The organism is Streptomyces sp. NPDC005955, assembly GCF_042871255.1.
Classification (GTDB): Bacteria; Actinomycetota; Actinomycetes; order Streptomycetales; family Streptomycetaceae; genus Streptomyces.
On the sequence record NZ_JBIAIF010000015.1, the window covers coordinates 115,344 to 225,005 of the forward strand.

Genomic DNA, 109,662 nt, shown 5'->3' on the forward strand with positions numbered 1-109,662 from the left:
CCCGGCGACGGGCGCGGTCGTCTATCCCGGGGTTGCCGGGCAGACGCTCCCCGGGGTGAACATCACCGGGTACCGGACCTTCAAGGACACCAAGTTCGGTGCGAGCTTCGAGGGGCAGACCCAGGTCGGCCTGGGTCTGCGGGCCAAGCTCCCGTTCCGGGTCCAGCAGTCCGGTGACCAGGTGATCGTGGACGTCGCCCACACCTGGTAGGCGAGCCCCGCGGAGCCGGGCCGTCCGACCCCGCTCGGGAGTGGTCGGGCGGCCCGGCCGCGTGCCGCACGCACCCGTGCGCGCGGATCAGGGGGTCGCGACGGCCCGATCCTTCTCGGGTGCCGGTGCGGACGGAGCGGCCGACGGGTCCGGGTGGCGGCGCAGGGCCAGGGCGATGAACAGCCCGCCGGCCATCCCGGCCGCGGTGAGCAGGACCACCACGAACTCCCCGTGGGCGGTGGCGGCGCGCAGCGCCTCGCCGGTCCTGCCCTCGGTGCCGTGGTCGGCCAGGGCGGTGAACACGGCCAGGCCGATGGCGTTGCCGATGTTGAGGCCGGTGGAGGCGGCGCCGTTGGCGACGCCCTGTTCCTCGGGTGCGGTTCCGGTCGCGGCCGCGATCCACATGGCCGTCCAGACGATGCCCTGGCCGACGCCGGAGACGATCAGGCCGGGCACCAGCAGGGCGTATCCGGCGCTCTCGTCGAAGCCCAGGGCGAGAACGGCGGTGCCCACGGCCCCGACGGCGAACCCGGCCACCAGGGTGGTGCGGGTGCCGAGGCGACCGACGGAGCGCTCGCCGAGTTGGGTGCCGACGGCGATGGCCAGCGAGGGGATGAGGAAGGCGAGACCCGTCTGGAGGGCGCTGTAGCCGTGCACGCCCTGCATGAGGACGGTGAGGAAGTACGGGAGGACGCCGAAGGTCGCCATGTAGAGGAAGGTGATGGACACGCTGATGCTGAGGCTGCGGTTGCGGAACAACCGGAACGGCAGCAGCGGGTCCGCGCTGCGCTTCTCGATGACGACGAACGACGCCAGTGCCACCACGGCCGCGCCCAGGGCGGCGAGCACCTCGGTGCTGCCCCAACCCGACTCGGGTCCCTGGACCAGGGCGAAGACCAGCAGGGTCGATCCGGCGGTGACGCTGAGCGCACCGGGCAGGTCGAACGAGCGCCGTTCACCGCGCGCCGGGTCCTTCGGGATGACCACCAGGGCGGCCACCACGAGCAGCCCCGCCAGCGGCACGTTGACGTAGAAGACCGAGGGCCAGCCGAAGTTCTCGGTGAGCACCCCGCCGAGCAGGGCGCCGATGGTCAGTCCGCTCGCGCCGGCGCCGCCCCAGACCGCGAGCGCACGGTTGCGCGGGGGGCCCTCCGCGAAGACGGTGTTGATCAGTGCGAGGGTGGCGGGCAGCAACAGGGCGCCGCCGATCCCCTGCACCGCCCGGGCGGCGACGATCAGTTCGGGAGTGTCCGCGAGGCCGCCCGCCAGCGAGGAGACGGCGTAGAGCGCCAGGGCGATGACGAAGATCCGGCGACGCCCGAGCAGGTCCGCCGCCCGGCCGCCGAACAGGAGGAACCCACCGGCGAAGACGACGTACGCACTGACGACCAACTGCTGGGTCTGTCCGGGGAAACCGAGTTCGGAGCCGATCTCGGGCAGGGCGACGAAGACGATGTTGAGGTCGAGCGCGTACATCAACTGGGCTAAGGCCAGGATCGCCAGCGTCCAACGGAGCTGTTGCCGGGAAGTCGAACTGGACATGCGGAAGTGCCCCCTCCTGAGGTGCCACGGGCCAACTGTACGTATATTCACGTACAGTCGAACCGTAAGCAAGGGGCTGCGAGGGCGTCGCGGGGGAGCCACTTCGGCGACTACGGAAGGGAGTTCGACTGTTCCAGTACAGTGGGACGATGGCTTACCGTCACCCGACTGCCGACCAGCTCCGGATCGAGGACGTCCTGACGGCCCTGGGGAATCCGGTGCGACTCTCCGTCGTCCGGGTGCTCGACGCCGGCGGGGAGCACAACTGCGGCAGCGTGCTGGGCCGGCTCGGCATCACCTCGAAATCGACGATGACGCACCACTGGCGCGTGTTGCGGGAGAGCGGTGTCATCCGCCAGCAGCCGTCCGGGCGGGAGAACCTGCTCACGCTGCGCCGCACCGATCTGGATTCCCGCTACCCCGGGCTGCTCGACGCCGTCCTCACGGGCGCCGCGCGCGACGAGTCCGTCCAGAGCGCCACCACCCGTCCCGGCTGAGCCCCGGGTTCAACTACCCGTCAGCGACAGCAACTGCCGGTGGGTCGCCGCGTCGGCAGCCGCGACGAGTCCGCGTCCCGCCGGTCCGAGCGGGGCGCCGTCGATCCCGGTGACCACGCATCCGGCCGCCCGGCACAGGGCGATGCCCGCGGCGAAGTGCACGCTCGTCGACAGATCGCCGCCGTCGGTGACGTACGCGGCCCGTCTGCCCGCCGCGACCCAGGCCAGGGCCAGGGTGCTGGACACCACCCTCGGGCGGAATGACGCGACGAACTCGGGACGGGGCCAGCAGGTCCACCGCCCGGAAGGCCGGCGCACCGGGGAACGGCGGATCGAGGTTGACGTCCACCAATCGGCTGGCGGAGGTGGGCACCAGGTCCGCTTCGACGCCCCGGTGCCGCACCCGGGCGGTCCGGCCGTCGGTGAGGAAGACCTCGCCGCCGAACGGGTCGGCGACCGCCGCCGCACCACCGCGCAACGCCACGTTGACGGCGACCACCAGGGTGCCCACCGCGTAGTTCAGGGTGCCGCACAGCGGGTCCACCCACCACTGCCGCCCGGTGTCGGCGCCGCCCTGCCGCCCGCCCTCCTCGCCGAGCACCGCGTCGCCGGGCCTGGCTGCCCGGAGCACCGCGAGGACGGCCCGCTCGGCCTCCACGTCGGCCGTGGTGGCGAAGTCGCCGCCGCCCTTGTCGATGCGGGCCAGGCGGGTGCCGTACGAACCGCGCACCACCTCGGCACCGGCGCGGGCGGCGGCCACGGCCACCTCGACATCGCTCAGATCCGCCGGTTCCGTCATGCGCCGGAGCCTAGCGGTCGCCCGAACGGGGGTGCGGTCCGCCAGGCTCCCGGGCCTCAGTCCGCGGCGCCGACCCGGTCCGCCACGGCCGCCGCCGGTGGTGGCGCCGTCGGGCGGGCCCGGCCGAAGACCCGCGCGGCGACCACGACCAGCACCGTCACCAGCGCCGCGCCCACCCATCCGGCGACGTTCAAACCGGCGGTGAACGCCTCGCGCCCCGCCTCCACCAGGGCCTGTGCGGGACCGTCCGGCAGCCGCTCCGCCTCCGCGGTCGCCACCGCCAGGGTGTCCCAGGCCGCCGCCCACGCGTCCGCCGGCACCCCCTCGGGCGGGGCGTCCTCCATCCGGCTGCGGTAGACGGCGGTCCCCAGGCTGCCCAGCACCGCCACGCCCAGCGAGATCCCCAACTCCGTACTGGTCTCCGACATCGAGGCCGCCGCCCCCGCCCGTTGCGGCGGCACGGAACCCACCACCAGATCGGTGCTCAACGCCGTCATCGGGCCCGCGCCGAAGAAGACCAGGGCGATGCCGCCCGCGACGACGACCAGTGCGGAGTCGGCGTCCGCGAGCGCCATCACCAGATAGCCGGTGACCGCCACCGCGAGGCCGCCCGCCACCACCCGGCCCGGTCGGAACCTGCGCGCCAGCGCCGGGGCGATCAGCGAACCCACGGCGCTCGCCACCGCCGTCGGGATCAGCCAGAGCCCGGCCCGCAGCGGCGGCAGGTCGGCCACCATCTGCACGTACTGGGTGGCGAACAGGTACAGGCCGCCGCCCGCGGCGGTGGAGACGAGGATGATCAGCAGAGCCGCGCGGAAGGAGCGGTCGGCGAACAGGGCGAGGTCCAACAGCGGCTCATTCAGGTGCCGTTGGCGGCGCACGAAGATCACGCCGAACACCGCTCCCAGCACCACCGCGATGACCGCGACCGGATCGAAGCCCTCGGCAGCCATCCGCTTCAGGCCGTAGACCGTGGGCAGGACGCCCGCCAGGGACAGCACCACGCTGGCCGGGTCGAGGCGTCGCGGGGCCTGCTCGGGCCGGTACTCGGGCAGCACCATCGGCGCCGTCACCAGCAGCAGCACCATGACCGGAACGGCCAACAGGAAGACCGACCCCCACCAGAACCACTCCAGCAGCAGTCCGCCCACCACCGGGCCCACGCCCATCCCGGACATGAAGCAGGAGATCCAGATCGAGATGGCCACCGCCCGCTGGCCGGCGTCCCGGAACATGTTGCTGATCAGCGCGAGGGTCGACGGCGCCAGGGTCGCCCCGGCGACACCCAGCAGCGCACGGCCGAGGACCAGCATCAACGGGCTGGTGGCGTACGCCGCCACGATCGAGGCCACGCCGAACGCGAAGGCACCGATCATCAACAGCCGCCGGCGGCCGATGCGGTCGCCGAGCGTTCCCATGGTGATCAGGAAGCCGGCGATCATGAACCCGTAGACGTCCATGATCCACAGGAGTTCGGAGCCGGTCGGCGCCAGGTCCGCGCCCAGGTGCGGCGACGCGAGGTAGAGGACGCTCATGTCCAGGGCCAGCACCAGGGTCGGCAGGGCCAGCACGGCGAGGCCGATCCACTCCCGCAGGCCGGCGCGCTGCCCGGGAACGGCCGGGTCGAGTGGGTCAGTTGTCACGGCGGTTCCTCAAGGGGGCATGGGTGAGGCAGACGTTCACCAAGGTCATGCGACCAGCCAACCGGCCGGCGGCGGCAAGACCGATGGCCATGACGCCGAGGGTGATGTGCGGGCGTCCAGCGGGCCGGGCGCCCGGGCCCGCGCCGTAGGATCGCCGGGTGGACGCGCTCGCCAACCTGCTGTACGAGACGAGGGCCCGAGGAGCCGTCTTCGGCCGGTCGATCCTGGACCCGCCCTGGTCGTTGCGGTTCGTGGGCGGCTCGCCCCTGACCCTGATGACCATGTTGTCGGGCACCGCTTGGGTCCGGGTGGACGGCGCCGAACCGGTGCGCGTGGAGCCGGGCGACCTGGTGGTCGTGAGGGGCGCCGCACCGCACACCGTCTCGGACGCCCCGACGACGCCGGCGGACATCGACGTGCACGGCTCCGAGCGGTGCGTCACCGCCGAAGGGGTCGACGTCACCGAGGACATCCGGCTGGACCTACGGGCCTGCGGCGAACGCTACGAGGGCTCCGCGATGTTGCTGACCGGCATGTACCAGGGGGGCGGGGAGGTCAGCGGTCGACTGCTGGAGGCGCTGCCGCCGGTGCTCCGGGTGCCCGGTGAGGACCGGCACCATCCGATGCTGGAACTGGTCAGGGCCGAGGTGGAGCGCGCCGATCCGGGGCAACAGGTGGTGGTCGACCGGATGCTCGACCTGCTGCTCGTGTACACCCTGCGGGCCTGGTTCGCCCGGCCCGAGGCACGGGCGCCGGGCTGGTACCGGGCGCTCGGCGATCCGGTCGTGGGTAAGGCGCTGCGGCTGCTGCACGACGATCCGGCGCGGCCGTGGACGGTGCGGATGCTGGCGGACGAGGTGGGGGTCTCCCGGTCCGGCCTGGGCCACCGGTTCACCCTGCTGGTGGGCGAACCGCCGATGGCGTACCTGGCCGGGTGGCGCGTCTCGTTGGCGAGTGACCTGCTCCGGGCCACGGACGACACGGTGGCGTCGGTGGCCCGCCAGGTGGGGTACGCCGATGCGTTCGCCCTGAGCGCGGCGTTCAAACGCATCCGGGGGATGCGGCCGTCGGACCACCGCAGGACGGCCGCCGCGGACGCCCGGGCGGCCCTCGGCTGAACCCGGGGCCGGCGACGGATCAACCGTAGGGGAACGCCCTGTTCCGGTGATCCCCGGCACCGGATCGACGCGCGTTCCCCCTGATCCCCGCCGATCCGGGGGAAGTTGAATGCCCGACACAAGGATGGTTAGGCTTGCCTGCGCTGCCTCGGACCGGGGTGGACGGACGGAGGGGGCGAGGTGGCGAGAGCGCGTTGTCGCTCCGGACGAACGGCGGTGGTCCGACGATGAAGGCACCGGACGGAGCCGACGGCGGCGGCATATCCACGGGCGTGCCCACCGGTGGTCCGCCCGTCGTTCCGACGCTCACCGAGGAGTCCGCGGCGCCGACACGCACGGTCGTCCGCCGCACGGGTGCGCTCCGCTGGTACGGGCTCGCACTCGCGGCCCTGGCCCTCGCCCTCGTCTGCGGCCTCAGCCTCTCGGTCGGCGCACGGAGCATCCCGTTCGCCACCGTGTGGGAGGTGCTCGTCCGGGGCGGTGACGGCGAGGAGGCGTTCGTCGTGCGCGAGTTGCGGGTTCCGCGCGCCCTCGTCGGTGTACTGGCGGGCGCCGCGCTCGGCCTCGCCGGGGCGCTGATGCAGGGGCTGACCCGCAATCCGCTGGCCGACCCGGGACTCCTCGGGGTGAACAACGGCGCGTCCGCCGCCGTGGTCACCGCCATCGCCTTCCTCGGCGTCGACTCACCGATCGGATACGTCTGGTTCGCCCTCCTCGGCGCGGCCGTCGCCTACGCGGTGGTGTACCTGCTCGGCGCCACCGGTCGGGCGTCGACGCCGGAGCGGATGGTGCTCGCCGGTGCGGCGATCAACGCCACGCTGATCGCGTACGTCTCCGCCGTGATCCTCCACGACCTCAGCGTCTTCGACGAGTTCCGGTTCTGGGCGGTCGGCTCGCTCGCCGGACGGACCACGGAGGTGGTGGTGCAGGTGGGTCCGCTGATCCTCGTCGGTGTGGTCGCCGCCCTGGGGCTCGCCCGTCCGCTGAACGCACTGGCGCTCGGCGAGGAGACGGGTCGGGCCCTCGGCGCACACACCGAACGGACCCGGCTGACCGGGGCGGTGGCGGTGGCCCTGCTCTGCGGCGGCGCCACGGCGGCGGCCGGACCGATCGCGTTCGTCGGACTCGCGGTCCCCCATCTCGTACGCATGGTGACCGGCCCCGACCAACGCTGGGTGATGGCCTACTCGCTGCTCCTCGCGCCCGTGCTGCTGCTCGGCTCGGACGTCCTCGGCCGGTTCCTCGTCTCACCGGGCGAGTTGGAAGCCGGCATCGTGACCGCGTTCTTCGGCGCGCCCCTCTTCGTCCTGCTCAGCCGCCGACGTCGGATCGCGGCCCTGTGAGCGCCGTTCGCGGTCGGCGCGGCGGCCGGCCGGTGACCGGGAGGGTGCTGCGGACCCGTTCCGGTGCCGTGTCCGTGCGTCTGCACCCGCGGTCGCTGACCGTCGGGACGCTGCTCGCCCTGGCGATCTGCGCGATCGGCCTGGTCAGCCTGACCACCGGTAGCTACTCCGCCTCCCTCGGCGACGTGTTCGCCACCCTGGTCGGCGACGGGCGTCCGGGCGTCGACTTCATCGTGCGCGAACTGCGCCTGCCGCGACTGCTGGTGGCGGTGCTGGTGGGCGCGGCACTGGGACTCGGCGGGGCGATGTTCCAGAGCGTCTCCCGCAATCCGCTGGGCAGCCCCGACGTGGTCGGCTTCACCACCGGGTCGGCGACGGGCGCCCTGGTGGTGATCCTGCTGCTCGGCGGCGGCCTGCGGGCCACCGCCTTCGGCGCGGTCGTCGGCGGGCTGCTCACCGCGTCCCTGGTGTACGTGCTCGCCTTCCGCCGCGGGGCGAAGGGCTTCCGGCTCATCCTCACCGGCATCGGCATCGCCGCCATGCTCAACGCGCTCAACGCCTATCTGCTGACCCGGGCCTCGCTGAACGACGCCCAGACCGCCCAACTGTGGCTCACCGGCAGCCTCAACGGTCGTCGCTGGGACCATGTGGTGCCGCTGGCCCTCGCGCTGCTGCTCCTGGTGCCGGTCGCCTCGGCGCTCGGCCGTCGGATGACCCTGCTGGAGATGGGCGACGACACCGCCCGCGCCCGGGGGGTGCCCGTCGAGCCGACCCGGCTGGCGCTGCTGGTGACCAGTGTCGCGCTGACCGCGGTGGCGACCGCCGCCGCGGGGCCCATCCCGTTCGTGGCGCTCGCCGCACCGCAACTGGCCCGGCGGCTGACCGGCTCGCCCGGGCCCGGGCTGCTGCCCGCCGCGCTGATGGGCGCACTGCTGCTGACCGCCGCCGACCTGGCCACCCAGCGCGCCCTGGCCCCGACCCAGCTCCCGGTGGGCATCGGCACCGCCGCGCTGGGCGGGCTCTACCTCGCCTGGCTGCTGGGTCGGCAGTGGCGGCGTCGATGACGACCGGCACCAGCAGGCGCCGGACCGCGCGCCACCTCCGGCACCGCCGGGAGAACGGATGGGAAACGACATGAGCGACGGGGCGCACGACGTCCGACTGCGCGGTGAGGGCCTGACCCTCGCCTACGACGAGCGCGTGGTGACCGACGCGCTGGACGTCCGCGTCCCCGACGGCTCCTTCACGGTGATCGTGGGCCCCAACGGGTGCGGCAAGTCCACGCTGCTCAAGGCGCTGTCGCGGATGATCAAGCCACGGGCCGGGACGGTCCTCCTGGACTCCGCGCCGATCTCCTCGTACGCCACGAAGGAGGCCGCGCGGCTGCTCGGTCTGCTCCCCCAGACCTCGACGGCGCCCGACGGCATCACGGTCGGCGACCTGGTCGCGCGCGGCCGGTTCCCGCACCAGCGGCTGCTGCGGCAGTGGTCCGTCGAGGACGAGCAGGCGGTGGTCGAGGCGATGGAGATGACCCATGTCCGCGACCTGTCCGACCGGTTCGTCGAGGAGCTGTCCGGTGGGCAGCGACAGCGGGTGTGGCTCGCGATGGTGCTCGCCCAGCGCACCGACATCCTGCTGCTGGACGAACCGACCACCTTCCTCGACCTGGCGCACCAGGTCGAGGTGCTGGACCTCTGCTGGGACCTCCACCACCGGCGGGGGCACACCCTCGTCCTGGTGCTCCACGACCTCAACCAGGCGTTCCGGTACGCCTCGCACCTGATCGTGATGAAGGACGGCCGGATAGCGGCGCAGGGCGATCCGATGGAGGTCGTCACGGCGGACCTGGTGCGGGAGGTGTTCGGGCTGGCCTGCCGGATCATCCCCGATCCGGAGGTCGGGACCCCGATGGTGGTGCCCGCCGCCCGCCCCGACGACCCGCGCCGCCTCGACGGGGCCCTCAGCGCCGTGGAGCCCCGCACGGGCTGAGGGGCGGTCGGGTTCCGTCCCCGGTCGGGGCGGGAGGGGGCGCGGGCCGTCGGGCGCCCCCGCCCCCGAAGTCCCCGGCCGGGACGGTCCTCAGGCCAGTGCCTCCCGCAGCAGCGGCTCCAGGCCCTTCACGGCGTAGGGGATGCTGAGCACGGAGGCGCTGGAGAGGGCCAGGCCGACGGCCGGGTCGGCAGGGAAGACCAGCCGGTCCTCCCGGGCCGCCTTCATCTCGGCGATCTGCGGGTACTGCTTCAACGTGGCCGCCAGCGGGAGTTGCTGCTGGCTCAGTAGGATCACCACGTCGGCGTCCGCTTCGCCCGTCTTCTCGGCGGACAGTTCGACGAAGTACGTGTCCTCGCCCAGGCCCGTCACGTACGGCGAGGGCTTCAGGCCGAGCGCGGAGACGATCTGCATCCGGGTGTCGCCCGTGGTGTACACGCCGACCTTGCCGCCGAAGGCCAGCAGGATGGACACGGTCTTGCCGGCGAACGCGGGATTGCGGTCCGCGGCGGCCTTGAGCAGCGCCTCGGTGTCCGCGATCAGCTTCTCCCCTTCGGCGGCCCGGCCCACCGCGCGGGCGATGAGCTTGGTGGAGTCCCGCCACGGCACGGTGTTCGCCGCGGCGCCGCCGGGCAGCCCCACCGTGGGGGCGATGTCGGTGAGGGTGCGGTACTCGGTCTCGTCCCCGCCGGACTGGACGTTGACGATCAGGTCGGGGTCGAGGGAGGCCACCTTCTCGAAGTCGAACGGCGGCTTGAGGAAGGTCGGGGTCTTGCCGCCCAGCGAGGGTTCCGCCCAACTGCCCACGCCGCGCTTCATGGTGGGGATGAACTGCCACAGGCCGACCGGGACGACACCGAGGGCGAGGAGCACGTCGTGGTCGGTGCGCCCCAGGGAGAGCACCCGCTCGGGCTGCTCGGCGATCCGCACCGTGCCGAACTTGTCCTCGACGGTGACGGGGAAGGCGCCCCCGGAGCCGGTCGACCCCGCCGGGGTGGACTCGTCGTCGTTGCCGCATCCGACGAGGGTCAGGGACGAGCCGAGCACGGCACCCATGGAGATCATGCCCCGGCGGCTCAGGGGCCGTTCGCGTACGGTCGTTGTGGTCATGGCAAGGCCCGTCTGTGAGAGGTGGAGACACCGGACGGCGTACCGTCCGGCAGCGGCCCGCACCGCTGTGCGCGTCCGGATGGCGGACCCCGGCCGAGGAGTGCTGCCCGCACGGCCGGAACCCGCCGGTCGCGCGAGCCACGGTCGCACACTAGTCAGGCAAGGCTTACCTTGGCAACGATCTTCCCCTGGACGGCGGGGAGTTGCCCCGCCCGCCGCCCCCGGGCCAGGACCGGTCGGAACCGCCCCTCACTCCGGGCGGCTCAGCACGGTGCGCAGTGCGCGTTCCAGGAGGGCCGCCGCGTCGGGGCCGCCGGTGGTGCGACGCCAGGCGACATGGCCGTCGGGGCGCACCAGGACGGCGCCGGATCCGGTGATGCCGTACGTCCGCGTCCAGTTGGGGTCGATCTCCGCGGTCCCCGGGCCGAGGACCCTGGTGTGCAGGGGCACGGAGAGGCGCTGCTGGACGTGGTGGGCCGCCGCGGTCCAGACCGTGCCCGCGGCTCCGGTGAGCAGGGTGAACCCGAGGCCGAACAGGTCGAGCACGGAGGCGGCGTCGGGGCCGGGGCCCAGCGGGAGGTGCGGGGCGCGGTGGCCGGGGCGGGCGCTCGGACGGTAGTCGGCACGGGAGTCCGTGACCGGGTCGGCCGGGGCGGCGGGGTCGTCGGCCTCGGGGACGAGCGCGCCCTGCGGGTAGTGGAAGCCGAGGATCAGACCGTCCTTCACCAGCCGCTTGGGCAGTTCCGCGCGCCACCGGTCCCAGTTGCCGGTGGCGACGGCGGCGGCGTTGTTGGTGCGGTCCTCGTCGGCGGTCCGTTCGGCGACCGGACGGCGTTCGGGGTCGTAGGTGGCGAGCAGTCCCGGGCCGGCCCAGCCGTGGACGACCGCCGCGAGCTTCCAGGCCAGGTTGTGCACGTCCTGGACGCCGAGGTTGAGTCCGGAGCCGCTGAACGGCGTCACCAGGTGCGCCGCGTCGCCCGCGAGGTGGACCCGACCGACGGTCATCCGCTCGGCGACCTCGCTCCGGCTGGTCCAGTGGGACTCCTCCAGCACCTTGACCGGGAGCGCGGGGTCACCGGCGACGGTGCGCACCACGTCGGCGGGGTCGAGCGGCGTCGGGTCCGGGGCGCCTTCGAGGAGCCGGTTGAAGGTCCAGCGGTCGGGTACGGAGGTGGGCTGGAGGTAGCCGCGCACCCCGTCGGAGTGCAGGAAGGTGTTGGAGGCCCGCAGCTCGCCGAAGAGGGGGCCGAGGGGCGCCTCGAAGAGGAGTTGGTGGTTCTCGGTGACGGGCCCGCCGCCGCGCAGCCGGACCCCGGTGGCACGTCGTACCGCGCTGTGGGCGCCGTCGCAGCCGACGAGGTGGCCGCAGCGCACCCGGTAGGTACGGCCCCCGGGTCCGGTGACGGTGGCGGTGAGGTGCTCGTCCGTCTGTTCCAGGTCGCCGAGCGCGTGCCCGTACCGTACGCGGGTGGTGGGCACGCGGCGCCGCAGGACGTCCTCGACGACGTCCTGCGGGCACAGCACCGTCGTCACCGGGCTGTGGTCGGCGCGGCGACCGGCGGCGACGTGCCGGGCGAGCACGGCGTCGGGGCCGCTGAGGGACGCCAGGGTCGGGGCGAACGCGAAGCGCAGTCCGACGCGTTCCTGGGCGAGGGCCGCCCCGGTGACCTCGTCGGCGAGGCCGAGGTGTCGAAGGACCTCCATGGTGCGGGTGTTCACGGCTCGGGAGCGGGGCAGCGCGGAGGGCCCGGTGCGGCGCTCGACGAGCAGGAAGGGCACGCCCAGCCGGTCGAGGAGCAGGGCGAGGGTCAGTCCGGCGGGGCCGGCTCCGGCGATGAGGACGGGAACGTACTCGTCCACCGGGGCGGTCTCCGGGGCGGGGGCCGCGGTCATGACGGGGTCCTTTCGAGGGCGGGTTCGGCCGGGTGCGCGGAGCCGTCGTGTTGCCAGCGGCGGGCGCGCCGGCGCAACGGGCCGACCAACAGGTGTTCGGTGAGCAGGGCGACGGCCACGGCCACGGTGGCCCAGGCGAAGACCTCGTCCGTGGCGAGGTTGGTGCGTGCGGTGGCGATCTGGGCGCCGACCCCGTCGGGGGCGGCGAGCAGTTCGGACATGATCGTGGTGCGCAGCGAGGTGGTGGTGACCAGGGCGACGGAGGCGAGGAGCGGGGCGGTGAGCGCCGGCAGCACCAGGTGACGGAGGCGGTGGAGGAGGGGCACGTGGAAGGCGGTGGCCATCTCCAGCAGGTCGGCGTCGAGGGAGCGCACGGCTTCGGCGACCGCGACGGCGACGACCGGCACCGAGACCAGGGTGGCGACGAAGACGGGCACCTCTCCCCCGCCGCCCCACCAGACCATTCCCATGACGACGGGCACGATCGGCGGAATGCCGAGCAGTACCGCGCGCAGCGGGCGGCCGAGTCCGTCGACCAGGGGGCTGGTGCCGCCGATCAGACCCCACAGGGTGCCGATGAGCAGGGCGAGTGCCGAGCCGAGGAGGGTGCGGCCGAGGCTGCGGGCGATCTCGGTGGGCAACAGGCCGCTGGCGGTGAGGCGTTGCAGTGCTTCGGCGGTTTCGGCGGGTGAGGGGACGAGCACGGCGGGGTGACGGGCGGCCCAGAGGTGCCAGAGGGCGATCAGGGCCACGGTGCCCGTCAGCACGAGTGCGGTGTCACGGACCCTCGGTGACGTAGAGGCCGGCACCGGGCACCTTCCCTCCGACCAGGGCCGGCGAGGCGGCGGCGAGTTCGGTGAAGAGCGCGGTCAGTTCGGGGCGGGCGTCGCGGGCGCTGCGGTAGGTGGGGGTGAGGCGGTCGAGCAGTCGGGTGACGAGCGGGCCGGGGGCTCCGGTGCGCCGGGCGACCTGGGGGGCGATCGCGGCGGGCCGGTCGGCGGCGCCGCGGGCGGAGCGGGTGAGGGCGCGGTGGAGGTGTCCGACGAGTTCGGGGTGGTCCTCGGCGAACCGGCCGCGGACGCCGACGGCGTAGGTGGGCAGGCTGCGCTGTCCGGTGGCCTTGCGCCACTGTTCGCCGAGGGTGAGGATCTGCTTCTTGGGGCGGCCGACGGACGCGGCCCGGCTGAGCGCCAGGCTGGCCTGGTGCTCGGGGAGCAGTGCGTAGTCGACCTCGCCGGCGCTGACCGCGGTGAGCAGGTCGGGGAGGCCGGGGTGGTTGACGACGGTCAGGTCCTCGCCGGGGGTGAGTCCGTTCTCCCGGGCGAGGTGGCGGAACAGCACGTCGTTGACGTCGCCCTTGAACGGGATGTGGACGGTGGCGCCGCGCAGCGAGGACCAGGAGGGTGCCGCGTCCCGCGGGCCGACGAGCACGTCGACGGGTCCGCCGACGACACCGAGGATGCGCACGTCGACGCCCCGGTTGTGCAGGTTGGCCGCGATGTTGCTGGGGAGGGTGAGGACGTCGACGGAGTTGCTGGTGAGTTGGGTGCGGATCTCGTCGGGGTTGCGCAGGGCGCTGAAGCGGACGTTGCCGGCCTCGGAGGTCAGTTCCCGGTCGGTGCGCAGTCCGGCGGTCGCGGCGTCGAGCACCGCGTTGGGGGCGACGGCGATGCGCAGGCCGGTGTTCTCGCCGCCTGCGCCGGGCCCGGCGCAGGCGGCGAGGAGGGTGAGGGACGCCAGGAGTTGCGCGGCGCGGACGGGTCGGTGGCGGGTGTGCGTGGTCACTCGTGGGCTCCTGAGCGGTGGGGGTGGGGTGGCGCGGGCGGCCCGTCCGGCGGGTCGGTGAGGTGCGCCGTGGGGTGCGCCGCGGCGAGGGCCCGGACGACGGCGCGTGCGGCGCGTTCGGCGGCGGCGGGGGTGCGGGTGGCGGCGGGTGCGTCGAAGTCCAGGACCTGGTGACCGGTGGGTCCCAGGACCAGGGCCCGGTCGGCGGTGACGGCGGCCTCGTGGGGGTCGTGGGTGGACCACAGCACGGTCGAGCCGGCGTCCCGGGCGAGGGCGAGGAGGGTCTGCCGCACCTCGGCGCGCAGGTGGATGTCCAGTGCGGAGGCGGGTTCGTCGAGGACGAGGAGCGGGGCGCGGACGATCAGGGCCCGGGCGAGCGCGACGCGTTGCCGCATCCCGGTGGAGAGTGCCGCCGGGTAGGCGTCGACGGAGCCCGCGAGGCCGAGTCCGTCGAGGAGGTGGCGGGCGCGGACGAGGTCTGCGGCGGCGGGGCGGCGGCCCAGGACGAAGACCACGTTGTCCAGGGCGGTGCGCCAGGGCATCAGCCGGGGTTCGGCGAAGGCGTACCCCACGCGGTCGGGCGCCGTGACGGTTCCGGTCGTCGGGCGGTGGAGACCGGCGGCCAGGCGCAGCAGGGTGCTCTTGCCGACGCCCGAGGGTCCGAGGACGGCGAGGGTGGTGCCGGCGCGCACGGCGAGGTCGAGCCCGTGGAACAGACGGTGCGTCCGGTAGCGGTGGCCGACCGCACGGAACGTCACTCCTCCAGTGGACATGTAATCCCCCAAGTCATCTTGAGCCCCTGACGACTTGGGCGAGGCTAACAAAGGTCTGCCTGACCTCAGTGGTTCGGTCAGGCAACTGCATCGCAGGCAACCAGCCCTTGCACGCATGCAGTTGGGGAGCAGCGGCGAGGGGCACGGACGCCGGGCGGCCAGTTCTTACGAGAGCCTGACGGTGCGGCCGTTTCCCTCGCCCCGCGCTCGTGACGGCTTGTTCACTGGGGCCTCCCGAGTTGCTGATGCGCATGAGGAGGTAGGTGGCTGATGGTGGAGAGAATCGTGGAACGTGCACGGCCGTCGTCCGGGTGGAGCAGTGCCCTGCTCGACGGGCTGACGGCCGAGGACCGGATGCTGTTCCGCACGTTCGGACAGGGACCGAGTCGAACGGTGCCGTACGAGCTGGTGCACCGGGCCTTCGAGGACCAGGCCCGGACCCGACCGATGACGATCGCCGCCACGCATGACGGGCGGAGCATCACCTACGGCGAACTGGACCGCCAGGCCGAGCGGTTGGCCCGGGTGCTCGCCGACCGGGGGGTGCGCACCGGTGACCGGGTGGCGGTCTTCGTCCGTCGTTCCCTGCCGATGCTCGTCGCGCTGCTGGGCACCTTGAAGGCCGGCGCTGCCTACGTCCCCCAGGACATCGGCATCACTCCGCGGGCCCAGCTCCGGCACGTGCTGCGGACTTCCGGGGCGCACACCGTGCTCACGCTCTCCCCGTACGAGGACCGGGTGCCCGTGACGCCCGGCACCAGCACGGTCGCCGTCGACCTGTTGATGGAGGAGCCGCTGCCCCTGCTGGAGGAAGCCCCGCCCCGCCCAGGCGTCGGACCCCGCCCCGAGCCCGACCCGGGCGGTGAGGACCTCTGCTACGTCCTGTTCACCTCCGGCACCACCGGACAGCCCAACGGGGTGGCCGTCACGCACCGCAACGTGTGCAACCTGCTGCACACCGCGCCCGGTCGGCTGGGGATCGAACCGGGGATGCGGGTGAGCCAACTCCTCAACATCGCCTTCGACATGGCGGCCTGGGAGATCCTGGGCGCACTGAGCCACGGTGCGACCCTCGTGCTGCGCGGCAAGGACTTCACCGAGGCGGTCCGCGAGGCGGAGGTGATCATCGCGACGCCGACCATCCTGTCGGGGCTGGACCCCGCGGACTGCACCCGGGTGCGGGCGGTGGCGGTGGCCGGGGAGCCGTGCCCCCGCGCCCTCGCCGACCGGTGGGCGGCCGTCTGCGACTTCCACAACGGCTGCGGACCCACCGAGACCACGATCGTCAACACCGTGCAGCGGCACACCCCGTCGGCCGAACGGCTGACGATCGGACGCCCCGTCCCGAACACCACCGTGTACGTCCTCGACGACCACGGTCGGCCGCTGCCCATCGGCGAGGTGGGTGAGATGTGGGCGGGGGGCGCGGGAGTGACCGCGGGATACCTGGGCGACCCCGGGCTGACCCACGAGCGTTACCGGGCGGACCCCTTCGTCGGGGCGGGGCAGCTGATGTTCCGCACCCGGGACCTGTGCCGTTGGACCCCCGAAGGCGAGCTGGAGCACCTCGGACGCACCGACGACCAGGTGAAGGTCCGGGGCTTCCGCGTCGAACTCGACGCGGTGTCGGCCGTCCTGGAGTCGATGCCCGGCTGCGTCAGGGCGGCCACCGTACGGCTGGACGGCAGCACCCTGGTCTCCTTCGTCTCCCCCGGCAGCCTCGGGCCGGCCGCTGCGCGACGCGCGGTGGCCGACGTCCTGCCGTACTACTACGTCCCCGAGGAGGTGCACGCCCTGGACCTCCTGCCGCAGACCAGCCGGGGCAAGATCGACAAGGCCGCGCTGGTGGAGCTCGCCGAACGCCTGCGGGACCAGCGGCTGCGGGACGAGCGCTCGGACGTGGCCTCATGAGTACCGTCTCGCGACCGCCCACCAGCGCACCCGACGCCGAACGGCTCGTGGTGCCCCCGCTGCCGCCGCCCGGCCCGCTCGTCCGGCGCGTACTGGGGCATCCGCGGTTGATCCCCCACCACCGGTTGCTCGTGTCCGTCCTGCTGGTCAATGCCGGGGTGCTCGGGTACGTCGTGGCCTCCCCCGGCCCGGTTCCGGTGGACACCCTCTCCCACGCGGCGCTGGTGAACTTCACCCTGGCCGTGCTGATCCGCCAGCAGTACGTGATCAACGCGCTGTTCAGGATCGCCACGGCGGCACCCGTGACCTGGCCGTTGAGCGTCAGATGGGCCCTGTCGAAGGTCTACCACTTCGGCGGGCTGCACATCGGCGGAGCCGTCGCCGGAACGCTCTGGTTCCTGGCACTGACCGTGCGCCTGACCCACGACGGGGCGCCCCTCGCCACCCTCCTCGTCTCCTGGGCCCCGGCGGTCGTGCTGACCGTCGTCGCGCTCACGGCGCTGCCGCCGCTGCGCGCCCGCTTCCACGACGCCTTCGAGCGCGTCCACCGCTTCGGCGGCTGGGCCGCACTCGCCCTGTTGTGGGCCCAGACCCTGCTGGTCGCCCACGACCGCGGGACCTCCCCCGTCGCCTCGCCCGGCCCCTGGCTGCTGGCACTCGTCACCTTCAGCATCGCCCTGCCCTGGCTGCGGCTGCGCCGGGTCCCGGTCGCCTTGGAACGCCCCTCGTCCCACGTGGTGTTGGCGCACTTCGACCACGGGGTGACCCCGTTCGCCGGCTCCTCGACCGCGATCAGCCGTTCGCCGCTCACCGAGTGGCACTCCTTCGCGAACGTCCCCGCACCCGGGCGCAGCGGATTCCGGTTGACGGTCTCCCGCGCCGGAGACTGGACGGGGGAGTTCATCGACGAGCTGCCGGACACCGTGTGGGTCAAGGGCATCCCCACCGCGGGAGTCGCCAACATCGAGACGCTGTTCCGACGGGTCGTGTACGTCGCCACCGGCAGCGGGATCGGACCGTGTCTGCCGCACCTGTTGGCGGGGACCGTGCCCGCCCGACTGGTGTGGGCGGCCCGCAGTCCCCGGGCGACCTACGGGGACGCCCTGGTGGACGAGATCCTCGCGGCACAGCCCGATGCCGTGGTGTGGGACACCGCGACGGACGGCAAGCCCGACATGGCGGCCCTCGCCCACGCCGTCTGGCAGGAATCCGGCGCGGAGGCGGTGATCTGCATCTCCAACCGCCGGCTCACCCGCGCGGTGGTGCAGGCCCTGGAGCAGCGCGGCATACCCGCGCACGGCGCGATCTGGGACTCCTGACCCGCACGCCCACCCCGCTTCCCCACACCCCGTACCCCCCTACCGCTCCCCGCCCCCACGACCCCCCGGAGGAGACATGCCCGACCATCTGAAGGTGGAGCGCCACGACCGCGTGGTGACCGTCCGCCTGCACCGGCCCGAGGTGCGCAACGCCCTCAACACCGCCCTGTTGGAGGAACTGCTCGACACGCTCGGCCCGTTGGACGGCGACCCCGAGGTGGGCTGCTTCGTCATCACCGGTTCCCACGGCGTGTTCGCCTCGGGCGCCGACATCCGGGAGATGGCCGAGCGCAGCGCGCCGGAGATGTTCGCGGCGGACTGGTTCGCCCGTTGGGAACTGTTCGCGTCCTTGCGCACGCCGAAGGTGGCGGCGGTGGCCGGCTTCGCCCTGGGCGGCGGCTGCGAGCTCGCCATGATGTGCGACACGGTCATCGCCGACACCACCGCGGTCTTCGGCCAGCCGGAGATCACGCTCGGGGTGATCCCCGGCATCGGCGGGACCCAGCGGCTCACCCGGCTGATAGGCAAGGCCAAGGCCATGGACCTGATCCTCACCGGAAGGACGATGGACGCGGCGGAGGCGGAGCGGTCCGGGCTGGTCGCACGACTCGTCCCTGCCGGCGAACTGGACTCCGAGGCGGCCGAGTTCGCGCGGGTGATCGCCTCGCGCAGCCGGCCGGCGGCCCTCGCGGCCCGGGAGGCGGTCGGTCAGGCGCTGGAGTCGGGACTGGGCGAGGGCTTGCGGTACGAGCGGCGGGTCTTCCACTCGTTGTTCGCCGGCGCCGACCAGAAGGAGGGGATGCGCGCCTTCCTGGAGAAGCGCCCCCCGCAGTTCGGACACGGCGCCCCGTAGCGGCCGTCGCGCCGGTGGCCCCGGGCGGAGCAGGAGCTCCGGCCGGGGTCCCGGGCTGCCGGAGCAGCCTAGAGCGGTGCGACGGGAAGGGTCAGCTCGAAGCGGCATCCTCCCGGCACGTTGTTGACGCGTACCCGGCCGGAGTGGGCCTCGACGATGCCGCGCACGATGGCGAGGCCCAGCCCGGCGCCCCCCGGTGGGGTACGGGCCTCGTTGCCGCGCCAACCGGGGTCGAAGACGCGGGGCAGGTCGTCCTCGTGGATGCCGCCGCAGCTGTCGGTGACCGCGAGGGTGGCCCAGCGGTCGCCGCTCATCGCGCAGACCGCGACGGCGCCCCCGGCCGGTGTGTGGTGGATGGCGTTGACCAGCAGGTTCGCCAGGACCCGCGTCATCTCTCCGGCGTCGACCTCCACCGGCACCGGCTCGACGGGATCGTTGAGCAGGCGGACCCCGTGTTCGGCGGCGAGGGCTTCGGCACCGGCGAGGGCGTCTCCGACGAGGTCGTGCAGGGAGGTCCGCACCGGGTCGAGGGACAGGGCACCGGCGTGGATGCGGGACAGTTCGAAGAGGTCGGAGACCATGCCGTCCAGCCGTTGCACCTCGGCGCGGATCTGTCGGAAGTAGCGCTCCGGGTCCCTGGCGACCCCGTCCTCCAGCGCCTCGGCCATGGCGCGGAGCCCGGCGAGCGGGGTCCGCAGGTCGTGCGAGATCCAGGCGACGAGTTCCCGTCGGGAGGCGTCCAGCGCGCGTTCGCGTTGTCTGGACGCCGCGAGTCTGGCCGCGGACGCCTCCAGTTCCCGGCTGAAGGACGCCAACTCGGCCGTGGCGGGCGTCTTGGGGCTGGCGAAGCTGCCGTCGTGTCCGAACGAGCGGGCGGCGAGCGCCAGTCCGCGGCTGCCGGCCGCGACCCGGCGGCCCAGGAGGACCGCGGTGGCGAAGGAGGCGAGCGCCGCCATGGCCACCACCACCGTCACCACCTTGAGGTCATGGGCGTTCATCAGCAGCATCGCCCAGGAGACCGAGAGGGTGCCGGCGAGCATGGCGAGCACCGCCACCGCCGCCACCACGGTCACCGAGGCCATGAGCGATCGACGGCGCAGCAGGTGCAGGGCCACCACCCCGGCCAGTCCCGCGCACACCGCGCCGAGCAGGGCGTACACCGCGATGAGCGCCAGATCAGACATCACCGTGAACCCCCGGGTAGCTCCCCCGTGCGGCGTCCGCGAAGCGGTAGCCGATCCCCCAGACCGTGTGGATCAGGGCGGGGGCGGCGGGGTCGTCCTCGATCTTGCTCCGCAGCCGCCGGATGTGCACCGTCACGGTGGAGAAGTCACCGAACTCCCACCCCCACACCTCACGCATCAGCGTCTCGCGGGTGACCGCCCGGTCGGGGTGGTGGAGCAGATAGGCGAGGAGGTCGAACTCCCGCAGGGTGAGGCTGACTTCCCGCCCGTTCTTGGTGACCGTGCGCCCGGCCGGGTCAAGCGTGAGGCCGAACCGGGACACCAGGCGCCCGGGCTGCTCGACGGTGTTCGCCCGGCGCAGCACCGACGCCACCCGCAGCACGAGTTCGCGCGGGCTGAACGGCTTGGTCAGGTAGTCGTCCGCGCCGGTCTCCAGCCCGAGGACCCGGTCGCTCTCGTCGCCGCGGGCGGTCAGCATGATGACGGGCACCGGTCCGGTGCGGAGCAGGGTGCGGCAGACCTCCAGGCCGTCGATGCCCGGCAGCATGAGGTCGAGCACGACCAGGTCGGGGCGGCGCAGCGCGGCGGAGCGCAGGGCGACGAAGCCGTCGGGGGCGTGGGCGACCGTGTGCCCGGCCTGTTCGAGGTAGCTGACGACGACCTCAGCGACGGTCGGATCGTCCTCGACCACCAGAACGTGTGTCGGCGTGTGGTGCATGGCCCCAGCCTCTCAGGGGCGTGCACGACGCGTGCGCAGGGCCGGCGGGTCTCCGTCCCGCCGGCGCAACGCCCGGTGGAACGCCCGGTGGAGCGCCCCCTGGAACGGCCGGTGGAACGGCTGTTGGAGCGGCCAGCAGAACGCCCCGCCGAGGCCGGGGCGGGGCGTTCCGCGTTCTCATCTGCGGTACTGCGGCGGCAGGGTGACCGCCCTGCCGTACGGCTGCGTCACCCCGCCGTTCCTACGCGTAGACGTAGAACTGGGTGTGGTCCAGCACGCTCTGGGGCGATGCGTTGGTCCAGGGCGGCATGGTCTCGTTGAGGTCGATCACGTCGGTCGTGCCCCCGGTGGGGAGGTACTCGGCGCTGCTGGGGTGCAGCGCGTGCCACTCGACCCAGAGCTTGTCGACGAACGCGTGGTGCAGCCAGAACACCGGGTCGTTCGGGGAGACGCTGGACTCCATCTGCCCCCACACCCAGGTGTGCACCCGGTTGTGCATGCTCATGTAGCCCGCGGAGCCTTCGAGGGTGGAGCGGAAGCCCGCCGAGCCGTCCCGCCAGGGCGCGGAGTCGTAGGTGGGGATGGCGAGGGCGGAGTCGACCTCGGCACGCGTCGGCAGGGTCGGTACCCGGTAGCCGAGGTTGCGGGCGAGGAAGGGACGGCTGTCGGCCTGGATGGTGATCGGCCACTGGCCGGCCGAGTAGGCGAAGGGGCCGTCCATGACCTGGTCGTCCAGGGGGCGTCCGGTGCCGCCGAGGAAGTTCGGTGCCCACAGGGAGGAGCCGGCGGTGTTGTCGACGGTCCAGTCCCAGTAGGGGATCGACACCTGCGGGTTGACCTTCTGGAGCTCGTTCTCGAAGTCGATGAGGTACTTGCGGTGCCAGGGCAGGAACGACGGGCCGAAGTGGCCCACGTATATGCCGGTGTTCATGTCGAGGGCGAAGCGGAGGCGGTGCGCGGCGACGAACTCGTCGTACACGCCACTGGCTTTGAGGGCCAGCACGGCGTCGACGAACGCCTGCTTCTCGGCGGACGTGAGGTTCGCCTGGTTCTTGCGTACGGTCATGGCGGTTGCTCCCGGCTCAGGCGGTGGGGTCGAAGGGGACGATGGCGGCGCCCTTCAGTGAGATGACCGCGGTGCGTGCGGCGTCGTGCGGGGTCGCGAACCTCTCGTAGTGGTTGATGGTGCTGCTCCAGCCGCTCTTCCCGTGCTGCATGACCTGGAGTTCGCGGCCGTCGACCAGGACCCGGTAGCCGGGGCCGTGTCCTGCGTGGGCGTGGGTGCGGGCCTTCGCATCGGGCAGTCCTTGGATGCGGCGGCCCTGGAAGACCTCGTCGAACGGTGCGAGTTCGCCTTTGCCGCCCGGTGCGGCGGCCTCGGCCGGTGCGCTGCCGGCGGTCGCGGTGGCGACGCCGGCGAGCACTGCGGTGCCCGCGGCTGCGCCTCCTACGGCTCGGATGACCTGACGACGGGTGAGTCTGGACATGACGAATGGACCCCCATAAGCATGGCTGAGGCGACCCCCCAGGTTGTTTGCGGGCCGCCGCGACCATGCCAACACGGGGAGTGATCGCCGCAGAAGGGGGACCGGTTCGGTTGGCTGCCATACGGACACGTTTCGCAGGCCACGGGGGTGCGACCGGACGTGTTCTTACTGCGCGTCCGGGTCCGGGGGTTTCGGAACCGTAGATTCCATCGTGAACGTGCCACCTACATGGAGATCTTCCCGGCGACGGCGGCCCGTCATGCGGCGGGGCCGCGATCCGAACATGGCCGGAAAGGGGAGCGACGTTATGCGACGAAGACCCCAAGTACCTCGTTTGCCGGTCCCGTGCCGTGCGCCGCCGTCACGGGGGCGGCGACGATACTGACCGTCATGACCAGCGCACCCGACTCCCCGGCGGCACCGTTCTCCCAGATCAGGATCAGGACGGGGGCCCTGGTGTTCTGCGGGAACGACGTCGCCCTCATCCGACGGGACCGCACCGGCTCGGTCCACTACTCGCTGCCCGGCGGCAACGTGGAACCCGGCGAGGACCTTCCGCTGGCCCTGCGCCGGGAACTCGCGGAGGAGCTCGACCTCGACGTCGACCGGGCCGAGGGCGGCGAGCTCGTGTGGCTCGTCGACCAACGCGTCAGCCGTCCCGGTCCCGTCCCGCCCCCGCGCAAACTCCATCTGGTCTACCGTCTCCACGTCACCCCGGACCTCCGCGCCACCCTCGCGGAGGCCGAACGGGACGAGCTCCCCGACGGCAGTCACGAGGTCGGCGCCATCGAGTGGATCGACTACCGGAAGACCGCCGGGCTGCCGATCTACCCGCCCGTCGGGCCCGCCCTCGCCGCCCTGCCGAACCCCCGCTCCACCGTCGCCGACGCCGCCCTCGAAGCGTTCACCGACGAGAACTACACCTGGAGGTGATCCGCCCCGGCGGTCCGGCGGCTGCCCCGTCGCCTACGGACGGGCCGCCATGCACCGGCGCAACAGCGGCTCCAGTCGCCACTGGGTGTCGTCCCGGTCGAACACCTGGAGGGCGTCCAGGCAGTTGACGACCCACCGGGCCTCGTCCTCGTCCTCGATCCGGACCGCCACGGCGGTCACCGCGCTCTCCAGGTCGAAGGGTTCCTCCTCGAACTCGTCGTCGAGGACCCGGTACCCCGTGGTGAGCAGGGGGCTCGCGTACACACCGGTCTTCTCGGCGAACTCGCGGGCCCCGCCGCGGTCCGTACCCAGGCCGGCCAGTCGGCGCAACACCTCCTCGGGGTCGCCGAGTTCGCCGTGCAGGCGGTACGCCCGGTCGACCAGGACGGGCCAGCCGCTGGTCAGCTCGTGCAGACGGTCGAGGCGGTCCTCGGTGTGGAACATCTCGATGCGCTGGGCCCAACCGCGCAGGCTGCGACGGTCGTGGCGGCGCAACACCACGGGTGCGGCGGCGACCGGGTCGGCGCCCGTCAGCAGGGACCGCCACAGGGCCAGTTGGTCGGGTGCGGTGACGATGACGACCGCCCGGGTCACCCCCGGCGTGGTGGGCAACAGGGTCTCGGCCAGGTCGACGGCCTCCCGGCAGGTCCCCGGCCGGGCCGGGTAGCGGGCGAAGTCGCTGATGACGACGCGCCGTTCCCGCGGGAGCCCACCGGTGAGCTCCTGCTTGTAGACGCTCGGCTTGCCGACCGGCGGCAGCCTCCAGTCGGCGATGCGCCCGGCGACCGTGCGCAGGGTGTCGCCGACGTCGGTGACACCGGTGGCGGGCGTGCCGAGGACGACCCTCGTCTGGTTGGAGCGCTCGCCGAGCAGATCGTCCAGTTGGGTGATGGTGAGCGGGGCCGGCCGGCCGTCGGGCAGCTCGGGCCGGCCCTCCTGGACGATGCTCTCCTGGAGTTCGCAGTCCTGCTCGGCCCGCAGCAGACGGGCGTCCACCTCGTGGGAGGTGCCGATCATGCGCAGGGCGTTCGGGCCGCGCAGGTGCCAGCCCTGGCCGTCGTGGTTGGGCGCGAGGATGCCGAGGCCCACCATCTCCGAGAGGTAGGCGCGGAAGCCCTCGGTGTCGAGCTGTTCGAAGCCCTTGCGCCAGAACGTCTCGCACTCCTCGCGCAGTTCGGCGTCGCTCAGCCGCATCTCCAGCCCGTGGTGCCGGGCCTGGTACGCGAGCACGTTGGCGATCACGTCGTAGCGGTGGTCCAGGCTGAGCGTGTCCTTGAAGGCCGCCGAGATGCCGTCACGGAGGCCGGTGTCCGACTCCACGACCTCGATGTCGGCGACGTCGACCGGGTACGGGGGCCCTTCGGCGCCGCGCCGCGCCCGCTTGCGGTGCATCAGCTCGACCAGCCGGTGACCGAACATCTGGAGCAGGAACGGCTGGTAGGAGCAGTAGCCGAGCACCCGGTTGACGAGGTCCATGTCGTGGAACTCGAAGCCGAGCGCCCGCATGGGTTCGACCAGGAGTTCCGCGGCGAACTGGGGGGCGAGCGGGCCGATCACCTTCGGGGTCTGTGCGAGGTGGCCGAACGGCCCGTTGCTGGCGAGCTTGGAGAAGCGCTGTACGGAGTGCAGGCCGGCGAAGACGACCTTCGCGCGGTCCTTGGTGTCGGAGCCGAGGCCCTTGAGCTTCTTGGTCTGGTCGAAGCGCGGGGCGTCCGCCTCGAAGAACTGGTCGCACTCGTCGAGCAGGATCAGCAGCCGGCGCCGCGAGTCCCCGTCGAGCCAGACCCGGACGGCGGCCCGTACCCGTTCGGAGGTGTCCTGGCGCGAGCGGCGGCCCTGCGGCCGACCCAGCACCTGCGCCGCGACCAGTTCCCGGTCCAGTACGCTCCACAGCGCCTGCGGCCCGAGCGAACTGCCCTTGCCGATGTTCTCCTGGTCGAGGTTCACGTACACGGCCTGGTGGTAGCCGGGGCGTTGCTCCGCGAACCGTTCGCCGGCGTCACTGAGCAGGGCCGACTTGCCCAGTCCCCGGCCGCCGAAGATGACCTGGGTCCCGCGCGGGTCGAGGATGCTCTTGCGTTCGGCGTCACGGCCGTAGAACATCTCGCCGCCGATGCGACCGCGCTTCTCCCGGATGTACGGGTTGATGCCGGAGAACGGCAGCAGCGTCTGGGTGGCGGTGCTGACCTGGCGGTTCCCCCGGGCCGCGAGATAGGCGAGGGCGGCGTCGTCCACGACCAGCAGCGGTTGCAACCGGGGTGAGGCGACGGCGAGTTCGATGCGGGCCGCCCGGCTGAGCGTGCCGAAGTAGACGACCAGCAGACTCGCTCCGCTGGTGTCGCGCTCCGCCAGGCTCATGACGACCTTGGCGGGCGGACGGCCCCAGACCATCAGGACGCGCAGGGTGCCGCCCTGCTCCCCGATCTGCGAACCGAACGCGGGGGCCTTCGCGCGGCCGTTGATCTCCACCTCGGTCACCTCGAAGAGGCGGTACTCGCGTCGGTGGGGGGACCGCTCGTCGAGCGGTCGGGCGCTCTTGGCGTCGTAGCCGAGGAGCTTGAGGGCCGGCAGCAGTTGACGTCGCGCGGACACTTCGAGCCGGTCCTTGCGCTCGGTGGCGCCCAGTTCCCGCCAGTCGTCGAGCGCGTCGGCCGCCAGGGCCGCCTCGTCGGTGGAGAGGGCCCCGTAGTCCAGGACGGGGACCGTGGGGTGCTTGCCGCCGGTCCGGACGAGGTCCACGAACTCACGGTCGATGCCCGTGCGCAGGCCGTCCGGCACCACCGGGAAGAACTCGATCAGATGGGACTCGCCGGTCTCGATCTCCGGGACGGGTTCGCCGATCTCCAGGAAGTAGACGAGGTCGGCGGCGGTGGCCAGACCACCGGTGTCCAGGTGCCGCAGGACCTGGGCCCGCTCCTGGGTGGTGGGGTCCGCCGCGTCGAGCCGGGCGCGGATCCGGTCGGCCGCCTGCTGCCGGAAGGTCGGCAGGTCGCCGGTGACGGCGTCGAGCGCCCGACGCACGTCCATCAGGTCGTGCGCCTCGGTGTCGTCGAGGCGGATGCGGGCGTCGGCCAACAGCTCCTGCAGGCACAGGTCCTGGTCGTCGGTGACGGCGCCGTCGGCCTGCGCGCGGTGCAACTCGGCGACGAGTTCGTCGTGCGCCAGCCGCAGCTCCCCGCGTCTGCTGGTCTCCCGGTCGGCGATCTCGGCCACGGTGGGCGGGGTGAACCCGGCGGTCGGGGGGAGGGGCAGCATCCCGCGGCCGGCCAGGTCGACGAGGGTGCGGGCCGCGGTGAAGGCGTCCCGGGCGAGCCGTTCGGCGAGGGCGTCGTCCCAGCTCCGGGCGACCGCCGCGAGGAGCCGGTCGAGCGACGGCCGTTCGTCGAGGGTGTCGCACACCTTCAACAGCTCCACGTCCAGGAGCAGTTCGGGGGAGACCGAGGCGTCGGGGCGCATGGTCGCGGTGTCGCCGCCCAGCAGCGCGAACAACTCCTCCATGGAGGTGCGGGCCGCCCAGACCGTCGCGGCGGCGACGCTGCCCCACCGACGCGACGGCGGCTCCAGTTCCCCCAGCACCGCGTCCTTGCCGTCCAGCAGGGAGCGGCGCAGGGAGGAGATCTCCTTGACCGCCCGATCGCCGTGGGACCGGTCGCCGCGCCGGATGCCGTCGACCGCCAGGCACCATTCCCGGGTCAGTCCGACCGCCCGTTCGATGAGCTGCACCAGGTCCTGCCGCCCGGAGCCCTGGAGCGGCTTGCCGCTGGAGGAACGGTGCTTGCGGTCCATGCGGTCGATCTCGTTGTTGACCTCGGTCAGTTTCGACAGGCGTTCGGCCTGCTCCCGCACCCGTGGCACGGCGACCCGGTCGTCCCGGACCACCGTCGTCAGAAGCGATCCGAGCATCCCGTCGTCGGGGGCCAGCCAGTGCTTGGCGATGTCGGTCGCCCGGGCGAACCGCAGCCGCTGCGGGGCCAGCAGGACCCGGCACTGCTCGCGCAACTCGCCCAGTCGGGCCTCGGTTTCGGAGACGTCGGCGATGACGACCAGGGGCGAGGCGGTCATCAGGGCACCGCTGAGGGCACGGTCGGCGACCGCGGTCGCCACCTCCCCCAGACGGTCCGGCAGCCGGGGCACCAACGCCTTGAGCTGCGCGCCCGCCAGGTGGTCCCCGGTGATCAACGCGGTGCGCAGCAGAGCGGGCAGCAGGACGAGTTCGCTGCCCTCGCCGTCCCGTCCCACGTGCCCGCCGTCCCGTTGCAGCAGTTCCGCGGTCAGCCGGGCGCCCTGGCTGTCCCCCGAGGTGAGCAGGGCGGCGGCACCGGCCAGCCGGAGCGCGGCCACCTGCGGCTGCGGACGGCCGGCGGCCCGTGCCAGGTGGTGGGCGAGCCCGAAGCGCCGTTCCAGGACGAGTTGCGCCAGGGCCCGTTCCACCGCGGCCTCGCCGGTGTCCCGGCCCGCGGACACGGCAGCGGCCGGCTCCCGGGGCGGGGTGTCCTCGGCCCGTGGTGCGACGGCAGCGGTCGGGGGCGCGGGGACCGCAGCCGCGGGGGCGGGGTCGACGTCCAGGGGTGGCACCGGGTCGGCCGGCCCGGTCTCCGTACGGCGCGGTGCCACGGTGGCCGACCGGGCGGGTGCGGTGGATCCCGGCTCCGACGTCGTGTCGGGCGCGCTCTCCCGGGTGGTGGGTCCGGCGGTCTCGACCTGTGGGTTCGGGGCCGTTTCCCCCGGCCGGGCGGGCTGCACGGCGCCGCGGTCGCCGGCCACCGTACCGTTCGCGGACCCGGTGGTCGCTCCCGGCTCCGGACGGGCGGGTCGGTCGGGCTCGGCTCCGAGGAGGGCGTCGCGCTCCGGCGGCAGGGCCAGTTCCGCTGCCATGACCGCCGCCGTGGCGCAGCCGGGCAGCACCCGGACGACCTGCTCCTGAAGCGCCAGGATCTCCGTTGCGGCGTCCGACTGCCGTCCCAGCCGGACGAGCCGCGCCAGGGCGGCGAGCGCGGCGCCCTCCTCCCGTTGCGTCCGTCCCCACACCGTGGTGTCCAGCAGACGGCCGGCCGCACCGCGTACGGCCTCCGCGCCGGAGGCCGCCGCGCTGTCCGGACGGCAGGCGACGTCCAGCAGTTGCCGCAGCGTCTCGCGCGTCCGGCGGTCACGGTCGTGTGCCGTCCGGTACGCGCGTGCGGCGCCCACCAGGTCGTCCAGGCGACGGGGCACCGCCTCGATGCCCGCCGCACGGAACACCGCTTCGACCCCGTCGAAGACCTCGCCCAACGCGCTCAGCGACGTCAGGTCCGCGTCCTGCGGGGGGCGACCGTCGGCGACCGCTTCGGTCACCCGCGTGGCGCACTGCCGGGCCTGCGTGAGGGCCGCCGCCAGCCGTCGACAGGCTTCCTCCGGGTCCGTCGTCCGTCCCAGGGCGTCCTCGGGCACCGCCGCGGGCGGCTCGTTCCCGAGGACGGGGTCCGGGGCGGCGGCCTTCGACGGGGACGCGTCCGGGGTCGGTCCTTCGGGCGCGGCGGCGCGCTGGTGCAGGACGTGGCCCGGACGCGGGCGGCGCTGCTCCTGCGGTGCGTCGGGGTCGAAGTCCGGGTGCTCCGCCAAGATGGACCGGGCCGCGCCGCCCACGGCGGCGAGCCGGGCGCGCTCCTCCTCGTCGGCCCGCGCGGCGAACCAGTCCTGGTCCGCCGCCCAGGCGAGGACGTACGCGCCGGCGACGGAGGCGTTGCACCAGGCGAAGACCGCGGCCCGGACGAGTGTCGCGCCCCACCGGGACACGGGGTCGGTGACCGTCTCGTCGTCCCGCGCGAAGACGAACCTGCCCACCTGGCTCCGCACGGTGCTGGTGAGTTCCCTGACTCCACAGGTGCACATGTGATGTTGCCGGGACTCGCGCCGGAGCCGGGTGAGGACGTCCCGGCACAGGGCGCCGCCCGCCCGTCGGGGCGCTGCCATCCGGATGCCCAGGCTGCCGAGCAGTTGTTGCCGGTTCCTGGGCGGCAGGGAGTTGAAGGCGAGCTCCACCATGCCGACCGTGAGGTCGTTCAGGGCGGCGTCCGGGTGTTGCACGGCGTTGAGCGCGGTGGCCAGGCCCCCGAGGGTGTCGGCTGACGCGCCCGGCGGGGACAACGGTGGCCCCGTGACGACGCGGTAGCGGTCATGCATGCGTACGTGCTCCGTTTCTGTGGTCGTCCTGTCGGTGGTTCCCGGGGCGGCTCGGTCGACGTCGGCCGAGCCGTGAACGGGGGGGGGCGCGTGGTGACCGGGTGAGCGGTCGAAGCCGAGCGGCGTGCGCCGTGCGAGCCGCGAACGGGTCAGGTGCCGCGCGTGTGCTCGGTCACGAAGGTGTACCCGTGCGGCAGTTCCCAGCCGTCCGCCTTGCCGAGTCTGCGGCAGTGCTCCCGGAAGGCCGCTCTCTGCACGTCGCTCGGCGCAGAGCCGGGCAGCAGCCGGCGTAGGTGGCCGGGCACGAACTGGACGCCGCGCGGAGTGCCGTCGTCCGGGCCCGCTCCGCCCCAGGGGCGTACCACCCGCGCCCGGGCCGGACGGTAGCGCAGGAGCGGGATCGTCGGTTCGGCGCCGCGGGCCGGGAAGTGGGGTCGGCCCCAGGGGTCGCGGCTGCCGAGGGCCGGCTCCAGGAGCCGCTCCGCGAGCAGGTCCGAGACCGCCGACTCCAGTGCCGCGGCCTGTGACCGCGCCGGTCTGCGCCCGTAGGCCGCACGCGGCAGGCCCGAGCGGTCCAGCAGGGCGTGGCCGTCCGGGGTGAGCAATCCGCAGCGGCGCACCGTGCGCAGGACCAGTTGCCGCGGGTCGAGCCCCGCCGCGGTGTCGCCGTGGCGGTCACTGCCCGGAGCGTCCTCCCGGGTGAGGACGCACGGTGCGAAGCAGTGCCCGACCACGCGGTCGCCCATCTGCACCGGCTCGTCGAGCGGTGCCGTGGCCACCCGGACCACCGGGCCGCCACGGAGCCAGGACAGTTCGAGCAGCAGGCCGGGGAAGAAGTCGCGGGGCCAGCGGACTCCGGTCAGGCGGCCGCTCCCGTCCCCGAGTTCGGCGGTGGTCTCCTGGGGTCCGCCGTTCGGGTCCGCGGTGCCGCCGTAGTGGTCGATGGCGAGGCGGGTCGCGGCGCGTCGGCCGTGCGCCCGGCCCAGTTCCCGCGCGACCTGCGGGTGCAGGGGGAGCCAACCGTCGATGAGGTGGGCCAGCCTCAACGGGGACCGCCAGACGATCTCGTCCGGGTCGGACCGCAGCAGTTCGTCGGGGCCGAGGTCGGCGTCGTCGACGAGGGGGAGGTCGACCGGATCGACCTCCGTGGTCGGTTCCGGCTCGCCGGGCACGGGGTCCGTGGACGCCCAGCCGCGGCCGGCCGGGTGCAGGGGATCGCCGGGGGGTTCCGCGTCCCCGGGATGGTGGGACCGCCATACGCCTCCCCCCTCGAAGGCGTCGTCCAGGGCGATCCGGCAACCGTTCCCGAACCGGCCCCGTCCGCCGTCCAGTCGGACGGCTTCGGCGAGTGCGACGTTCGCCCGGAACACCGCCGTCGCATAACCCGGGCCCCCGAGCGCTTCCGCCGCCCCGGGGAACCCGCGCAGCCGTGGGCCGACCGCCGTGTACACGGTGACCGGGGCGGTCAGACCGTGGCGTCGCCGTGCCGGGACGGCCGCGCGTTCCACCGCTGCCACCAGGGACCTGAGGTCGTCGCCGCCCAACGGTCCGGCGTCCTGCCAGCCGGCCGTCAGCCGGGTCCGGGGCATGGCGTGGTGACCCCAGGTGCGCAGGGCCCCGGAGGAGTTGAGGACGCCCCGCACCGTGTCGAGGAGACCGAGCAGCCCCGCCCTGAGGTCGTCGTCCCGGGCGCCGCCCACCAGTTCGGCGAGGGAGACGGGCACGAAGGGGCTGAGCAGTTGGGCCCGCGCGGTCGTCAGGAGGTGGTGCGCGTAGGAGGTCGGCTCGTCGCGCCGGGCCGCCTCCCGGGACGGATAGCCGACGTCGACGACGACGTGGCCGTCCCCGTTGATCCAGCGCCGGCGCATCCGTAGCCGGTGGAGCTGGGCCGGTGACGGGCTCAGCGCCGGCCCGAAGGCGTGGAGGTCCGGGACCAGGAGTTCCCTGCGCACCGGGGCGGCGCCGGTTCCCGGGCGGCCCGGCCCTTCGGCGCCCGCGGGTGCCCCCGACACCCAGTCCGGCACGTCGCCGAGGGCGCCGACCTCCGGGTGGGCCCCCTCCCGGTGGACGATCTCGGCGTAGAGCGGGTCGGAGCCGGTGGCGACGCACACCATGGCCCCGACCGGGAGCACGGGAGCACGCGCACCGAGGGTGATCTCGGGGAAGTCGTCGAGCCGGAGCGGGCTGCCGCCGTAGCCCTCGCCGCCGAGGTCGTAGCCGAAGTACACCGCGTTGAAGGCGACCGTGGTGTGCACGGGCGCCCGGCGGGCCGTGACGACCGCTTCGAGGTAGCTCCGCAGCCGCTCCCGGTCCTGCCGGGGCACGGCGCCGTGGCCCCGTGTCATGCAGGGGGTCAGCAGGGGCCGGTCCCCGTACGGGTCGGGCACCTCCGCCCCGTGGTGCTGCGCCTGCGACCGCCCGCGTGCGCCGACCGTCGCCGTTCCCTGTGGGTCCCCGCCCATGACACCTCCGCCGCACCACGGAACACCCGAGCCCGGCATGCGGTAGTTCCGCAGACTATGCCTGCGCATGGCGATCCGGAGGCACCTTGGTCACATTGCGCCGGATAGCAGCGGCTCACGGCGAACTCCGAAGCGGGCCGTGCGGCGTTCCCCCGCCGGGCGGGAACCCCCTTGCCCGGGTGCCGAGTTGTCCGCTTGCCGGGGTGACGTCCGCGGGGGCGCCGGGGTCGCGGAGCCGGGCCCCGTGCCCCGACGCCGCTGACGCCCCCGGCTCAGCGCTCCACCGCGGCGTCGGCCGAGGTGAGCTGTTCGTCCTGGGGGTCCGCCAGGGCCACGGGACTGCGCCACGACCGCGTGATCGGCTGTGTCACGGCCCCCCACCACGGTTCGGTCGGGAGCGGGCCCGCGGACTCGAAGGGCTCACCGGGCTTGGGGAGGGCGACGGCCTGGCCCGCCTCCTCGGCCGCGTCCTTCGTCCACTCCTCCGGCTCCGCCCAGGCGTGCGGGGCCAGGTTGAAGGTGCCCCAGTGGATCGGCAGCAGCACCCCGTGCGGCCGACCGCCCTGGAGGTCGAGGTGCGCCCGCAATCCCTCCGCCGGGGTCATGTGGATGTCCGGCCAGAAATCGCTGTACGCACCGATCTGGATCATGGTGACGTCGAAGGGTCCGTGCTCCGCTCCGATGTCACGGAAACCGGAGAAGTACCCCGTATCACCGCTGTGGAAGATCTGGTGCTGGTCACCGGCCACGACCCAGGAGGCCCACAGGGTGTTCTGCTCGTTGCGCAGCCCCCGACCGCAGAAGTGGCGGGCGGGCGAGGCGGTGAGGCGCAGCCCGGCGACGGTGGTGGACTCCGACCAGTCCAGTTCGCGCAACCGGTCCGCGGGGACGCCCCACCGTTCCAGGTGCGCGCCGACACCGAGCGGCACCGCGAACACGGTGTCCGTGCTGGCGAGCGCCTTGATCGTGGGCATGTCCAGGTGGTCGTAGTGGTCGTGGGAGATGACGACGACGTCGACCGGGCCCAGTGCGGCCAGCGGCACCGGAACGGGATGCAGCCGCTTGGGGCCGACGAAGGCGAACGGTGAGCAGCGCTCGCCCCAGACCGGGTCGAACAGCACCCGGTGCCCGTCGATCTCGGCGAGGACGGTGGAGTGCCCCATCCAGGTGATCCGCAGGCCCGTGGCGGGGGGCTGCGCCAGTTCGGCGAGGGTGTCCCGGTGGACGGGGATCGGGCCCTGCGGAGCCCGGAGGAGGCGCTGCTCCTTGTCGAAGTAGACCTTGGCGAAGCGGGACGCCGAGCCGGAGGGGCGGGTCCGCGCCGGCACCGGGTTCCGGAACGACCCGTCCACGAAGTGGGGCGAGCGCCGGATCCGCTCCAGCCGCTCCCCGGCGGCGTCCGCACCGAAGGCGGCGGGGCGCAGGGCGCGGAGCCCGGATCGCAGGGAACGAAGGTGGGTCACGGTGCCTCCTGGGTGGAGTTCGGTCGGCGGTTCCCATTATGAGCGGCACCACGGACGGTGCCGGGCCGTGCACGCCCCCGGCACGTCCCCCACCGGTGCCGCCGGTGCTCCACGGTGCGCCGTCCGCGGTGTCGCCTCCGACGGAACCCGTCCGTCGGACGGGTGGCGGGACCGCACTGCGTACGTCCGAAGGGTGATGCGGGCGACCCGCATCTCGACGAACCGGCCTCGTACCCTCGGCCGGCGCGCCACGGTCCGTGGCACTCCGGCGAGGACCCGACCGCGCATTACCTCTACCAGGTAGGGGTAAGGAGGCGGCTGAGTGCGCCCACGGGACGACTCGACGCCGTACCATGCCTCCCCCGTCCGGTGACGGGACGAGCCCCCGCACGGCCGGGGGCACGGCACGGTCCGTGGTGCGCCGCGGAACCCGCCGTCCGGTGGGGAGCGGGGCGAGGACCAGGCGCGTTGACACATCCCTGACGCGCTCCCGATACTGACCGGCGATTCAGTTTCCCTCAGGTCGGTCGACCCGGCCCCTCCCTCCTCTTCCGGGCATCACCGGGTCCCGATCGCGGCAAGCCCCAGGAGTTCCCGTGCCCAGCCTCCAGCCCCCTCCCAGCCCGCTGATATCGCTTGAGTGGACCGACCACGTCACCGGCCGACGCGGCTACTTCGTGGTGGACCGTCTGGTGCGCGGCGTGGCCAGCGGCGGCCTGCGGATGCGTGCGGGGTGCACGCTGGAGGAGGTCACCGGGCTGGCGCGGGGCATGACGGTGAAGGAGGCCCTGCACTACGACCCCAAGGCGCGGTACGTGCCCCTGGGCGGCGCGAAGGGCGGCATCGACTGCGACCCCCGGCACCCGGAGGCGTACGGGGTCCTGGTCCGGTTCCTGCGGGCGCTGCGCCCGTACGTCGCCTGCTGCTGGACGACCGGGGAGGACCTGGGGCTGAGCCAGGACACCGTGGACCGGGCCGCCGCGGAGGCCGGGCTCGTCTCGACCGTGCAGGCCGTGTACCCCCTGCTCGACGACGCGGCGGGGGCGCGGAGCCGGCTCGCGGACGCGTTCGCCCGCGAGGTGGACGGCATCGGTCTGGACGCACTCGTCGGTGGCTGCGGAGTCGCCGAGGCGGTGCTCACCGCACTCGACCACACGAGGACGCCGTACGCGGGCACCCGGGTCGCCGTGCAGGGCTTCGGCACGATGGGCGGGGCGACGGCGCGCTTCCTCTCCCGGGCGGGACTGACGGTGGTCGCGGTCTCCGACGTCCTGGGCACCGTCGTCAATCCGGCCGGGCTGGACGTGGAGGCACTGCTGGGGGCGCGCGACGGCTTCGGGACCGTGGACCGGGCGGCCCTGCGCGAGGGCGACCGGGAGATGCCGGGTGACGCGTGGCTCGCCGTCGATGCGGACGTCCTGGTGCCGGCCGCGCTGTCGAACGTCATCGACTGCACCAACCAGCACCGCATCAGCGCCCGGTGGATCGTCGAGGCGGCGAACATGCCCGTGCTGCCGGCGGCCGAGTCGTTGATGACGAACCGCGGCATCGCGGTGCTGCCGGACGTGGTGGCCAACTCCGCGACGAACGCCTGGTGGTGGTGGACGCTCTTCGGCGACATCACGGCCGACTGCGACGAGGCGTTCGCCCACATCCGCACCTCCATGCGGGAACTGCTCGGCCGGGTGCTGGCCCGTGCCGAGGCGGACGGGACGGGACCCCGGGCCGCCGCGCACGCCCTGGCCGCCGAGAACCTGACGGAGATCACGGAACGGTTCGGCACGTACTCCTGAACGGGATGCGGCGGGGCGGACGCCCGACGGGCAGGGACAGGAACGGACGGGCGCCGACGGGCACCGCCGGGGACCCGGCGGGCAGGCACCCCCGGCGGGCACCCGTCGGATATCCGGTGGATCCCGCACCGGGGCTGGTGCCAGCCTGGTGCCATGGTCACCGAATCCACCCCGTCCCCGGCGCTGCTCCCCGGGGACCCGCAGTTGCGGGCGCTGTACGCCTCCCTCGGACAGCGCAAGCGGCCCGAGGACATCGCGCAACTGGTCCTCGACCTGTACCGCGCGACCGACGTACCGCTGGACCGGCCGACCCGCAAGGCGTTGCAGCAGGCTTCGCGCACCTCACTGCGCCGGCTGTGGGCCGGCTACACCTCGATGTTGGAGGACTTCGCCCGCCCGGTCGGTGCCCAGCGTCAGCTCGCCACGGCTTCGGAGCTGTTCGCGACGGTGGACGCCCTGCCCGACAGCGCCGGCGACGACCCCGAGCGGATCGCCGAGGTCATCCGGGCGGCGGGCGGCGAGATCCGCAAGGAGTTCGGGCGCAGCGACTTCCTCGCCGACCGGCTCAACCGCGAGCAGCGCGACGGGTCGGGGCTCGGTGCGATCTCCAAGCGGCAGTACAACAAGCGGTTCCGGTTGCTGCGGCGGATGGAGGCGAAGCTGGCGCGGCTGCTGGCGGCGCAGCGCGAGCGGGACATCACGCTGACCGGCAAGAGCGGGCTGGTGTCACGGTTGCCGTACGAACGGTTCGCGGCCGACCACGCGACGGCCGCGTTCCTCGCGTACCTCACCGCCCGGGCCAACCTGCGCAGCGAGTTCACCATCACGGGTCAGCCCAAGGCGTACGACACGGTGGCCGATGCGCTGTTCCGGCGGCTCGACCCGGTGACCGCGCAGTGGTTCGCGATCGCCCATGCGCACCCCACGGCCCCGGTGTTGGCACGGCTCACGGACGAGGAGCGGGGCAGGCTGATCGGGCTCTGGTACGGGGTGCTGGTCGAGGTCGCCGAGCAGCTCGAAACCGTCTGGCAGCGGCGTCCACTGGACCGGGCGACCATGATCGTGCGGCGCGGGGACGACTCGACGACCTGGAACCAGGCGGCGCGGGCGTGGTCGACGGCGCGCGCCAACTGGTTCGCGCTGCTGACGGCGATGGGCGCCGAGGAGGTCGTCGACCGGGTCTGCCCGGGGAAGGTGCCGGTGCTGGTGGCTGCCGACGTGGCGGCCTGGCACCGCAGTGCGGGAGGCGGGCTGCATCCCGACACCGGGGTGTGGGCGGATCTCCCGCTCCCCTGGGAGGTGCTGCGGAACGGGGTCGAGTGCCCGCGGTCGCTGGTCGAGGAGGTGTGCGTGCGTCACGGTGTCGATCCGGTGGCCAGCGGGTGGACGGCGCCGCGGGCCGAGGCCCGGCCGGTGCCCTTCCGGCCGACGCCGGAGCTGGTGCACGGAGTGCGGGTCGGTCATCCGCTGTTGGCCAAGCTGCTGCGGTCCAAGGGCGTCTACTCCGGCAAGGGTGCGCCCGGGGAGTCGTGACCGCCGGCCGGACGGCGCGGGGCGCGGGGCGCGGGGCGCGGGAAAACGCGTTGCCCGAGGGGCCGGCGCCCGCCAGGATGGGTTCCGGCGAGGAAGCTCAGTGGTGGAGCGCCCGGCTCCGGACCGGGTGGACGCAGGTTCGAGCCCTGCTCTCGCTACGCGTGCACGGGCATCGGGAAGCTCTGCGGTGGAGCGCCCGGCTGCAGACCGGGTGGACGCAGGTTCGAATCCTGTCCCGATGCCGGTGCACGCGCACTCCGCAGCCCCCGCCCGCCGTTTTCCGTCATGAACACTTAAGGTTAACGATGTGGCGAGAGTGCGGTTGAGCGTCGGAGAACGACGCGAGGAGTTGGTGCGGGCCGCCATCGAGCAGATCGAGGCCCGGGGCGTGTCCGACGTGCGGATCGCCGACGTGGCCGCGGCGCTCGGAGTGAGCAACGCGCTCGTGCTGTACCACTTCGCCTCCAAGGAGAAGCTGGTCGCCGCGGCGTTCGCCCATGCCGCCGAGTCCGATCTGGCCCGGCTGCGGATGTCGCTCGGCCGTCGCACCAGTGCCGTACGACGACTGCGCGCCGCGGTGCGCTGGTACGCCCCCACCGGTCAGGCCAAGGGATGGCGGCTGTGGATCGAGGGGTGGGCGGTCTCCCTGCGGGAGCCGGCGTTGCGCGCGGTGACCCGGGACCTGGACCGCCAGTGGAAGTCCGCGATCATCGAGGTGATCGCCGAGGGTGCCGCGGCCGGGGAGTTCGTCTGTGCGGACCCCGAGGCGGCGGCCCGCAGGCTCACCGCGCTCCTGGACGGACTGGCCGTCCAGGCCACGGTCTACACGGGTAGCGTTTCACGGACGCGGCTCCAGGGATGGGTGGACGAGGCACTGGCCCAGGAGTTGGGCCTCACGGTGCAGGAGTTGGCGGTGGAGCGCCGCCGCTCCCGCCCCTGACCCGTCGACCCGCGGCGCCGCCCCGGGCCCCCGGGGACGTTCCCGGGCGGCGCCCGGACCCACCCGCGGTCAGGTCTCCCGCACCGGGGCGTACTCCTCCTCGGTGAGGCCGAAGGTCCAGGCGACCCCGGCCCGGGCGGTGGTGACGGTCGGGGGGACCCGGAGCCAGTAGGTCCGGCTGGTGCCGTCCGGTTCGGGCGTGGAGTTGACGACCTCGACCATGACCAGGTCCTCGTCGTCGGGCAGCGGGACCCGCCAGAGCCGGCCCGTCTCGTCCTGGTGCAGCGGAACGGCTCCGGACTCGGCGAGGTAGCGGTCGTAGCCGAAGTGTTCCAGCATCACCCGACGCAGCTCGGCGTTCTCCTCCTCGCGGATGCGTTGCGGAGTGAGTCCGGCGAGTTCGTCCAGGAACTCTCCCGGAACGGGCATGCCGCGCCAGGAGTGCAGGGCGAACCCGTCGGGGTAAGCGACCGCGGGGCCGTCGGCCCGGTCGAGGCGGCCCGCCTCGTCGCGGTGCAGCGCCGTGGGCCGTTCACAGACCACGGCGACCTTCTCGTACGGCCACCACCACCCGGCGGAGCGGGCGACGGCCGCGATCCCGTCCAGGGGGCCGTCGGTGTCGAAGGCGCAGAGCCACGCCGCGTCGTGCTGGCCCAGCACCGCATCGAGCAGCAGGAGTCTCAGCTCGTTCTCCCGGCGCCGAACGGCCTCCCTGCGCTCCTGCACCTCCTCCTGGGAGTCCCGGCCCGCAGTGGCGCCCGGGGCGGAGTCCGGGGCGAGGTCCGCCGTGGCGTCCTCGACCAACCCCTGCCCCAGCCGCTGGACCAGCAGCTGCGCCGACTCCCCCAACGGACCGCCGGTGGTCGCCCAGTGCGCGGACCAGCCGATCGGGCCGAGCGCGTCCAGCAGCCGCTGGCGCTCGGCCGCCCAGGGCGCGTTGCGCACCGCGTTCCGCACGCCCCGCCCCGGTGCGCCGCCCAGGGCTTCGGCGCCCCGGGCGAGCAGGTGCACCGCCTCGCGCGGCGAGCGGGCCCAGACGATCCGCTCCGGCTCCGCCAGCCCGGCCCTGCGGTACGCCAGGCGGACTCCGTCCTCGGCGGCGGCCCGGTCGGCGGCCCCCGTCGCCGAGGCCACCGCGCGCCAGCGCGCGACCCGTTCCAGCACCTCCCCGTCGGGCTCCTGCGTCCGGGGTCCGGTCTCCTCCACGTTCACCGACATGTTCCGCTGCCCACTTCCTCGTCCTTCGCTCGGTGTCCCTCGGTGTCCCTCGATGCGGCGCCGTGCTCGCTCCGGCGGCCGGGTGCCGGGCCGTGACCCGGCGGGGTTCAGTCGGCGACGACGCGCACCGACCCGGGCACGTACTCCCGCTGCCGGACCACGCGGTACCAGCCCTTCGGCAGCGCGATGGCCGCGTGCTCCTCGTGGACCACCCGGCCGCCGTCCGGGAGGTGGAGCAGGAACGAACCCAGCGGCCCCTGGTCACGGACGAGTCGGCCCGGGCCGACGACGGCGTGCGCGTGCCCGGTGACCTCCCCGAGCGCCAGGACCAGCCGCCCCCGGGCGTCCCTGGGTTCCCCCGGCGCCTCCTCGGCGCTGCGCGGCACCGCGTCCTTCGCGACGGGCACGACGAGCACGTCTCCCTGCCGGAACATGACTCTCCCCTCCGTGGTCGCCGCTCCGTGCGACCACCACGGCACCGACAGTAGGTCGGGGGTCTGACAACCGGTCCGGTCCGTCGCACCGGCCACCCCGTCGTACCCGGATGTCAGTGGAACTTGGTACAACTTCAGGCACATCGGGCCGAGCCCATCGGAACGGTGCCAGGAACCCATCCAGGAGCAGCGGCATGATCTCGTCCCATCAGGAAACGCACTTCGGCCTGCCGGTCTTCGAATTCCCCCGCCACGGCGAGGAGGTCCCGCCCGAGCTGCCCGACGCCGGGGCCGTGACCTGGCGGATCTCCGTCGCGTCGTACGACAGCGAGGAGAAGTGGGCGGAGGCGTTCGAGCGGTTCCGCGCGGCCGTGGAGCTGAAGCGGGTGACCTCGCTGATCGTGGGTGCCTGGGAGGAGCCGTACGAGACGAGCCCCCGGGGGGTCATCGACGCCCTGGTGGGGGCGCGGGAGGAACTGGGCGCGCTGCGTTCGCTGTTCCTGGGGGAGATAACGGGCGAGGAGTGCGAGATCTCCTGGATCACCCAGGGCACCGTGACGGAGCTGCTCGACGCGTTCCCCCGGCTCCGGGACTTCACCGTGCGCGGCGGCAGCGGCCTGGAGTTCCCGCCGGTGCGGCACGAGGCGCTGGTGACCCTGACGATCGAGACGGGCGGGCTGCCCCGGGAGGTCGTGCAGGGGGTCGCCGCCAGTGACTTCCCGGCGCTGGAGGAACTGGTCCTGTGGCTGGGCACGTCGGAGTACGGGGGCGACTGCGAGGCGGCGGACGTCGCCCCGATCCTGGCGGGTGCGCGACTGCCCGCGCTGCGGCGGCTCGCCCTGTGCAACAGCGAGATCCAGAACGAGATCGCCGCGGCCACGGCCACCGCGCCGGTCGTCGCGCAACTACGGGACCTCGACCTGTCGATGGGCGTCCTCACCGACGAGGGCGCGGCGGCCCTGCTGGCCGGGCAGCCGCTCACCCACCTCGCCTCGCTCGACCTGTCCCACAACTACCTCAGTGACGAACTGCGGGAGCGACTGCGGCAGGAGCTGGAGCCCGCCGGGGTGGCGCTGGACGTGGACGCGGACGACGCCGAGGAGTACGACGAGGACGACGGCGCCGTCTGGCGGTACGTGGCGGTGTCGGAGTAACCATGCGCGCCGAGCCTCCCCGTTTCGTGGTCGTCGGGAACCCCGACAACCGCCGCACCACGTACTTCCTGGACGCCGTGCGGGCCGCCGGGCTGCCCGGCGCCCGGGTGCTGCCCTGGCGGGATGTGCTGCACGGCAGCGCCGGGTTCCGCCCCGGCGAGACCGTCCGGATCGACTCCCCCGGCGAGGACGCCGAGGTGGAACGGATCCTGCGCGACACCGACGATCCCGCACGCGTGGAAGGCTCGGCCCTGTGGTACGCACGGTTCACGGGCGCCGTCCGGGAAGTGGCGGACACCGCGCGCGCCGCGGGGTGCCGGCTGCTGGACGACCCGGACGACCTCGCGGTGCTGTTCGACAAGCGGCGGTGCCACGAGCGGCTGGCCGGTGCGGGCGTCCCGGTCCCCCAGTCGCCGACCTCGGGGGGCCGGGACGCGGTGCGGGGGTGGGACGATCTGCGGGAGCTGATGCGGGACGGGCTGCCGCGGGTGTTCGTGAAGCTCGCGCACGGCTCGTCCGCCTCGGGAGTGCTCGCGGTGGAGCGTGCCGGGCCCGGCCGGGTCCGGGCCACCACCTCCGTCGAGGGCACCCCGCACGGCCTGTTCAACTCCCTGCGGGTGCGGCGGTACGAATCGGAGCGGGCCGTCGGCGCCCTGGTCGACGCGCTCGCCCCGGACGGTCTGCACGTCGAGCGCTGGCTGCCCAAGGCGTCGCTCGACGGCCGGGTGGCGGACCTGCGGGTCGTGGTGGTCGGGGGGCGCGCGTCGCACGCCGTGGTGCGGACCAGCACCTCGCCGATGACGAACCTGCACCTCGGGGGCGCCCGGGGCGATCTGGACCGGGTGCGGGCCGCCGTGGAGCGGGCGGGGGGCAGTTGGGCCGGCGCCCTGGAGATCTGCGAGCGGGCCGCCGCCTGCTTCCCCGGCACCTTGTGCGTGGGGGTGGACCTCCTGCCGGGGATCGGCTGGCGTCGGTTCGCGGTGGCCGAGGTCAATGCCTTCGGCGATCTGCTGCCGGGCCTGACGGGACTACCGGGAAGCGGCTTCGAAGGGCTGGACACCTATGCGGCACAGGTGGCGGCATCGCTCCTGAGCAAGGGGCGGGGCCGGGTCCTGGGATCGGAGGACGACCGTGCGGCCTGAGACGGTCGGGGCCGCGCCCCCGGCGCAGCAGCAGCCCGACGCTCCCGACATGAACGAGGTCGTCGGGCGTGACGACCTGCTCCTCGTCACCCTGGACACCCTGCGCTACGACGTGGCCGTCGAACTCGCCGCCGCGGGCCGGATACCGCACCTGGCGCGGCACCTCCCGAACGGCCGGTGGGAGGAGCGGCACGCGCCGGGCAGCTTCACCTACGCCTCGCACCAGGCGATGTTCGCGGGTTTCCTGCCCACCCCGGCCGCGCCGGGCCCGCACCCCCGGCTGTTCGCCGCCCGGTTCGCGGGCAGCGAGACCACCGAGCGGCGCACGTTCGTCTACGACACCCCGGACCTGGTGTCGGGGCTCGCGGGCGCCGGCTACCGGACGGTGTGCCTGGGCGGTGTGGGGTTCTTCAACAAACAGGGCGCCCTCGGGGACGTCCTGCCCGGCATGTTCCAGGAGAGCCACTGGGAGCCCGCGTTCGGCGTCGCGTCGCCCACGTCCTTCGAGGCGCAGGTGGCCCGGGCGGAACGTATCGTGGCCCGGCTCCCCGTCGAGCAGCGGCTGTTCCTGTTCGTGAACGTGGCGGCCCTGCACCAGCCCAACTGGTTCCACCTGCCGGGCGCGACCCGGGCGGACGGCGACAGCCGCCGGACGCACGCCGCCGCCCTGGAGTACGTCGACCGGCACGTGGGACGCCTGTTCGCCGCGATGAGCAGCCGCCGGCGGTGCTTCGCGATCGTGTGCTCGGACCACGGCACGGCCTACGGGGACGACGGCTACACCGGTCACCGATTGGGCCACGACGTGGTGTGGACCGTCCCCTACGCCCACTTCTTCCTGCCGACCCCGACACCCTGAACCGGACCGAGGCACCGTGATGAGCACCACCTTCCCGACCGACGTCGTGACGGCGCCGGAGTCCGCGCCGCCGCGCCCCTACCAGCACTACGTCTACGCCTATCCGCACAAGACCGCGTACCGACCGCTGCCCGCCCCGGGTCCGCGGCTCGCCCAGGTGTGGCGCGGGGAGCCCAAGGACGCGCTCTCGCTGTACCTGCACATACCGTTCTGCGAGGTCCGCTGCGGGTTCTGCAACCTGTTCACCCGGATCGGCGCGCCGGACGAGTTGTCACGGCGGTACCTGGACGCACTGGAGCGCCAGGCGATCGCCGTACGGGAGGCCCTCGACGGGGACGGGCCGGTGCGGTTCGCGACGGCGGCGTTCGGCGGCGGGACGCCCACGTTCCTCACGGCCGGGGAACTGACCCGGTTGTTCGACATCGCCGAGCTGCGGATGGGCGCGGACCTGCGGGCGGTCCCGCTGTCGGTGGAGGCGTCCCCGTCGACGGCCACCGCCGATCGGCTCGCGGTGCTGGCCGAGCGGGGCACGACCCGGCTCAGTCTGGGGGTGCAGAGCTTCGTGCCCGAGGAGGCGCGGGCGGCGGTGCGTCCGCAGCGGCGGGCGGACGTGGAAGCCGCGCTCGGACGGATACGCGAGGCCGCGATACCCGTCCTGAACATCGATCTGATCTACGGGATCGAGGGGCAGACCGAGGAGTCCTGGCTCCGTTCGCTGGACGCCGCCCTGGCCTGGCGCCCGGAGGAGCTGTACCTGTACCCGTTGTACGTCCGCGACCTCACTGCGCTGCGCGCCCGGGTGGACGTCGCGGAACGGGCCTGGGACGCCCAGCGGTTGCGGCTGTACCGGGTGGGTCGGGACCACCTCCTCGCCCACGGGTACGCACAGCGGTCGATGCGGATGTTCCGACGTGCGGACGCGCCCGCCGAGGGGCCCGAGGACCACGCCTGTCAGACGGACGGCATGATCGGCCTGGGCTGCGGGGCGCGTTCGTACACCTCCACGCTGCACTACTCCTTCGACTACGCGGTCGACGCGCGTCAGGTCCGGTCGATCATCGACGCGTACACGGCGACGGAGGACTTCGGCCGGGCGGTGCACGGCCGGTACGTGGGAGGTGCGACCGGGGGCGACGAGGCGCGACGCAGGCACCTGCTCCAATCGCTGCTCCAGGCAGGGGGCATGGAGCGGGAGTCCTACCGGGCACGGTTCGGTACGGACCCCGAGGACGACTTCCCTGGCGAGCTGGCGCGGTTCGCCGCGCGGGGCTGGCTCGACGGATCGGCCCCGGCCGGGGTGCTGCGCCTTTCGGCCCGGGGGCTGGCGCACTCCGACGCGTTGGGGCCCGAGTTGTTCTCGCCCTCGGTGCAGGCCGCGATGGCCGCCTACGAGGCGCGGTGAGCGCGGTGGACCTCACGGTGTTGTACCGGGGCCCGCTGGCCTCCTGCGACTACGACTGTCCGTACTGCCCGTTCGCGAAGCGGCGGGACAGCCGGGAGCAGTTGCGGGCGGACCGGGCGGCGCTGGAACGGTTCGCGCAGTGGGCGGGCGCCTATCCGGACGGCCGGTTGTCGGTGCTGTTCACCCCGTGGGGCGAGGGCCTGGTGCGGTCCTGGTACCGACGGGCGCTGGTGGAACTGTCGCACCGGGAGCACGTCGAACGGGTCGCGATCCAGACCAACCTGAGCGGCCGCACGGACTGGCTCGACGGGGCGGACCTCGGCACGCTCGCCCTGTGGTGCACGTACCACCCCGGGCAGACGCCCTACGAACGGTTCGTCACCAAGTGCCGTGGGCTGGCGGAGCGCGGAGTGCGGTTCAGCGTGGGGATCGTGGGGCTGCCCGAACACCTGGCGCACGCCCGCCGACTGCGCGATGAGCTGCCGGAGCAGGTGTACCTGTGGGTGAACGCCGCGGAGGGGCACACGTACACCGACGAGGAGGCCGACCGGTGGACGGCGCTGGACCCGCTGTTCCCGTACAGCCGTCATCCGCACCGCAGCGGGGGCCTGCCCTGCCGGACGGGGTCGTCGGTGGTGTCGGTCGACGGTGACGGCACGGTCCGGCGCTGTCATTTCGTCCCGGCGGAGCTGGGCAATCTGTACGACGGTTCCTACCGTGCCGCGTTGGCCCCGCGGGCCTGCCCGCTGGCCCGGTGCGACTGCCACATCGGGTACGTCCACCTGGAGACGCTGCCCCTGTACGACGTGTTCGCCGGCGGGGTGCTGGAGCGGATACCCGCGGGTCCCGGCCCCCGGTGACGCGGGAGCCGGGACCCGCGTCACCGGGCGGGGCGGCCGCCGCTCAGAGCGGCAGCAGGTCGGGGCGCTTGGCCGCGACGTGGTCACCGGACGACTCGCCGCGCAGGCGCCGTCCGATCCAGGGCACCAGGTACTCGCGGGCCCAGTGGATGTCGTCGCGCCGTACTTCGAGGGTGCCGCGGGGCGGCAGCGGGGGCCAGGGCTGGTCGGGGTCGGCGGGGACCCCGACCCGGAGGACCTGCCCGGCGCGCAGGGCGACCCGGGTGTGGCCCTCGGGCGAGAGGTGCAGCCGGTCCTCGTCCCAGGCGCGGCGGTCCTGGACGCTCTTCAGGGACCACAGGTCGAGGACGGGGCAGTCGTAGCGGTCGGCGATGGCCCGCACATGGCCGTTGTAGGTGGCGATCTTGCCGCGCAGGTGCTTGAGGAGGGGGACGCCACGGGTGTCGAAGCCGGTGGTGACCATGACCGTGCCGACGGACGAGGCCAGATCGGCGACGGCCCGTTCGAACCGCTCGGCCACCTCGTCGGGGTCGGTGCCCGGCCGGATGATGTCGTTGCCGCCCGCGCTGAAGGTCACCAGGTCGGGCGCGAGTTGCCGGGCCCGGGGGATCTGCTCCTCGACGATCTGATCGAGGAGTCTGCCGCGGACGGCGAGGTTGGCGTAGCGGAAGGTGGGTTCGGGTAGCCGGTCGCCGAGGAGGACGGCCAGCCGGTCGGCCCATCCCACGAACGTACCGTCGGGGCCGGGGTCTCCGACGCCTTCCGTGAAGCTGTCGCCGACGGCTGCGTAGGACCGGATGTCGTCAAGGGCGAGGAATGTCGACTCTGCTGTCACGTCGGCCCATTTTTCACCTCCCCACGTGACCTACGCCACCGTAATAATGCGCCATTGGGGCTTGACGGCACGTGATAAAGGCCATGCGCCCCATTTCGTCGAGTCGGGAATAGCAGCTCCCCGGCCCCCTCGACTCCCCTCGCCCCCACTCGACACTGCTGCCGACGTGCGACGCGGGGCCGTATCCGCCGATACGGCCCCGCGGGGTGCTGGTGCGGCCGGTGGCCGCGGGGGGTCAGATCGCGACGCCCTTCGACCGCAGGTAGGACAGCGGGTCGATGTCGGAGCCGTAGGCCGGGGAGGTGCGGATCTCGAAGTGCAGGTGCGGTCCGGTGCTGTTGCCGGTGGAGCCCGCGGTGCCGATCTGCTGGCCGCCCGAGACGGACTGGCCGGCCGAGACGCCGAGCTGCGAGAGGTGGGCGTACTGGGCGTACTTGCCGTCGGCGAGCTGGATGACGACCTGGTTGCCGTAGGCGCCCGCCCAACCGGCGGAGACGACGGTGCCGGGACCGACGGCCTTGAGCGGGGTGCCGGAGGGGACGCTGAAGTCGACGCCGGTGTGGTAGCCGCTGGACCACATGCTGCCGGAGGCGCGGTACGGCGTGCCCACACCGCTCGCGACCGGCAGCGTGTAGCCGCCGGCGCTCGCGGTGGCGGCCGGCGCCTGGGCCGCGACGGGCACGGCCTTCGGGGCGGCGGGCTTCGGAGCGGCGGGCTTCGGGGCGGCGGGGGCCGCGGGGGTCGCCTGCTCGGGCTGCGCGGCCCGGGGAGCGGCGGGCTTCGGCTCAGCGGCCTTCGGCGCGGCGGCCTGGGGGGCGGCGGGCTTCGGCGCGGCCGGCTTCGGCGCGGTGGCCGTGGCGGCGGCCTTGCCGCCGAGGGTGAGCTTGAGGCCGGGGGTGATCAGATCGGGGTTCGATCCGACGACGGTCCGGTTGTCCTGGTACAGCCGCTGCCAACCGCCGCGCAGGTCCTGGTCGTCAGCGATCTTCGACAGGTGGTCGCCGACCTTGACGGCGTAGGTCGTGAGCCCGGCGCGCTGCTGCGCGGGCGCCTCGGGGGCGGTCTGGGCCGCCACGGCGACCGAGGTCGCGGGGGCGAGCGCGGAGGCGGACTGCGGGGTCGCGGCCTGGGCCTGGGTGGCGCCGATCAGCGGCAGCGCGAGCGCTGCCGCGCCACCGGTTCCGGCGATGGCGATCGTCCGGGCGAGCCGGGCGGACTTGGGGCGGCGGTGCTTTCCCGTCGCGGGCATGGTGCGTTCCTCTCCGGCGCCTACGAGGTGAGCTGTCGGGTTCGGGCTGGAGCTGCCCGGCCGCGCTCGCGCGGCTTCACCCCGAGCCGGTCCGGTCGCCCGGATGCGGCGTACTGCGTGTGGGTTCCCCGCTCCTGCCGATGTCGGGTGGTGAGATGGGCTACCGAGCGGCGGCAGGACTAGGCGTCCGCCCGGAGTGAGCGTGACGCTAAGCGAGCGGGAACGGCCCGGACAACCGAGCACCCGTCAGCGGCCTGCGATTTCTTGATCCTCGCCGTCCGTTCCGGTCACCCTGCGTCGATGGCGGCGGGGTTCGCGGACGCCAATTCCCGGGCCGGGGCGGGCAGCCGACGAACCGGCGATCACCACCCACCGTGACCACTATGATCCCGGTCACGACGCATCCCCCTAGGGTGCCTTATTTCCTGTCCAGTTGAGCCAAAGCCGCCCAATCCGACCAAAGGCGCAAATCATCCTTTCGCCGGTGGATTCCCTCGTGCATGACATGACCGGGGATCACCGACGAAAGCCCTCGTGCAAGGTGATTGTCCGAGCAAGTGATGTCGTATCGTCTGAAGCGCCCCGCCGACGGACGGCGCCGGCGGGGGACTGGGAGGAGCCCCCGTGACGCAGCAGATCCCGTCCACCGAGCCCGAACTGACCGGCGTGCGCAACTTCCGTGATCTGGGTGGTCTGCCGACCGCGGACGGCAGGCGGGTCCGACACGGGGTGCTGTTCCGCAGCGGCCACCTCGCCCACGCGACCGACGAGGACCGTCGGTACCTGACCGGGCTGGGGCTGCACACGATCTTCGACTTCCGCAACGACGCCGACCGCGGGCTCGACGGCCATGACGTGGAACTGCCCGGCGTGCGCAACGTCAACCTGCCGCTGAGCGACCCGGCCGACGGCGCGGAGTTCTGGCGGATGGTGCGCCGGGGCGACCTCGCCCAGCTCCGTGACCTCCTGGCCGGGGGACGGGCCGTCGAGCAGATGGTCACGTCGTACCGCGTACTGATCGAGGAGCGGACCGTGGAGCACGCACGGGTGCTGCGGGCGGTCGCGGAGGACAGCGTGCCGGCGCTCCTACACTGTGCGGCGGGCAAGGACCGGGCGGGCCTGTCCATCGCCGTCACCCTGCTCGCCCTCGGCGTCGAACGGGACGCGATCGAGGAGGACTACCTGAAGTCCAACGCCGCGCACCGCCGGTACCGGGTGCAGCGCAGCGCGGACGCGGTCGACGGGTACGCGCCGGAGGTGATGGAGTTGCTGAGCCCGCTGTTCGACGCACGCTCGGAGTACCTGGCGGCGGCCTTCGACAGCATCGATCGATGTTGGGGCGGCACGGACGCCTACCTGACCCGGGCCATCGGGCTCACGCCGGACCTGCGCGCCCGCCTCCGGTCCCGGCTGCTCGACTGACGTCAGCGCCGGGCCCCCGGGTGCACCGCGGGGCGCGGACACCGGGGGCCCGGCGCGTCCGCCACCGGGGTACCGGACCCGGGGCGGATCAGCTCACTTGGCCCCGACCTCGAAGAGCAGCCAGATGAAGGCGGCGACGAGGTGGCCGACCGCGACGTAGATGAGCAGGCGGATCCAGATGCTCGGCGGCATCTTGTCCTCGATGCGGGGGCGCTGGACCGGCTGGACCGCCGGGGGCGCCGCCGGGTCGGTGGGGGGAACGGGCTCGGTCATCGGAAGTCTCCCGGGGTGTGGACGTCCGTCGGGCCTAGGCACAGCGCGGCGGTCGGGCTCTGCAACAAGGTGTGCACGAAGAGGAGGTCGGTGCCGTCCTCGTCGGCGGCGCCGATCCGGTGCGGGGTCAGCGAGTCGAAGTGCGCGCTGTCGCCGGGCGCGAGCACATGGGTGCTGTCCCCGAGTCGCAGCCGCAGCCGCCCGGACAGGACGTACAGCCACTCCTCGCCGGGGTGCACCCGCACGATGTCGCCCTGGGTGCCGTACGGCACCCGGACGCGGAGGGCCTGCATGCCCCGGCCGGGGGCGCCGGCCTGCCAGTAGGTCCAGCCGCCGGCGCGGGTGGGTTCCATGGTGGCGGACTCGACGATCGCCTCCCGGTCGGCGACGGTCTCGCCGAGCAGTTCGGAGACGGTGGTCCCGTAGACGCGGGCGAGCGACAGCAGCATGGGCAGCGACGGCTGCCGCCGGCCGGTCTCCAGCCGGGACAGATGGGCCGGGGACAGCCCGGCCGAGGCGGCCGCGGCCTCCAGGGTCAGTGCGGCGCCCCGCCGGCGCTCCCGCAGTCGGGGGGCCACGACGGGCAGCTCGCCAGCGGGGCCGCCGGCCGGGTCGGGGGACCCGGCGGGGGTCTGCGGCTCCTCGCGGGGAGTCGACTCGGAGGGGTTCATGTCATCGATTGAGCCAGAAAAATGCCTCCCGGGCAAATCTCTTGCCTGGGAGGTAAAAGCTGGAGGTCAAGAAGCGCGCAACGCCCCGCCGGGCCGCATCCCAGCCCCGCCCGGGCCGCACGAGCGGTTCGCCCCGGGCCGCGTCAGCGGTTCGCGACGGCCTGTTTGACCAGTGTCCTCCCGAAGTCCCACATCAGCCCACCCCCGCTGTGTGCGTCGTCCATCACGGCGGTGAAGGCCGTGACGAAACGATCGACGTCCGCCTCGTCCACGACCAGCGGCGGGATCAGTTTGATGACCTCCAGGTGGTCGCCGGAGACCTGGGTGAGGATGCGGTGCCGCTGGAGCAGCGGCACGACCACCATCTGCGCGAAGAGGCCCCTGCGGGCCGCCTGGAGCATGGCCCAGCCGCTGCGCAGCTTCAGCGAGCGGGGCCGCCCGAACTCGATCCCGATCATCAGCCCACGGCCGCGGACCTCGCTCAGCAGCTCGTAGCGGTCCACGAGTGCGGCGAGCCGGGAACGGAGCAGGTCCCCGGTGACCCGGGCGTGCTCGACCAGCCGGTCCGACTCCAGCACCGACAGCACCGCCAGGCCGGCCGCCATCGCCTGCGCGTTCGAACCGAAGCTCGCCGAGTGGACCAGCACCCGGTCCATGGCGGAGTAGACCTTCTTGAAGATCCAGTCCCGGCCGAGGGTCGCCCCGACCGGGACGTAGCCGCCCGACAGCGCCTTCGCCACACAGACCAGGTCCGGTTCCACGCCCTCCTCGTGCTGGTACGCGTAGAAGTCCCCGGTCCGCCCCAGCCCGGTCTGCACCTCGTCGGCGATCAGCAGCGCCCCGTGCGCCCGCAGCAGGTCCTGGGCCCCCCGCAAGTAGCCGGGCGGCGCCGCATGGACGCCCTTGCCCTGGATCGGCTCCACGATGAGCGCCGCCACGTCGCCGCGCGCCAGTTCCCGGGCGAGGGCGTCCAGATCGCCGAGCGGCACGGCCGTGTCGGGCAGCAGAGGGGCGAAGCCGGTGCGGAACCCGGACTCGCCGTTCACGGAGAGGGCCCCGGTGGTCAGCCCGTGGAAGGCGTGCGCGCAGTACAGGACCCGGGGGCGCCCGGTGGCGTAGCGGGCGAACTTGAGCGCGGTCTCGACCGCTTCGGTGCCGCTGTTGCCGAAGAACACCCGTTCCAGGTGGGGGCTGTGGGAGAGCAGCCGTTCGGCGAGCAGGCCCGGGAGCGGCTGGCAGTCGAAGCGGGTGAGGTCCGCGAGCGAGGCGTCCAGCACGTCGTGCAGCGCCTTGCGGACCACGGGGTGGTGGCGACCGAGGCCCATCACGCCGAAACCGGCGAGCATGTCGAGGTAGTCGTTGCCGTCCGCGTCCCAGAAGTGCGCGCCCTCGGCCCGTTCGTACACCTTGTCGAAGCCGATGGTGCGCAGCATGCGCGGGAGTTGGTGGTTCAGATGGCGGGTGTGCAGGGCGTACCGCTCGCCGCCGCGTTCGGCGAGCAGCGCACCGAGGTCGAATGCGTCCGTCATGGGTCCTTCCGGTGTCCCGGCCCGGCCGTGCCCCCGCTGCGGCCCGTGCTCCCGGGCGGCCGTCTCCGTGGCTGGTGGGCCGGCGGTGTCCCGCCGGCGGGTGGGAACGGGCGGCCCGGGGCCGGGCCGCCCGACGGGACGTGGGCCGCCGCCCCGTCCGGGACCTCGGGCCCCGGGTCCTCAGCCGCGGTTGCCCGAAACGGTGTCGCGGGCGGCCCGCAGGCTCTCCTTCAGCGATCCCATGGTCGCCAGGACCGCGGTGGGCTCGTAGCCGCAGTGCGCCATGCAGTTGGCGCAGCGCGGGTCCTTGCCCCGGCCGTAGGCGTCCCAGTCGGTCTCCTCCACGAGTTCCCGGTACGTGGGTACGTAGCCGTCGCTCATCAGGTAGCAGGGCTTCTGCCAGCCGAACAGGGAGTAGTTGGGGATCGCCCAGGCCGTGCAGGGGAAGTCGACCCGTCCCTCCAGGAAGTCGAGGAAGAGCGGCGAGTGGTTGAGCCGCCAGCGGCGCCGGTTGCCGCCCGCGAACGCCTTCCGGAAGAGTTCGCGGGTCTGCTCGACGCCGAGGAAGTGCTCCTGGTCGGGGGCCTTCTCGTAGGCGTAGGCGGGCGAGATCATCATCTCGTCCACCTGGAGGTCGTCATTGAGGAAGTCGAGCACCTCGATGATGGTCTGGGGGGTGTCCGTGTTGAAGAACGTGGAGTTGGTGGTGACCCGGAAGCCCTGCCGCTTGGCCTCCTTGATGGCTTCCACCGCCTCGTCGAAGACGCCTTCCTTGGCCACCGACTCGTCGTGGCGCTCCCGCAGTCCGTCGATGTGCACGGCGAAGGCGAAGTACGGGGAGGGCGTGAACTTCTCCATCTTCTTGCGCATCAGCAGGGCGTTGGTGCAGAGGAAGACGTACTTCTTCCGTGCCACCAACTGGCGGACGATCTCGTGGATCTGAGGGTGCATCAGGGGCTCGCCGCCTGCGATGGACACCATCGGCGCCCCGGACTCCAGGACCGCACCGACGGCCTGCGCGACCGGCATCCGCTGCTTGAGCACCCCGGCCGGATGCTGGATCTTGCCACAGCCCTCGCACTTGAGGTTGCAGGCGAAGAGCGGTTCCAGCTCCACGATCAGCGGGAACTTGGCCCGCTTGCGGAGCTTCTGTTCGAACAGGTAGGTCGCGACCTTGATGGACTGACGGAGCGGCATGGCCATTTCAGCTCACCTCCGGGGGAGCGTCACGATGCGGTGCCATTCACAGAAGACGGGGAACACGGCACGGAGAACACGGAAAGCCGATATTCCACCGCGCAGCGTGCCGATGCGGACCAGTTCATGTTCTGGAGCGTCCACGACCACCCGGACGGCCGCAACCGGGCGGACCCACCGGTCTTCGCCCCCGCCCAGGAGCCCCCGGGGGTCGACGGGACCGACGGGGGCGGGCGGGCGCACCGCGGTGCGCAGCGTCACCGCCGATTCCATGTCCACGGCGATCGCCCCGGTGGACCGCAGGGTGGAGCGCTCCGCGCCCCGGACGACGTGGTCGGAGCCGATGAGCGGCCCCGTGTGCACGGTCCGGCCGGGCAGGGCCCGGGCCAGTGCCCCGGTCAGCCGCGCGGTGCCCGAGCAGTGGACCGGGCCGAGCCCGTCCCGGGTCTCCGTGGCGACCACCAGGTCCCCGGGGCGCATGCCCGGGGCGAGCCCGGCGCAGAAGCCGGTGGCCAGGACGGACGCACCGTGCAGCTCCGCACGGCCCAGTGCACGGCCCACCGCCGAAGCCGCCGCGCGCGGCCCCATGCCGGTGCGGAGCACCGTCACGTTCCCGGCCGTCGACCGGTCCGCCAGGCGCAGGGCCAGCCGTTCGATGCCGAGGGCGCAGGCGATCAGGAGCGGCCCCCCGGCGCCGCCCGTCGGGCCCGCGGGATCGGGGGGGTCGGCCGGATCGGCCGGGGCGCGCCGCATCAGCCCCCCTTGCCGGTCCGCTCGGCGATCCGTCCGGCGGCCGCGGCCACCAGCGACCGGGCTGCCCGTACGACGGTCGGGCGCGGTGCGCGGCGCGGCGCGGCCCCCGCAGCGGCGTCCGGGGCGTCACCGGTGCGGGCGGCGCGCGGGGCGCCGGCCCGGTTCGCGACCGGATCGCCGTGCAGGAACCTCCCGAGGGCGGTCAGCGGGAACACCAGTCGGTACAGGTGGTAGTTGATGGAGAAGTCCCACGGGAACCCGGTGCCGGTGAAGTGGGGTTCGTCCCAGGAGCCGTCCTCCCGTTGGGTCTCCACCAGCCAGGCGACGCCCCGTTCGGTGACCTTGGCGTCCCGCTCCCCCGCGGCGAGCAGCGCCAACAGCGCCCATGCGGTCTGCGAGGCGGTGGACTCGCCCCGGCCGCCCCAGCCGGGTGCGTCCCGGTAGGAACGCAGGTCCTCGCCCCAGCCGCCGTCGTCGTTCTGTACGGACTCCAGCCAGGCCACGGCCCGGCGGATCGCCGGATGGGCGGGTGGCAGTCCGGCGGCGACCAGGGCGGGCACCACCGAGCCCGTCCCGTAGACGTAGTTGACGCCCCAGCGACCGAACCAGGCGCCGCCGGACTCCTGGGCGGCGAGCAGCCAGTCGATGCCGCGGCGGGTGCCCGGGTCCGTGGCGCGTCCCTCGACGGCCAGCATCTCCACGACGTGCGCGGTCACGTCGGCGGACGGCGGATCGATCACCTTGCCGAAGTCGCAGAACGGCAGCCGGTTGGGGAAGGGGCTGGTGTTGTCCACGTCGAAGGCGCCCCACCCGCCGTCCCGGGACTGCATGCCGAGGCTCCACGCGACGCCGCGGGCGATGGAGTCCTCCAGCCGCTCGGTGTCGGGGTGCGCCACGCGGCGCAGGGCGAGGACGACCTCGGCGGTGTCGTCGATGTCGGGATAGGTGTCGTTGTGGAACTCGAAGGCCCAGCCGCCGGGAGCGAGTTCGGGTCTGCGCACCGACCAGTCGCCGGGCCGGTCGATCTGTTCGCCGAGCATCCACTCGGCGGCCCTGACCAGTTGGGGGTGGTCGGCCGGGACGCCCGCGTCGGCCAGCGCGATCGTCGCGAGGCAGGTGTCCCACACGGGCGACTGGCACGCCTCGACCATCCGGGAACCGTCCGGTCCCCACACCGTGAACCGGTCGAGGGAGTCGAGTCCGGCGCGGAGCACCGGGTGGTCCAGGTCGTAGCCGAGCAGGTGCAGGGCGATGATCGAGTACACCGCGGGCGGCTGGATGCCGCCCCAACAGCCGTCCCGTTCCTGACGTTCGATGATCCAGCGGGCCGCCGACCGCATGGCTGCGGAGCGCAACGGCCCCGGCGCGACCCGCTGGTAGAGGCGCAACACCTTGTCGAGCCGTTGGAAGACCCCGTCCCAGGAGGCCACCGGAGCGAGGGGGCGGGACGGGCACGGGTCGGCCGGGTCGGTGTGGAGTTCGTCGAGCGGGAAGGGGGCGGGGCGCACCGGGCGCTTCGCGGACACGATGGCGAGCGGCACGATGGTCTGCCGGGCCCAGCAGCCGAAGTCGTAGATGTTGAGCGGGAACCACCGGGGGACGTAGATGACCTCCGGCGGGACCTCGGGCAGGTCGTCCCACTTCCACCAGCCGAACAGGGCCAGCCAGATGCGGGTGAAGACCCGGGCCGCGGCGATCCCCCCGCGGGACCTGATCCAGTCGGCCGCCCGTGCCATGTGCGGCGCGTCGGGCGCGTCCCCGGCGAGCCGGAGGGCGACGTACGCCTCGATGGTGGCCGAGAGGTCACTGGGGCCCTGGTAGAAGGTGGCCCAGGTGCCGTCCTCCCGTTGTTCACCGCGGATGAACAGGGCGGCGGCCCGGGTGGTGGCCTCGTCGCGAATGCCGAGGAACTGCCGCAGGAGGAGGTCCTCGGCGTCCATGGTGACGTTCGTTTCGAGGTCGCCCTTCCACCAGCCCTGGGGGTCCTGGAGGGAGAGCAGACGGTCGGTGGCGCGGTGCGCCGCGCGCCGGACGGCGACGGGGTCGTCGACCGCCCGGGGGGTCGGGTCGGAGTGTTCGTCGGTGGCCGAGGCAGCGCGGGGCGGTACCGCTCCGGTGCTTCCGTCGGTCGTCGCTGTCATGGCTTCCCCTTACAGTGCAGTGGCTCTTCTGCTGGGTCCGCCGTCGGCCGGTGCGCTGGATGGGCACCGGCCGGCGACTGCGAGTCATATGCTCCGGATGTCGATGGTCATCTCTTTCGTACGACGACGAAGTCGGCGAGCGCGGTGAACCGCGCCCGGACGGGGTCGGGCATGTCCACGGAGTTCAGGGCGTCGACGGCGATGGCGTGCTGGCGGCGGGCCTCCTGGACGGTCCACTCCCGGCCGCCGGCCTCCTCGATGAGCGCGGCGCGGGCGGCGAACTCCTCCTCGGAGAAGCTGTCGAAGTCGTTGCTCTTGGCATCGGCGGCGAGGAGTTCGCCGAGTTGCTCGGAGGCGGGGCCGCCGGCGTCGAGGGCGGCGACGACCGGCAGGGACTTCTTGCGCTGGCGCAGATCGCTCCAGGTCTGCTTGCCGGTGGCCTCCGGGTCGCCCCAGATGCCGAGCAGGTCGTCGACGGCCTGGAAGGCGAGCCCCAGGTGGTGGCCGTACTTCTCCAGGGTGTCGGCGGTGCGGTCGTCGGCGCCGCCGAGCACCGCGCCGATGGACGAGGCGCAGGCCAGCAGGGCGCCGGTCTTGTTGCCCTCCATCTCCAGGCACTCGGCCACGGTGACCCGCTCGCGGTGCTCGTACGCGATGTCCTGGGCCTGGCCGTCGATGAGGGCGCGGGTGGCGCTGGTGAGGCGTCGGGTGGCGCGGCCGGCCTCGACGGTGCCGATCTCCAGCAGCACCTCGCCGGCGAGCGCGAACAAAGCGTCGCCGACCAGGATGGCCTGGGCGGGGCCGTGGACCTTCCACACCGTGTCGCGGTGGCGGCGCTGTTCGTCGCCGTCCATCAGGTCGTCGTGGAGCAGGGAGAAGTTGTGCACCAGCTCCACGGCGACGGCACCGGGCACACCGGTCTCGGCCGGGGCTCCGGCCGCTTCCGCGGACAGCAGGGCGAGCGCCGGGCGCACCGCCTTGCCACCGTCGCCGTCGGCGGGTTTGCCGTGGGCGTCGATCCAACCGAAGTGGTAGGCGGCGACCGTGTCCATGGGCGAGGCGAGCCGGTCCACGGCGGCCTTCAGCTCGGGGGTCGCCAGGGTTCTGCCTCGCTCCAACAATGCGGCCACGTCCACGGCCTCGGCGGACGGTTCGCCCGGGGGCACAGTGGGCACAGTCTCTCCTCTAGTTGCGGTGGTGCCGGGGGTGCGGGGACCCGCCCCGCGGAGATCGAGTGTCATGCCGCCTCCCGGAAGAGATGGGCGCGCGACCGGCCGAGGACGCCGAGTGCCGCGTCGGCGGCGCTGACACCGCTGCGCACCGCCCCCTCCATCGTGGCGGGCCAGCCGGTGGCGGTCCATGCTCCGGCCAGGAACAGACCGGGGGCCCGGGTGCGGGCCGTGGGCCGCAGGGCGCCGCTGCCCGGCGCGGGCGCGAAGGTGGCGGTCCGCTCCCTGGTGACGAAGAAGTCGCGCACCTGAGCGCGCCGGGTGGCGGGCAACAGGCGTTCGAGTTCGGGGAGGTAGCGCTCGCGCAGGGCGGCGACCGGTTCGTCGATCTCGTGGTGCACCGCGGACTGGGAGAGCGCCAGGTACTGGCCGTCGGCCAGTCCGGAGGCCTCGGTGCGGTCGAAGACCCACTGCACGGGCGAGCCCACCGCGGCGAAGAACGGGCGCCGCAGCACCGTGCGGTCGTAGACGACGTGCAGGTTGAGGATGGGCGAGGTGCCGAGGGCGAGCAGCCGCTCCGGGGCGTCGAGCGATCCGGTGGGCAGCAGTTCGTGGGTCTCGCGCTGCGGCACGGCGAGCACGACGGTGTCCGCCTCCAGGGTGGCACCCTGGACCTTGACGGCCCAACGGCCGTCCGGGGTGCGGGAGATGCCGGAGGCCCGGGTGCGCAGTTCGGTGCGGACCCCGGCGGTGTCGAGGGCCTTGCGGGCGAGGGTGTCGTGCAGTTCGCCGAGGGGGACGGCGGCCCAGCCGATGTCGGCGGCGCCGGGGTCCTGGAGCAGTCCGGTCTTGAAGACCTTGGCGGCCAGGGCGAGGGAGACGTCCGCCGCCACGGCGTTGAGGGTGGCCACGCCCACCAGGTCCCACAGGGCCTCGACGGCGCGTGCGGACTGGCCGTGCCGGGCGAGCCAGCTGCCGAAGTCCTGCTCGTCCAGGGCGGGGTCGTCGGGGTCGAGCCGCTGGAGGGCGAGCGCCGCCCGGGCGGCGCCCAGGCGTTCGCCCGGGGAGAGGTGCGGGTACGTGGCGAGGGTCCGCGCCAGGTGCAGCGGTACGGGCAGGGCCGCGCGGCGCAGGGTGCCCAGCTTCGGCCCCTCACCCGACCGGGTCCGTACCCGGGTCGCGGCGTCCACGACGGGGACCGTGAGCCGGTCCTGGAGCGGGGCCAGCGCCCGCGCGTCGATGCGGTCGAGGAACCAGCGGTAGGCGGTGCAGCACCGTAGGTAGACGTGCTGGCCGTTGTCGACGGTGAGGTCGCCGCGCTGGAAGGAGAAGGCGAGGCCGCCCAGTCGGGGCCGCCCTTCCAGGAGGGTGACGCCGACCCCGGCGTCGGCGAGGGCGAGTGCGGCGGTGACCCCGGCGAGTCCGCCGCCGATGACGACGGCGCTGGCCGGGCGTTCCCCGTCCGGGTCCGGGTCGGTGGACCGCGGGTCGGTGTCGTTCACGCGGGTCCCCCGGGTGCTCGGTTCGGATGCCCCGGGCGGATGGACGCCCCGGGCCTGGGCGCGCGCCGGGCGTCGGCGGGCGCCGTCGTGGTCAGGGACGCGGCACGGCCGGTACGGGTTGACCGACCTCCGCGGCCCGGTGCGGCGGGGGCGCCGGGCGTCGGGCGGGGCGCGACGGGCGCCGTCGACGGGCGCATCAGCCGCGCCTCCTGACGGTCCGTCGGGCGATGTGCCGGGCGTCGAGCCCGGACAGTCCGCGCACGGCGACGTACGCCTTCTCGTGGCCGGGCAGCGAGACCCGTCCGCGCAGGACGGCCTCCGGCTCGCGCTCGATGCGGTCGAGCAGACGGCGGTAGATGCCAGCCATGGCGGCGACGCAGGCGCCGCTGCGGCGGTCCAGCAGGGGCAGCAGTTGGTACCCCTCGGCGAAGAGGGCGCGGGCGCGGCGCACCTCGAAGTGGATCAGGCCGGTGAAGTCGCCGCCGGCGGGGGGCCGTGGCCCGTCGAAGCCCTCGGAGCAACCGAACTTGGCGAGGTCCTCGGCCGGCAGGTACACCCGGCCGTTCCTGGCGTCCTCACGAACGTCCCGCAGGATGTTGGTGAGTTGCAGGGCGAGACCGAGGGTGTTGGCGTACTCGGGGGCGCGCTCCACGCCGCGCGCGCCGGGCTCGGTGCCGAACACCCCGAGGGAGAGCCGTCCGATGCCTCCCGCCACGCAGCGGCAGTAGACCTTGAGGTCGTCCCAGGACTGGTAGGTCTCGCCGTGGACGTCCAGGAGGACGCCGTCGATGAGTTCGTCCAGCGCCTCCAGGGGGATCGGGAAGGCGCTCGCGGTGTGGCTGAGGGCGACCGCGACGGGGTCGGTGTCGTCCTCGTCGACCGCGCCGTCCCGGATCCGGGACAGCAGGGCGCGCGTCTCCTCCAGGCGGAGTTGCTTGACGTCCGCGGCGAGCGGGCCGTCGCCGATGTCGTCCACGCGCCGCGAGAACGCGTACAGCGCGGACATGGCGCGGCGCCTGGCGGTCGGCAGCAGCCGGATGCCGTAGGCGAAGTTGCGGGCCTGCTGCCCGGTGACGGTCTCGCAGTAGCTGTATGCGGCGAGTACCGGCGCGGACACGCGCGGCTCTTGCTCCACGGCCTGGTTCACCCCTCTCCTCGCAGTGTGACGCCCACCTCGCGCAGGAGTTGGACCTTGGTGGGCTTGGGGGGCCCGGGAAGCACGTCGTAGGAGGCGTCCTTGAGGGCGCGGACGGCCGCTCTGCCACCCCCCACGAAGCCGGCGAGGAGGAGCCTCAGCCGGCCGCGGACGCTGCCCACCAGGGCGGTCCCCTCGGCCAGCAGGGAGTGCGCGCGTTCCGCTTCGTAGGCGACGAGTGCGCGGACCGAAGCTCCGGCGGAGCGGGCGGCGAGGTCGTCCTCCCGGACGTGGAAGCGCGCCAGGTCTTCGGCGGGCAGGTAGATCCGGTCGCGGGCGAGGTCCTCGGCGACGTCCTGGAGGTGCTCGACGATCTGGAGGCCGGTGCACACGGCGTCGGAGCGGCGGACGCGCTCGGGGGTGGAGGTGCCGGTGACGGCGAGGACGAGCCTGCCGACCGGGTTGGCGGAGAGTTCGCAGTAGGCGAGCAGGTCGTCGTGGGTCGCGTAGCGGCTGACGAGTTGGTCCTGCCGGTTGGCGGCGATCAGCCCGCGGAAGGGTTCGGGGTCGAGGCGGTGGCGGCGGACCGTGGGCACGAGGCGCTGGAGCAGCGGGTGGCGGGGGCCGTCCGAGGCCGGCGCGAAGACCCGGCGCAGATCGTCCTCGAAGGCGTCGAGGAAGACGAGTCGGTCCGCGGCGTCGGCGGGGGCGAGGCCGAGGTGGCGGGCGTCCGCGCCGCCGGGTGCCAGGTCTCCGTCGCCGATGTCGTCCACCAGGCGCGCGTACCCGTACAGCGCCATGAGGTCGGTCCGCCAGGCCCGCGGCAGGAAGAAGGGGGCGACGGGGAAGTTCTCGTGCGCGGCCTTGTCCAGGGTGTGCAGGGCCGTGGCGTCGGTGACGGGACGGGGGCGGCGCTCCGCGGGCGCCGGGGCGCCGGCGCGGGCCGCGGGGGGCCCGGGGCGGGACGTGCTGTGCATGGGCGTCCTCTCGGCTTCCTTCACCGCGCGCCGCCCGGTGAGGAGACTGCGGAAGCGTCGCGGAGCCGGAGACTCTCCGTAGCCATTGCCGTCACATCTCCGTTCTACACTACCGACCTAAAACATCCTCTTTCGGACACACCGCCCACACGATTCGCAGCGGGGGTGCCGGGGGGCGTTGACCGCGGTCTCCCCGGTTGCCGTGAGTCAGGACCGGTCCAGCTTACGTTGTACGGCGTGGAAGCGTCGGCCCGGGCTCCCGCACTCCAGAGGAACGAACCGGCCCTCCCCCAGGTTCCGACCAGGGCGCACTTCCACCGAACGTCAGGGCCTGCCCGCGGCAGGGAAGTTGGACCCGGCACATGACGGGACCCCGTCCGGAGGCTCCGGCGGGGTCCGTTCGTGGTGCCAGGGTCCGCCCGGTGGGGGCGGCGGGTCGCGGAACGGGAAGTCGGCTACTTCCCGGTGAACTTCTCGTACTCCTTCAGGACGTCCGCCGTCGGACCGTCCATCCGCAGTTCACCGCGCTCCAGCCACAGCACCCGGTCGCAGGTGTCGCGGATGGACTTGTTGTTGTGGCTGACCAGGAACACCGTGCCGGCCTCCTTGCGCAGTTCCCGGATGCGGGCCTCGGACCGCTTCTGGAAGCTGCGGTCACCGGTGGCCAGCGCCTCGTCGATCATCAGGACGTCGTGGTCCTTGGCCGCCGCGATGGAGAACCGCAGGCGGGCCGCCATTCCCGACGAGTAGGTACGCATCGGGAGGGTGATGAAGTCGCCCTTCTCGTTGATGCCCGAGAAGTCCACGATCTGCTGGTAGCGCGACCTGACCTGCTCACGGGACATGCCCATGGCGAGACCGCCCAATATGACGTTGCGCTCACCGGTCAGGTCGTTCATCAGGGCCGCGTTCACCCCGAGCAGCGAGGGCTGGCCGTCGGTGTAGACCTTGCCGCGCTCGGCGGGCAGCAACCCGGCGATCGCCCGCAGCAGGGTCGACTTGCCGGAACCGTTGGAGCCGATCAGGCCGATCGCCTCGCCGCGGTAGGCGATGAAGGACACCCCGCGCACCGCGTGCACCTTGCGCACGCCGCGCTCCTCGCCGCGCCGGATGATGCGGCTGAGCGCCGAGGTGGCGCTGCCCTTGCCGGTCTTCGCACCGTTGACCCGGTAGACGATGTGCAACTCGTCCGCGATCACGGTGGGGCGCAGGGCGCCCCCGCTCTGCTCAGCCACGACCGTACCGCTCCTCGGACTTCCAGAAGTACACGAATCCACCGACGGCCACCAGGACCGCCCAGCCCAGCGCGAGGGCCCACACGTGCGACGGCAGGTTCTCCGAGCCGTAGCCGTCGATGACCGCGAACCGCATCAGGTCCATGTAGACCGCGGCCGGGTTCCACTGGAGGACGTCAGCGATCCACGAGGGCTGGTCCTTCAGCATGACCGGGATGGAGAACATCACGCCCGAGGCGTACATCCACGTCCGCATCACGAACGGCATCAGCTGCGCCAGGTCCGGGGTCTTGCTGCCGAGCCGGGCCATGATCAGGGCCAGTCCGGTGTTGAAGAAGAACTGGAGCACCAGGGCCGGCACGATCAGCAGCCACGACAGGGTGGGGTAACTGCCGCAGGCCACGGCGACGGCGAACACCACGAGCATCGAGAACAGCAGCTGCTGGAGCTGCTGGAGCGCGAAGGAGATCGGCAGCGAGGCGCGCGGGAAGTGCAGCGCCCGGACCAGGCCCAGGTTGCCGGAGATGGCCCTGACCCCGGCCATCACGGAGCTCTGGGTGAAGGTGAAGACGAACACCCCGGTGACCAGGAAGGGGATGTACACATCCATCTCCATGCCCCGGCTCGCCTTCAGGATCATCCCGAAGATCAGGAAGTAGACCAGCGCGTTCAGCAGCGGCGTGACCACCTGCCAGAGCTGGCCCAGTTTGGCCTGGCTGTACTGCGCGGTGAGTTTGGCCTGCGAGAACGCCAGGATGAAGTGGCGCCGCCCCCAGAGCTCGCGGACGTACGCCGCGAGTCCGGGGCGGGCACCGCTCACGGACAGTCCGTGCTTGGCGGCCAGTGCCGCCGGGGAGAGCCCGTCATCGGGCGACGGGGGCGCACTCACCGCGACACCGCCGTCATGCGTTGTCTCACTCACAAGTGGAAACTTTCGTCTTCAAGAGATGAGCTGCCTGGCCGGACACGGGCGAGTGCCGGCTGCCCTCCGGGGGTGAGAGCACGGCCGGAATGTTCTCAGACCCGAGCTTGTCAGATCACCGGGGGACGACCCAGCCGGGTCAGTCGCCACACGGTACGCCACTTCATCGGACGCCGGGGACCGCACGGTCCGCCCCAGCCCTCCCGGAACCCGCCGAACCACGCCTTGAGGGCGGGCCCGGAGGGACGGCGGGCGAGGGTGAGCGACAGCCACACCCCTAGGTACAGGGGAACCAGGGGCGCGGGCAGGTTGCGGCGGGCCAACCAGACCCGGTTGCGGGCCACCATCCGGTGGTAGACCGCATGCCGCGACGGTGCGGTCGTGGGGTGGTGCAGAACCATGTCGGAGCGGTAGTCGATCAGCCAGCCGCCGTCGAGGGCCCGCCACGCGAGGTCGGTCTCCTCGTGGGCGTAGAAGAACTCCCCCGGCAACGGGCCGACCTCCGCGAGGACCCGGGTGCGCACCGCGCTCGCGCCACCGAGGAACGTGGTCACGCGGGAGGAGCGCATCGGGTCCGAGGCCCGCAGGCGCGGGACGTGCCGGCGCTGGGTGACCCCCGTGTCGGGGTCCGCGATCCGGAAGCTCACGATCCCGAGCCGGGGGTCCTCGGCGAACGCCCGGCGGCACAGTTCCGCGGTGTCGGAGCGGGGCAGCAGCCCGTCGTCGTCGAGGAACAGCAGCACGTCGACGTCGCCGCCGGACGGACCGAACGCTTCGATGCCGATGTTGCGGCCGCCGGGGATGCCCAGGTTCTCGGGCAGTTCCACCGTGCGCACCCCGTCGGGCACCTCCGGCACCGGCGCACCGTTGCCGACGACGACCACCTCGATCGGATCGCCGTCCTGCTCGGCCACCGACCTCAGGAGGGCGCGCAACTCGTCGGGGCGGTTGCCCATGGTGATGACGACCGCGCCGACCTTGAGGGGGGTGCTCACCTGCGGCCTCACTTCAGCCGGCTGGAGGCCAGGATGGACACCAGGTGCAACAGCGTCTGGAGCAGGGCGATGCCCGCGAGCACGGCGATGCCGAGCCGGGTCCAGAACAGGTCCCCGCCGATCGTGTCGAGGATCGCCACGACCAGGATGAACAGGCTCGCCTCGACCCCGCCCACCAGCCGGTGGAACTTCAGGGCGGCGGCGGCCCGACGGGCCAGCGCGAGCCCCGAGGAGCGGGGCGTGGCCGCCTCGTCCTTGACGGCCGGCAGACCGCTGCGGGACCGCGCCACGTCGACCAGGTCCGTCTCGGCCTTGATCAGGATCGCGCCGAGCGCGGCCAGGGTGCCCAGGAAGGCCCACAGCCACTCAGGACCGCCGTCGCCGAACGCGTCGGCGCCGCGGATGCCGAAGCCGACGAGGAGCGCGGCCTCGGAGAGGTAGTGGCCGACGCGGTCCAGATAGACGCCCGTGATGGAGGTCTGGCCCCGCCAGCGGGCCACCTCTCCGTCGACGCAGTCCAACAGCAGGTAGAGCTGGATGAGGACCGCCCCGAGCAGCGCCCCGGTCAGCCCGGGCACCAACAGCGCCGCGCCCGCCAGCACGCCCGCCACGATCATCAGGTACGTGAGCTGGTTGGGCGTGATCCTGGTGTTCACCAGGTAGGGGTCGCAGCGCAGCGAGATCTCCCGCATGTACAGGCGTCCCGCCCAGTGCTCACCGCTGCGCCGGTCCTTGACCCCTTCGGGGTGCACGACCGGGCGGAGTTCAGCTACCGATGGCCTTGGCATAGTCGGCGTATGCGTCCTTGATCTGGTCGGTGTTCAGGTCGAGGTGTTCGAGGATGGTGTAGCGACCCGGCCGGGTCTGCGGGGCGAACGCCACGGCCTGGACGAACTCGTCCACGCTGAAGCCGATGTCCCCCGGCACCACGGGCAGTCCGTGACGGCGCAGCACCTCGGCCATGTGCCCGGACTCCTCGTGCGCGCCGCGCAGGTGCATGGCGAACGCGGCGCCCAGACCGACCTGCTCGCCGTGGCTGGCGGCCCGCTTGGGGAAGAGGAGGTCGAAGGCGTGGTTGATCTCGTGGCAGGCGCCGGAGGCGGGACGGGAGTCGCCCGCGACCGACATGGAGATGCCGGTGAGGACCAGCCCTTCGGCGAGCACCTGGAGGAACCCGTCGTCGCCGACCCCGCCGGGGTGGCGCAGCACGGCCTCGCCGGCCTGCCGGGCGATGGCGGCGGCCAGGCCGTCGATGGACTCGCCGGTCTCGCGGTGGGCCAGCTCCCAGTCGGCGACGCAGGAGATGTTGGAGACGGCGTCACCGATGCCGGAGCGGACGAACCGCACGGGGGCCTCACGGACCACGTCGAGGTCGATGACGACCGCGATCGGGTTCGGCACCCCGTACGAGCCGCGGCCCGCGTCGTTGTCCAGGGTCGCGACCGGGGAGCACAGCCCGTCGTGCGCCAGGTTCGTCGCCACCGCGACCAGCGGCAGGCCGACCCGGGCGGCGGCGAACTTGGCACAGTCGATGATCTTGCCGCCGCCGAGGCCGACGACGGCGTCGTAGCGGCCCTTCTTCATGGCGTCGGCGAGCTTGACCGCGTCGTCCAGCGTGCCGCCGTCCACCGGGAACCACTCGGCTCCCGGCAGTGCGGGTTCCAGGCGCTCCCGCAGCCGGGCGCCCGATCCGCCGCTGATGGCGACGGCGAGCTTGCCCGACGTGGAGATGCGCTGGTCCGCGAGGACCCCGACGAGGTCGTCGAGGGCACCCGCACGGATGTCGACGACGAGCGGCGACGGGATCAGGCGGGTCAGTACTGGCACGCGATCTCACGCCCCTTGGCGAGGTCGTCGTGGTTGTCGATCTCGACCCACTTGACGTCGCCGATGGGGGCGACGTCCACCTTGAAGCCGCGGTTGACGAGCTCCTGGTAGCCGTCCTCGTAGTAGAGGTCGGGGTCCCGCTCGAAGGTGGTCTTCAGGGCGTCGGCCAGCTCGGCGGCGGCCTCGCCCTCGATGAGGGTGACGCCGATGTACTCGCCCGTCGCCTCGGCGGGGTCCATCAGCTTGGTGATCTTCTGGACGCCCTTGGCGGGGTCCACGACGACCTTCATCTCCTCGTCGGCGAGCTGCTTGACCGTGTCGAGGGCGAGGATGATCTTCTTGCCCTCGCCGCGGGCGGCGAGCAGGGTCTTCTCGACCGAGACGGGGTGCACGGTGTCGCCGTTGGCGAGGATCACCGTGTGGGCGATGGAGTCACGACCGCACCACAGGGAGTAGGCGTTGTTCCACTCCTCGGCCTTGTCGTTGTCGATGAGCGTCAGCTTGAGGCCGTACTTCGCCTCCAGGGCCGCCTTGCGCTCGTACACGGCCTCCTTGCGGTACCCGACGATGATCGCGACCTCGGTGAGCCCGATCTCGGCGAAGTTGCCGAGGGTGAGGTCGAGGACGGTGATGCTGTCCTCGGCTCCTTCGGGGCCCACCGGCACGAGGGCCTTGGGGAGGGTGTCGGTGTAGGGGCGCAGACGCCGTCCGGCGCCGGCCGCCAGCACGAGGCCGATCATGCGGGTTCTCCTTCATCGTGTACGGCGGGTGCTCCGGAGGAGACCCAGAAGCGGATGCTCTCGACGAGCACCACGAGTGCCACGGCCACGGCGACGGCCGTGAGCAGGGCGGTGAAACCTGTGTTGCCGAGCAGGGCGGCAGCGAGGGCGACCAGGAGGACCCTGCCCTCCTGCCCCCCGATCGCGCGCACCAGCCAGCTCGGCGGCGCGCCGGTGCCACCGCGAATGCGGTAGACCGTGTCGTAGTGATGGTAGGCGACGGCCGCCACCAGCCCGAAAGCAGCGGGCAACGCTCCGTTCACCCCCGACTGGGCGGCCAGGGCCAGCACGGTCCCGTACTCCGCGGCGCGGAAGAACGGCGGCACCAGCCAGTCGAGGGGGCCCTTCAGCGGGCGGGCGACCGCGAGGCCGGAGGCCACCACATACAGGCAGGCGGCGGCGACGGGCAGCCAGCCGCCGAAGTCGGTGAGGAGGGCGCTCGCCACGACGGCCGCGCCGCCGAGCAGCGCGACGGCGGGCGGCGCGAAGGACGGGAGCCGTCGGGCGATCCCCCGGGCCGCCGTGGCGACGGCCTCGGCGAGGACCGCGGTGTCGGCGAGTTCGTGCAGGGCCCGGGCGGCCCGGTCGCTGCGGACCGCCTTGCGGGTCAGCGAGCGCAGGACGCGCCCGGCGGTGGTGTAGCAGGCGGCGAACGCGCAGCCCACGATCAGCACGACCAGGGTGATCCGGGGGGTGGTGACCGCGGTGAGCACGGCGATCAGGGCCCAGCGCTCCCCGATCGGCAGCACGATCATGCGGCGCACCCAGACCGTCCAGCCCACGCTGTCGAGGCGGTCGGAGAGGGCGGCGGTGGGGCTGGTGTTCGCGGTGGCGTCGTGGTTGGCCTCGGTGAAGGCGAAGTCCACGACGTGGCGGCAGGTCTGGAGGACCATGGCGCCGAGCGCGAGGGCCCACACGTCGTCGCCGCCGCGGGCGGCGCCGAGGGCCAGTCCGGCGTAGTAGGCGTACTCCTTGGCCCGGTCGAAGGTGGCGTCGAGCCAGGCTCCGAGCGTGGAGTACTTGAGGGAGTAGCGGGCGAGCTGTCCGTCGGCGCAGTCGAGGACGAACGAGAACAGCAGCAGGGCGCCGGCGGCGACGAATCCGCCCCGGGTACCGGTGGCGGCACAGCCCGCGGCTATCAGTGCGGTGATCAGGGACGCGGTGGTGACCTGGTTGGGGGTCAGTCCGCGGCGGGCGCACCAGCGCGCCAGGTAGCGCGAGTACGGGCTGATGGCGTAGGTGGTGACGAACCCGTCCCGGGACTTCACCGCGGTCCGCAGGCGGACGGCCTCGTCGTCGACGGCGGCGACGGCCTGTCGGGCCTCGTTGCGGGTCTGCGGGTCGGCGGGGACGACGGCGACGAGGGTGCCGAGTTCGGGCCGGTGCACCGGGGTGCCCGCGGCCTCGACGAGTTCGGCGGCCCGGTCGGGGGCGGTGCGCTCGGAGGTCAGGGCGGTGCCCGGCCCCCCGGTGGCGGCCCCGGCGTCCGCCGGGGGCGTCTCGCCACCGGCACCTGGGGTGCTCTCGCGCACCGCGCGGTCGAGGGCGCCCCGGGCGGCGGGCTGCGCGGTGACGGCGCCGGGGACGGCGGCGACGGGGAAGCGGGGGTCCGTGAGGGCGAGCCGCAGCGCGTGGAGGTGGCCCACGAAGCGGCTGTCCACGAGCGCCACCCGCTGCCCGGCGGGGGCGGCGGCGAGCAGCGCGGGGACGTCGGCCGCCTCCTCGGCGACCCGCACGTCGAAGCCGAGGTCCCGCAGATCGCCTTCGAGCGACGATCCCGGGACCGGCCGGCCGGTGAGGATGGCGGTCGACAGAGGAACTCACTCCCTGGGTTCCGGCCCACTGGCGCCGGACGTGTGCATAGGTGAGGGCGCGCCCCGGGACCGGGGTCGGCCGGGCGGCATGTCGGCAGAGGCTATCGGATGCGTACCCATGGGTGTTCACCACCCGTTCACGGCCCGATCAGCACGGTCCACCGCCCCCGCGCCGCCGCGATCATCATTGTTGATCAGGAGCGGTATCACAAACCGCCGGGGGCGGGGGGCTCCCCGGTGGGCCGCCGCGGACGGTCCGGCGACGGGGGGCGGTGGCGCGGGCGCGCCCGCGCCACCCCCGATGTACGGGTGCTCGACCGCCGCCGCGCGGCCTGCCGGGAGGAAGCGGGGCAGGGGGCGCGGACGGGTCGCGGACGGGTCGCGGTGCCGGGTCGCGCAGCTAGCTGCGGACGGCTTCACGGGCCGGTCGAAACCTCTGCATTCGATCTTGTCGGCGCTCTGACCTGCGCTTCGTTTTCGCAGGTCAGAGCACATGACAACGGTGTTCAGTGCCGTGTTGCCAGATACCCCCCACCCGTAGTTGACTGAAACGCGGAAAGGGCACCGACCACCACATCGAAGGATGGTTTTCATGGGGGCAGGGCACGATCACGGGCACACCCACGGCGCACCCCTGACCGGCACGGCCGCAGCCGCACACAGAGGGCGGCTGCGGATCGCACTCTCGATCACGTTGACGGTGCTGGTGATGGAGATCATCGGCGGCGTCGTCACCGGATCGCTGGCACTCGTCGCGGACGCCGCCCACATGGCCACGGACGCGGTGGGGCTCGGCATGGCCCTGCTCGCGATCCACTTCGCCAACCGCCCGCCGAGCGTGAACCGCACCTTCGGGTTCGCCCGGGCGGAGATCCTCGCGGCGCTCGCGAACTGTCTGCTGCTCCTCGGAGTCGGCGGCTACGTGCTCTACGAGGCGATCCAGCGGTTCATCACGCCGACCGAGACCGAGGGCGGGCTGACGGTCGTCTTCGGTCTGATCGGCCTGGTCGCGAACCTCGTCTCGCTGTCCCTGCTGATGCGCGGCCAGAAGGAGAGCCTCAATGTGCGGGGCGCCTTCCTGGAGGTCCTGTCGGACGCCCTCGGCTCCCTGGCGGTCGTGATCTCCGCACTGGTCATCATGTCCACCGGGTGGCAGGCCGCGGACCCGGTCGCCTCGCTCGTCATCGGCCTGATGATCATTCCGCGGACGGTGAAGCTGCTGCGCGAGACCCTGAACGTGCTGCTGGAGTCGGCGCCCGAGGGGGTCGACATGGACGAGGTCCGGTCGCACATCCTGGGACTGGAAGGGGTCGAGGAGGTGCACGACCTCCACGCCTGGACGATCACCTCCGGGATGCCCGTGCTCTCGGCGCACGTGGTGGTCAGCGAGGAGGTCCTGAACCGAACGGGGCACGAGAGGATGCTCCACGACCTCCAGCACTGCCTCGGGGACCACTTCGACGTCGCGCACTGCACGTTCCAGTTGGAGCCCGGCGGGCACGCCGCGCACGAGGCGAGGGTGTGTCACTGACCCGCCGCCGCAGGTGCTTCGGGGAGCCCGGTCCCGCCGATCGGGCTCCCCGTGCGGGGTGCGGAACCGGGCGTCCGGGGGGAACTGGTGCGCTAGTGGGCCGGCGGGCGTTTCCCCCCGCAAGGGGCGGGAAGCGAGTCAGGTAGCCGATCGCCCCGGGCGTCCGGAACCGTTGCGTGACGTGCCCGGACGACGGGCCCGCGGCACGCGGCGGAGGTCTTCGATGCCGGAAGTGTCGGTGATATGCGGCAGACTTGACGTGCGAGGACCGAAGCGAAGGATGGGTATGCCGATCACACCTGCGAACGCGGAGCACACCGCGCCGGGCACCACCGCCGAAGCGATCATGCTGGAGCTGGTCGACGAGGACGGCGCCACCATCGGCACGGCCGAGAAGCTCTCCGCCCACCAGGCCCCGGGGCAGTTGCACCGGGCGTTCTCGGTGTTCCTGTTCGACGAGCAAGGGCGACTGCTGATCCAACAGCGCGCGCTCGGCAAGTACCACTCCCCCGGCGTCTGGTCGAACACCTGTTGCGGCCACCCGTACCCGGGCGAGGCCCCCTTCGCGGCGGCGGCCCGTCGCACCTTCGAGGAGCTGGGGGTCTCCCCGTCCCTGCTCGCCGAGGCCGGGACCGTCCGCTACAACCACCCGGACCCGGCGTCGGGGCTGGTGGAGCAGGAGTTCAACCACCTGTTCGTCGGGATGGTCCAGCAGCCGCCGCGGCCGGACGACACCGAGGTCGGGGACACCGCCTTCGTGACGTCCGAGGAATTGCTGGCGCGGCACGAGAAGGACGCCTTCTCGGCCTGGTTCATGACCGTGCTGGACGCCGCGCGACCCGCCGTCAGGGAGCTGACGGGCCCGTCCGCGGGCTGGTGAGCCACGGGGGTGGTCCGGCCGGAGGTCGGACCACCCCCTCCACCCCGTGCACCCGATGCAGCACGCGCATCAGGTGCACCTCGGGTGACCGTCAGTACCGTGCGACGCGGCGGGCGGGGACCGTCAGCGGCCCGAGCGGCAGGGCGGCCCAGATGACCTTGCCGCCGCTCGGCGTCTTCTCCACGTCGCAGACGCCACCCGCCTCCCGGGTCACCTCCCGGACGAGCAGCAGCCCGCGGCCGCCGGTCTGGCCGTGATCGGCCTCCAGGGCGGTCGGTCGATAGGGGTGGTTGTCCTCGACGGACACCCGCACCCACTCGGCGCCGACCGCCAGCTCCACGGTGAGCAGTGGGGAGAGCACCGCGGCGTGCTTGACGGCATTGGTCGCCAGTTCCGAGACGATCAGCAGCAGCCCCTGGAGCAGTTCGTCGGAGACCGGCACCCGTTGCCTCAGCAACAGGTCGCGGACCGCCCGGCGGGCCCGGGGTACCGAGGCGTCCGCCGCCGGGGCCTGGAAGCGCCACACGCCCTCGTACGGCAGGGGGCCGGGGACGGTGCCCGGTGACGCTCCGTGGCCGGATACCGGGAGCGGTCCGGAATCCCGCCTGCCAGCACTGTCCATCGTCCGGTCGCCGCCCTCGCGCTCGATTGTCTCCACACGTCGAGTGTTAGGAACGACCGGGCCCACACCGGATACCTGACCAAAAGTCAGCAACTATCGACGCATTGTGACCGATCACGCTTGAGCGCGTCGGCGCGCATGACCACCGCTGACCCGATTTGCCGCGTTCGGACGCTCTTCAGGTTGTACGCGCCAGGGCGCTTCCCCGGTCGCCCCGGCGTCGACCCCGGGCGGCGCCCCTCGCGGCCCGGTTAGCCCGTGGTCCCGGGCGGCCGGTCGTCGTGCCGTCCGCTGCCCGCCGCGGGTTCCTCCGGTCCGGCCAGGGTGTCCGTCACCAGGCCCACGATCTGGCGCCCGCCGACCCCGGTGGCGATCAGTCCCAGTCCGTCGAAGAACAGGGCCAGCGAGAAGAAGCAGCCGATGACGTACACGCTGCTGCTCGGCCACTCCGCGAGGACCAGTACCCCCAGGAGCACGCCCAGCGCGCCCTGCACCAGCGCCCAGCCGAGCTGCGGGCCGCGCGCCACCAGGGCTCCGACCAGCCGGAACAGTCCGCCCGCCAGGAGCAGCAGGGCGGCGAACATGGTCAGGGTCGCCGCGGCCACGTCCGGCCGGCGCAGGATCACGACGCCGGCGGCCAGGTACAGCGCGGCGATGAGCACCGCGGGCCAGAAGTAGCTCTCGTGTCGCGACTGGACGGCGTGCACCAGCCCGATGACCCCGCCGATCAACAGCAGCCAGCCGAACAGGAGCATCGACGTCAGCGTCGCCACGCCGACGTAGACCAGACCGACCACTCCGGCGATGACGAGCAGGATTCCGAGGACCACCAGGCCCGTGAACCCACGCCGCAGCTTCTTGACCTCGGTACGGGGCGTACTCATCGGCGCCTCCCAGGGCCTGCGCGCCCCCCACTGATGATCGTACGTTCGGCCGGTGCAGATAGCATCCGTTCGCATGGAGCCTCAGTTGCCGTACGGAGTGACCGACGGGGTCGCCACCATCGTCATCTGCCAGCCCGCGAAGCGGAACGCCATGACCGAGGAGATGTGGCGGTCCCTGCCGCCGATCCTCGACGAGCTGGCCGTCGACCCCGCGGTACGGGCGCTGGTACTCACCGGCGCGGGCGGAACGTTCTGCGCCGGCGCGGACATCTCGACGCTGAGCGGGCCGCCCGGGACGGTGGACGCGACCCAGGAACTCTCGGTGCGGGCCGAGGAAGCCCTCGCCGCCTTCCCCAAGCCGACGCTGGCCGTCGTGCGCGGGCACTGCGTGGGGGGCGGCTGTCAGCTCGCCGCCGCCTGTGACCTGCGGTTCGCCGACGAGGGCGCCCTGTTCGGGGTCACTCCGGCGAAGCTCGGCATCGTCTACCCCGAGTCGTCCACCCGTCGCCTGGTCTCCCTGGTGGGGCCCGCCACGGCGAAGTACCTGCTGTTCTCCGGGGAGCTGATCGACGCGGCGCGGGCCCTGCGCACCGGGTTGGTGGACGAGGTGTGGGCACCGGACGCGCTGGACGCGCGGGTCGCCGAGTTCACGGAGGTCCTCACGGCGCGCTCCCAGCTGACCCAGGCGGCGGCCAAGGACTTCGCGGCGGGTCGCTCGGACCGGGCCGAGCACTGGGCCGCGCTGGCCCGCGGCACCGGGGAGACCGCCGAAGGGGTCGCCGCGTTCCTGGAACACCGGCCGCCCCGCTTCCCCTGGCCGCCCCAGCCCGTCGCGTAGGGACGGACCCGGCCCCGGACCCGACGGGCGGGGACGGCCGTCGCTCGCGGGCCTGCGTGAGCCGGGACCCCCCTGTGTGCCCCGGCGCACGCTGCTACCGCTCGGACCTGCTGCTCAGACCTGCTGACCGGCCCTCGCGCGCCACTCGGCGACCAGGTCGGCGGGCGCCTTCTCCGGGGAGCCGGCGTCGTAGGGCGGCTGCGGGTCGTACTCCAGGACCAGCTGGACCGACCGCGCGGCGCGGTCGCCCGCGATCTTGCCCACCAGGGTGAGCCCCATGTCGATGCCCGCGGACACCCCCGCGGCCGTCACGTACTTCCCGTCGAACACCACGCGCTCGGCGCTCGGTTCGGCGCCGACGGCCCGCAGGCGCTCCCGCTCCAGCCAGTGCGTGGTGGCGCGCCGACCGGTGAGCAGACCGGCCGCCCCGAGGATCAGCGAGCCCGTGCACACCGAGGTGGTCCAGGTGGTGCCGCGGTCGACCGACCGCAGCCACTCCAGGAGCACGGCGTCCTCGGTCTGCGGGCCGACCTCCGCTCCGCCCGGGACGACGACGATGTCCGGGGTGGTGACTTCCTCGAAGGTGCGGTCGGCGACCAGCGCCAGGCTGCCCGAATCGTTGCGGACCGGGCCCCGGGCCGCGGAGACCAGGACGGTCTCGGCTCCGGGGAGGTGCTGGAGCGTCTCGTAGGGACCCACGACGTCGAGGGAGGTGAAGCCCTCGAACAGGACGACGGCGATCTGCATGGCACAGCCTTTCGGTCGATGACGTCGAGGACGTCGATGACGGTAGGTGACGGTCGGTCACGGGGGTGGGTGGTCGGAGGGGTCAGGCGGCAGGGCGGAAGCGACGGCGGTAGTCGGTCGGAGGGGCACCGAGGGTGCGCACGAACGCACGGCGCAGCGCCTCCGGGTTGCGGTAGCCGCTGCTGCGGGAGATCTGCTCGATCCCGTCCGTGGTCTCCTCCAACAGCCGTCGGGCGTGCTCGACGCGCACCCGCTCCACGTACCGGCCGGGAGTCATCCCGGTCTCCGCGTGGAACGCACGCGCGAAGTGCCGGGGCGACAGCGCGGCGCGGGAGGCGAGGGCCGCCACCGACAGGTCGTCGCCGGGGTGCTCGGAGACCCACCGCTGCACCTCGCGCAGCGGTGACCGGCTCGCGGTCTGGGCGGCGAGCTGGACGCTGAACTGGGCCTGGTTGCCCGGGCGGCGCAGGAACACCACCAGGTACCGGGCGATGGTCAGGGCGACGTCCCGGCCGTGGTCCTCCTCCACGAGGGCGAGCGCGAGGTCGATGCCCGAGGTGACACCGGCCGAGGTCGCCACCTTTCCGTCACGGATGAAGATCGGGTCCGGATCGACCTCGACGGCGGGGTGGTCACGGGCCAGGGAATCGCTGTGCGCCCAGTGGGTGGTGGCCCGGCGGCCGTCGAGGAGTCCGGCCTTCGCCAACAGGGCGGCCCCCGTGCAGACGGACACCAGGCGTTCGGCGCAGAGGCCGTAGCTCCGCAGCCACTCGATGAGCGGCGGATGCCCGGGCCGGGTGCCGGCGCCGCCGGGCACGACGAGGGTGTGCGGTACGGACGCCGTCGCCAGGTCCGTGTCCGGGACGAGGGTCAATCCGCTGGAGGTGCGCACCGGCAGGCCGTCCGCGGAGGCCGTACGGACGCGGTAGCCGAGGTTCGGGTCGCCCAGGGCGCGCGCCGCGCCGCTGAACACCTCCACCGGTCCGGTGAGGTCGAGGCTCTGCACCCCGTCGAAGAGGAGGACGAGAACGGTTCGCTGCGACATGTGATCGATTGTTCGCCGGAGTGGTCGATGACCGCAATGACGGGTGTCCCTCCTTTCCTGCCACGGCCCGAGCCGAGGCCCCGGTACCCCTTCCGCTACCTAATGACCGGTCAGTAACGTACGGCCATGGGTTCCCTCCCGGAGCGCGCCGCCCGCCGGTGCCACCACGTCCTCAATCCCCTCCACTCCGCGCACTACTTCGCCCCCGAGGCCTCCGCCGAGATGACGGCCCTCGGCTTCGAGGGCTGGCCGGCCACGTACTTCGCGCTGCGCTCGGCGGCCATGGGGCCGGTCGGACCGGGGCCGGTGACGGCCGCGTTCTACGTGTTCAGCCCCGCCCTGGTCGCCACCCACCTGCCCGGTGCGTGGCGCACCGCCGACCCCGCTGCGGTGCTCGCCGCCCGACTCCGCGCCGTGGACGCGTCCTCGCGGCGGCTGCTCGGGGCGGACGTGCTGGCCTCGCCGGAGATGGCGGAGGCGGCCGGGCTCGCCCTGCGGGCCGCCGAGGGGTGCGCCCCGCACGGCCGGGCCCTGTACGCGGCCCACGCCGGGCTGGAGGTCCCCGACGCCGCGCACCTCGCGCTGTGGCACGCCTCGACCCTGCTGCGCGAGCACCGGGGCGACGGGCACGTGGCCGTCCTGCTCGACCTCGGGCTCGACCCGGTGGAGGCGATGGTCAGCCACACCGCGACCGGCAAGGGCATGACGCCGAAGTGGGCCACGGGTTCACGGGGCTGGCGGCGCACCGACTGGGAGGCGGCGGGCGAACGACTGCGCGCCCGGGGCCTGCTCACCGCGGACGGGGAGCTGACCGGTGCGGGACGCGCCCTGCGCGCGGAGTTGGAGGAGCGCACCGACCGACTGGACAGCGCCCCCTACGCACACCTGGGCGAAGCCGGTGTCGCACGGTTGACCGAACTCGCCGGAGGCTTCGCGCGCACGGCGCTGGCGGCGGGCGCGTTCCCCGCCGACGCCTTCGGCAAGGGCTGACCCGCCGGGCGGCGGGGGCGGCCCGTCCCACGGCGTGCCCGATGCTCGCCCTGCGGGCCCGCCGCCGCCGTAACCTGCCACAATTGCCGCGCAACCCCAGTGGAGAAGGCGGTACGGGAACGTGACGACACCCCTCGTAGGGTCCATCGAAGGCAGGATCGCCGAGGAACTCGGCGTGCGGGAGCGGCAAGTGCGGGCCGCGGTCGAACTGCTCGACGGCGGTTCGACGGTGCCCTTCATCGCCCGCTACCGCAAAGAGGCGACCGAGTCGCTGGACGACGCCCAGCTGCGCACCCTGGAGGAGCGGCTGCGTTATCTGCGCGAGCTGGAGGAGCGGCGGAGCACGATCCTCGACTCGGTGCGCGAGCAGGGCAAGCTGACGGAGGTGCTGGAGGCGTCGATCCGGGCCGCCGACACCAAGGCCCGCCTGGAGGACATCTACCTGCCGTTCAAGCCGAAGCGGCGGACCAAGGCGCAGATCGCCCGGGAGGCCGGGCTGGAACCGCTCGCCGACGGCCTGCTGGGCGACCCGTCGGTGGACCCGACGGCCGCCGCCACGGCGTTCGTGGACGCCGACCGGGGCGTGGCCGATCCGCAGGCCGCCCTGGACGGGGCCCGGGCGATCCTCACCGAGCGGTTCTCGGAGGACGCGGACCTCATCGGCGAGCTGCGGGAACGCATGTGGACGCGCGGACGGGTCCAGGCGAAGGTCCGGGCGGGCAAGGAGGAGGCGGGCGCGAAGTTCGCCGACTACTTCGACTTCGCCGAACCGTTCACGGAACTGCCCTCGCACCGGGTCCTCGCGATGCTGCGCGGGGAGAAGGAGGAGGTCCTCGACCTCGTCCTGGAGCCGGAGGAGCCGCAGGACCCGACCGCCGCCCCGGTGCCCACCTCCTACGAGCAGGCGATCGCCTCCCGGTTCGCCATCGCCGACCGGGGCCGCCCCGGGGACCGCTGGCTGAAGGACACGGTCCGCTGGGCCTGGCGCACCCGGGTCCTGGTGCACCTCGGGATCGACCTGCGGCTGCGGCTGCGGACGGCCGCCGAGGACGAGGCGGTCCGGGTCTTCGCCGCGAACCTGCGGGACCTGCTGCTGGCCGCCCCGGCCGGCACCCGGGCGACCCTCGGGCTCGACCCCGGTTTCCGTACCGGGGTGAAGGTCGCGGTGGTCGACACCACCGGCAAGGTCGTCGCGACGGAGGTGATCCATCCGCACGTGCCGCAGAACAAGTGGGACGCGTCGCTGGCCGTGTTGGCGAAGCTGGCCCGGGAGCACGCGGTGGAGCTGATCGCCGTCGGCAACGGCACCGCGTCCCGGGAGACCGACAAGCTGGCGGGTGACCTGATCACCCGGCACCCCGAGCTGAAGCTGACCAAGGTGATGGTCTCCGAGGCCGGCGCCTCGGTGTACTCGGCCTCGGCGTTCGCCTCGCAGGAACTCCCGGACATGGACGTGTCGCTGCGCGGCGCGGTGTCCATCGCCCGCCGGCTCCAGGACCCGCTGGCGGAACTGGTGAAGATCGACCCGAAGTCCATCGGGGTCGGCCAGTACCAGCACGACCTGTCCGAGGTGAAGCTGTCCCGCTCGCTGGACGCGGTCGTCGAGGACTGCGTGAACGGCGTCGGGGTGGACGTGAACACGGCGTCGGCGCCGCTGCTGGCCCGGGTGTCGGGGATCAGCTCCGGGCTCGCCGAGAACATCGTCTCGCACCGCGACGCCCACGGTCCCTTCCCCGCGCGGACGGCGCTCAAGGACGTCGCCCGGCTCGGGCCGAAGGCGTACGAGCAGTGCGCGGGCTTCCTGCGCATCCGCGGCGGGAGCGACCCGTTGGACGCCTCCAGCGTGCACCCCGAGGCGTATCCGGTGGTGCGGCGGATGGTGGAGCGTTCCGGCGGCCCGGTGACGGCCCTGATCGGGGACCGTGCCGCGCTGCGCTCGCTGAAGGCCGCGGACTTCGTGGACGACACGTTCGGGTTGCCGACGGTCTCCGACATCCTGCGGGAGTTGGAGAAGCCGGGGCGCGACCCCCGGCCCGCGTTCCGGACGGCGACGTTCAAGGAGGGCGTGGAGAAGCTCGGCGACCTGGTCGCCGGGATGGTCCTCGAAGGGGTCGTGACCAACGTGGCGGCGTTCGGCGCGTTCGTGGACGTCGGGGTGCACCAGGACGGTCTGGTCCACGTGTCGGCGATGTCGAAGACGTTCGTCAAGGACCCCAGGGACGTCGTGAAGCCCGGGGACATCGTCAAGGTGAAGGTCCTGGACGTCGACGTCCCGCGCAAGCGGGTCTCCTTGACGTTGCGGCTGGACGACGAGGCCGCGGCGTCCCAGGGCGGGGGCCAGGGCGGCTCCGGTCGGGACGCGGGTCGCGGACGCGGCGGCGCGGGCGGCAGTGGCGGTGGCGGCGGCGGTCGGAAGGCACCGCAGCCCCGGCAGGGGCGGAGTGCTTCGCCGCAGGGCCGGGGCGGGTCCCGGCAGGCGCCGCCGCCCGCGAACAGCGCGATGGCGGACGCACTGCGGCGCGCCGGTCTGCGCTAGCCGGTCCCCGTACGGGGGCGCACGGGCGTGGTCGGGGGGCGGGGCGGCAGGGCCGCACCGCCCCCCGGCGCTCAGTGCTCAGTGCTCAGTGCTCGGTGATTGTTCCGTCGGCGACGGCGAGGCGCCGGGTGGTGTCGACGGCGTCCAGCATCCGCCGGTCGTGGGTGACCAGCAGGAGCGTCCCCTGGTAACTGCTCAACGCGGACTCCAGTTGTTCGATGGCCGGCAGGTCGAGGTGGTTGGTCGGCTCGTCGAGCACCAGCAGGTTGACGCCCCGGCCCTGGAGCAGGGCGAGGGCGGCCCGGGTCCGCTCGCCCGGTGACAGGGTCGCCGCCGGGCGCAGCACGTGGTCGGCCGCCAGGCCGAACTTGGCGAGCAGGGTGCGCACCTCGGCGGGTTCGGTGTCGGGGACGGCCGCGCGGAAGGCGTCGAGCAGGGGCTGCGGCCCGTGGAACAGTGCACGGGCCTGGTCGACCTCGCCGACCACGACGCCCGGCCCGAGCGCGCTGTGCCCGGCGTCCAGCGGGAGGCGGCCGAGGAGCGCGGCGAGCAGGGTGGACTTCCCGGAGCCGTTCGGGCCGGTGACGGCGACCCGGTCCGCCCAGTCGATCTGGAGCGTCACGGGGCCGAACCGGAACGCACCGCGCCGCACCTCGGCGTCGCGCAGGGTGGCGACCACGGCGCCGGCCCGGGGCGCCGCGGCGATCTCCATCCGCAGCTCCCATTCCTTGCGGGGCTCCTCGACCTTGTCCAGGCGCTCGATGAGCCGGTCGGTCTGCCGGGCCTTCGCCGCCTGCTGCTCGCTGGACTCCGCGCGGGCCCGGCGGCCGATCTTGTCGTTGTCGGGGGCCTTGCGGAGCGCGTTCTTGACCCCCTTCTCCATCCACGCCCGCTGGGTGCGGGCGCGGGCCTCCAGGGAGCTCTTCTTGTCCGAGTACTCCTCGTAGGCGGCCCGGGCGTGCCGCCGTGCCGTCTCGCGTTCCTCCAGGTAGGACGCGTAGCCGCCGCCGAACAGGTTGATCTGTTGTTGGGCGAGGTCGAGTTCGAGGACCTTGGTGACGGTCCGGGTGAGGAACTCGCGGTCGTGGCTGACGAGCACGGTGCCCGCGCGCAGGCCGCGCACGAAGCGTTCGAGCTGCTCCAGTCCTTCGAGGTCGAGGTCGTTGGTGGGTTCGTCCAGGAGGAAGACGTCGTAGCGGGAGAGCAGCAGCGAGGCGAGTCCCGCGCGGGCGGCCTGGCCGCCGGACAGGCTGGTCATCAGCTGGTCGAGGTCGACGCCGAGCCCGAGCGAGGCGGCCGTCTGCGCGGCGCGTTCGTCCAGGTCGGCGCCGCCCAGGGAGAGCCAGCGCTCCAGGCTCACGGCGTAGGCGTCATCGGCGCCCGGGGTGCCGTCGACGAGCCCTTGGGTCGCGGCGTCCATGGCGCGCTGGGCCTCGGCGACGCCGGTGCGGCGGGCCAGGAAGGCGTGCACCGTCTCGCCCGGGCGACGCTCCGGTTCCTGCGGGAGATGGCCGACGGTGGCGTGCGGCGGGGAGAGCTTCAGCTGTCCCTGTTCGGGGGTGTCGAGCCCGGCGAGCAGCCGCAGGAGGGTCGACTTGCCGGCGCCGTTGGCGCCGACCAGGCCGATCACGTCGCCCGGGGCGACGACGAGTTCGAGTCCGGAGAAGAGGGTGCGGTCACCGTGGCCTGCGGCGAGGTCCTTGGCGACGAGGGTGGCGGTCATGACGGTCCGATCCTGGACGGAGGGTGGGTGGCGAACGTCCGGCGGGTCCCACCGCCCTGGTCGCACGGGTGCCACGGGGTGGCACGGGTGCGCGGGGCCGGGTACGCAGGGTCGTCCGCCGAGGGGACGGTTCCTCGCGTTCACCGGCGCATCGGAGCGCACCCCCCTGCTGGTCGTGGCGGACGTCATGGCGTTGCGGCGGTCACGGTCGGACGGTCACTGCCCGCCCGGCGTCACGGTGTGTTCATCGTACGGAGGGCGCGACGAGCACGCTGTCCGTGGTGCGTGCCACGAGGAAGGATCTTCCGCCGCGTACGTCGCCGTCAAGCGGAATGCGGTGGTGCCCGGGGCCGAGCACCCCGTCGAACACCTCGTGGGTGCGGGTGCGGCGCAGCCGGTCGAGGCGGTACGCGAGCAGCCGCACCCGGCAGGTCGAGGCGACGTCCACCCCGGCGTCGCCGCCGGCGCTGGAGAGGTGGGTGAGTCGGCGCCGTCCGGCCTGGGCGGTGTCGAGGGCGTGCTCGACCTGGGCGACGAGCAGCGGCACGATCGGGGCCAGCCCGTCCACGTAGGTGACAGTGAGCCCGGCGTGGTCGAACGTGGCCCGGACCAGGGTGCGTTCGGCGGCGGGGACGGAAGCACCGAAGGCGACCGCACCGTAGGCGCGCAGTTCGTCGGCGGGCACGTGGGCGGCGTCCCGGGTGATGTCGGCGCCGATGCCGATGGTGCGCAGGGCGGCGGCGAGCCGGGCGAGGACCGCGACCCGGTCACCGATCAGCAGCACCCGGCGCCGGGCGGGCGCCGTGCCCTCGACGAGCCGGTGGAGGGCGGCTCGGTACTCGGCTCCGCGGAACCGGAACGGCCCCATGCCGTGGTAGCCGTTGAGGGGGAGGTCGACGCGCCGGTCGGTCTGCCAGGCGAAGTCGCGCCAGATGACGTCGTCGGGATCGGTGGGGTCCCGTTCGATGACGGCGGTCACGGCGCCACAGGCCAGGTCCTCGCACTCGGGACAGCCGTAGATGATGTGGCGGTCGTCGGCGAGCGGTGCCGGGGCCTCCAGCAGCAGGCCGCGCACCTGGGCGGTGAAGATCGCGGGCGGCACGTCCGAGGCGAGCGGGGAGACGGCGTCGAGGTCGGCGAGGCGGTACAGCAGCGGGCGTCCGTCGATGATGAAGTCCACGAAGTCCCGGTGCGCCTGGAGCTCGCCGTTGGCGAGGACCCCGCCCGCCCGCGTGGCGGGTGCCAGGTCGAAGGATGCGTACGCGGCAGCCATGTCCTGAGTATCCCCAGCCGGGCCGGCCGGTGCGTACGACCGCGCGTGCTCGCGCGCGCCGCGGCGGTGCGCCGGGGCGCGCGCAGGGGCCGACCGCGCCGGGACCACGGCGGGTCGGGCGCGCCCTCGGGCGGGGCCCGGCGGCGGCGCGCGCCGGGTCTCCGGTCGCGGGGAGGCGGGTGCGGGGGCGGACCACCTCGGTCGATTCCACCGGGCGCCCCGGGCGGGCCGGTCGGTGTGGTGGGCGGCCGGGTCGGTGCGGTGGGCGGACCGGGGGCGGGGCGGACGGGGCGTTCCGGGTGCGGGGGCGTACGCATGGTCGAGGGCGTACCCGGCGTGACGCACCTGGACGGCCCGGTGCGCCGGAACGGTCACCGGGCCCCGGAGCGGGTGCTCCGGCGCCGGCGGTCGGGACGCGGGGCACGACCAGGAGGGTGGTCCGGGCGGGGAGCGCGCGGGTGTGGTGGTCACGGGCGAGGGCGGGTCCCGGACGGTGCTCGGGCGGGCTTCCCGGCCGGCGGGTTCGTCGCCGTGCTGGCTGCACACCAGGAGGACGGTGTGTCCCGTGGGGCGGGGTCCGCCGATCCGGGCGAGGGGCGGGGGCCCGGGTGGTGGTGGGCGCTCGGCCGCACCCGCTCCCGGACCGGTGGGCGCGGGTGCGGGTGCGGCGGGCGCTCGACGGGGCCCGGGAGGACGTCAGTCGAGTCCGTGCCGGGAGCGGGCCAGGTGCGCCTCGGGGAAGTAGCGCAGTCGGTGCGGGAGTCGGGTGACGACGACGCTGATGACCCGGCACACCCGGCGCAGCCTCCGCTCCTGGGCGGCGGTCCAGGTGAGGCCGAGTGCGTCGCGGGCTTCCGGCGGCAGCAGACCGATCGACAGGAACCTCCGGAACCGGAGGAACAGCCGCCGCGCCACGGGCCACAGCCAGCGCACCGGTGTCCGCAAGGAGCGCGGGCCCACGTCGAGGACCGGCAGGGGCTGGTGCGGGTCCAGCAACTCCCGGGCGACCCTGGTGAGTTCGATCTCCTTGAGCATCTCGCGGTAGTACGGCCAGAACTCCTCGACGGATTCCGGCAGATCGCGTTCGTGGATGCCGAGGAGCTGTCCGACCCTGCGCCATTCGGCGAAGTACTGGCGCTCCTCGGGCTCGGTGTAGGGGCGGCCCCAGAGGTAGGGGTGGGCGTAGCGGGCCACCGGGAAGCCGGTGGCGTGCACCCAGGCGTAGGTGCGGGCGGCGAGGGCGTGGTACGGGCGGCCCCGTGCGTCCGTGCCGTGGATGCCGCGGTGCAGCAGGCGCAACCTGCGCCCCTCCTCGGCGGCGCGCTCCTCCCCGTACACCCACAGGAGGACGGACCGCATGGACCGGACGCCGCGCCCCCAGGGGTCGGTGCGGAACACGGAGTGGTCGTCGACGCCGGCGCCCACCGCGGGGTGGCTCACCTGGAGGATGAAGGCCGGGCCGAGGGTCAACAAGGTGCGGATGTCACCTGTGTCCTGCCAGAGGATGCCTCCGGGCGGGGGCGGTTGGGGTACACGGGAACGCTGGACATCGAGTGACATATGGCCAGTATGAGGAAGATATTGGCAGGGAGGCTCATTTGGCCCCGCGCGTCCGGTGATTCCGGGACACACGTTCGAAGTTGGGTCACGGCGATGCGGACGCGCCGTGCGGGGCGCGGGTGTTGGGGGGCTCCTTCGGCGGAACGGGGATCCGTGGACGCGCGGGTGAGCCGCGGTTGCGCCGCTGCGGTGTTCCGCGCGGCCCCGGTCCGGCACCGGCGCACGGGCCCGGTGCCGGACCGCACCTCGCGATCGGCAGTGGCCGGCGGGGGTGGTGCGGCGCTGGCTCCGCCGTTCAGCGGTCGTGGAACGGCTCGCCGCGGTCGGCGCGGGCCACCAACGAGGCGGGCGGGGCGAAGCGGTCCCCGTAGCGGTCCGCGAGGTCCCGGGCCCGGGTCACGAACCCGGGCAGCCCTCCCTCGTACCCGTTGGCGTACTGGAGCACTCCCCCGGTCCAGCCGGGGAACCCGATGCCGAACAGGGAACCGATGTTGGCGTCCGCGACGGAGACGAGCACGCCCTCGTCCAGCAGGCGCACCGTCTCCAGGGTCTCGGAGAACAGCAGGCGCTCCATGAGGTCCCGGAACGGCACCTCGGCCGCGGTCCGGGTGAAGTGGGTGCGCAGCCCGGGCCAGAGCCGGCCGCGCTCGCCGTCGGCGTACTCGTAGAAGCCCGCGCCGCCGCTGCGGCCCGGGCGGTCGAACTCCTCCACCATGCGGTCGATGACGGCCTCCGCGGGATGCGGTGTCCAGGTGCCGCCGGCGTCCTGAACGGCCTTGCGGGACTCGTCCCGGATGCGACGGGGCAAGGTGAGGGTCAGTTCGTCCATCAGGGACAGCACCTTCGCCGGGTATCCGGCCTGGGCGGCGGCCTGTTCGACGGAGGCGGGCTCGACGCCCTCGCCGACCATCGCGACGCCCTCGTGGAGGAACCGGCCGATCACCCGGGAGGTGAAGAAGCCCCGGGAGTCGTTCACCACGATGGGGGTCTTGCGGATCTGCCGCACCAGGTCGAAGGCGCGGGCGACGGTTTCGTCACCGGTCCGGCCGCCCCTGATGATCTCGACCAGCGGCATCTTCTCGACCGGGGAGAAGAAGTGCAGACCGATGAAGTCGGCGGGACGTTCCACGCCTTCGGCGAGGTCCGTGATGGGGAGGGTCGAGGTGTTGGAGCACAGCAGGGCGTCCGGCGCCAGCAGGTGCTGGACCTCCTGGAACACCCGGCGCTTGAGCGCGGGGTCCTCGAAGACGGCCTCGATGACCGCGTCGCAGCCGGCGACCGCGTCGGGTTCGGCGGCGGGGGTGATCCGGGCGAGCAGTGCGTCGGCCTCGGCCCGGCTGGTGCGGCCCCGGGCGACGGCCTTGGCGCACAGCTTCGCGGAGTGTTCCTTGCCGCGGGTCGCGGCCTGGAGGGACACGTCCTTGAGGACGACGTCGATGCCCGCGCGGGCGCAAGCGTGGGCGATGCCGGCGCCCATCATGCCCGCGCCGAGCACGGCAACCCTGCGGACCCGGCGCGGCTCGACGCCCCGGGGTCGGTTGGCGCCGGAGTTGACGGCCTGGAGGTCGAAGAAGAACGCCTGCATCATGTTCTTGGCGGTCTGCCCGGTCACCAACTCGGTGAAGTAGCGGGACTCGATGGTCTCGGCGGTCGCGAAGTCCACCTGGGAGCCCTCGACGGCCGCCGCGAGGATCGCCCGCGGCGCGGGGTAGGGGGCGCCCGCCGTCTGCTTGCGGAGGTTGGCGGGGAAGGCGGGCAGGTTCGCGGCGAACTTGGGGTGGGCCGGCGTCCCGCCGGGGATGCGGTAGCCGGGGACGTCCCAGGGCTGCCGGCTCTCCGGGTTCGCCTCGATGAACGCCCGGGCCTTCGCCAGGAGTTCCGCGGGGCTGTCCGCGAGTTCGTGGACGAGTCCGGCGTCCCGGGCGCGCCGGGGGTGGTACTGGGTGCCCTGGAGCAGCACCTTGAGGAGCGCGTCCGCGATGCCCAACAGGCGGACGCTGCGGGTCACCCCGCCACCGCCGGGCAGCAGGCCGAGGGTGACCTCGGGCAGGCCGATCTTCGATCCCGGGGCGTCCAGGGCGATCCGGTGGTGGCAGGCGAGGGCGATCTCGTAGCCGCCGCCGAGGGCGGCGCCGTTCAGGGCGGCGACGACCGGGACGCCCAGGGTCTCGATGCGGCGCAGGTCGCGCTTGACGCGGCGGGTCGCGTCGAACACCCGTCGGGCGTCCTCGGGGCGGACCCGGATCAGCTCGCGCAGGTCGCCGCCCGCGAAGAAGGTCTTCTTGGCGGAGGTGACGATGACGCCGCGGACGCTGCTGCGTTCGGCCTCCAGCCGGTCGGCGACCGTGGTGAGGGAGGTCTGGAACGCCGCGTTCATGGTGTTGGCGGACTGGTCGGGGTCGTCGAGGACGAGGGTGACGATCCCGGCGCGGTCCTGTTCCCAGCGGATGGTCGACGGAGTCGGTCGGGTGGTGGGCTCGCTCATGGTGTGGCTGCTCCGATGCGGCGGTGGGGGCGGTGGGCTCGGCGGTGACGGCGGCGCGGTCGCGGCGGGGCGGTGTCGCGGGGCGGCGGCGCGCGGTCAGACGCGTTCGACGACGGTGGCGATGCCCATGCCGCCGCCGACGCACAGCGTGGCGAGCCCGTACCGCTGCTCCCGCCGTTCGAGTTCGTCCACCAGGGTGCCGAGGATCATCGCCCCGGTGGCGCCGAGGGGGTGGCCCAGGGCGATGGCCCCGCCGTTGACGTTGACCCGGTCGAGGGTCAGGCCGGTCTCCCGGACGAACCGCAACACGACCGCGGCGAAGGCCTCGTTGATCTCCACCAGGTCGATGTCGTCGAGGGTGAGCCCGGCCTTGGCGAGGGCCTTGCGGGTGGCGGGCGCGGGTCCGGTGAGCATGATCGTCGGTTCGGAGCCGGAGACCGCGGCGGACACGATCCGCGCACGGGGGCGCAGTCCGTAGCGCTCCCCCACCTCCCGGGAGCCGATGGCGACCAGGGCGGCGCCGTCCACGATCCCGGAGGAGTTGCCCGCGTGGTGGACGTGGTCGATCCGCTCGACCCAGTGGTACTTCTGGAGGGCCACCGCATCGAATCCGCCGAGGTCGCCGATGTCCGCGAAGGACGGCTTCAGGGCGGCCAGCGAGTCGGCGGTGGTGCCGGGGCGGGGGTGTTCGTCGTGGTCGAGGACGACGAGTCCGGCGCGGTCCCGCACCGGGACGACCGAGCGGTCGAAGCGGCCGTCCGCGCGGGCCGCCGCCGCCCGTTCCTGGGAGAGCGCCGCGTACGCGTCGACGTCCCGGCGGGAGAAGCCCTCGATGGTGGCGATGAGGTCGGCGCCGATGCCCTGCGGGACGAAGCCGGTGGCGAGGTTGGTCATCGGGTCGGCGAACCAGGCACCGCCGTCCGAGGCCATCGGCACCCGGGACATCGACTCCACCCCGCCCGCCAGGACCAGGTCCTCCCAGCCGGAACGGACCTTCATCGCGGCGAGGTTGACGGCTTCGAGGCCCGAGGCACAGAAGCGGTTCTCCTGGACCCCGGCGACGGTGTCGGGCAGGCCGGCGGCGATCGCGGAGATCCGGGCGATGTCGGAACCCTGGTCGCCGACGGGACCGACGACGCCGAGGACGATGTCGTCGATCGCGGCGGGTTCGAGGTCCGGGAAGCGGGCCCGCAGCTCGTGGATCAGACCGACGACGAGGTCGATGGGCTTGGTGCCGTGCAGGGCGCCGTTCGCCTTGCCGCGACCGCGCGGGGTGCGGATCGCTTCGTACACGAATGCTTCGGTGGTCACGGGTGAACCTTTCGGAGGGGTCGACCGGGCGGGTGGCGGGCGCTTCCCGGGCCCGTCGGTGCGCGCGGCACCGGGTCACCGGCCCTCGGGCAGGTGGTCGGGCAGGTGGTCGGACGGGGCGGCGACGAGGTCGGGCACGTCCCAGTCCCGGGCCACCTCCGCGGTGTCGGCGCCGGGCCGGACGGGGCCCCGGCGGAGGGTGCCCGGGGTGACGGAGAACCGTGGGGCGGGCGCGGGTTGCGGCACCCCGTCCCGGGTGGCGAAGGTCCCGCGGGCCACGAGGTGCGGGTGCGCCGGGGCCTCGCGCAGCGAGAGCACGGGTGCCACGCAGGCGTCGGAGCCGTCGAACACCTCGGTCCACTGCGCTCGGGTCCGGGTCAGGAAGCGGTCGGCGACGGCCGCGCGCAGGGCGTCCCAGTGGGCCGGATCGTCGCGCAGCGCGGCCGCCGGGCCCAGGTCGAGCAGGGCGGTGAACTCGTCGTAGAACCGTCGTTCCAGGGCGCCGACGGCCATGTACCCGCCGTCCGAGGTCCGGTAGCAGCCGTAGAACGGGCAGCCGCCGTCCAGCAGGTTGGCGCCCCGCCGGTCCTGCCAGTGCCCGGCGGCGAGCAACCCGTGGACCAGGGTGGTGAGGTGGGCGGCGCCGTCGACGATCGCCGCGTCCACGACCTGTCCGACGCCGGTGGCGCGGGCGTGGTGCAGCGCGGCGAGCAGACCGACGACCAGGTAGAGCGAGCCGCCCGCGTAGTCGCCGAGGAGGTTGGCGGGCGGCGCGGGCGCGTCGTCGGGCCGGCCGATCGTGCCGAGGGCGCCGGTCACCGCGAGGTACGTGAGGTCGTGGCCGGCGCGCGGGGCGAGCGGGCCCCGTTGGCCCCAGCCGGTCATCCGTCCGTAGACGAGCCGGGCGTTGCGGGCGCGGCAGTCCGCGGGGCCGACGCCGAGGCGCTCGGCGACGCCCGGGCGGTAGCCCTCGACGAGGAGGTCGGCGCGTGCGACGAGCGCCAGGACCCGGTCCCGGCCGCCCGGGGACTTCAGGTCGACGAGCACGGAGCGCTTGTTGCGGTGGGTCAGGTCGCGTTCGGGGCCGGGGCCGAGCCCCGGTTCCCGGCCGCCCGGGCGGTCGACCCGGACGACGTCGGCGCCCAGGTCGGCGAGGAGCATCGCGGCGAAGGGGCCGGGGCCGATGCCCGCCAGCTCCAGCACGCGCACGCCCGTCAGGGGGCCGTCGGTCGCGGTCGCCCCGCCCGGCAACGGTGGCTCGGTCATCGGACCCCCTCGGTGGGTGGTGCTGCTGCGGTGCGTGCCGTCCGGAGCGCGGTGCGGGCACTCCGGCGATGCTAGATACCGGCCGGTAACCGCACAAGACGCCGAGCGGGCAAGCGCTTCGACGGGCGCCCGTCCCCTCCATGATGGGCCAGCCGTCGGGGCGGGACGCTCAGGACACGGCCGTCCGCACCCGCCCCCGACCGCCCGGCACCATGGCGTGATCGTTCAAGACGGAGCCGCCGACCGCGCCTAGCGTGGGGGTACCGAACGGCAGGAGGCGGCTGTGGACGAGGACTACGCGAGCGCGCAGCTCGTGGCGATGGCGCGCCGCGCCCTGGCCGCCGAGGGCATCCACACCGTGGCCCCCGCGGGCGGGGGCGCGTTGCTGCCGCTGGCCGCCAAGCGCCGGTTCCTCGCCGAGGTGGAACACACGCACGGACTGTTGCCGCTGCTCCGGGTGGGACAGCAGTTCTCGGCGGTCCGGTCCGATCCTGCCGTCTCCGCGCTGTTGCGCGCCGGCTCCCCGCACGACCTGCTCGAACGGTGGTGCAGGTTGGAGCGGTTCACCCACTCACGGCACCGCGTGGCGCTGCGCCGGTCCGGGCCGCGGCACCTGGTGGTCGAACACCTGGGGCCGCCCGGGGCGCCGCCCGGCGCCGCCGAGGACGCCGTCGTCCTCGGCGTGCTCACCGCGCTGCTGACCATGATCGGCACCCGGGACCTGACGGTCGCCGTCGGGCAGGAGCGGGCGCACACCGTGTTCACCGGCGGGGTGTTCACCGCGGAGCCACCGGCCGGCGACAGCGCCCACTGGCGGTTCGACTGGACCGGCACGGTCACCGCCCCGCCGGCGGGCGCGGAGGCGACCGGGTCGGACCCGGTCATCCGCACCCGTGCGCTGCTCGCCACCGATCCCGCCCGCCGCTGGACGCTCGCCGAGCTCGCGACGGCGCTCGGCCTTTCCACGCGGGTGCTCCAACGCCGGCTGGCCGGGGACGGCGGCTTCACCGGGCTCCTCGCCGCGGTGCGCGCGGAAACGGCGGCCGAGCTGCTCATCCACGGCGAACACCCCACGTCCGTCATCGGGTTCGCGTGCGGCTACGCAGACCAGCCCCACTTCACCCGCCGGTTCAAACACCGCACCGCGATGACCCCGGCGGCCTACCGAGCGGCGTTCGGGCGCCACGCCCGGGCCGCCTCTACGACGACACGAAGGAAGCGATGAAGCTCCACGGCACAACCGTTCTCGTCACGGGCGGCGCCCGCGGCGTCGGCCGGGAACTGACCCGGCAACTGGTCGACCTCGGTGCCCACGTGGTGGCCGTGGGCCGCGACGCGGACCGGCTCGCGGACCTCGTGGCCGTGCACGGCGACCGCGTCTCGGTCGAGTCGGTGGACCTGTCCGACCCGGTGGCCGTCGACGCCCTCACCGACGGCTTGCCCGAGCGGCACCCCGAACTGCGGGCCGTGTTCAACAACGCGGGCGTCCAGCACCTCACCGACTTCCTCACCGAGGACCCCCGCACCGTGCGCCAGGTCGTGCGCCGCGAACTCGCCGTCAACCTGGACGCCGTCATCGCCCTGTCCACGGGGCTGCTCCCCCATCTGCGGAGCCAGCCGTCCGCGGCCATCGTCAATGTGAGCAGCGGCCTGGCCATCGCGCCCAAACCCTCGGCGCCCGCGTACTGCGCCGCCAAGTCGGCGGTGCGGACCTTCACCCGGGCCCTGCGCTACCAGTGCGAGGACGGCGCCCCGCACGTCCAGGTGGTCGACGCGGTCCTCCCCCTCGTCGACACGGACATGACGGCGGGCCGCGGTCGGGCCAAGATCAGCCCGGCCGAGGCGGCGCGGTCGGTGATCCGGGGGGTGCTCCGCGGCCGGTCGGAGGTCTACGTCGGCGGGGCGGCGCTGCTGCCCACGCTGATGCGGATCGCCCCGTCCGTCGGCTACCGGGCCCTGCGCCGTGGCTGAGGCCGTGGCCCCGCGGGCGCCCGGCACCCGAACGGGCCGTGCGCTGTCCCGGCTGGACCGGGCCGCGCACCGCCGGTGGTTCCTGCCCGCGGTCGGCGCGTTCCCGCTCGGGGACTACGTACTGCCGTTCCTGCCCGGTCAGTTGCTGCTCGCGGGGTTGGCCGCACTGCATCCCCGGCGCCGGACGGCGCTCATCCTCACCTTCGTCGCCGGGTCCGTGCTGGGCGCGTTCCTGACCGCCGTCGCCGTGCAGTCCGCCGGCCCCTGGCTGCTGGACCTCGTACGCGGACTCGCCCCCGAACAGGCGGAGTTGGACCGCTTCAGCGACCTGATCACCACCCACGGCCCGTGGGCGCTGGCCGCCCTCGCCCTGCTGCCGTGGACCCCCCGGGTCGCGGTGGTGGCCTGTGCACTGGCCGGCATCGACCCGTGGACCATCGCCCTGGCCGTGCTGGTCGCCCGGCCCGTGCCGCTCACCCTGGTCGCACTGGCCGGGACCCGGGCGCCCTGGCTGCTGCGCCGGTCGCGGCGGATCGACCGGATGCTCGCCGAGGTGATGGCGCAGCGCCGGCCGGAGGACCGCTGAGCCGGCTCCGACCTCAGGACCCGGCGGCGCGGGCGGCCAGGGCGCGGCGGCAGAGGGAGTCGGCCCGGCGGGTGGTCTCCGGGAGCCGGTAGCGCGGGGCCAGGGCCAAGGTGTGCGCGAGCGCCGTCGGCAGGTCCACCCGGTGACCGACGGAGACGTACACCGGCTTGACACCGGGCTGGGTCCGCAGGGCCGCCCCGACCTGCTCGGCGCCCGCGAGCAGCGGCGCGGACGAGCCGCGGGCCCGGTCCGGCTCCTCGTGGGTGAAGGTGAACGGGTTCTTGGCGACGCCGATCGTGGGGAGTCCGGTGAGCACCCCGAGGTGGCTCGCCAGTCCGAAGCGGCGGGGGTGCGCGAGACCGTAGCCGTCGCACACCACGAGACCCGGGTCGGTGGGCAGGGCGGCCAGCGCCGCGAGGACGGTGGGCAGCTCCCGGAACGCCAACAACCCCGGCACGTAGGGGAAGGAGACCGTTCCCACCGCCGTGGTCTGGGCCACGACCTCCAGGGTCGCGCAGTCGAGGACCACGGCCGCGGCGACCACGAGGTCCTGGGTGTCGTCGTACGCCACGTCCACCCCGGTCGCCCGACCGGTGCCGGGTGCCGGGCCCGCCTCGTCCCGTACGACCAGCGCCCGCAACTCGTCCTGGACGGCGCGCGCACCTTCCTGGGTCGTGGGCCAGTCGGCGGGCAACTCGGCGGGCTGGGGCTGCGGTACGGCGTTCATGGTGGGACGAGCGTACGGGTCCGACCGCGGACGGACACCGCAAGGCCCCCTCCCCGCCGTCCGCCGGGTGGTCGAGGGATAGGATTTCGGTCATGTTCGTTCTGGAACTGACCTACACCGCGCCGGTCGAGGCCGTGGACGCGGAGATGGCTGCGCACCTCGCGTGGTTGGACGCGCTGTACGCCTCCGGGGTGATCATCGCCTCGGGCCGCAAGCAGCCGCGCGACGGCGGGGTGCTGCTCGCGGTCGGCGACGACCGCGAGGCGATCGAGGCGCTGGCCGCGACCGATCCGTTCGTGACGGCCGGGACCTGTGCGTACCGCATCACGGAGTTCGTCGCGACCAGGACCGCCCCCGCGCTCGCCGGGTACCGTCAGCCGGCGCCGTACTGACCCGGGCCGAGCCCGCCCGGCGGCCCGCGGAGCGGGCGAACCGTGACCGAAGTCACGGGCCCCCGGGTAGACGCGAGGGGCGGTTCGACCGTCTCTAGGAGTGTCCGGGTCTTCGGCGGGGCCGGTCACGTCCGCCGGTCGACCGCCCCCGCCGCCACGAGGGAGCAGGCGTTGTCCATCGTCATCGAGCAAGCCGTGGAGGCGCGCTTGGTCGCCGCCGCGCCCCGCATGGCCACCATCCCCGCCGTGCTGCGCTACGAACAGGCCGACCCGTTCGCGGTCCGGATGACGTTTCCCGCCCCCGCCACGCTGGAGGGCGTGGACGTGTGCTGGACGTTCTCCCGGGAGTTGCTCGCCTCGGGCATGGAGGCGGCCGTGGGTCAGGGCGACGTCCGGGTGCGTCCGTACGGGTACGACCGTACGGTGATGGAGTTCCACGCTCCCGAGGGCACGGCCATCGTGCACCTGCTCAGCGGTGACCTGCGGAAGTTCCTCAGTCGGACGGACGGTCTGGTGGCCCGTGGACGCGAACACCTGCACCTCGATCTCGACGGGGACCTCGCGCAGTTGATGCGCGACGCCTGCTGACGGGCCCCGCTACGGCCCCGTGCGCCGGGTGCGGTGGGGGCAGCCGGACGTGCCGGTGCGGGCGGGTACCGGCGGGGAAGAATCCGGCGGGTGCCACGGTTACGTCACGCACCGACGACACCGTAGGCAACTCCCGGAAGGCACCGACACCATGGGCATCGTCACCGCGAACCTCGCCGTATCGCTCGACGGATTCACCGCGGGTCCGCAGCAGAGCCTTGAACACCCCTTCGGCACCGGGGCCGATGCGCTCACGGCCTGGATGTTCGAGACCGGGAAGCCCGGACGCGAACAGGACGCGGAGCTGCTGTCCACCCTGCACGAGAACACCGGCGCCCACATCATGGGGCGCAACATGTTCAGCCCCGGCCGAGGCCCCTGGGACGAGGACTGGACGGGCTGGTGGGGGCCCGAACCGCCGTACCACACACCCGTGTTCGTGCTCACGCACCACGAACGGAAACCGCTGGAGATGGCCGGCGGCACCACGTTCCACTTCGTGACGGACGGCATCCACGCGGCCCTGGAACGGGCGCGGGCCGCGGCCGGCGACCGGGACGTGGAGATCGCCGGGGGCGCGGCGACGGTGCGCCAGTACCTGACGGCCGGACTGCTCGACGCGTTGCTGCTGCATCTCGTGCCCACCGCGATCGGCTCGGGCGAGCGCCTGTTCGAGGGACTGGACGAGCTGTCCCTCGAACAGGGCGAAGTGATCGCTTCGCCCACCGTCACGCATCTGCACTACCGGGTGCCGCGCACCTGAACGCCCTGCGGGGTCCGGCGCACCGGACCCCGCGGGGCTCGGTCACGTGCGGGTGAACTCCCCGCGGTCCGCTTGCCCGGCGGCCGGCCCGGCCGAGGCCGCCGCGGCCTCGGCCAGCACCGCCCTGCGGAAGTCCCGACTGCGGCCCGCGCAGTCCGCGCAGATCGCGGGGCTGCCCTCGACCGAGGGGTCACGGTCCATCTCGGCCGCGATGTAGGAGTGGTCGCAGCGGTGGCAGCGGATCCGGGCCTCCCAGATGTCGTCCACCTCGTCGCGCGGGTCGGACCCGCGGGCCAGCACCGGCGAACGGGTCACGCGCAGGGCGAGCGCGTAGAGGCCGATGCTGAGCACGAAGGTGAGCGGTGACGACCAGGTCGTGCCGAACGTGCCGGTGAACTCCAGCACCAGGATGCCGGTCAGGGAGGACACCAGCCACACCACGGCACCCGGGGCGAAGGTGACCACCCGGCCGGGGCGGAACTCCGGGAGGCCGTCCCGGTCCCCGCTGCGGTGCAGGGCCAGGTGCGTGAGCATGATGCCGACCCAGCCCACCACGAACGCGCCCTGCCAGGCCAGCGCCGTCAGCACGTAGCTGAGCACGTCCGTGAGCATGATCAGGTACGTGACCACGCTGGCCAGCGCGAGGGCCACCACCCGCGGCACCCTGAGGTGGAAGAGGCGGGCGACCGTGGCCTCCAGGTTGGTCGACGCCACGTAGTAGTTGGCGGTGTTGATGCGGGACTGGGTCAGCCAGACGACGCCGAGCCCCCACACCCCCATCAGCGCCACGATGGTGTCGCCGATGGCCGTCTCGGTCGGCGCTCCGACGGCACCGGCCGCCAGGACCAGGAAGATGCCGATCAGCCCGTTGACGAAGTACACGAAGAAGTAGAAGACCGGGCCGAAGGTGACGACGCTGTGGAAGCCGGCGTCCTCGCGCTTGCCGAAGCGGCCGAAGTCCATCGTGTACATCATGAACACGAACACGCCCATGTAGACGAAGAACGCGTACAGCCAGCCCGGGGCGCCGAGGTCGGGGACCAGGTCGGGCGTGTGGGTGAGCCAGCCGGAGGGCTTGTACTCGCGCGCGGCGAGGATGACCACGATGATCAGCCCGGTCCAGTACAGCGGCAGCAGGGCGCCGTTGAACTTGTCGAGCCAGCGGCGCACCCCGCCGATCGCCATGGGGACGTTGCTCAGGATCGAGATGGCGTACCAGACCTCGATCGTCAACGACCCGGTGTAGGCGTGCAGCGCGTGGGCGATGACGGAGCCCTCGAACACCGCGTAGTAGATCGCGGTGGCGGCCAGGACGAGGGGGGCGAGGACCGATCCGAGGGACCCGAACACGCGTTGCGAGACCAGGGCGACCGTCAGACCGGTGCGGGCGGCGTAGCGGGAGAAGACGTAGTTGACGGTGCCGAACACGGCGACGGCGAGCAGGATGCCGATCAGGGTGTCGACGGTGCCCACGGTCACGGCCAGGGTGGCGGCGGTGACCAGGTAGAACATGCCGCTGACCAGCGCGTACCAGGCCATGGTCAGGGAGAGTCGGCCGCTGCGCCAGGTCAGCGGGACGATGTGGGTGGAGTAGTCCTCGTTGGCGGCTTCCTTGACGACCCTGGGGTCGTCCTCGAAGGACACGTCCAGGGGGGCGAGGGGGGCGGAGACGTCCGGGCGTGGAGAGGTCACGGGGAGTCCTAGGGGAACGGCCGCCTGGGGGGAGAGCGGGGCGGGGCGCGGACGCGGCGCACGGGCGGGGCGAACCGGCGGGGGCGGGTTCGGGCCCGGCCCGTGCGGGGAGCGACGACGCGCGGGGCGGCTTGGTCGGCCCCGAGGCCCTCCGGCGGGGTGGCCTCGTGCGGCCCAACGTGGTTGCCGTCACCCCGTCTTGTCAACGGTCTCGTCGGAGTATCCGTCTGAGACAACGGAAATCATCAGTTGGATCATTGCTCTACTGCGGATTTCGTTGAACATGGTGCAGTCGGACGCCCAGTGCCAGGGTCACCGCGACCAGGAGCGGGGGGATCGCGGCGGCGGCCGTCGCCGAGTGCCGCAGCACCAACGCTCCGGCCAGGGCGCCCACCACCAGGGCGAGGAGCACGGCGAGCCGACGGAGGATGTGGGCCGTCGAGCCGTGCGCCACGGACTCGGCGACCGCGGTGAGGGTCCCGGTGACGAAGGTGGTGGTGATCCCGGCCAGCGCGACCCGCCGGGCGCACGCCGTCTGCACCCCCATCGCCAGTGCCGACAGGCTGACGAGACCGACGTCCGCGACCTCCCCCGGCCGGCCGTCGACGGCGGCCCAGCCGGCGAGGAACACCAGCTGGCAGCCGAGGCTGACGGCGAGGGCCGCGGTGATCCGGCGCGGCCACACCGCGCCGGCGGGCAGGTCGCGGGTCATCAGGAAGGCCAGCACCAGACCGGCGGTGAAAGCCACGGTGGCGGCTGCGGCACGGGCGACGTGCAGGTCGACGCCGTGCGAGCCGGCGATGCCGAGCAGGACCAGGTTGCCGGTCATGTTGGCGGTGAAGACCCCGCCGAGCCCGAGGTAGGCCAGGGCGTCGGTGGCTCCGGCGGCGACGGTCAGCAGGAGCGGGAGGGTGTCCGCGAGCCGCCGGACTCCGGGGGTGTGACCGCCGGCGCCGGGGCCCGCGGCGGCTGCCGGCGGAGCGGGGGCCGCGTCCGGGGCGGCCGGTCCCGCGCCGGGGCCCGGGCGCTGCGGTCGGGGGTCCTCGGGGTGGTCGGCTGACTGGTTTCGCATCGTGCCGTTCCTCGGGATCTGGGGCCGTGCGCCGGCGCGTCACCGGCGGTCACGGGGGTTGACAGGGGGAAGAGCGTGACCAAACAATAAGCCCACTTGGTCGGACCATCTGACTATCTCGGCCCACCGGCAGGGCCACCGCGATCCCGAAGGCACCATCCACATGGCTCAGACTGATCCCGAGACCCGCGTCCGCGAACTGGGGCTCGTCATCCCCGACTTCGCCGCCCGGCCCTACTACGGCGCCGACTACGGGTCGATGAAGCCCCACCACATCAGCGGCAACCTGCTCTTCCTCGGGGGCCACACCGCGGACGACGCGGACGGCAACGTCCGCCACCCCGGGCGGCTCGGCGCCGACGTGACCGTCGAGCAGGGCTACGAAGCGGCCCGGCTGACCGCGCTCAACTGCCTGGGCGGCATCCGTCTCGCCCTCGGCTCCCTCAACCGGGTGCAGTCCCTTGTACGCTCACTGTGCTTCGTCGTCAGCACCCCCGAGTTCGAGGACGTGCACAAGGTGTCCTCGGGCGCGACGGACCTCTTCCGGGACGTCTTCGGGCCCGAGGCGGGCCTCGGCGGTCGCGCCACCATCGGCGTGATGAGCCTGGCCCGTCGCAGCTGCTTCGAGAACTGGCTCACGGTCGAGATCGACGACTGACCGGCCGCTCCACGGCTGTCGCGTCCCGTCGCCCGGCGGACGCGCGGCCGTGGGCCCGGCACCCACCGCCCGGGCACGGCGGCGCCCGACCGGCGCCGCCCGGCCCCCGACCCGAAAGGCCCTTCGGTGTCCGTCGACTGGACCCTCATCGCTCCCGAGGCCGCCCTCGGCCCCGACCGGCTCGCCGGACGCCTCCAGGGCCTCATCGAGGAGGGGCGGCTCGCCCCGGGCACCCGCATCCCCGCCGAGCGCGAACTCGCCGAACGACTCCGCATCTCCCGGGCGTCCGTCCGCGAGGCACTGCGCGAACTGGAACTGCGCGGACTGGTCGACCGCAAGCCCGGTCGGGGCACCATCGTCACCGGCACCACCCGCCCCGACCTGCACGCCCGTCAGCTCGGCGACATGGACGACGCGGCCCGGCTGGTGCACGAGGTCATGGACCTGCGCTCCGCCGTGGAACCCCCCGTCGCCGCGCGCGCGGCCGTCCGCGCCACCGACGGCGACCTCCAACACCTCGCCGCCCTGCTGTCCCGGGCCGAGTCGGAACGGGACCGCGACAACCTGGCCGCCCTCGTCGAACTCGACGGCGCGTTCCACGTGGCCGTGGCGAAGGCCGCCCACAACCCCATGCTCACCCGGCTCCTCGAAGCCACCAACGAGTGGGTCGGCCCCTCCCGGGACCCCCAGTACCAGTCCAGGGAACGGCTCCTCGCCTCGCTGCGCGCCCACCGTCGCATCCTCGCCGCGCTGATCAGCCACGACAGCGAGGCCGCGGCCCAGGCCATGGCCGACCACCTCAACGAGGTGCAGGGAATGATCATCGACACGCTGGGGCTGGACGGCCACGGGCCCGCGGCGCCCGGAGCCTGACCCCACGGCGCCCCCGACCCGGTCCCGTCCCCCCGGTCGTCCGTCCACGGCCCCGCCCCCCGGTCATCCGTCCAGGTGGCCCGCCCCGCTCCCCGGCGGCCGGGTCACCGCCCCCTCAGGAAAGCCACCCTCATGCCCGTCGCCTCCCCGCTCCCGCCGCGCTCCGGCGCCCCGTCCACCGGCCCCGGCGCCACCGCCCCCTACGGGCTCGCCGCCCCGCACGCCCTGGCCACCGAGGCCGGCGCCGCCGCACGACGGGCCGGCGGCAACGCCGTCGACGCCGCGCTCGCCGCGGCCATCGCGCTCACCGTCGTCTACCCGCACCAGTGCGCCGTCGGCGGCGACCTGGTCGCCCTGGTCGCCCTGCCCGACGGGCGGGTCGTCTCCGTCAACGGCAGCGGCGCAGCCGCCGCGGCGGCGGACCCGGCCGCCGTGCCCGGCACCCGGATGCCGGTGACCGGGGCGCTCACGGTGACCGTCCCCGGGGTCGTCGCCGGCTGGGCCACCCTGCACGAACTCGCCGGACGACTGCCCTGGGAGCGGCTGTTCACCGATGCCGTCGCCCATGCCCGGGACGGGGTGCCGACCGCGCCCGGCGTCGCCACCGCACTGCGCGCGGAAGCCGCACTGCTCCGCGAGGACCCGGGCATGCGGGCGGTGTTCTTCCCGGACGGCGCTCCGCTCGCCGAGGGCGCGCCGATGCGACAGCCCGCGCTGGCCGACTCGCTCGCCCGCATCGCCGCCGAGGGGCCGGCGGCGCTGTACCGGGGAACGCTCGGCGCCCGGCTGGTGGACCTGCTGCGAGGCAAGGGCTCGGCGCTCACCCGCGAGGACCTGGAGCGGCACGCCACCGAGACCGGTGAGCCCCTGTCGGCCGGCTTCCGCGGCGAGGAGTACCTCACCGCGCCGCCCAACTCCCAGGGACTGCACCTGCTCCAGGCCCTCGGCGTCCTGGAGCGGTTGCCCCGTGACCTGCAACTCCTCGGCTCCGACGCCGATCTGACGGCCCGGGTGTTCGACGCGGTCACCCGGGACCGGGAGCGGTACCTGGCCGACCCCCGCCAGGTGGACGTCCCCGTGGCGGAGTTGCTGGGCGCTGCGCGGCTCGACGAGATCGCGGAGCAGGTGCAGCGGGCCCCCCGGCCCCGTCCGTCCGGGGACGGTGGGGCGCGCCGCAACGAGGCGGCGCGGCCCAGCGGGGACACCGTCGCCGTGGTCGCGGCGGACGGCGAGGGGTACGCGGTGTCGCTGATCCAGAGCCTGTTCCACAGCTTCGGGTCCGGCATCCTCGATCCGGCGACCGGGATCGTCCTGCACAACCGCGGCTCGTTCTTCGACCTCGCCCCCGGCGCACCGAACCGGCTGGCCGGCGGGAAGCGGCCCGCCCACACCCTGATGCCGGTGCTGACCCGGCTCGACGGGGTGGTGACCGGCGCCCACGGAACGATGGGCGGCAAGGCCCAACCGCAGATCCACGCCCAGTTGGCGCTGCGCATCGCCGCGGGCGACCGACCGGCCGAGGCCCTGCGGCGGCCCCGGTGGGTCATCGGGGGCCTCGGGGTGGACGAACCGGCGCAGGTGGCGTCCGTGGAGGGCGCGGTGCCCGAGGAGGTCACGGCCGCACTGGCCCGTGGCTACCAGGTGGTGGTCTGCGCCGAGCAGGACGAGCAGGTCGGACACGGGCAACTCGTCCGCCGCAGCGCCTCGGGGGCCGGGTTCGAGGCGGGCACGGACCCGCGCAGCGACGGGTCCGTGAGCGTGCTCTGACCCCGTCCGCGGAGCCTGCGCTAGCCCTCCTCGTCGAGGTGGCCGAGGAGGGCGTCGGCCTCCGCGTAGGGGAGGGCGTCGGCCAGGAAGCCGTACGTGCCCGCGGTGAGTGCTTCCTCGGCGGCGCGCCGGGTGAGGGTGTGCGCCGCGCGGGCCAGGCCGGACCCCAGGGTCACCCGGGCCACGCCGAGGGCGGCCAGTTCGGCGACGGTGGGCAGTCCCGGGCCCGCCAGCACGTTGAACGGTGCGTCGGTCCCCGCCACCAGGGCGCGGATCTCCGCGGGGGTGCGCACCCCCGGGACGAAGATGCCGTCGGCGCCGGCGTCGATGTACGCCGCGGCCCGTTCGAGGGTCCCGGCCAGTCGGGCGGACGGCTCGCCGACGCCCTTCCAGTACGTGTCGGTCCGGGCGTTGACGAACACCGGAACCCCCGCCGCGTCAGCCGCGGCACGGGCGGCCCGGATGCGTTCCACCTGTTCCTCGATCTCCCGCAGCGGCCCCGCTCCTTCGACATCGGCGACGCCGTCCTCGATGTTGACGCCGACGGCGCCGGCGGCCAGCGCCACCCGGATCGTGGTGGCGATCCCGTCGGCCGCGGACGCGTAGCCGCCCTCGACGTCGGCGGTGACGGGCAGGTCGACGGCGGCGGCGATCCGGGCCACCGCGTCGAGCGCCCGGTCCCGGTCGAGCCGTTCGCCGTCGGGCACCCCGAGGCTCCAGGCGATCCCGGCGCTGGTGGTGGCGATGGCCGCGGCCCCGGAGGAGGCGACCAGACGGGCGCTCGCCGGGTCCCAGACGTTGGGCAGCACCACGGGCCGCCCCGGTACGTGCAACGCCCGCAGGGCCGTGGCCTGGGCTACGGGGTCCGCGGCCCGCTCCGCCGCCCGTTCGGTCTCATTGGTCATGAAACAGAATCAAACACGCCGCGGACCCCGGTGCCCAGCCCCTACGGGTTCAACTGCTGGTCACCGCGACGGAGGTGACGGCGACGGCGAGCGCCGCCTGCATCTCCCGGATCGCCTTGCCGAGCGCCGGGGCCACCGCGCCGCTGCGTGCGGTGAGGGCGTCGACCCGGACCTTGTGGGCACGGCGTTCCTTGCTGGAGGAGAAGGTGCGGACCTCGGCCGCGACGGCGAGGGCGACCACGGCCGCGTCCCGGTCACCGACCTCGTCGACCGGCTCGGGCCCGGTCAGCGCGGCCCGCGCGTCCGTCCGCAGGGCGCTCACCACCGGAACCCGTTCCAAGGTGTAGTCGACCGAGGGGAAGACGCCGAGGACGCGCTTGCGCCCGACGCCGAGGTACCCCTCGGCGACGAGTTGCTCGCGCACGGCGTCGAGGGTGACGCCGGTGCGTGAGGTGACCCAGGACTTCCACTTGCGGGGCCTGGACTCCGCGATGAGTTCGAGGAGTCCGTCGAGCACCGTGTCACCGGTACGGACGTCCGGATCGGTGACCCGGACGACTCCCTCCTCGTCGGTGAGGAGGCCGCGCTGCGCCAGTTCGGTGAGGGCCCCGGCTCTGACCAGGTGGGGCAGTTGGCTGGCACCAGTGACCCTGAGCCTGGTCGTGTCCCAGGAGAGCAGGTAGAGCCGAGCGGGCAGCGAAAGCGAGCCGTGGGGCACGGAGTTCCTCCAGGACGGCGAGAGGGAGGTGAAGAGGAGGGGAGCCGTCCGCTACCACGATAAAGGCTCACTTCAACCCCTTGACTCCCGCGATTCACCCTGTATGATTACCGTCGACTTTGTCACCGCCGATGGGAGAAGGACGTTGCTCTACTGAGGTCTCTGGGACACCGCGTCATACAGCTCGATCGTTGCCACTAGTTCCGCTAGTCGCTGTATGCGCCGCGTGCGACCTCGGTGCTTGAGCCGTCCGCCCCTGCGAGGCAGTCGGGCCGTCCCCTTCTTCTCGGACGGCCTCCTCCGTTCCCCTTCGAGGTGAACGCGAGCCCTCCCCCGGCGCCCGCTCCCGCACCCTCCCGGTCCGCTCCTCGGTGTCCCCCGCGCTGCCCTGCACCCCACCAGCATCCGGGAGGCCCCCATGTCTACGTCGCACCCTTCGCACACCCCGTCCCTCACGCTGTCCTCGGTGTCCTTCGACTGGCCGGACGGAACTCCCGTCTTCGACGGACTCCAGACGACCTTCACCACGGGACGCACCGGCCTGATCGGCGTCAACGGGTCGGGGAAGTCGACCCTGTTGAAGCTGATCGCGGGCGCACTGCACCCGGTGCGGGGCGCCGTGCACGTGGCGGGCGAGATCGGCCACCTGCCGCAGACGGTCACCCTCGACACCGCCTCACGGGTGGACGAGGTACTGGGCATCGCCACGACTCGGGCCGCGTTGCACGCCATCGAGGCGGGCGAGGCGACCGAGGAGAACTTCACGGCCGTCGGCGACGACTGGGACGTGGAGGAACGCGCGCTCGCCACCCTCGGTCAACTGGGACTCGGCCACGTCGACCTCGACCGCACCGTGGGGGAAGTGTCCGGCGGGGAGTCGGTGTTGCTGCGGCTCGCCGCGCTCCTGCTGGAGCGCCCCGACGTGCTGCTGTTGGACGAGCCGACGAACAACCTCGACCTGTACGCGCGCCGCCGGCTGTACGCGGCCGTGCGCGCCTGGCCCGGGGTGCTCGTCGTGGTCAGCCACGACCGTGAACTGCTGGACCTGGTGGACCAGATCGCCGATCTGCGGGGCGGCGAACTCGTCTGGTACGGAGGGAACTACAGCGCCTACGAACAGGCCCTGGCCGTGGAACAGGAGGCGGCCGAACGGATGGTCCGGGTCGCCGAGACCGACCTGCGCCGCCAGAAGCGCGAACTGGCCGACGCCCATGTGAAGTTGGCCCGGCGCAAGCGTTACGGACAGAAGATGTGGGACACCAAGCGCGAACCGAAGGTGGTGATGGGGGAACGCAAGCGCACCGCTCAGGTCGCAGCGGGCAAACACCGCATCATGCACGAGGAGAAGCTCGCCGAAGCCAGGGAACGACTGGACGAGGCCGCCGAGGCCGTCCGGTCCGACGACGAGATCCGCGTCGACCTCCCCCACACCGCGCTACCGCCGGGCCGCACGGCCCTGACCCTGCGGAACCTGGAGTTGCGGTACGGCGCCCGGGCCCCGGGCGAGTGGTGGGTGCGCGGGCCGGAGCGGATCGCCCTGGTGGGCCGCAACGGTGCGGGCAAGTCCACCCTGCTGCGGACCCTCGCGGGCGAGTTGGCGCCGGTGGGCGGCGAGGCGGTGGCCCATGTGCCGCTGCGGTTCCTCCCGCAACGCGTCGACCTGCTGGACGAGGCGGCGACCGTCGCCGAGAACGTGGCGCGGTTCGCCCCCGAGGCCACGAACACCGTGATCAGGAGTCGGCTGGCGCGCTTCCTCTTCCGGGGGTCGCGGGCCGACCGGGCCGTGTCGACCCTGTCCGGCGGCGAACGGTTCCGGGCGACGCTCGCGGCGCTGATGTTGGGGGAGCCGGCACCGCAACTGCTGATGCTGGACGAACCGACGAACAACCTCGACATGGCGAGCGTACGACAGCTCACCGGTGCGCTGGACTCCTACGAGGGGGCGCTGATCGTGGCCAGCCACGACCTGCCGTTCCTGGAGTCACTGGGGATCACCCGGTGGCTGGAGTTCGGGCCCGAGGGCGAACTGCGGGAAATCACGCCAGGAACTGTCGGGTATTCCGCCTAGCTTCACCGGCATGAACCCTGCCAAGCACGCGTCCTCCCGGGAGTCCGACCCGCTCCCGGGAGCACGCGACATCGTCATCTCCGGGGCCCGCGAGAACAACCTCCGAGGCGTCGACCTGCGCATCCCGAAGGGCAAGCTCACCGTCTTCACCGGGGTCTCCGGATCGGGGAAGTCCTCCGTCGTGTTCGGCACGATCGCCGTGGAGTCCCAGCGGCAACTCAACGAGACCTACACCGCGTACCTCCGCAACCGACTGCCCACGTACGAACGCCCGCGCGCCGACGCCATCGAGGACCTGTCGCCGGCGATCGTGGTCGACCAACGGCCGGTGGGCGGGAACGCGCGCTCCACCGTGGGCACGATGACGGAGATCTGGTCGGTCCTGCGGGTCCTGTTCTCGCGGCACGGCGAACCCAGCGCCGGACCGGCCACCGCCTACTCCTTCAACGACGCCGCCGGGATGTGCCCGGAGTGCGACGGGCTGGGCCGGACGGTCGGACCCGACTGGGACGCCGTACTGGACCCGTCCCGGTCGTTGGCGGACGGCGCCGTGCTGTTCCCGCCGTTCGCCGCGGGCACCTGGATGGGCGCCACGTACACCCACACCCCCGATCTGGACACCACCAAACCCGTCGGCCGGTTCACCGACGCCGAACGGGAGTTCCTGCTGCGCGGCGGACCCGGACGCCACCGGGTCCGCGTGGGCGCCGGCGAGCACAGCCACGAGATCGACTACGAGGGCCTCGCCGACCGGTTCGAGCGGCTCTACGTCAAACGGGACCTCTCCCGGCTCGGGGAGCGGACCCGGGAGCTCGTCGGCCGCTTCCTCACCGCACGCCCGTGCCCGCAGTGCCGGGGCGCCCGGCTGAACCGGGCGGCGCTCGCGACCCGGGTGGCGGGCCGGTCCCTCGCCGAGTTCGGGGCGATGGAGGTGTCCGACCTGATCGGGGTGCTCGCCGCCGTCGACGATCCGGTGGCCCGGACCGTCGCGGCGGCGGCCGTCACCGGCCTGGAGCGGATCGAGGCCATCGGGCTCGGCTACCTGAGCCTGGACCGGGCGACGACCACCCTCTCCGGGGGCGAGGGGCAACGCCTCAAGACGGTGCGTCACCTCGGCAGCAGTCTGACCGGGATGACGTACGTCTTCGACGAACCGAGCACCGGACTGCACCCGCGGGACGTGGGCCGCCTCGGTGACCTGCTGCTGCGGCTGCGGGACAAGGGCAACACCGTGCTCGTGGTGGAGCACGACCCCGACGTCATCGCCCTCGCCGACCACGTGGTGGACATGGGGCCGGGCGGCGGTGCGGACGGCGGCCGGGTCGTGTTCGAGGGGAGCCCCGCGCAACTGGTCCGCGCCGACACCCTGACCGGCCGGTTCCTGCGGGAGCGCTCGGCCCCCAAGAAGCGCCCCCGGGAACGGACCGGCGGACTCTGGGTGCGCGGCGCCGCGCTGCACAACCTGCGGGACGTCACCGTCGAGTTCCCCACCGGCGTCCTCACCGTGGTCACCGGTGTCGCCGGTTCCGGCAAGAGCACCCTGGTGTCGGGGGTGTTCGCCGCGGCCCACCCGGACGCGGTGGTGGTGGACCAGTCGGCCATCGGGATCTCCGGACGGTCGACCCCGGCGACCTATCTGGGGATCATGGACACGGTGCGCAGGATCTTCGCGCGGGAGACGGGCGCCGATCCGGGGCTGTTCAGCTTCAACTCGCGCGGTGCGTGCGAGAACTGTCAGGGGCGCGGGGTGATCCACACCGATCTGGCGTTCATGGACCCCGTCCGGACGACCTGCGCGGAGTGCGACGGGCTGCGCTTCAAGGAGGAGGTACGGAAGCTGACCGTCGACGGGCGCTCGATCGTGGACGTCCTGGAGATGACCGCGGACGAGGCACTCGACCACTTCGCGGACCGGTCCGTGCGGCAACGGCTGCGCGCCCTGAGCGAGGTCGGCCTCACCTATCTGAGGCTCGGTCAGCCGCTGTCCACGCTGTCGGGCGGTGAACGCCAGCGCATCAAGCTGGCGACGAGGCTGCACCGCACGGGCGAGGTCTACGTGCTCGACGAACCGACGACGGGTCTGCACCTGGCGGACGTCGACCGGTTGGTGGGGATGTTGGACCGCCTGGTCGACGGCGGGAACACGGTGATCGTGGTGGAGCACCACGCCTCCGTCGTGAAGCGGGCCGACTGGGTCATCGACCTCGGCCCTGACGGCGGCAAGCACGGCGGGCGCGTCGTCTTCGAGGGCACGCCCGCCGACCTGGTGCGGGCGACGGGATCGTTGACCGGGGAGCACCTGCGCCGGGAGTCCGCGGGCACCCGGTTCGACCCGACCCGCTGAGGGGCCACGGCCCCGAGGGCGCGCGGGGCGCAGGGGGTGGTGCGGTTCCGGGTCGAACGCACGGCGCGCAGGGGGTGCACGGCGGGCAGTGGGGCGTGCGGTGCGCAGGGAGGCGCACGGCACGGCTCGAATCGGCCACCGTTCGTGCCGTAGGGCTGTTTTCCGTCGGGCGGACGGCTGCATGATGGCGCCCGAGCCGTCCGGGGTCGCGTCCCCGTCGCCCCTCCCGCGCGGCCCGACCGGGTCCGGGTCCGGCTCGGGAACCGCCCCGCCCACGTCCGTGAAGCCGGAGGATCACCCGTGCCCAGCAAGAAGGCCCTCGTCCGCCGCCCCAGCCCCCGACTCGCCGAGGGGGTCGTGACCCGGCCCGCCCGGGGCGCCCTCGACGTCGCCCGGGCCGTCGAGCAGTGGGAGGCGTACGGCGAGGCGCTACGGGCGCACGGCTGGCAGACCCTGGAGGTGGAGCCCGCCGACCACTGCCCCGACGCGGCGTTCGTGGAGGACACCGTGGTCGTGTTCCGCAACGTCGCGTTGATCGCCCGCCCCGGCGCGGAGTCCCGCCGTCCGGAGACCGCGGGCGTCGAGGAGGCGGTGGCCCGGCTCGGCGCCTCCGTCAACTGGGTGTGGGAGCCCGGCACGCTGGACGGCGGCGACGTCCTCAAGGTCGGCGACACCCTGTACGTCGGACGGGGCGGGCGGACCAACGCCGCCGGGGTGCGTCAGCTGCGCGCGACGTTCGAACCGCTCGGGGCGCGGGTCGTCGCGGTGCCCGTCGCACGGGTGCACCACCTCAAGTCGGCGGTGACCGCGCTGCCGGACGGAACCGTGATCGGGTACGAGCCGCTGGTCGACACGCCCGGGCTGTTCCCCGGGTTCCTCCCCGTTCCCGAGGAGTCGGGAGCACAGGTGCTGCTGCTGGGCGGCGACCGGTTACTGATGGCGGCGAGCGCTCCCCGGTCCGCCGACCTGCTGGCGGACCTGGGCTGGGAACCCGTTCTGGTGGACCTCGGCGAGTTCGAGAAACGCGAAGGCCGTGTGACGTGCCTCTCAGTCCGGCTGCGGGAGCTGTACGGCTGAGCCCGCAACGGAGCGGGAGTCCCGTGGTCAGGGGTGGATTCCACCCATTTCCCCACCCCGGGGCGATCGCCACCTTTACAGCGGGCTTAACCTACGGATTCGTAACCTACGGATACGTAGCCTACGTCTGCGTAGGTTACAGTTCCCCGGCACGTACTCCCCTCCCCAGGAGCCCCAGTGACGCTCACCTCTCCCCACCTCGGTAGCCCGTCCACCTGGACGGACGCCCGGCTGCTCCACGCGTTGGAGGAAGTGGTCGAGAAGGAGCTGAACCGCCACCTGAAGGTGACGAAGGACTGGATGCCCCACGAGTACGTGCCCTGGTCGGACGGGCGCAACTTCCCCGGCTTCTTCGAGGACGGCGAGGCGTGGGAGAAGGAGCAGTCCCAGGTCACCGAGATCGGGCGGATCGCCCTCGTCGTCAACCTGCTGACCGAGGACAACCTCCCCAGCTACCACCACGAAATAGCTTCCCTCTTCGGGCGGGACGGCGCCTGGGGCACCTGGGTGCACCGGTGGACCGCCGAGGAGGGCCGTCACGGCATCGTGATGCGCGACTACCTGCTCACCTCGCGCGCGGTGGACCCCGACAAGCTCGAAGCGTTCCGCATGTCGCACATGTCGGAGGGCTTCGAGTCGGACAACCGGCACTCGATGCTGCACTCCGTGGCGTACGTGGCGTTCCAGGAGTTGGCGACCCGGATCTCGCACCGCAACACCGGCCACCAGTCGGGCGACCCGGTCTGTGACCGCATGCTCGCGCGGATCGCGACCGACGAGAACCTGCACATGGTGTTCTACCGGAACCTCCTGAAGGCCGCCTTCGAGTTGGCGCCCGACCTCACGATGCAGGCCGTGCGGGACGTCGTCGTCGACTTCCGGATGCCCGGGCACGGGATCCCCGGGTTCGAACGGGCCGCCGCGCAGATGGCGATCGGCGAGGTCTACAACCTGCGGATCCACCATGACGACGTGCTCCAGCCGATCCTGCGGCACCTGAAGGTCCTGGAGATCGACGGGCTCGGCCCGGAGGGGCTCCAGGCCCAGGAGGAAATCGGCTTCTACATGGGCGGACTCGACGCGGAGGCCCGGAAGTTCGACGAGAAGCTCGCCGCGCGCAAGGCACGCATGGCCACGCGCAAGGCGTGATCCACTTCCTTCGGCGGGGGTTCGGGACGCTCGTCCCGGACCCCCGCCGACGGTTGTTCGAGGGCACGGGTCGGGCGATGAACAGGGCGTTGATCGTTCGTTTTTCCGCGGGCGGCACCATCACGGCATGCAGACTGACCGTGTCATCGAACAGGACGTCGCCTGGGACCGCGCCCTGTGCGCGCAGACGGGCTCGGAGTTCTTCTTCCCGGAGCCCGGCAGCTCCGTGCGGGAGGCCAAGCGCATCTGCCGCATGTGCGACATGCGGGAGGCGTGCCTCCAGTACGCCCTGACCCACGACGAACGCTTCGGCGTCTGGGGCGGCCTCTCCGAGAAGGAACGATTGGACCTGCGGCGGGCCGCCGACTGGGGCTGACCGCACCCGAGCGGGGTCAGCGCACGACGAGGGTGCCCTTCATCGACGGGTGGATCGTGCAGACGTACGGATAGCGGCCGGCCTTGTCGGGGGCGGTGAAGGTGGCCGTCGCACCCGCCGCGATGTCCCCGGTGTCGAAGGACGCCGAGCCGGTGGCCGTGAGGGTGTGCGCCACCGAGTCCTCGTTGACCACCGTGACCTCCGCCCCGGGAGCCACTTCGGGTTCGGCCGGGACGAAGGCGAAGTCCCTGATCACCACGACCGTTCGACCGGCGGCTGGGGACGAGGCCGCCGGCGCGCTGGTGGCCGAGGGGGAGGGGCCCTCGCCTGCGCCGCCGCTCGAACAGGCCGTGAGCTGAGCCAGCCACAGCGCGGCGAGCAGGGCCGCCACGGCCCGGTGCGGCAGCCGACGGGCGGTGGCGGCGGGCGGACGGCGCGGTGCGCTCTGGTGCACGGGATCTCCCAGGGGCCGGCCACGGCCGGGCGGTGTCGCGCCGCCCGGACGGCAGGGCCATTGGGCTCCACTAGACGCCCCGGCCGCACCACCGGCCACCGGGGCGGCCCATCCGGATGACGGCCCGTGCGCCCGGGCCTCTCCGGGTCCTGCGGGGCGGGTCAGCGCCAGAACACGACGGAGCGCAGCTCCAGGCGGTCGGTCGCGGGGCGGCCGTGCGGACGCAGGTCCCAGGTGTCGCCCGTGCACCGGGGGCCCTGGAAGACCGTGGCCCACTCGTCGGTGTTGTTCCAGGGGGCGAACGCGGGCGGGGACGAGGCCGGGTCGGCGACCTCGGACAGCGTGAGGCACTCGCCGCTCGGCGGGTCGTGCAGGACGGCCGGCTGCGGCTGTCCGTCCGGGCCCCGGAAGCGGTACGTGAAGTCACCGGAGGCCGCGGCGGCGGGTCCGGGCACGGCCAGCAGGAGGGTGAGGGAAGCCGCGGCGGCGGTCACGACAGCGGTACGGAGGCGCATGGGAGCCTTTCACGGGGGGAGACGGTCGCGAGCAGCGAACGACGCTCACCCTAGGTCTCACCCTCAGCGCATAAACGATTCCGCAGGGCTACTCGATCGTGTGGTTCGCGCTCCCCCACCGTTGCGCTCCCCCACCGTCGCACCGTCCTACCGGGCCCGCCCGTCGCACCGGACCGCTCCGTCGGGCTCAGGAGCCCTCGTCGCCCGTCGTGTCCCGCGCCCGGCTCGGCTGGACGCGCTTGGGTTCGCCGGGCATCTTCGGGTACTCCGGCGGGTAGGGCAGGTCACCGAGGCCGTGGTCGTGTTCGTCGCGCCGCGCCAACTCCAGCAGGGGTTCGAGCGAGAACCGGTGGTCGTCCATGTCCTCGTGGACGTCGCCCAGCTCCGCGTACCGCACCGGCATGGTGGCCAGGTCGAAGTCCCGGGGGGCGACCTCGTCCACTTCCTCCCAGCGCAGTGGCGCGGAGACCGGCGCGTGCGGGCGGGGGCGCACCGAGTAGGCGGAGGCGATCGTCCGGTCCCGGGCGGTCTGGTTGTAGTCGACGAAGATGCGGGTCCCGCGTTCCTCCTTCCACCAGGCGGTCGTCACCCGGCCGGGCATCCGGCGTTCGAGTTCCCGGCCGCAGGCGATGGCGCAGCGGCGCACCTGGGTGAAGGTCCAGCGCGGTTCGACGGGGACGAAGACGTGCAGCCCCCGGCCGCCGGAGGTCTTGGGCCAGCCCCGCAGGCCCAGCTCGTCCAGGACGGCCCGCAGTTCGTGGGCGACGGCCACCGCGTCCTTGAAGTCGGTGCCGGGTTGGGGGTCGAGGTCGAGTCGGAGTTCGTCGGGCCGGTCGGTGTCGTCCCGGCGCACCGGCCAGGGGTGGAAGGTGAAGGTGCCGAACTGGGCGGCCCAGACGATCGCCGCGACCTCGGTGGGGCACATCTCGTCGGCGTAGCGCCCGCTGGGGAAGGTGATGTGGGCGCGGGGGATCCATTCGGGGGTGTTCTTCGGTGCGCGCTTCTGGAAGAAGTGCTCGCCGTCCACGCCCTCGGGGTAGCGCTCCAGGGTGGTGGGGCGGTCGCGCAGGGCCCGCAGGATGCCGTCGCCCACGGCGATGTAGTACCGGGCGAGGTCCAGCTTGGTGAAGCCCCGCTCCGGGAAGTAGACCTTGTCGGGGCTGGACAGGCGTACGGTCCGCCCGCCGGCCTCCAGCTCGATCGGCTTGCCGTGGCTGCTCGCGCCCATGACCGTCACAGTAGGCGCGGGGCGAGGGGGCCGCACATCGGGGACCCCGTCGCCCGGAGTCGGTTTCCGCCCGGACGCACCGCTCCCCCCGTCCCACCGGTGGGGCGGGGAACGAGGGGAGCGGGTCGGCCCGAGCACCGCGCGGTCCTGGCGGTGCGGGACCGGTTCAGCCGCCGAACTGTGCGCGCAGGTGCGCGTCCAGTCGGGCGGCGAGGGCTGCGGCGTCCCGGGTGGAGTCGAAGGTGACGGTCAGTTGTTCGACGTAGGAGCCGGGCCGTACGTCGATCTCGCCGTCCCTGGTCACCAGGTGCAGTTCCAGGTCGTCGTTGCCCCGGTACCAGTCCGGGAACCTCAGCTCGATCTCCTGCCACCAGCCCGACGTCTGCCGGGAGCCCTTCGAGACGCCGAGCTTCACCTCGGTGTCCAGGTGCCGGAAGCCGATGTCCGTCATCGCCTTCAGCACGGCTTCCTGTTCGGGGAGCGCGTGCACCTCCACCACGTCCAGATCGCCCCGGTCGACCGCGTCGTCGATGGTGAGTTCGGTGCGGACGGCACTGTACGCGCCGGTGAGCGCCCGACCGCCGCTGTGGGTGAGGGGCATCTCCCAGGGCAGTTCGAAGACCGCCTCCTTCTCGAACTTCGCACCGGCGGCGAGGGTGCGGGGCCCCTCGAAGGTGTGCACGGTGACCGGGCGGAGATAGCGGACCTCGTGCTCGCCGTCGGTCTCGAAGCGCACCACCAACTCCACCGTGAGCTGCTGGAGCACCACCTCGGCCGCCCCGCCCTCCACCATGACCCGGGCCGTCATCCGCTCACCGGGCCGGACCCTGGTGCGGTCCAGTTCGGTGGTGACCTCGGGCGGGTTGAGCCCGTTCGCCACCATCTTCAGGAACCTGCTGACCGCCATGTCGATGCCCCCGCCCTCGATGATTCGATTCCGGTCACTCTAGGCGGTGCCGGGGCGCCCTGACGGGCCCGCGGTTGGCGGGAACTCGCCGACCTGTGGGGGGTGTTCGGTGGGGGTTACTTGGGGTCGTTGTTGTACTTGGCGGTGGCCCAGAGGTAGCCGAGGGTGGTGAGGGCGAGGGACCAGGTG

At 73.2% G+C, this 109,662-nt stretch carries 92 protein-coding genes, 2 tRNA genes, 1 pseudogene and 1 riboswitch (1 of these 96 cut by a window edge); of the genes and pseudogenes, 40 read left to right on the forward strand and 55 right to left on the reverse strand.

What is annotated here, in order from left to right:
• On the forward strand, positions 1 to 211 hold the final stretch of the coding sequence (locus ACFYOU_RS28640; RefSeq protein ID WP_391309578.1) for a hypothetical protein. 365 nt of this gene lie to the left of the window's left edge; 211 of the gene's 576 nt are visible here — the last part of the coding sequence; its start codon lies off the left edge, out of view; it ends in the stop codon at positions 209 to 211.
• Positions 212 to 298: 87 nt separating this feature from the next.
• On the opposite strand, the gene ACFYOU_RS28645 is transcribed toward ACFYOU_RS28640, so the two are convergent.
• Positions 299 to 1,753 (reverse strand): MFS transporter, encoded by a 1,455-nt coding sequence (locus ACFYOU_RS28645; protein WP_391309580.1) that lies wholly within the window; start codon positions 1,751 to 1,753, stop codon positions 299 to 301.
• Between the two features lie 149 nt (positions 1,754 to 1,902).
• Between ACFYOU_RS28645 and ACFYOU_RS28650 the strand changes: the two genes are divergently transcribed.
• Positions 1,903 to 2,250: a helix-turn-helix domain-containing protein gene (locus ACFYOU_RS28650; protein ID WP_391309582.1), complete on the forward strand. Its 348-nt coding sequence runs from the start codon at positions 1,903 to 1,905 to the stop codon at positions 2,248 to 2,250.
• Positions 2,251 to 2,259: 9 nt separating this feature from the next.
• Here the strand turns inward: ACFYOU_RS28650 and ACFYOU_RS28655 are convergent.
• Positions 2,260 to 3,049: pseudogene (locus tag ACFYOU_RS28655) on the reverse strand (inositol monophosphatase family protein).
• 56 nt (positions 3,050 to 3,105) lie between these two features.
• Positions 3,106 to 4,692, reverse strand: a complete 1,587-nt coding sequence (locus ACFYOU_RS28660) for an MFS transporter (protein WP_391309584.1) — start codon at positions 4,690 to 4,692, stop codon at positions 3,106 to 3,108.
• 158 nt (positions 4,693 to 4,850) lie between these two features.
• Between ACFYOU_RS28660 and ACFYOU_RS28665 the strand changes: the two genes are divergently transcribed.
• The 4 genes from ACFYOU_RS28665 to ACFYOU_RS28680 all read left to right on the forward strand — a co-directional run bounded on the left by ACFYOU_RS28665 (position 4,851) and on the right by ACFYOU_RS28680 (position 9,142).
• Complete coding sequence (locus ACFYOU_RS28665; protein WP_391309586.1) at positions 4,851 to 5,810, forward strand: cupin domain-containing protein; 960 nt, start codon at positions 4,851 to 4,853, stop codon at positions 5,808 to 5,810.
• 227 nt (positions 5,811 to 6,037) lie between these two features.
• Positions 6,038 to 7,153: an iron chelate uptake ABC transporter family permease subunit gene (locus tag ACFYOU_RS28670; protein WP_391309588.1), complete on the forward strand. Its 1,116-nt coding sequence runs from the start codon at positions 6,038 to 6,040 to the stop codon at positions 7,151 to 7,153.
• A 74-nt stretch (positions 7,154 to 7,227) separates the two neighbouring features.
• Entirely contained in the window at positions 7,228 to 8,217 is a 990-nt protein-coding gene (locus tag ACFYOU_RS28675; protein ID WP_391309591.1) for an iron chelate uptake ABC transporter family permease subunit, read from the forward strand.
• Between the two features lie 58 nt (positions 8,218 to 8,275).
• The gene (locus tag ACFYOU_RS28680) at positions 8,276 to 9,142 is read left to right on the forward strand and encodes an ATP-binding cassette domain-containing protein (RefSeq protein WP_391309593.1); all 867 of its coding nucleotides are present in this window, start codon (positions 8,276 to 8,278) and stop codon (positions 9,140 to 9,142) included.
• 90 nt (positions 9,143 to 9,232) lie between these two features.
• Here ACFYOU_RS28680 and ACFYOU_RS28685 read toward each other — a convergent pair whose 3' ends face one another.
• The 5 genes from ACFYOU_RS28685 to ACFYOU_RS28705 form a co-directional block, all read right to left on the reverse strand.
• Complete coding sequence (locus ACFYOU_RS28685) at positions 9,233 to 10,252, reverse strand: ABC transporter substrate-binding protein (RefSeq protein ID WP_391309595.1); 1,020 nt, start codon at positions 10,250 to 10,252, stop codon at positions 9,233 to 9,235.
• A gap of 249 nt (positions 10,253 to 10,501) precedes the next feature.
• Positions 10,502 to 12,145, reverse strand: coding sequence for an FAD-dependent monooxygenase (locus ACFYOU_RS28690; protein ID WP_391309597.1), 1,644 nt, complete (start codon positions 12,143 to 12,145; stop codon positions 10,502 to 10,504).
• Positions 12,142 to 12,912 (reverse strand): ABC transporter permease subunit, encoded by a 771-nt coding sequence (locus tag ACFYOU_RS28695; RefSeq protein WP_391309600.1) that lies wholly within the window; start codon positions 12,910 to 12,912, stop codon positions 12,142 to 12,144. The genes ACFYOU_RS28690 and ACFYOU_RS28695 overlap by 4 nt, the downstream gene beginning before the upstream one ends.
• 10 nt (positions 12,913 to 12,922) lie before the next feature.
• Entirely contained in the window at positions 12,923 to 13,930 is a 1,008-nt protein-coding gene (locus ACFYOU_RS28700; RefSeq protein ID WP_391309602.1) for an MqnA/MqnD/SBP family protein, read from the reverse strand.
• Entirely contained in the window at positions 13,927 to 14,703 is a 777-nt protein-coding gene (locus ACFYOU_RS28705; RefSeq protein ID WP_391309604.1) for an ATP-binding cassette domain-containing protein, read from the reverse strand. Before ACFYOU_RS28705 ends, ACFYOU_RS28700 begins: the two co-directional genes overlap by 4 nt.
• A 270-nt stretch (positions 14,704 to 14,973) precedes the next feature.
• Between ACFYOU_RS28705 and ACFYOU_RS28710 the strand changes: the two genes are divergently transcribed.
• From ACFYOU_RS28710 to ACFYOU_RS28720, 3 genes are all read left to right on the forward strand, one after another.
• The gene (locus tag ACFYOU_RS28710; protein ID WP_391309606.1) at positions 14,974 to 16,614 is read left to right on the forward strand and encodes an amino acid adenylation domain-containing protein; all 1,641 of its coding nucleotides are present in this window, start codon (positions 14,974 to 14,976) and stop codon (positions 16,612 to 16,614) included.
• Positions 16,611 to 17,933 (forward strand): hypothetical protein, encoded by a 1,323-nt coding sequence (locus ACFYOU_RS28715; RefSeq protein WP_391309608.1) that lies wholly within the window; start codon positions 16,611 to 16,613, stop codon positions 17,931 to 17,933. The genes ACFYOU_RS28710 and ACFYOU_RS28715 overlap by 4 nt, the downstream gene beginning before the upstream one ends.
• 76 nt (positions 17,934 to 18,009) lie before the next feature.
• Positions 18,010 to 18,786 carry an enoyl-CoA hydratase-related protein gene (locus tag ACFYOU_RS28720; protein WP_391309610.1) on the forward strand — a complete coding sequence of 259 codons (777 nt, stop codon included), beginning with the start codon at positions 18,010 to 18,012 and terminating at the stop codon, positions 18,784 to 18,786.
• Between the two features lie 68 nt (positions 18,787 to 18,854).
• On the opposite strand, the gene ACFYOU_RS28725 is transcribed toward ACFYOU_RS28720, so the two are convergent.
• The 4 genes from ACFYOU_RS28725 to ACFYOU_RS28740 form a co-directional block, all read right to left on the reverse strand.
• A complete protein-coding gene (locus tag ACFYOU_RS28725) occupies positions 18,855 to 19,970 on the reverse strand; it encodes an ATP-binding protein (RefSeq protein ID WP_391309612.1) in 1,116 nt (371 codons plus the stop codon).
• Positions 19,963 to 20,688 carry a response regulator transcription factor gene (locus ACFYOU_RS28730; RefSeq protein WP_389770635.1) on the reverse strand — a complete coding sequence of 242 codons (726 nt, stop codon included), beginning with the start codon at positions 20,686 to 20,688 and terminating at the stop codon, positions 19,963 to 19,965. The genes ACFYOU_RS28725 and ACFYOU_RS28730 overlap by 8 nt, the downstream gene beginning before the upstream one ends.
• A 241-nt stretch (positions 20,689 to 20,929) precedes the next feature.
• A complete protein-coding gene (locus tag ACFYOU_RS28735; RefSeq protein ID WP_389770637.1) occupies positions 20,930 to 21,754 on the reverse strand; it encodes a tyrosinase family protein in 825 nt (274 codons plus the stop codon).
• 16 nt (positions 21,755 to 21,770) lie between these two features.
• The gene (locus ACFYOU_RS28740; protein WP_389770640.1) at positions 21,771 to 22,175 is read right to left on the reverse strand and encodes a tyrosinase cofactor; all 405 of its coding nucleotides are present in this window, start codon (positions 22,173 to 22,175) and stop codon (positions 21,771 to 21,773) included.
• 390 nt (positions 22,176 to 22,565) lie between these two features.
• Here ACFYOU_RS28740 and ACFYOU_RS28745 point away from each other — a divergent pair, with 390 nt between their 5' ends.
• Positions 22,566 to 23,108 carry an NUDIX domain-containing protein gene (locus tag ACFYOU_RS28745; protein ID WP_391309615.1) on the forward strand — a complete coding sequence of 181 codons (543 nt, stop codon included), beginning with the start codon at positions 22,566 to 22,568 and terminating at the stop codon, positions 23,106 to 23,108.
• A 33-nt stretch (positions 23,109 to 23,141) separates the two neighbouring features.
• Here ACFYOU_RS28745 and ACFYOU_RS28750 read toward each other — a convergent pair whose 3' ends face one another.
• The 3 genes from ACFYOU_RS28750 to ACFYOU_RS28760 form a co-directional block, all read right to left on the reverse strand.
• Positions 23,142 to 29,267 carry a hypothetical protein gene (locus tag ACFYOU_RS28750; RefSeq protein ID WP_391309617.1) on the reverse strand — a complete coding sequence of 2,042 codons (6,126 nt, stop codon included), beginning with the start codon at positions 29,265 to 29,267 and terminating at the stop codon, positions 23,142 to 23,144.
• Positions 29,268 to 29,416: 149 nt separating this feature from the next.
• Positions 29,417 to 31,729: a hypothetical protein gene (locus ACFYOU_RS28755; protein WP_391309618.1), complete on the reverse strand. Its 2,313-nt coding sequence runs from the start codon at positions 31,727 to 31,729 to the stop codon at positions 29,417 to 29,419.
• A gap of 272 nt (positions 31,730 to 32,001) precedes the next feature.
• A complete protein-coding gene (locus ACFYOU_RS28760) occupies positions 32,002 to 33,192 on the reverse strand; it encodes an MBL fold metallo-hydrolase (RefSeq protein WP_391309619.1) in 1,191 nt (396 codons plus the stop codon).
• 596 nt (positions 33,193 to 33,788) lie between these two features.
• On the opposite strand from ACFYOU_RS28760, the gene ACFYOU_RS28765 reads away from it, so the two are divergent.
• The 5 genes from ACFYOU_RS28765 to ACFYOU_RS28785 all read left to right on the forward strand — a co-directional run bounded on the left by ACFYOU_RS28765 (position 33,789) and on the right by ACFYOU_RS28785 (position 37,458).
• Entirely contained in the window at positions 33,789 to 34,985 is a 1,197-nt protein-coding gene (locus tag ACFYOU_RS28765) for a Glu/Leu/Phe/Val dehydrogenase dimerization domain-containing protein (protein ID WP_389770653.1), read from the forward strand.
• A 153-nt stretch (positions 34,986 to 35,138) separates the two neighbouring features.
• On the forward strand, positions 35,139 to 36,518 hold the full coding sequence (locus ACFYOU_RS28770; RefSeq protein ID WP_391309620.1) for a hypothetical protein: 1,380 nt from the start codon (positions 35,139 to 35,141) through the stop codon (positions 36,516 to 36,518).
• A gap of 86 nt (positions 36,519 to 36,604) precedes the next feature.
• A tRNA-Arg gene (locus ACFYOU_RS28775) sits at positions 36,605 to 36,676 on the forward strand.
• Positions 36,677 to 36,687: 11 nt separating this feature from the next.
• Positions 36,688 to 36,761 (forward strand) — tRNA-Cys (locus ACFYOU_RS28780).
• A gap of 64 nt (positions 36,762 to 36,825) precedes the next feature.
• Positions 36,826 to 37,458, forward strand: a complete 633-nt coding sequence (locus tag ACFYOU_RS28785; RefSeq protein WP_389770659.1) for a TetR family transcriptional regulator C-terminal domain-containing protein — start codon at positions 36,826 to 36,828, stop codon at positions 37,456 to 37,458.
• Positions 37,459 to 37,527: 69 nt separating this feature from the next.
• On the opposite strand, the gene ACFYOU_RS28790 is transcribed toward ACFYOU_RS28785, so the two are convergent.
• Entirely contained in the window at positions 37,528 to 38,676 is a 1,149-nt protein-coding gene (locus ACFYOU_RS28790; RefSeq protein WP_391309622.1) for a DUF6745 domain-containing protein, read from the reverse strand.
• Between the two features lie 107 nt (positions 38,677 to 38,783).
• Positions 38,784 to 39,110 (reverse strand): hypothetical protein, encoded by a 327-nt coding sequence (locus tag ACFYOU_RS28795; protein WP_391309623.1) that lies wholly within the window; start codon positions 39,108 to 39,110, stop codon positions 38,784 to 38,786.
• A gap of 194 nt (positions 39,111 to 39,304) precedes the next feature.
• Between ACFYOU_RS28795 and ACFYOU_RS28800 the strand changes: the two genes are divergently transcribed.
• Genes ACFYOU_RS28800 through ACFYOU_RS28820 form a run of 5 tightly spaced genes read left to right on the forward strand, consistent with a single transcriptional unit; the run spans position 39,305 to position 44,527 of the window.
• Complete coding sequence (locus tag ACFYOU_RS28800; RefSeq protein ID WP_391309625.1) at positions 39,305 to 40,264, forward strand: STM4015 family protein; 960 nt, start codon at positions 39,305 to 39,307, stop codon at positions 40,262 to 40,264.
• A gap of 2 nt (positions 40,265 to 40,266) precedes the next feature.
• Positions 40,267 to 41,406: an STM4014 family protein gene (locus tag ACFYOU_RS28805; protein ID WP_391309626.1), complete on the forward strand. Its 1,140-nt coding sequence runs from the start codon at positions 40,267 to 40,269 to the stop codon at positions 41,404 to 41,406.
• Between the two features lie 49 nt (positions 41,407 to 41,455).
• Positions 41,456 to 42,265: an STM4013/SEN3800 family hydrolase gene (locus tag ACFYOU_RS28810; protein WP_391309628.1), complete on the forward strand. Its 810-nt coding sequence runs from the start codon at positions 41,456 to 41,458 to the stop codon at positions 42,263 to 42,265.
• Positions 42,266 to 42,284: 19 nt separating this feature from the next.
• Positions 42,285 to 43,667 carry an STM4012 family radical SAM protein gene (locus ACFYOU_RS28815; RefSeq protein WP_391309629.1) on the forward strand — a complete coding sequence of 461 codons (1,383 nt, stop codon included), beginning with the start codon at positions 42,285 to 42,287 and terminating at the stop codon, positions 43,665 to 43,667.
• Between the two features lie 5 nt (positions 43,668 to 43,672).
• On the forward strand, positions 43,673 to 44,527 hold the full coding sequence (locus tag ACFYOU_RS28820; protein WP_391309705.1) for an STM4011 family radical SAM protein: 855 nt from the start codon (positions 43,673 to 43,675) through the stop codon (positions 44,525 to 44,527).
• A gap of 43 nt (positions 44,528 to 44,570) precedes the next feature.
• Here ACFYOU_RS28820 and ACFYOU_RS28825 read toward each other — a convergent pair whose 3' ends face one another.
• Both ACFYOU_RS28825 and ACFYOU_RS28830 read right to left on the reverse strand, forming a co-directional pair.
• On the reverse strand, positions 44,571 to 45,362 hold the full coding sequence (locus tag ACFYOU_RS28825) for an SGNH/GDSL hydrolase family protein (protein ID WP_385496167.1): 792 nt from the start codon (positions 45,360 to 45,362) through the stop codon (positions 44,571 to 44,573).
• A gap of 235 nt (positions 45,363 to 45,597) precedes the next feature.
• The gene (locus ACFYOU_RS28830) at positions 45,598 to 46,611 is read right to left on the reverse strand and encodes a peptidoglycan DD-metalloendopeptidase family protein (protein WP_391309631.1); all 1,014 of its coding nucleotides are present in this window, start codon (positions 46,609 to 46,611) and stop codon (positions 45,598 to 45,600) included.
• A gap of 4 nt (positions 46,612 to 46,615) precedes the next feature.
• Positions 46,616 to 46,774: riboswitch (cyclic di-AMP (ydaO/yuaA leader) on the reverse strand.
• Between the two features lie 461 nt (positions 46,775 to 47,235).
• On the opposite strand from ACFYOU_RS28830, the gene ACFYOU_RS28835 reads away from it, so the two are divergent.
• Positions 47,236 to 48,033 (forward strand): tyrosine-protein phosphatase, encoded by a 798-nt coding sequence (locus ACFYOU_RS28835; RefSeq protein ID WP_391309633.1) that lies wholly within the window; start codon positions 47,236 to 47,238, stop codon positions 48,031 to 48,033.
• A gap of 93 nt (positions 48,034 to 48,126) precedes the next feature.
• On the opposite strand, the gene ACFYOU_RS28840 is transcribed toward ACFYOU_RS28835, so the two are convergent.
• The 17 genes from ACFYOU_RS28840 to ACFYOU_RS28920 all read right to left on the reverse strand — a co-directional run bounded on the left by ACFYOU_RS28840 (position 48,127) and on the right by ACFYOU_RS28920 (position 66,952).
• Positions 48,127 to 48,306, reverse strand: a complete 180-nt coding sequence (locus tag ACFYOU_RS28840) for a DUF6126 family protein (RefSeq protein ID WP_389770682.1) — start codon at positions 48,304 to 48,306, stop codon at positions 48,127 to 48,129.
• Positions 48,303 to 48,977 (reverse strand): cupin domain-containing protein, encoded by a 675-nt coding sequence (locus tag ACFYOU_RS28845; RefSeq protein ID WP_391309636.1) that lies wholly within the window; start codon positions 48,975 to 48,977, stop codon positions 48,303 to 48,305. The genes ACFYOU_RS28840 and ACFYOU_RS28845 overlap by 4 nt, the downstream gene beginning before the upstream one ends.
• A gap of 143 nt (positions 48,978 to 49,120) precedes the next feature.
• Entirely contained in the window at positions 49,121 to 50,506 is a 1,386-nt protein-coding gene (locus ACFYOU_RS28850; RefSeq protein WP_389770688.1) for an aspartate aminotransferase family protein, read from the reverse strand.
• Positions 50,507 to 50,686: 180 nt separating this feature from the next.
• Positions 50,687 to 51,709: an adenosyl-hopene transferase HpnH gene (gene hpnH / locus ACFYOU_RS28855; RefSeq protein ID WP_391309638.1), complete on the reverse strand. Its 1,023-nt coding sequence runs from the start codon at positions 51,707 to 51,709 to the stop codon at positions 50,687 to 50,689.
• Positions 51,710 to 51,715: 6 nt separating this feature from the next.
• Positions 51,716 to 52,456 (reverse strand): 1-hydroxy-2-methyl-2-butenyl 4-diphosphate reductase, encoded by a 741-nt coding sequence (locus ACFYOU_RS28860; RefSeq protein WP_391309639.1) that lies wholly within the window; start codon positions 52,454 to 52,456, stop codon positions 51,716 to 51,718.
• Positions 52,456 to 54,597 (reverse strand): squalene--hopene cyclase, encoded by a 2,142-nt coding sequence (gene shc, locus ACFYOU_RS28865; RefSeq protein WP_389770696.1) that lies wholly within the window; start codon positions 54,595 to 54,597, stop codon positions 52,456 to 52,458. Before shc ends, ACFYOU_RS28860 begins: the two co-directional genes overlap by 1 nt.
• Before the next feature lie 107 nt (positions 54,598 to 54,704).
• The gene (locus ACFYOU_RS28870; RefSeq protein WP_391309640.1) at positions 54,705 to 55,838 is read right to left on the reverse strand and encodes a polyprenyl synthetase family protein; all 1,134 of its coding nucleotides are present in this window, start codon (positions 55,836 to 55,838) and stop codon (positions 54,705 to 54,707) included.
• Positions 55,835 to 57,268, reverse strand: a complete 1,434-nt coding sequence (gene hpnE, locus ACFYOU_RS28875) for a hydroxysqualene dehydroxylase HpnE (RefSeq protein WP_391309642.1) — start codon at positions 57,266 to 57,268, stop codon at positions 55,835 to 55,837. Before hpnE ends, ACFYOU_RS28870 begins: the two co-directional genes overlap by 4 nt.
• A 196-nt stretch (positions 57,269 to 57,464) precedes the next feature.
• Entirely contained in the window at positions 57,465 to 58,415 is a 951-nt protein-coding gene (gene hpnD, locus ACFYOU_RS28880) for a presqualene diphosphate synthase HpnD (protein WP_391309643.1), read from the reverse strand.
• Entirely contained in the window at positions 58,412 to 59,380 is a 969-nt protein-coding gene (hpnC, locus tag ACFYOU_RS28885) for a squalene synthase HpnC (protein WP_391309644.1), read from the reverse strand. The genes hpnD and hpnC overlap by 4 nt, the downstream gene beginning before the upstream one ends.
• A gap of 455 nt (positions 59,381 to 59,835) precedes the next feature.
• Entirely contained in the window at positions 59,836 to 60,615 is a 780-nt protein-coding gene (locus ACFYOU_RS28890; RefSeq protein ID WP_389770706.1) for an ABC transporter ATP-binding protein, read from the reverse strand.
• Positions 60,608 to 61,537 carry an ABC transporter permease gene (locus ACFYOU_RS28895; RefSeq protein ID WP_391309645.1) on the reverse strand — a complete coding sequence of 310 codons (930 nt, stop codon included), beginning with the start codon at positions 61,535 to 61,537 and terminating at the stop codon, positions 60,608 to 60,610. The genes ACFYOU_RS28890 and ACFYOU_RS28895 overlap by 8 nt, the downstream gene beginning before the upstream one ends.
• A gap of 110 nt (positions 61,538 to 61,647) precedes the next feature.
• Positions 61,648 to 62,532, reverse strand: a complete 885-nt coding sequence (locus ACFYOU_RS28900) for a glycosyltransferase (protein WP_391309646.1) — start codon at positions 62,530 to 62,532, stop codon at positions 61,648 to 61,650.
• A gap of 8 nt (positions 62,533 to 62,540) precedes the next feature.
• Complete coding sequence (locus ACFYOU_RS28905; protein WP_391309647.1) at positions 62,541 to 63,320, reverse strand: CDP-alcohol phosphatidyltransferase family protein; 780 nt, start codon at positions 63,318 to 63,320, stop codon at positions 62,541 to 62,543.
• Positions 63,298 to 64,359: an iron-containing alcohol dehydrogenase gene (locus ACFYOU_RS28910; RefSeq protein ID WP_391309649.1), complete on the reverse strand. Its 1,062-nt coding sequence runs from the start codon at positions 64,357 to 64,359 to the stop codon at positions 63,298 to 63,300. The genes ACFYOU_RS28905 and ACFYOU_RS28910 overlap by 23 nt, the downstream gene beginning before the upstream one ends.
• Complete coding sequence (locus ACFYOU_RS28915) at positions 64,347 to 65,099, reverse strand: sugar phosphate nucleotidyltransferase (protein WP_385761276.1); 753 nt, start codon at positions 65,097 to 65,099, stop codon at positions 64,347 to 64,349. The genes ACFYOU_RS28910 and ACFYOU_RS28915 overlap by 13 nt, the downstream gene beginning before the upstream one ends.
• The gene (locus ACFYOU_RS28920; protein WP_391309708.1) at positions 65,096 to 66,952 is read right to left on the reverse strand and encodes a DUF5941 domain-containing protein; all 1,857 of its coding nucleotides are present in this window, start codon (positions 66,950 to 66,952) and stop codon (positions 65,096 to 65,098) included. Before ACFYOU_RS28920 ends, ACFYOU_RS28915 begins: the two co-directional genes overlap by 4 nt.
• 592 nt (positions 66,953 to 67,544) lie before the next feature.
• Between ACFYOU_RS28920 and ACFYOU_RS28925 the strand changes: the two genes are divergently transcribed.
• Both ACFYOU_RS28925 and idi read left to right on the forward strand, forming a co-directional pair.
• The gene (locus tag ACFYOU_RS28925; RefSeq protein WP_391309651.1) at positions 67,545 to 68,483 is read left to right on the forward strand and encodes a cation diffusion facilitator family transporter; all 939 of its coding nucleotides are present in this window, start codon (positions 67,545 to 67,547) and stop codon (positions 68,481 to 68,483) included.
• A 286-nt stretch (positions 68,484 to 68,769) separates the two neighbouring features.
• Entirely contained in the window at positions 68,770 to 69,363 is a 594-nt protein-coding gene (gene idi, locus ACFYOU_RS28930; RefSeq protein WP_389770725.1) for an isopentenyl-diphosphate Delta-isomerase, read from the forward strand.
• Between the two features lie 91 nt (positions 69,364 to 69,454).
• Here idi and ACFYOU_RS28935 read toward each other — a convergent pair whose 3' ends face one another.
• Together ACFYOU_RS28935 and ACFYOU_RS28940 are read right to left on the reverse strand one after the other, a co-directional pair.
• On the reverse strand, positions 69,455 to 69,985 hold the full coding sequence (locus tag ACFYOU_RS28935) for an ATP-binding protein (protein ID WP_391309710.1): 531 nt from the start codon (positions 69,983 to 69,985) through the stop codon (positions 69,455 to 69,457).
• Positions 69,986 to 70,236: 251 nt separating this feature from the next.
• Positions 70,237 to 70,869 (reverse strand): DUF308 domain-containing protein, encoded by a 633-nt coding sequence (locus ACFYOU_RS28940; RefSeq protein WP_391309652.1) that lies wholly within the window; start codon positions 70,867 to 70,869, stop codon positions 70,237 to 70,239.
• Positions 70,870 to 70,942: 73 nt separating this feature from the next.
• On the opposite strand from ACFYOU_RS28940, the gene ACFYOU_RS28945 reads away from it, so the two are divergent.
• Positions 70,943 to 71,707: an enoyl-CoA hydratase-related protein gene (locus ACFYOU_RS28945; protein WP_391309653.1), complete on the forward strand. Its 765-nt coding sequence runs from the start codon at positions 70,943 to 70,945 to the stop codon at positions 71,705 to 71,707.
• Between the two features lie 114 nt (positions 71,708 to 71,821).
• Here the strand turns inward: ACFYOU_RS28945 and ACFYOU_RS28950 are convergent, their stop codons facing one another.
• Both ACFYOU_RS28950 and ACFYOU_RS28955 read right to left on the reverse strand, forming a co-directional pair.
• Complete coding sequence (locus ACFYOU_RS28950; RefSeq protein WP_391309655.1) at positions 71,822 to 72,454, reverse strand: DJ-1/PfpI family protein; 633 nt, start codon at positions 72,452 to 72,454, stop codon at positions 71,822 to 71,824.
• Between the two features lie 82 nt (positions 72,455 to 72,536).
• A complete protein-coding gene (locus ACFYOU_RS28955; protein ID WP_391309656.1) occupies positions 72,537 to 73,499 on the reverse strand; it encodes a DJ-1/PfpI family protein in 963 nt (320 codons plus the stop codon).
• A gap of 126 nt (positions 73,500 to 73,625) precedes the next feature.
• On the opposite strand from ACFYOU_RS28955, the gene ACFYOU_RS28960 reads away from it, so the two are divergent.
• Both ACFYOU_RS28960 and ACFYOU_RS28965 read left to right on the forward strand, forming a co-directional pair.
• A complete protein-coding gene (locus ACFYOU_RS28960; protein ID WP_391309657.1) occupies positions 73,626 to 74,489 on the forward strand; it encodes a hypothetical protein in 864 nt (287 codons plus the stop codon).
• 121 nt (positions 74,490 to 74,610) lie between these two features.
• Entirely contained in the window at positions 74,611 to 77,025 is a 2,415-nt protein-coding gene (locus tag ACFYOU_RS28965; protein WP_391309658.1) for a Tex-like N-terminal domain-containing protein, read from the forward strand.
• Positions 77,026 to 77,110: 85 nt separating this feature from the next.
• Here the strand turns inward: ACFYOU_RS28965 and ACFYOU_RS28970 are convergent, their stop codons facing one another.
• The 6 genes from ACFYOU_RS28970 to ACFYOU_RS28995 all read right to left on the reverse strand — a co-directional run bounded on the left by ACFYOU_RS28970 (position 77,111) and on the right by ACFYOU_RS28995 (position 86,643).
• Complete coding sequence (locus ACFYOU_RS28970) at positions 77,111 to 78,748, reverse strand: ATP-binding cassette domain-containing protein (protein WP_391309660.1); 1,638 nt, start codon at positions 78,746 to 78,748, stop codon at positions 77,111 to 77,113.
• 244 nt (positions 78,749 to 78,992) lie between these two features.
• Positions 78,993 to 80,021, reverse strand: coding sequence for an oxidoreductase (locus ACFYOU_RS28975; protein WP_391309662.1), 1,029 nt, complete (start codon positions 80,019 to 80,021; stop codon positions 78,993 to 78,995).
• Positions 80,022 to 80,717: 696 nt separating this feature from the next.
• Positions 80,718 to 81,581: an oxygenase MpaB family protein gene (locus ACFYOU_RS28980; protein WP_389770745.1), complete on the reverse strand. Its 864-nt coding sequence runs from the start codon at positions 81,579 to 81,581 to the stop codon at positions 80,718 to 80,720.
• Between the two features lie 295 nt (positions 81,582 to 81,876).
• Positions 81,877 to 84,066 carry a 3-hydroxyacyl-CoA dehydrogenase NAD-binding domain-containing protein gene (locus ACFYOU_RS28985; RefSeq protein WP_391309664.1) on the reverse strand — a complete coding sequence of 730 codons (2,190 nt, stop codon included), beginning with the start codon at positions 84,064 to 84,066 and terminating at the stop codon, positions 81,877 to 81,879.
• A gap of 96 nt (positions 84,067 to 84,162) precedes the next feature.
• The gene (locus tag ACFYOU_RS28990) at positions 84,163 to 85,377 is read right to left on the reverse strand and encodes an acetyl-CoA C-acetyltransferase (RefSeq protein ID WP_391309665.1); all 1,215 of its coding nucleotides are present in this window, start codon (positions 85,375 to 85,377) and stop codon (positions 84,163 to 84,165) included.
• A gap of 75 nt (positions 85,378 to 85,452) precedes the next feature.
• Positions 85,453 to 86,643, reverse strand: coding sequence for a CoA transferase (locus ACFYOU_RS28995; protein ID WP_391309667.1), 1,191 nt, complete (start codon positions 86,641 to 86,643; stop codon positions 85,453 to 85,455).
• 283 nt (positions 86,644 to 86,926) lie between these two features.
• Here ACFYOU_RS28995 and ACFYOU_RS29000 point away from each other — a divergent pair, with 283 nt between their 5' ends.
• Genes ACFYOU_RS29000 through ACFYOU_RS29010 form a run of 3 tightly spaced genes read left to right on the forward strand, consistent with a single transcriptional unit; the run spans position 86,927 to position 89,200 of the window.
• Positions 86,927 to 87,868: a helix-turn-helix domain-containing protein gene (locus tag ACFYOU_RS29000; RefSeq protein ID WP_391309669.1), complete on the forward strand. Its 942-nt coding sequence runs from the start codon at positions 86,927 to 86,929 to the stop codon at positions 87,866 to 87,868.
• A complete protein-coding gene (locus tag ACFYOU_RS29005) occupies positions 87,865 to 88,614 on the forward strand; it encodes an SDR family NAD(P)-dependent oxidoreductase (protein ID WP_391309670.1) in 750 nt (249 codons plus the stop codon). The genes ACFYOU_RS29000 and ACFYOU_RS29005 overlap by 4 nt, the downstream gene beginning before the upstream one ends.
• Positions 88,607 to 89,200, forward strand: coding sequence for a hypothetical protein (locus ACFYOU_RS29010; RefSeq protein WP_391309672.1), 594 nt, complete (start codon positions 88,607 to 88,609; stop codon positions 89,198 to 89,200). Before ACFYOU_RS29005 ends, ACFYOU_RS29010 begins: the two co-directional genes overlap by 8 nt.
• 13 nt (positions 89,201 to 89,213) lie before the next feature.
• Here ACFYOU_RS29010 and ACFYOU_RS29015 read toward each other — a convergent pair whose 3' ends face one another.
• A complete protein-coding gene (locus ACFYOU_RS29015; RefSeq protein ID WP_391309673.1) occupies positions 89,214 to 89,927 on the reverse strand; it encodes an endonuclease V in 714 nt (237 codons plus the stop codon).
• A 92-nt stretch (positions 89,928 to 90,019) separates the two neighbouring features.
• Here ACFYOU_RS29015 and ACFYOU_RS29020 point away from each other — a divergent pair, with 92 nt between their 5' ends.
• The 3 genes from ACFYOU_RS29020 (at position 90,020) to ACFYOU_RS29030 (ending at position 91,670) form a co-directional block, all read left to right on the forward strand.
• Positions 90,020 to 90,319: a YciI family protein gene (locus tag ACFYOU_RS29020; RefSeq protein WP_389770763.1), complete on the forward strand. Its 300-nt coding sequence runs from the start codon at positions 90,020 to 90,022 to the stop codon at positions 90,317 to 90,319.
• 171 nt (positions 90,320 to 90,490) lie between these two features.
• Entirely contained in the window at positions 90,491 to 90,907 is a 417-nt protein-coding gene (locus ACFYOU_RS29025; RefSeq protein WP_389770765.1) for an SsgA family sporulation/cell division regulator, read from the forward strand.
• Positions 90,908 to 91,058: 151 nt separating this feature from the next.
• Positions 91,059 to 91,670, forward strand: a complete 612-nt coding sequence (locus ACFYOU_RS29030; RefSeq protein ID WP_391309675.1) for a dihydrofolate reductase family protein — start codon at positions 91,059 to 91,061, stop codon at positions 91,668 to 91,670.
• A 42-nt stretch (positions 91,671 to 91,712) separates the two neighbouring features.
• Here ACFYOU_RS29030 and ACFYOU_RS29035 read toward each other — a convergent pair whose 3' ends face one another.
• The gene (locus ACFYOU_RS29035) at positions 91,713 to 93,362 is read right to left on the reverse strand and encodes a purine-cytosine permease family protein (RefSeq protein WP_391309677.1); all 1,650 of its coding nucleotides are present in this window, start codon (positions 93,360 to 93,362) and stop codon (positions 91,713 to 91,715) included.
• Positions 93,363 to 93,624: 262 nt separating this feature from the next.
• Positions 93,625 to 94,434: a DUF1275 family protein gene (locus ACFYOU_RS29040; RefSeq protein ID WP_391309679.1), complete on the reverse strand. Its 810-nt coding sequence runs from the start codon at positions 94,432 to 94,434 to the stop codon at positions 93,625 to 93,627.
• A gap of 163 nt (positions 94,435 to 94,597) precedes the next feature.
• On the opposite strand from ACFYOU_RS29040, the gene ACFYOU_RS29045 reads away from it, so the two are divergent.
• The 3 genes from ACFYOU_RS29045 (at position 94,598) to ACFYOU_RS29055 (ending at position 97,732) form a co-directional block, all read left to right on the forward strand.
• Positions 94,598 to 95,092: a RidA family protein gene (locus ACFYOU_RS29045; RefSeq protein WP_385496293.1), complete on the forward strand. Its 495-nt coding sequence runs from the start codon at positions 94,598 to 94,600 to the stop codon at positions 95,090 to 95,092.
• Between the two features lie 126 nt (positions 95,093 to 95,218).
• Positions 95,219 to 95,965, forward strand: coding sequence for a FadR/GntR family transcriptional regulator (locus ACFYOU_RS29050; RefSeq protein WP_387004481.1), 747 nt, complete (start codon positions 95,219 to 95,221; stop codon positions 95,963 to 95,965).
• A gap of 132 nt (positions 95,966 to 96,097) precedes the next feature.
• Positions 96,098 to 97,732, forward strand: a complete 1,635-nt coding sequence (locus tag ACFYOU_RS29055) for a gamma-glutamyltransferase (RefSeq protein ID WP_391309683.1) — start codon at positions 96,098 to 96,100, stop codon at positions 97,730 to 97,732.
• Between the two features lie 20 nt (positions 97,733 to 97,752).
• On the opposite strand, the gene ACFYOU_RS29060 is transcribed toward ACFYOU_RS29055, so the two are convergent.
• Together ACFYOU_RS29060 and ACFYOU_RS29065 are read right to left on the reverse strand one after the other, a co-directional pair.
• Positions 97,753 to 98,637 (reverse strand): isocitrate lyase/phosphoenolpyruvate mutase family protein, encoded by an 885-nt coding sequence (locus tag ACFYOU_RS29060; protein ID WP_391309685.1) that lies wholly within the window; start codon positions 98,635 to 98,637, stop codon positions 97,753 to 97,755.
• A 49-nt stretch (positions 98,638 to 98,686) separates the two neighbouring features.
• Positions 98,687 to 99,355 carry a GPP34 family phosphoprotein gene (locus ACFYOU_RS29065; protein ID WP_391309687.1) on the reverse strand — a complete coding sequence of 223 codons (669 nt, stop codon included), beginning with the start codon at positions 99,353 to 99,355 and terminating at the stop codon, positions 98,687 to 98,689.
• 418 nt (positions 99,356 to 99,773) lie between these two features.
• Between ACFYOU_RS29065 and ACFYOU_RS29070 the strand changes: the two genes are divergently transcribed.
• The 5 genes from ACFYOU_RS29070 (at position 99,774) to ACFYOU_RS29090 (ending at position 106,369) form a co-directional block, all read left to right on the forward strand.
• Entirely contained in the window at positions 99,774 to 101,423 is a 1,650-nt protein-coding gene (locus tag ACFYOU_RS29070) for an ATP-binding cassette domain-containing protein (protein WP_391309689.1), read from the forward strand.
• Between the two features lie 10 nt (positions 101,424 to 101,433).
• A complete protein-coding gene (locus ACFYOU_RS29075) occupies positions 101,434 to 103,767 on the forward strand; it encodes an ATP-binding cassette domain-containing protein (protein WP_391309691.1) in 2,334 nt (777 codons plus the stop codon).
• Between the two features lie 300 nt (positions 103,768 to 104,067).
• Complete coding sequence (ddaH, locus tag ACFYOU_RS29080) at positions 104,068 to 104,844, forward strand: dimethylargininase (protein WP_389770789.1); 777 nt, start codon at positions 104,068 to 104,070, stop codon at positions 104,842 to 104,844.
• 177 nt (positions 104,845 to 105,021) lie between these two features.
• Complete coding sequence (locus ACFYOU_RS29085) at positions 105,022 to 105,993, forward strand: acyl-ACP desaturase (protein WP_391309693.1); 972 nt, start codon at positions 105,022 to 105,024, stop codon at positions 105,991 to 105,993.
• Positions 105,994 to 106,120: 127 nt separating this feature from the next.
• Positions 106,121 to 106,369 (forward strand): WhiB family transcriptional regulator, encoded by a 249-nt coding sequence (locus ACFYOU_RS29090; RefSeq protein WP_385496282.1) that lies wholly within the window; start codon positions 106,121 to 106,123, stop codon positions 106,367 to 106,369.
• A 16-nt stretch (positions 106,370 to 106,385) separates the two neighbouring features.
• Here ACFYOU_RS29090 and ACFYOU_RS29095 read toward each other — a convergent pair whose 3' ends face one another.
• The 4 genes from ACFYOU_RS29095 to ACFYOU_RS29110 form a co-directional block, all read right to left on the reverse strand.
• Positions 106,386 to 106,823: a cupredoxin domain-containing protein gene (locus ACFYOU_RS29095; protein WP_391309695.1), complete on the reverse strand. Its 438-nt coding sequence runs from the start codon at positions 106,821 to 106,823 to the stop codon at positions 106,386 to 106,388.
• A 161-nt stretch (positions 106,824 to 106,984) separates the two neighbouring features.
• Entirely contained in the window at positions 106,985 to 107,338 is a 354-nt protein-coding gene (locus ACFYOU_RS29100) for a hypothetical protein (protein ID WP_391309697.1), read from the reverse strand.
• A gap of 187 nt (positions 107,339 to 107,525) precedes the next feature.
• Positions 107,526 to 108,566: a non-homologous end-joining DNA ligase gene (ligD, locus tag ACFYOU_RS29105; protein WP_391309699.1), complete on the reverse strand. Its 1,041-nt coding sequence runs from the start codon at positions 108,564 to 108,566 to the stop codon at positions 107,526 to 107,528.
• 166 nt (positions 108,567 to 108,732) lie between these two features.
• Positions 108,733 to 109,473, reverse strand: a complete 741-nt coding sequence (locus ACFYOU_RS29110; RefSeq protein WP_391309701.1) for a sporulation protein — start codon at positions 109,471 to 109,473, stop codon at positions 108,733 to 108,735.
• Between the last annotated feature and the right edge of the window lie 189 nt (positions 109,474 to 109,662).

Excerpts from the sequence above, each read along its gene's own strand:
- ACFYOU_RS28645 (WP_391309580.1), bottom strand. The coding sequence starts at position 1,753 with ATGTCCAGTTCGACTTCCCGGCAACAGCTCCGTTGGACGCTGGCGATC.
- ACFYOU_RS28650 (WP_391309582.1), top strand. The coding sequence starts at position 1,903 with ATGGCTTACCGTCACCCGACTGCCGACCAGCTCCGGATCGAGGACGTC.
- ACFYOU_RS28670 (WP_391309588.1), top strand. The coding sequence starts at position 6,038 with ATGAAGGCACCGGACGGAGCCGACGGCGGCGGCATATCCACGGGCGTG.
- ACFYOU_RS28680 (WP_391309593.1), top strand. The coding sequence starts at position 8,276 with ATGGGAAACGACATGAGCGACGGGGCGCACGACGTCCGACTGCGCGGT.
- ACFYOU_RS28685 (WP_391309595.1), bottom strand. The coding sequence starts at position 10,252 with ATGACCACAACGACCGTACGCGAACGGCCCCTGAGCCGCCGGGGCATG.
- ACFYOU_RS28690 (WP_391309597.1), bottom strand. The coding sequence starts at position 12,145 with ATGACCGCGGCCCCCGCCCCGGAGACCGCCCCGGTGGACGAGTACGTT.
- ACFYOU_RS28705 (WP_391309604.1), bottom strand. The coding sequence starts at position 14,703 with ATGTCCACTGGAGGAGTGACGTTCCGTGCGGTCGGCCACCGCTACCGG.
- ACFYOU_RS28710 (WP_391309606.1), top strand. The coding sequence starts at position 14,974 with ATGGTGGAGAGAATCGTGGAACGTGCACGGCCGTCGTCCGGGTGGAGC.
- ACFYOU_RS28715 (WP_391309608.1), top strand. The coding sequence starts at position 16,611 with ATGAGTACCGTCTCGCGACCGCCCACCAGCGCACCCGACGCCGAACGG.
- ACFYOU_RS28720 (WP_391309610.1), top strand. The coding sequence starts at position 18,010 with ATGCCCGACCATCTGAAGGTGGAGCGCCACGACCGCGTGGTGACCGTC.
- ACFYOU_RS28725 (WP_391309612.1), bottom strand. The coding sequence starts at position 19,970 with ATGTCTGATCTGGCGCTCATCGCGGTGTACGCCCTGCTCGGCGCGGTG.
- ACFYOU_RS28730 (WP_389770635.1), bottom strand. The coding sequence starts at position 20,688 with ATGCACCACACGCCGACACACGTTCTGGTGGTCGAGGACGATCCGACC.
- ACFYOU_RS28735 (WP_389770637.1), bottom strand. The coding sequence starts at position 21,754 with ATGACCGTACGCAAGAACCAGGCGAACCTCACGTCCGCCGAGAAGCAG.
- ACFYOU_RS28740 (WP_389770640.1), bottom strand. The coding sequence starts at position 22,175 with ATGTCCAGACTCACCCGTCGTCAGGTCATCCGAGCCGTAGGAGGCGCA.
- ACFYOU_RS28745 (WP_391309615.1), top strand. The coding sequence starts at position 22,566 with ATGACCAGCGCACCCGACTCCCCGGCGGCACCGTTCTCCCAGATCAGG.
- ACFYOU_RS28750 (WP_391309617.1), bottom strand. The coding sequence starts at position 29,267 with ATGCATGACCGCTACCGCGTCGTCACGGGGCCACCGTTGTCCCCGCCG.
- ACFYOU_RS28755 (WP_391309618.1), bottom strand. The coding sequence starts at position 31,729 with ATGGGCGGGGACCCACAGGGAACGGCGACGGTCGGCGCACGCGGGCGG.
- ACFYOU_RS28770 (WP_391309620.1), top strand. The coding sequence starts at position 35,139 with ATGGTCACCGAATCCACCCCGTCCCCGGCGCTGCTCCCCGGGGACCCG.
- ACFYOU_RS28790 (WP_391309622.1), bottom strand. The coding sequence starts at position 38,676 with ATGTCGGTGAACGTGGAGGAGACCGGACCCCGGACGCAGGAGCCCGAC.
- ACFYOU_RS28795 (WP_391309623.1), bottom strand. The coding sequence starts at position 39,110 with ATGTTCCGGCAGGGAGACGTGCTCGTCGTGCCCGTCGCGAAGGACGCG.
- ACFYOU_RS28800 (WP_391309625.1), top strand. The coding sequence starts at position 39,305 with ATGATCTCGTCCCATCAGGAAACGCACTTCGGCCTGCCGGTCTTCGAA.
- ACFYOU_RS28805 (WP_391309626.1), top strand. The coding sequence starts at position 40,267 with ATGCGCGCCGAGCCTCCCCGTTTCGTGGTCGTCGGGAACCCCGACAAC.
- ACFYOU_RS28810 (WP_391309628.1), top strand. The coding sequence starts at position 41,456 with ATGAACGAGGTCGTCGGGCGTGACGACCTGCTCCTCGTCACCCTGGAC.
- ACFYOU_RS28815 (WP_391309629.1), top strand. The coding sequence starts at position 42,285 with ATGAGCACCACCTTCCCGACCGACGTCGTGACGGCGCCGGAGTCCGCG.
- ACFYOU_RS28830 (WP_391309631.1), bottom strand. The coding sequence starts at position 46,611 with ATGCCCGCGACGGGAAAGCACCGCCGCCCCAAGTCCGCCCGGCTCGCC.
- ACFYOU_RS28840 (WP_389770682.1), bottom strand. The coding sequence starts at position 48,306 with ATGACCGAGCCCGTTCCCCCCACCGACCCGGCGGCGCCCCCGGCGGTC.
- ACFYOU_RS28845 (WP_391309636.1), bottom strand. The coding sequence starts at position 48,977 with ATGAACCCCTCCGAGTCGACTCCCCGCGAGGAGCCGCAGACCCCCGCC.
- ACFYOU_RS28850 (WP_389770688.1), bottom strand. The coding sequence starts at position 50,506 with ATGACGGACGCATTCGACCTCGGTGCGCTGCTCGCCGAACGCGGCGGC.
- hpnH (WP_391309638.1), bottom strand. The coding sequence starts at position 51,709 with ATGGCCATGCCGCTCCGTCAGTCCATCAAGGTCGCGACCTACCTGTTC.
- ACFYOU_RS28860 (WP_391309639.1), bottom strand. The coding sequence starts at position 52,456 with ATGCGGCGCGCCCCGGCCGATCCGGCCGACCCCCCCGATCCCGCGGGC.
- shc (WP_389770696.1), bottom strand. The coding sequence starts at position 54,597 with ATGACAGCGACGACCGACGGAAGCACCGGAGCGGTACCGCCCCGCGCT.
- ACFYOU_RS28870 (WP_391309640.1), bottom strand. The coding sequence starts at position 55,838 with ATGACACTCGATCTCCGCGGGGCGGGTCCCCGCACCCCCGGCACCACC.
- hpnC (WP_391309644.1), bottom strand. The coding sequence starts at position 59,380 with ATGCACAGCACGTCCCGCCCCGGGCCCCCCGCGGCCCGCGCCGGCGCC.
- ACFYOU_RS28905 (WP_391309647.1), bottom strand. The coding sequence starts at position 63,320 with ATGCCAAGGCCATCGGTAGCTGAACTCCGCCCGGTCGTGCACCCCGAA.
- ACFYOU_RS28915 (WP_385761276.1), bottom strand. The coding sequence starts at position 65,099 with ATGATCGGCCTCGTGCTGGCGGCCGGCGCCGGACGGCGTCTGCGCCCC.
- ACFYOU_RS28925 (WP_391309651.1), top strand. The coding sequence starts at position 67,545 with ATGGGGGCAGGGCACGATCACGGGCACACCCACGGCGCACCCCTGACC.
- idi (WP_389770725.1), top strand. The coding sequence starts at position 68,770 with ATGCCGATCACACCTGCGAACGCGGAGCACACCGCGCCGGGCACCACC.
- ACFYOU_RS28935 (WP_391309710.1), bottom strand. The coding sequence starts at position 69,985 with ATGGACAGTGCTGGCAGGCGGGATTCCGGACCGCTCCCGGTATCCGGC.
- ACFYOU_RS28940 (WP_391309652.1), bottom strand. The coding sequence starts at position 70,869 with ATGAGTACGCCCCGTACCGAGGTCAAGAAGCTGCGGCGTGGGTTCACG.
- ACFYOU_RS28945 (WP_391309653.1), top strand. The coding sequence starts at position 70,943 with ATGGAGCCTCAGTTGCCGTACGGAGTGACCGACGGGGTCGCCACCATC.
- ACFYOU_RS28950 (WP_391309655.1), bottom strand. The coding sequence starts at position 72,454 with ATGCAGATCGCCGTCGTCCTGTTCGAGGGCTTCACCTCCCTCGACGTC.
- ACFYOU_RS28955 (WP_391309656.1), bottom strand. The coding sequence starts at position 73,499 with ATGTCGCAGCGAACCGTTCTCGTCCTCCTCTTCGACGGGGTGCAGAGC.
- ACFYOU_RS28960 (WP_391309657.1), top strand. The coding sequence starts at position 73,626 with ATGGGTTCCCTCCCGGAGCGCGCCGCCCGCCGGTGCCACCACGTCCTC.
- ACFYOU_RS28970 (WP_391309660.1), bottom strand. The coding sequence starts at position 78,748 with ATGACCGCCACCCTCGTCGCCAAGGACCTCGCCGCAGGCCACGGTGAC.
- ACFYOU_RS28975 (WP_391309662.1), bottom strand. The coding sequence starts at position 80,021 with ATGGCTGCCGCGTACGCATCCTTCGACCTGGCACCCGCCACGCGGGCG.
- ACFYOU_RS28980 (WP_389770745.1), bottom strand. The coding sequence starts at position 81,581 with ATGTCACTCGATGTCCAGCGTTCCCGTGTACCCCAACCGCCCCCGCCC.
- ACFYOU_RS28985 (WP_391309664.1), bottom strand. The coding sequence starts at position 84,066 with ATGAGCGAGCCCACCACCCGACCGACTCCGTCGACCATCCGCTGGGAA.
- ACFYOU_RS28995 (WP_391309667.1), bottom strand. The coding sequence starts at position 86,643 with ATGACCGAGCCACCGTTGCCGGGCGGGGCGACCGCGACCGACGGCCCC.
- ACFYOU_RS29005 (WP_391309670.1), top strand. The coding sequence starts at position 87,865 with ATGAAGCTCCACGGCACAACCGTTCTCGTCACGGGCGGCGCCCGCGGC.
- ACFYOU_RS29015 (WP_391309673.1), bottom strand. The coding sequence starts at position 89,927 with ATGAACGCCGTACCGCAGCCCCAGCCCGCCGAGTTGCCCGCCGACTGG.
- ACFYOU_RS29020 (WP_389770763.1), top strand. The coding sequence starts at position 90,020 with ATGTTCGTTCTGGAACTGACCTACACCGCGCCGGTCGAGGCCGTGGAC.
- ACFYOU_RS29030 (WP_391309675.1), top strand. The coding sequence starts at position 91,059 with ATGGGCATCGTCACCGCGAACCTCGCCGTATCGCTCGACGGATTCACC.
- ACFYOU_RS29040 (WP_391309679.1), bottom strand. The coding sequence starts at position 94,434 with ATGCGAAACCAGTCAGCCGACCACCCCGAGGACCCCCGACCGCAGCGC.
- ACFYOU_RS29045 (WP_385496293.1), top strand. The coding sequence starts at position 94,598 with ATGGCTCAGACTGATCCCGAGACCCGCGTCCGCGAACTGGGGCTCGTC.
- ACFYOU_RS29055 (WP_391309683.1), top strand. The coding sequence starts at position 96,098 with ATGCCCGTCGCCTCCCCGCTCCCGCCGCGCTCCGGCGCCCCGTCCACC.
- ACFYOU_RS29060 (WP_391309685.1), bottom strand. The coding sequence starts at position 98,637 with ATGACCAATGAGACCGAACGGGCGGCGGAGCGGGCCGCGGACCCCGTA.
- ACFYOU_RS29070 (WP_391309689.1), top strand. The coding sequence starts at position 99,774 with ATGTCTACGTCGCACCCTTCGCACACCCCGTCCCTCACGCTGTCCTCG.
- ACFYOU_RS29075 (WP_391309691.1), top strand. The coding sequence starts at position 101,434 with ATGAACCCTGCCAAGCACGCGTCCTCCCGGGAGTCCGACCCGCTCCCG.
- ACFYOU_RS29090 (WP_385496282.1), top strand. The coding sequence starts at position 106,121 with ATGCAGACTGACCGTGTCATCGAACAGGACGTCGCCTGGGACCGCGCC.
- ACFYOU_RS29100 (WP_391309697.1), bottom strand. The coding sequence starts at position 107,338 with ATGCGCCTCCGTACCGCTGTCGTGACCGCCGCCGCGGCTTCCCTCACC.
- ligD (WP_391309699.1), bottom strand. The coding sequence starts at position 108,566 with ATGGGCGCGAGCAGCCACGGCAAGCCGATCGAGCTGGAGGCCGGCGGG.
- ACFYOU_RS29110 (WP_391309701.1), bottom strand. The coding sequence starts at position 109,473 with ATGGCGGTCAGCAGGTTCCTGAAGATGGTGGCGAACGGGCTCAACCCG.